Below are 115,343 nucleotides of genomic sequence, written 5' to 3'. Positions count from 1 at the left end.
AGTAAGCTAGAGGATGGGAGTATCCTCTTGACCCTCAAGGATTTTTCGGTTGGGACCTTGAAACTTCCTAAGAAGACCGTGATGCAGGTGCTATCTACAAACAAGGATCTACCTGACTTTGTAAAAATTGATAGCAAAGAAGCGACGATCAAGATCGAGCTTGCTAAGATTAAAAATGAGATGGATTTCTATGTCAAGGCCAATACCATTGATCTATACAATGATCAAATCATCTTTGATCTCTACAGGAAAAAATAAGAAGATCAGGCGAAAGTAAAAAAGCGACTTTCGCCTTTATTTTATTTCTATTCAAAAAATTCAGAATATTGTAGAAAATTCTTGACATTCAATTTTCCCTATGCTAAAATACTAAACAAGACATCAATCAAAGGAGAAAGTCAAACATGAAAACAGCTAAGTTTATTCAATTTGCTTTGTTGTTGAGGTACTCGGGCTAGTGCAAAAGCATTAGTCCTGTTTGGCATACCAAGCGGGAGTAACAAAACATCTCGCTTAGGTAACTGGCGAGATGTTTTTATTTTATTCACTATGTTTAGAAAAGAGGAGACCCTATGCGTAAAGTTGAATTTTTAGATACCAGTCTTCGGGACGGTGAACAGACTCCAGGAGTCAATTTCTCCATTAAAGAAAAGATTGCCATTGCCAAGCAATTGGAAAAATGGGGCATTTCTGCTATTGAAGCAGGTTTTCCTGCAGCTAGTCCGGATTCCTTCACAGCTGTGCAGGAGATTGCAAAGGTCTTGACCAAGACAGCCGTGACAGGTTTGGCTCGCTCCGTTAAATCCGATATCGATGCTTGCTATGAAGCCTTGAAAGATGCCAAGTATCCGCAAGTTCACGTCTTTATCGCAACGAGTCCGATTCACCGGGAGTTTAAACTCAACAAGACCAAGGAAGAAATTCTTGAAGCCATCAAAGAGCATGTTTCTTATGCGCGTTCTAAGTTTGAAGTTGTTGAATTCTCGCCCGAAGATGCGACACGGACGGAATTAGATTTTCTCTTACAAGTCGTCCAGACTGCGGTCGATGCAGGGGCTAGCTACATCAATATTCCTGATACAGTCGGTTTCACGACACCAGCAGAGTATGGAGCTATTTTCAAATACTTGATCGACCATGTCAAGACAGACCGTGAGATTATCTATTCCCCTCATTGCCATGATGATCTGGGAATGGCAGTCGCTAATAGCCTCGCCGCTGTCAAGAATGGAGCTGGTCGTGTCGAAGGAACCATCAATGGCATCGGGGAACGGGCAGGCAATGCGGCACTTGAAGAAGTAGCGGTCGCTCTTAATATTCGCGAAGACTATTTCCAAGTGGAGAGTCCGATTGTCCTTAATGAAACCATCAACACCTCTGAGTTGGTCTCTCGTTACTCTGGGATTCCAATTCCTAAAAACAAGGCGGTTGTTGGTGGCAATGCCTTCTCACATGAGTCTGGGATTCACCAGGATGGAGTTCTTAAGAATCCTCTTACCTATGAAATCATCACGCCTGAGTTGGTGGGGGTTAAGAGCAATAGCCTTCCACTTGGTAAATTGTCTGGTCGCCATGCCTTTGTCGAAAAACTGTATGAGTTGGGACTGGAATTCACAGAAGAAGACATCCAGCCATTGTTTGCTAAGTTCAAATCTCTGGCAGACAAGAAACACGAGATCACTGATGCCGATATCCGCGCCCTTGTTGCCGGTACAGCAGTGGAAAATCCAGAAGGCTTCCACTTTGATGATCTTCGCCTTACAACCAATGAAGATGAAAGCATCACCGCAGCAGTCAGTCTGAAAAATGAAAATGGTGAAATTCTTGAATACCTTGCCAAAGGTCAAGGTTCAGTGGAAGCAATCTTTAATGCTATTGATCAATTCTTCCATCAAGAAGTTCGTCTGACTTCCTACACTATTGATGCGGTGACAGATGGGATTGATGCCCAAGCGCGTGTACTGGTCACTGTTGAAAACGAAGCGACGGATACCATCTTTAATGCTTCTGGTTTAGACTTTGACGTATTGAAGGCGTCAGCGATTGCCTATATCAATGCCAATACCTTGGTGCAAAAAGAGAATGCTGGAGAGATCGGTCACATTGTATCCTATCGTGATCTACCAGATGCCTAAAGGAGAACACTATGACGAAGAAGATTGTCGCCCTAGCTGGAGACGGGATTGGACCAGAGATCATGGAGGCTGGCCTGTCCGTGCTGAAAGCAGTGGCAGAAAAAACAAATTTTGACTATTCAGTCCAAGCTCATCCATTTGGGGGAGCAGGGATTGATGCAGCTGGTCATCCTCTACCAGCTTCTACTCTAGAAGCTACAAAGGAAGCTGATGCCATTCTCTTAGCGGCTATCGGAAGTCCTCAGTATGACCAAGCACCGATTCGTCCGGAGCAAGGCTTGTTAGCTCTTCGTAAGGAGCTCAACCTTTATGCCAACATTCGTCCGGTCAAGATTTACGACTCCCTCAAGCACCTCTCTCCTTTGAAGGAGGAGCGCATCCATGGTGTGGATTTCGTAGTGGTTCGCGAGCTCACTGGCGGGATCTACTTTGGAGAGCATATCTTAGAAGACAATCAAGCACGGGATATCAACGACTACTCAGTTGAAGAAGTAGAGCGAATCGTGCGGAAGGCTTTTGAGATTGCACGGGGACGTCGCAAGAAAGTCACTAGCATTGATAAACAAAATGTCCTCGCAACCTCCAAGCTTTGGAGAAGAGTAGCTGATCGAGTGGCTCAAGACTTCCCGGATGTGACCTTGGAGCACCAGTTGGTAGACTCAGCAGCCATGCTCATGATTACCAATCCTTCTCGCTTTGATGTCATCGTGACGGAAAACCTCTTTGGTGATATCCTCTCAGACGAGTCGAGTGTCTTGTCTGGCACTCTTGGGGTTATGCCATCGGCTAGCCATTCAGAGTCAGGTCCGAGCATGTATGAGCCTATTCATGGATCGGCTCCAGATATTGCGGGTCAAGGCGTGGCGAATCCAGTCTCGATGATCCTCTCTGTTGCCATGATGATGCGAGAAAGTTTTGATCGAGAAGAAGATGCTAGCCGCATTGAAAAAGCAGTCGAAACGACTCTTGCTGCAGGAATCTTTACGAGAGACCTAGGAGGCAGTGCTTCGACAAAAGAAATGACAGAAGAGATTATAAAACGATTATGAGTGTAAAAGGAATGATTACTGGCTTGATCCTTCTATGGAATCTCTTCGTAGGGATTCTCTACGGAGTTGATAAGGAAAAGGCCAAAAGAAATGCCTGGCGGATACCAGAAAAGACCTTGCTCTTTTATGCTTTTGCAGTTGGAGGGCTTGGAGCCTGGATAGAAGGGCTACTCTTTCATCACAAGACACAGAAATGGTATTTTAAGGTCACCTGGCTCTTAGGAACCCTTCTCACACTTTACACACTCTACGCTTTATGGAGGTAAGGATGGCAGGAAAATCAATTTTTGATAAAATCTGGGAACGGCATGTAGTGACCGGTGAGGAAGGCCAGCCCCAACTCATGTATGTGGACCAACACTATATCCACGAGGTGACCAGTCCCCAGGCTTTTCAAGGGCTTAGAGACACTGGTAGACAGGTTCGGAGACCAGATTTAACCTTTGGAACCTTTGATCACAATGTCCCAACGGTTAACATTTATGATATCCGGGATGTGATTTCCAAGGCTCAAATTGATAAATTAGCTGAAAATGTCAAGGACTTTGGGATCGATCATGCAGGTCATGGTTCAGAAAAACAGGGAATTGTCCATATGGTTGGTCCTGAAACTGGCCGTACCCAGCCTGGAAAGTTCATTGTCTGTGGAGACAGCCATACGGCGACCCATGGAGCTTTCGGTGCCATTGCCTTTGGGATTGGGACCAGTGAGGTGGAGCATGTCTTTGCGACTCAGACCATCTGGCAGGTTAAACCGAAGAAACTCTTGGTCGAGTTTACTGGAAAGCCTCAGAAGGGGATTTATGCCAAGGACTATATTTTGGCCTTGATTGCTCGTTATGGCGTAGCCTGTGGGGTTGGCCATGTGGTCGAGTATAGAGGGGAAGCAATCGATAGCCTCACCATGGAAGAGCGGATGACCATCTGCAATATGTCCATTGAATTCGGCTCTAAGATGGGGATTATGAATCCAGATGAGACGACTTTTGACTATCTCCGTGGTCGTGAATGTATGCCAAAAGATTTTGAAGCTGCAGTAGCCGATTGGCAGTCCCTGGTCAGTGACAACGATGCGACATATGATAGAGTCATCACCATCGATGTATCCCAGTTAGCACCCATGGTGACCTGGGGGACCAACCCTTCTATGGGAGTCGACGTGGAAACAGCCTTCCCAGAAATTCGGGATATGAATGATGAACGGGCCTATGCCTACATGGATCTCCAACCAGGTCAAAAGGCTTCAGACATCGAGTTGGGCTATATCTTTATCGGATCTTGTACCAATGCCAGACTCAGCGATTTGCAGCTGGCTGCCCGTTTCGTAGAAGGGAAGAAAATTGCCCCTAATTTAACCGCCATCGTAGTTCCAGGTTCCCGTCCTGTCAAACGAGCAGCGGAAAAAATGGGTTTGGATAAGATCTTTCTGGATGCTGGCTTTGAATGGCGTGATCCAGGATGCTCTATGTGTCTCGGGATGAATCCAGACAAGGTGCCGGATGGCGTCCACTGTGCCTCTACTAGCAACCGAAACTTTGAAGACCGCCAAGGATTTGGGGCTAAGACCCATCTCTGTAGCCCCGCAATGGCCGCTGCAGCAGCAATAGCCGGTCGCTTTGTCGATGTGCGCCAAATGCCAGAAGTTGAGTAAAAGGAGGAATCATGGAGAAATTTACCATTTATACGGGAACTACGGTTCCTTTGATGAACGATAATATCGATACCGACCAAATCCTCCCCAAGCAATTTTTAAAGCTGATTGATAAAAAAGGCTTTGGTAAATACCTCATGTACGCTTGGCGCTACTTGGATGATCAATACACCGAGGATCCAGAATTTATCTTTAACAAACCAGAATACAGCAAGGCAACCATCTTGATTACTGGCGACAATTTTGGGGCTGGTTCTTCTCGGGAGCACGCAGCCTGGGCTTTAGCTGATTATGGCTTTAAAGTCGTTATCGCCGGCTCTTTTGGAGATATCCATTACAATAATGAACTCAATAATGGGATGCTACCAATAGTCCAGCCTTTAGAGGTTCGTCAAAAGCTGGCAAGCTTGAAGCCGACAGATGAGGTAACGGTGGATTTGGAAGAGCAGAAGATCATCTCGCCTGTTGGAGAATTTAGCTTTGAGATCGATGGGGATTGGAAGAACAAATTACTCAACGGTCTAGATGATATTGGGATTACCCTCCAATACGAGGACTTGATTGCTGCTTATGAGAAGAATCGGCCCGCCTATTGGCAATAAAAATTGTATAGTTAATTAAGAATTTTCAGAAAATATATTGAAGCTTTTTTGGAATTTTGATAGAATAGAAAAAAAGAAATAGAAGAGGACGAAATTTATGACAAAACACATTCAATGGGACGGAACACTTTCACAAGAAGGATTTGACATTCTTAAAGGCGAGGGTGGTTGTATCGTCTGCCCTACCAAAGTCGGCTACATCATCATGACCAGCGACAAGGCTGGCTTGGAACGCAAGTTTGAAGCCAAAGAACGTAACCGCAACAAACCAGGTGTCGTTCTTTGCGGAAGTATGGATGAACTTCGTGCCCTTGCGCAATTGAATCCTGAAATCGAAGCCTTCTACCAAAAACATTGGGATGAAGATATCTTGCTTGGTTGTATCCTTCCTTGGCGTGAAGATGCCTATGCCAAATTACAAGCCTTCGGCGATGGACGTGAAGAACTCATGACAGATGTTCGTGGAACCAGCTGTTTTGTCATCAAATTCGGTAAAGCTGGTGAGCAAATCGCCAAAGAAATGTGGGAAAAAGAAGGCAAAATGGTTTATGCCTCTTCAGCTAACCCATCTGGTAAAGGAAATCGTGGGAAAGTCGAGGGAATCGGAGAGCGAATCGAAGGTGCCGTGGATTTGGTCATCGAAGCCGATGATTATGTAGCCTCTATCCAACCAGACAAGACTATTGAAACTCGCTATGAACAAGGAGTGATGGTTTCTATGGTTGATGCAGAAGGAAAACTCATCCCAGAACAAGGAGCAGGTAGCCGTTCTGTCAATACTTGCCCAGTCGTGATCCGTAAGGGATTGGATATCGACAAGATCATGATGCACTTATCTGATCATTTCAACTCTTGGAACTACCGCCAAGGGGAGTACTATTAAAAGATAGAAAAAAGGTCGTTACAGTTCGTAACGACCTTTTACTTGTCTATTTTATCGAATAGCTGATTTCCAACTTTAATAAGTCACGACATTAATCTCGCCCTTGTCGTACTCAGCGATAAAGATGTCATCAACAGTTTCAAATCCTTTTTTATTGAGTTCGGCTATAAGCCATTCTTCAGTTTTACCAATGGTCTCTAAGATCTCTACTTGGACCACACCATCTGTAATGATTGGGTATTTGGGATTTTCATCTCCCATTCGAACGATTATGAGTTGGCCATTTTGTTCGATGACGGCTCTTTTGACTTCTTTCAATTGGAAGACCCCTTGAGAGCGCAACTTAAGAGCGACGTCAGAAGCAGAAAGGCCTTTTGAGCGACAAGCTTCTGGATCTAATTTTCCGTTTTTTATGATAATAGTTGGTTTTCCATCAATCAGATGTTTGATGAAGTAAACATTGGTATTAAGCCATTTGAGTGACAGAATCAAAATCGTCCAGATGATGAGGATGACGAAATATTGAAGGATGGTAATCGAGCTATTGTAGATGACCCCGCCGATAATACCCCCGAGAACAAAGTTCTGTATTTGGTCTACTGCAGAACTTGGAGCTAAATTTCCTTTTCCTGTTACGTTAATAACAAAAACTAGGGAAACAAGCCCTAAAGCCAACTTAATTGCAATTGTGATAAAAAAGTCCATTATTTTTCTACCTCCACCAGTTCTACATCTGTTTTATATAAGTCCATTTTTTCAAGTAAATAGCTATCTGGGTCTGTTCCGCTAATCGCACGATAGAATTGCTTGTCTACCTTGATAATAGCTCCATCGGTTGTCGCTGAAGTATTGACGTAGACATTTTCTTTATCAACTCCTAACTCTTTTGAAACGACTTCGATAAAGTGTAGGGAAGAGCGAAATTGATTGTCGTTGGACTGGTTGTTTTGGAAATTTGAAATACCAATCAAAACAACGGCCACTAAGATTAAGACAGAAATGATTGATAATTCACGGAACTTACTCCCTCGTTTATCCTTAAATGCCTTAAAGGCAAAAAAAGCCGTTACCAACACTAAGAGAATGGACATGATTACCATGACCCAATTTTGTTGGCTAATCTGACTCAATACATAATCATATGAATAGAATTTCATAAAAATCCCTCACTTATTTTTTATTCAAGGTATTATATATTATTTCAATCCATATTTCAATGATTAAAAGTGAATTTCTCATTTTTTTAGTGTGTATATTGTACATTAAATGTTGAAGAATGACAGTAGAAGTTTTCTATCTAGTCGAAATTTGGTACACTAGAGCTATGAAGATGGAAGATACAATTAATAAAGCGATCATTTTAGGGGCTACAGGAGGGATTGGCCGGCAGCTAGCGAAAGAACTGGCAAGAAGGCTGGATTATCTGGTCTTAGTGGGTCGAGATTCAGACAAACTCTCCCAAGTCCAAAAAGAACTAACTGGGAGAAAGGCGCAACTGTCAATCCTAACATTAGATATGCTAGATCAAGTGGCTCTAGAAGCTTTTGTAGAGAACCTAGATGCAGATCTTCTTGTCAATTGTGCGGGATTAGCCTATTTTTCCCGTGAGAGTGACCTTGATTCAGCCAGTGAGCAAGACCTCTGGCAAGTCAATTACCATGCTCCTGTCCACCTAATCAAGAAGTTAGTGCAGAAACATCAGAAGATCCAGCTGGTCCAGCTGTCATCTCTGGCTGCCCTTTATCCTCATCCCTATCTAGCAACCTACAGTTCCAGCAAGGCTGCCTTGCAGACCTACACTCTTGCTCTCCAGGAGGAACTAAGTCAATTAGATTCTCCGGTCCAGCTAGGTCTCTATATTCTTGGACCAGTCCAAACAGGTATTTTTCCTCCTAAACTAGTAGAAGCATTGGGAGGAAGTCGCTTGCAGATGAAGCCTGAGAAAGTCGCTCAGCAGTTGATTCGATTCATAGAAAGGAATACTTCCTATGCTGTTATCGGCCTTCGCTATCGCTTGCTCGTTTTGCTAGGTCGTCTGCTTCCCCAAAGATGGATCATTCGTCTCCTTGCAAGGTATTTACGAAAGGGACTTAATAGATGAAATTTATATTTATATTTTTAGGCCTTGCTTATCTTCTCTTATTTCTCATCCGTTGGTTGCTGTCCCTCATTTATTATAAAAAAGGCCAGTCTCATATTGCGGACTTCCCAGAAGAGCTTTTTACAGTTGTCCAACCCATCCTCTCTGGGGATTCTCGTTTAGCGAATGACTTGCGGGCTAATCTCCAGCAAACAGAAGCGGTGGAGTTCTACTGGTTGATCGACCAGTCTGATACAGAAGCCCAGCGAGTAGCGGATCAGATTTGCCAAGAGGCTTCCTTTGCCCAACGCATTCGAATCTTTCTCATTGAAGACGTCCCTCAGGGGATTAATCCCAAGAGTTACAAGATTGAGCAGGTTGTAGAGGAGTTGACCCGGCCTTATCTGATTGTTTTGGACGATGATAGTGTGATTGATTTTTCTAAAATGGGGGAGCTGACTGCCTATCTGGGTCAAGAGGTCATTCTGACAGGTATTCCCTATAACCAAGAAAGAAGTAATTTCTGGTCCAAGCTGGTTGCAGCATTCGTTAATGGCAATTCTTTTATTACCTATTTTACCATGGCAGAAGTTGAGGCAAATCACTCCATCAACGGGATGTTTTATATCCTACCGGTAGAACTTGCAAAAGATCAGGGGCTCTTCACAGCGATTAAGGACTATCTATGTGATGATTTAGCTGTGGCCGATTTTTTAAGGAGTAAAGGAGTATCCATTATCCAAACGCGGGTTACCTGTAATGTTCGAACTACTATCAAAAACGCTAAGCAATACCTGCTCCAGATGAAGCGGTGGCTTCTCTTTAGCTCTATCTATCTCAAAGAACACCTAGACTGGAAGGTCTTTTGCCTCATAGGTTTACCGAGCTTCCTACCTCTTCCAGGTTTGATCTTAAGTCTGTTTTTAGGTTGGCCTTATCTTCTTCTAGCCTTAAGCTTACTGGTATTCAAGGCAGTTTGGATGCTCCTCTATCGACAAAGCATTCTAACCAATCGCTTACACTTGGATGAAGTCACCTACGAAGTGCTGAATGATCTCCTGCTTCCTTGGCTGTTTGTCTATGTTCTAATGACACCTCCTGTGATTCATTGGCGGGGGCGGAAGATTCGAGTGACGGATGGAAAGATTCGTTATGAGTAAGATGAAGTCCTATCTAGACCGTTTGTCTGCTTTGTCTCCTGATCAGACCATGCTAGACTCTGATCGCTTGGTTCTCTTTCTTAGTGGGAGCAGTGATATTACTTGTGCCGGGTTGACAGCTGGGCAGTTAGATCTCCTCCATGCTATTTGTCCTTCTGGTTACTCAGTAGTAGCTAGTAATTTTCCCTTCAATCAAGATTTTGAACATATAAAGTCTCCACAAGTATCCCTCTTGTTGGCTGCTACATCAAATGTTATTTACTATTGGCATACGATTTTGAACCTTCGTTTCCAAAAGTTGTTACAGGAGCACTTGTCTCCCTTGTTGGAAGCGCAGGAAGTAGTTCTTGTTTGTAAGAGTTCAGGGGTCAATATGCTGACCCAGTGGCTCAGAATTTTAGGGAATCAGGTCACCCTTCCAAGATTGCGCGTGATAGCGCTTGGCCCGGTTTCCCATCTTCTCTTAAATCAAAAAGAACTAGAGCTACTGGTCATCAAAGGAAAGAAAGATCCTTATTCACGTATTCTGGATCGCCACTCAGCGGATATTCAAGTGGATACGGATCATTATAGCTATGAGTACAGAGAAGATGTGAAAGGAATCATCTATGACTGGATTAGAAAAAGTGATAAAAATCGATGTGATTAGCGTCCCCTTTAGTGGCCATTTGTTTCCAACCTTGACCCTGGTGAAACCCTTGCTGGAGGATCCGCGTTTTCAGATCCGTGTTATTACAGGTTTTCAGAAAAAGGCATTGGTTGAGCAGATTGGTTTTGACTGCCTTGCCTTGTTTCCTGATCGTCCGACAGTGATGGAAGATATAGCCAATACATCAAAGCAAGCAAATCTATTGATCATGTACCAACAGTTAATGGCCAATAGCAGACTGGTCCCTGAAGTTTTCGACGAAATAAATCGAATTTGGGACTCTGAGGGAAGCCCTGACTTGGTTATTGCAGATTTTGTAGCAGCTCCTGCTGGAGTTTTAGCAGATCGTTTGGGCATTCCCTGGATTACGACCATTCCAAGTCCAGTAGCGATTGAAAGTTGCACGACAACACCTGCTTATCTAGGTGGCTGGAAACCGCACCAGGGAACCTTCTACAAGTGGAGAGATGCTCTGGGTAGGCGAGTCATCCGTCTGGCAAAGAAAGTTGGACTTGCGCTGGTTAAGAAGAATCTCGATACCCTAGAGGATTTCAAATTGTACCGTGAAGATGGGACAGAAGCCATCTATTCTCCCTATTCAATCTTAGCCCTGGGCATGAGAGAGTTGGAGTTTCGAGACGATTTTCCATCCCAGCTCAAATGGATTGGTTATCGCTGTTTATCTTTTGATCGGCTTCCTCAAGAGCAAAAGCAGTATTTCACTAGCTCTAAAAAGCGGGTCCTCGTTACCTGTGGGACCCATTTAAAGTGGGAAAAAGAGCGGATGATAGAGTTTGCAAAGCTTTTGAGCCAAGAACATCCTGACTATGTCTTTTACGTAACCTTAGGCGACCCTAATGGTTTGGAGCATCCACCAAGGATGTTGTCGGAGAATCTTTTGATCTTTGATTATCTTCCATATTCAGATGTTCTGGAACAGATGGATTTTGCCATTCATCATGCAGGTGCAGGGATCCTTATGGGCTGTATCGAGCAGGGCATTCCAAGTCTAATTTTGCCCCAGGACTATGACCAGTTTGACAATGCGGTTCGGGCTGAGTTATTCCAAATAGGTTTGGTCTCTCGTAAAAAGACGGAATCCGAAGTCTTGCGCTTATTTAATGAATTGGTTTCTCGGGAAGATTGGTCGCACCTAAAAACTCTGGCTCAGAAAAACAAAGCCTATCAGCCAACAGAGATTCTTTATCAAGAAATAGAGAGACTCTTGAAAGTGAAGTTATAGAAGAAGTGGAGGGGGAGACTCCTGTTTGCTTTCTTCCAAAGACCTTCGATTATTGAACATAAAAAAACTAGAGTTTAGACTCTAGTCTCAGATTGTAGACAAAGTCATCTAAAAAACTTTTCTTAGGTGAGTACGGACGTCAGCGAACTTCGAAGAAGTTCCATGACTTAGTTTTGGACCCTAGGTTCCAAAACTCCCGAGTGCTAGAAACAATTGTGTTTCTAGCACTTTTCTCACGGCGGAAAGTTCAGTAGATGATTGAATAATTCTAACGAATGAATTCTTTTATTTTTATAGAATTTATTTGATTTGTAAGGAAAAACAGATTGTTTACGCTCTCAAACTAGAGTTTAGACTCTAGTCTTTTTGTTTTTGATGGGTGATGTTTTTACCCCAGGTGACGATATTTTCATTCTTGTTGAGGATTCGTTTGATATTGTCCTTGTGGCGGATGATAATCAAGGACGAAAGTGCGAGGACGATAATGGTAAAGATGATATCGTAGCTTGGGAGGATCCAACCAGTCAGTGGGAGGATGAGGACTCCGATACTTGCCAAAATTGCGACTGTCACACTTGAAAAAGAAATCATGCTAGTTAAATAGAGGCTAGCAAAGAAATAAATAGCTAAGATAAATAGAAAGAGAGGTGAGAAGCCGATGAGGACTCCTGCACTGGTCGCGACTGCCTTGCCTCCTTTAAAGCCTGCAAAAATTGGGAAGGTATGACCAAGGACTGCGAGAAGACCAAAGACCATTGGCGAAATCCCTGTAACCCCAAAAATAGTCGGCAATAAAACAGCCAAGGTTCCTTTGAGGAAATCAACTGCAAAGACGACCAGACCTGCCTTCGTCCCTAAGATACGGAAGGTATTGGTGGTCCCTGTATTTCCAGAACCGTGTTCGCGTAGATTGATGTTAAAGAAGGCTTTCCCAATCCACAAACCAGAAGGGATAGAACCTAATAAGTATGCTAATACGAGTAAAAGAATTGTTTTCATCATAGTTTCATTATATCAAAATTGCTTTGAATGAAAAAGAAAATTTCGTCCATAATTGTCACATCGGATAGTCGGTTTAAGCTAATCGTACTTAAATGGGCTAATTAAAGGGAGAGAAGAAAGAAAAATTTTGCAAAAATTCCTAAAAAGCTGTAATATAGAAAAGATGAACAAACAGGAGGTTCCTTGTGTCTAAAAAGGAAATCAACATTAATAATTACAATGACGATGCCATTCAGGTACTAGAAGGGTTGGATGCGGTCCGTAAACGTCCAGGGATGTATATCGGATCGACAGATGGAAATGGACTTCACCATTTGGTCTGGGAAATTGTCGACAATGCGGTCGATGAAGCCTTATCTGGTTTTGGTTCTCAAATTGACGTTACCATCAACAAAGACGGGTCCCTATCTGTAGCAGACCAAGGTCGGGGAATGCCGACAGGGATGCATGCTATGGGCAAACCAACCGTTGAAGTCATCTTTACCGTCCTCCATGCTGGAGGAAAGTTTGGTCAAGGTGGTTATAAGACTTCTGGTGGTCTCCACGGGGTAGGATCTTCGGTCGTGAACGCCCTCTCTAGCTGGCTTGAGGTAGAGATTACCCGTGATGGAGCAGTCTACAAACAACGCTTTGAGGATGGTGGGAAGCCTGTTACCACTCTTGAAAAGATTGGTTCGGCTCCTAAGTCTAAGACGGGAACCAAGGTCACCTTCATGCCGGATCCAACCATCTTCTCTACGACGGATTTCAAGTTTAATACCATTGCAGAGCGGATCAAAGAATCAGCTTTCTTGCTCAAGGATGTAACACTGACGCTGACAGACCTTCGCAAAGAAGAAGACAACCATGTGGCCTTCCATTACGAGAATGGTGTTCAGGATTTCGTTGAGTACTTGAACGAAGATAAGGAAACCTTGACGCCCGTTCTCTACTTTAACGGGGAATCAGAAGGCTTCCAAGTAGAAGTTGCTCTCCAATACAATGATGGCTACTCTGACAACATCTTGTCCTTCGTTAATAATGTCCGCACTAAAGATGGGGGAACACACGAGACAGGACTGAAGACAGCTATTACCAAGGCCATGAACGACTATGCAAGAAAGACAGGACTTCTCAAAGAAAAAGACAAGAATCTGGAAGGATCCGACTACCGTGAAGGCTTGTCTGCTGTTCTTTCGATCTTGGTGCCAGAAGCTCATTTGCAGTTTGAAGGGCAGACCAAGGACAAACTAGGAAGTCCACTTGCTCGACCCGTTGTTGACGGGATTGTCGCTGACAAGTTGACCTTCTTCCTCATGGAAAATGGGGAGTTGGCTTCCAATCTGATCCGCAAGGCCATTAAGGCCCGGGATGCGCGTGAAGCCGCTCGGAAGGCGCGGGATGAGAGTCGAAATGGCAAGAAGAACAAGAAGGATAAGGGACTCTTATCTGGTAAATTGACGCCAGCCCAGTCCAAGAATCCTGCCAAGAACGAACTCTATCTAGTCGAAGGAGACTCAGCCGGTGGTTCTGCTAAGCAAGGTCGGGACCGCAAGTTCCAAGCCATCCTTCCGCTTCGAGGGAAGGTTCTCAATACTGAGAAGGCCAATATGAGTGACATCCTCAAAAACGAGGAAATCAACACCATGATCTACACCATCGGTGCTGGAGTCGGGGCTGACTTTACGATCGAAGATGCCAACTATGACAAGATTATCATCATGACCGATGCGGATACGGATGGTGCCCATATTCAGACCCTTCTCCTAACTTTCTTCTATCGCTATATGCGTCCCTTGGTCGAAGCAGGACGTATCTATATCGCTATGCCTCCTCTTTATAAGATGTCTAAAGGCAAAGGCAAGAAAGAAGAAGTGGCTTATGCCTGGACTGATAGTGAATTGGAAGACCTACGGCGAACCTTTGGCCGTGGAGCAACCCTTCAACGATACAAAGGATTGGGTGAGATGAATGCGGACCAACTTTGGGAAACCACTATGAACCCAGAAACCCGCACCTTGATCCGTGTTACCATTGATGACTTGGCGCGTGCAGAACGCCGTGTCTCTGTCCTAATGGGCGATAAGGCTGCACCACGTCGTAAGTGGATTGAGGACAATGTTAGGTTTACGCTGGAAGAGAGTGGGGAGATGGTGTTTTGAAAGGATGATAAAGAAAATATGGGCTATAATATTTATACAAATCAAGAATTTAAAGAACTGGCTAATGATGGACAAATTAATATCATGGCTCTCTTTGGAAATGGTGTAGATATTCAGTTAATGGAATATCTTAAATCTCCATATCGGACTTCTTATCAAAATTTCTATAATTATCTTTGCTATAAGAATTTTGATAAAGATAATATTATCTTTCAAAAAATGACTGAGGATAAGAAAGATAATGAAAACAATTCCAATATCAAGCAAAATTGGAGTGACTTTGAGAATAGTTTAATTGAGATTTTCAACGAGAATAATTATATCAATGAAGCAAGATTGACTAATGATTTTAATCACTTTCAGGTTGAATTTTCTAATTTTTTAAATGATATAATAACTCCAAATATGTTAGCTCAAATAGGGAATGATAGCAGTAAAAGCGAGCTAGCAATTTCATCATTTCAAAAATTTTTGGCAGATTTAGATGAAAGCAATTTCCGAAAATTGAGTTTTCCATCAAAGCTATACCATTACAAATTATTTAATTGGGAAATTTTAAATTTCAACTATACTTCTATGTTAGATAATATTTTAGTATTGGATAAAGAACAATATGATCCACACCCGTGGCCACATGCTGATAGACAAATTTCTTTTGCGGCAAATCCTAATAATTTTACTAACGATCATTGTTCTTGGGATAGCTCCACTTATTTTTCCAGTTATTTGATGACCAACATCACTCATCCCCATGGTTATCAAAATGTTCCAAAATCAATGTTATTTGGCTTCGATAACGAAAATCAAATAACAAATGTTGATAATAGAAACAAAGCAAAGAATTTTTTAAAACCCTATTGGGCTCAGAATGATAAAAAATATAAATCATATTTCAATAATACTGATTTGTTTATATTATACGGTTTATCACTCGGTGATAGTGACTTTTGGTGGTGGAATAATATTCTTAACTCACTTTTGGAGACAGATTCTGAATTGATTATTTATAATTACAATAGCAATAATGAATCTGATAGTGAAACAATTAATAGATTTATTGATGTCGCAAAAAAAGTACAACTCACTGCTGAGGATATAGAAAAACTTCATAAAAAGATTGCAGTAGTTCAGTATGACTCTAAATCAAAACTCCATGCGTTCAAATTGGATCGTTTGGGCTAGATTAAATCCCACACGAATAATCACCTTCCAAGTCCTAAAACAAGAAATCCCACCTGAAGAATATTTTGTCTAGGGAGAAATAGCCCAAATCACACATGTGTGTTTTGAGTTATTGGAGTAAAATACGAATATTTATATATGTTCTGAATTATTTTAGAGCAAAAACATAAAAATACATCATTGAAAGAGTTGTTTTATAAAAAAAGAATATGGAATCACGAGTTTAACTGTACGCAATTTAGTAAACAACGAATTCTTCCAACTTCTATCTGAGAGCAGGGATGAGTTGGGGATTTTTACAAAAGCCAATAAGTCTGAGCAGGTTTACGCAACGAAGCTTGGGGATATGGAGAAACTTCTTGAGACCTTGCAAGCTGGTTTGCACCGTTCCAAGGCCAGTCAAACGGTGGCTAGTCTGGAAGCGTCTGATCGTGAGCGTGATGATGCATTTTCTACCTTGATTGGTTTGGTCAAGGCCTTCTCTCGTGTGAAATAGGCAAGTAGCAAGGAAGCTTACGACAAACTCAGCAAACTTTTCAAAAATTATGCCGGGCTAACGAGTATGAGCTACGAAAAGAGACAGAAGCTATTAACCATTTGCTCAAGGAGCTAAAAGATAGTTACTACAAAACTGCCCTTTCAACTCTGCATTTGATAACTCATGTAGAAACCTTGACAAAGGCGCAGGCTCAGTTTGAAAATGACTATAAGGAGCGCTTGGCCGAGCAAAAAGTCAAGGCACCTAGTCAAAAAAAAGGAAATCCGTGCGAAACTATAAGAAATCTATGACTTCTTTGCAGATTTTACTGCAATCAACGCCTATGCTTATCCAGATAAAAAGCAGTATGCTGATCTCCGTGACCATCTCAACTCTATCCGTAGTCGCTATAAAATACGCAAGCTAACCAAAAAAATTACCCCAACACAACCAGAAGAAGCCAAGTAGGTTGTTCTGTTTAATTTATGCGAGTCAAAATCAATCTTAGAAAGTAAATATAGGATATAAAGATGAATGAATTAGTGATTGGATTATTTGCGGCTCTGTTAGGTGCAATTGTGTCAATCTTTACCTTATATACAAATTATAGAAGTTCTTTAGATGGCATTTCAGGCTGGCGCTCAAAGCTTTTTGATGCAGCTTCTGCTAAAGAAATTACGCTTAAAGAAGTTCAGGTGTTAAGGACAGCTCTACGCTATGAACCAACTAAGGAAGTTCAAGAAAACACTTTTAATTGGATATCTAATATCATGATTTACTATTGTGATTATATTTCGTTAAAGTATTTTGAACATCATGAAACAAGTCTCTTGTATCAAGAACAGGAAATCATCAGGGTTTTTATCAGATGTCTGTTGAAGAACCATTGGGAATACAATGCTTCTATGCTATCATCGTTGAAATTTTTGAAGGTTTATTACAATGCTTCAAGACAACCAGAATTTATTCGTGAAACATATGAGAAAGCAGAGACAATATGCAGATCCTTAGGGAATGGCGATAAAGAATACAATCTGATCAAAAGAATCAATGATAGAATGAAGGAAAAGGTATGAGATGAAACTTGAACTAGATGTTAAAATTAATAAAAATGGTGAAGATAAGATAAATGAATTTTCTGTTGAAAATTTTTTAGAAAAACATGTAAAATCTAGTAAAACTAATCAAGTGAAGAAAGACAAGGAAATATTTATGCTAAAAATTTCAGGTCGGGCCATAGGTGTCATGAGTGTAATTGTAGTGCTTAATTTGATAAGTGATATCCTTCAAATTTTTGTAGGTCCTTTTAAGGTTGACAATATACAGATTTTTGTCAGGTGTTTCAGAATCAGCACCCAAACAAATGTATTAGCTGTTCTGTTAGTAGTTTTACTTATTATTAATAATCTGTTTGAAAAGAAGAAACAAAAATGAGGATGGCTGTCATGGTTATGCAAAACTAGTCATGGGATTTTTCAAAGAATTTGATAAGGAAAAAGTTCCAGCAGCCAGTCCCCTTTATAGATATGACCTCTACAGAATTAAAAGTTTTCACTAAAAAGGCAGGTATCCCCATGAGAACTGAAACCGAGATGTTTGACGTGATTTTACAAATCGCAAAAACTCTAAAAGTCAACGCTGTCGCTATGTCTGGTTCACGAACGGATACAAAAGCACCAAAAGATGAGTTCCAAGATTATGATGTGGTCTATATTGTTGATAATCTGGAGGACTTGATATCTGATTTATCTTGGCTAGACCAGTTTGGTAAACGCATCATTGAGCAAGAAGTTACTCTAGGACACCGTCATCTTTATCTTATGCTCTTTGAAGATGGCAATCGCATTGATTTAACCCTCTGCCCCAAGGAGTATATCCAAGAGTGGGTGGACAGCGAAGCAAATTTTGAAGTTATAAAAGACGACAAAGGTTTGTTTGAAGCCTATCAGCCTAATTCCAAGCGCTATTGGACCGCTCCGCCTACTGAAGAGGAATTTGCAGCATCCTGCAATGAATTTTGGTGGGTATCGGCTTATGTCGTAAAGGCCATTCGAAGAAATCAGCTCATCTATGCGACGGATCACCTCTATGGCATTTGCCAGCAAGAACTCCTCAAGGTCTTTGCTTGGCAGGTGACAAGCGATAGGGGAGCAATTGATATCGGAAAGAACTACAAGTACCTCTTTCACTATCTCCCAGCTGAGAAAGAGAAGGAGTTCTCACCTCTGCTAAATCTATCTAGTATAGAGAAGGTCAGCCAGTCCTTATTTGCTACCATGAATATTTTTGATCGAGAAGCTCAAAGCCTGGCCCAAAAGATGGGATTTGACTATGATCAGGAAGTGGTTGTAAAGATGAGGGCTTATGCTGAAGAGAAACTGTCAAATCATTGATTCAATAATCTATTTTAAACACTTTAAACTACAGAAAGGATAGTTTAGTTACTTATAGTAACTGAACACGGGACTAATTTCCTAGGAAAAAAGATAAATCGCTTTGGGTTCATCGAACCCTGCATCGATTTCCTAGTTTTTTTTACAGCCGTATCCAATTCGAAAATTACGGATGTGGATGCCCTAGGGTACTACAGAAATTTTCGGCAAGCCGAATCGTCCCTTTGTATCTTATATGAGTAATATCCAAAATATGTCCTTGGAGGACATCATGGGAGAGCGCTTTGGTCGCTACTCCAAATACATTATTCAAGAACGGGCTCTTCCTGATATTCGGGATGGCTTGAAACCCGTCCAACGGCGGATTCTTTATTCTATGAATAAGGATGGCAATACCCATGACAAGGGCTACCGCAAGTCTGCCAAGTCTGTTGGAAATATCATGGGGAATTTTCACCCTCACGGGGATTCTTCTATCTATGATGCCATGGTCCGTATGTCTCAAGACTGGAAGAACCGCGAGATCCTAGTCGAAATGCACGGAAACAATGGCTCCATGGACGGTGATCCACCAGCGGCCATGCGTTATACGGAAGCGCGTTTGTCTGAAATCGCTGGTTATCTTTTGCAAGATATCGAAAAGAACACAGTGCCGTTTGCCTGGAACTTTGACGATACAGAAAAAGAGCCAACTGTTTTGCCGGCAGCCTTTCCAAACCTTTTGGTCAATGGAGCTACAGGAATTTCAGCTGGTTACGCGACAGATATTCCGCCACATAATCTCGCTGAAGTCATCGATGCCGTGGTCTACATGATCGACCATCCATCTGCCAAGGTAGACAAACTTATGGAGTTTCTACCTGGACCTGATTTCCCAACGGGTGCCATTATCCAAGGACGGGATGAGATCAAGAAAGCCTATGAAACCGGTAAAGGGCGGGTGGTTGTCCGCTCTAAAACTGAGATTGAGCAGCTCAAAGGTGGTAAGCAGCAAATCGTGGTTACCGAGATCCCTTATGAGATCAATAAAGCAGTCTTGGTGAAGAAGATCGACGATGTCCGTGTTAACAACAAGGTGGCCGGTATTGCCGAAGTTCGGGATGAGTCTGACCGAGATGGTCTTCGCATTGCCATTGAGTTGAAAAAAGATGCCAATGCAGACTTGATCTTGAACTACTTGTTCAAGTATACAGACTTGCAGGTCAACTACAACTTCAATATGGTGGCGATTGACAACTATACCCCTCGTCAAGTGGGGATTGTACCGATTCTCTCTAGCTACATTGCTCACCGTCGGGACATCATTGTCGCTCGTTCTCGCTTTGATAAGGAAAAGGCCGAACGACGGCTCCACATCGTAGAGGGTTTGATCCGCGTCATTTCTATCCTCGATGAAGTCATTGCCTTGATCCGCGCTTCTGATAACAAGGCAGATGCTAAGGAAAACCTCAAGGTCAGCTACGATTTCACGGAAGAACAAGCAGAAGCTATTGTCACCTTGCAATTGTACCGCTTGACCAATACGGATATCGTGACTTTGGAAGAAGAGCATGCCAGTCTCAAGGAACAAATCGCGACTTTGGCAGCCATCATTGGGGACGAACGGACTATGTTTAACCTCATGAAGAAGGAGTTGCGTGAAGTCAAGAAGCTCTTTGGTAATCCGCGTCGCAGTGAATTGCAAGACACTGCTAAAACGATCGAGATTGATACAGCCAGTCTCATTGTGGAAGAAGAAACCTTCGTTAGCGTGACCCGTGCTGGTTACATTAAACGGACCTCTCCTCGTTCCTTCAATGCGTCGACAGTGGAAGAAGTCGGTAAGCGGGACGACGATGAGTTGATTTTCGTAGAGCCTGCTAAGACCACCCAGCATCTTTTGCTCTTTACCAACTTGGGAAATGCCATCTATCGACCTGTTCATGAATTGGCAGATACCAAGTGGAAGGATATCGGGGAGCACCTTAGTCAGACCTTGACCAATTTCGAGCAGGAAGAAGAAATTCTTTTTGCGGAGATTGTGGATCAGTTTGAAGGAGTGACCTACTTTGCAGCAACTCAACAAGGCCAAATCAAGCGTTTTGAACGCAAGGAATTGAGCCCATGGCGGACCTATCGTTCTAAATCAACTAAATACGCTAAACTGAAGGATCAAGAGGACCGTATCGTAGCGGTTGCACCAGTTGTCCTCGAGGACATCATGATCATTACTAAAAATGGTTACGGGTTGCGGTTCAATATTGAAGAGGTGCCAGTAGTTGGTGCCAAAGCAGCAGGTGTTAAAGCCATTAACCTCAAAGATGGAGATCAAGTGGTAGCCGTCTTTAAGTCAACGACGCCAAGTATGTACATTCTGACCCAGCGAGGCAGCCTCAAACGAATGTCTCAGGATGATATTCCTGTGACCAGCCGTGCCAAACGTGGACTGCAAGTCTTACGTGAACTGAAGTCTAAACCACACCGCGTCTTCAAGGCAGGTCCAGTCTTCACTGACCAGGGAGATTTTGATCTCTTTACGAGCCAAGAAGAAGTGGCAGAGCAAGATCAAATCCTTCAGATCACTTCGACAACAGGTCAGGTGACAGAAGTGGATGTTACCCAACTCAGCTTGTCAGAACGAACTAGCAACGGTTCTTTTGTCAACGATCAAATCTCTGATCAAGAAGTCTTTACTGCTAGAATTAAATAAAAATAAAATTAGCCAGTTTATGGCTAATTTTGTTGCTCGATAAATTTTCTGAAAATTGCAAATTTCACTTGAAATTCTCATGAAATGGTGTAAAATAGAGTACATGAATAAAGTCATCCTTTGTGGTGGCTCTTGCTATTTAGCAAGTCTTGAATGGAAGAAGGAAAACAGACATGACAGTATCACTTGATTGGGAAAATCTTGGATTTTCTTATATGAAATTACCTTACCGCTACATCGCCTATTACCGTAATGGTGCCTGGGAGAAAGGAGAACTATCTGAAGATGCCACTCTTCATATCTCGGAATCTTCTCCAAGTTTGCACTATGGACAGCAAGCTTTCGAAGGGCTAAAAGCTTACCGGACAAAAGATGGCAGCATTCAATTGTTCCGTCCTGATGAAAATGCCAAACGCCTTCAACGGACTGCAGATCGCTTGCTTATGCCTCAAGTTCCAACGGATATGTTTGTGGAAGCTTGTAAAGCAGTAGTTCGTGCCAATGAAGAATATGTCCCACCATATGGAACAGGTGGAACCCTCTATCTTCGTCCATTGTTGATTGGGGTCGGGGATATTATTGGAGTGAAGCCAGCAGAGGAATACATCTTTACGATCTTTGCTATGCCAGTCGGGAACTACTTCAAGGGTGGCTTGGTTCCAACCAACTTCTTGATCCAAGACGACTATGACCGGGCAGCTCCTCATGGGACAGGTGCAGCGAAAGTCGGTGGAAACTATGCCGCTAGCCTCTTACCTGGTAAATTAGCTAAGTCTCGGAACTTCTCAGACGTGATTTACTTGGATCCTGCAACCCACACCAAGATTGAAGAAGTAGGATCTGCTAACTTCTTTGGGATCACAGCTGATAATGAGTTTGTGACGCCACTTAGCCCATCTATTCTGCCATCCATTACCAAGTATTCCTTGCTCTATCTTGCAGAGCACCGTCTTGGTTTGACACCAATCGAAGGAGATGTTCCAATTGATAACCTAGATCGATTTGTCGAAGCAGGGGCATGTGGAACAGCTGCAGTTATTTCACCAATCGGGGGAGTTCAGCACGGAGATAACTTCCATGTCTTCTATTCAGAAACGGAAGTAGGACCGGTTACCCGCAAGCTTTATGATGAATTAACGGGCATCCAGTTTGGTGATATTGAAGCACCAGAAGGATGGATCTTCAAAGTTAACGATTAAAGGAATGATCAGAGGGAGAAGAACTCCCTCTTTTTTCTTTGGAAGAGCTACTAATAAAATAATTTAATCATGAAACATTTTCGGCTTGCAAGCATGTGAAAAATTTTGTAAAATAAAGGAGTTGAAATGAGGTAGAAGAATGAGTAAAAAAGATAAAAAAATTGAAATCCAAATTTCTGATAGCAAGGTAATTGTTGGAAAAGATACCTTTGATGGCTACCAATTAGCGATTGGAAAGAAGGCTATTGCTGAGATTGCTGATATGGGAGCTCAGTTCGCTCTTGTGAAAAACGGAGCCGTAGAAAGTCTCTATAAATCACTGGAAAAAGCAGTAGAAAGTGCCATCGAAAATTACAATTTGAACAAATAAGGGGTTGCATTTTCATGAAATCAATGGTATAATTGTGTCTGTTGATTTGCTTGGAGAGATAGCGAAGAGGCTAAACGCGGCGGACTGTAAATCCGCTCCTTCGGGTTCGGGGGTTCGAATCCCTCTCTCTCCATTTCACTTTTGGGGTATAGCCAAGCGGTAAGGCAAGGGACTTTGACTCCCTCATGCGTTGGTTCGAATCCAGCTACCCCAGTTCTAGGTAATATCAGATAAGGTGGTAAAATATCTACTCAGGTATTTTATTTCTTTATATGAAGAAGTCGTTGTAGATCATTTTGATTTCGTTGCGAGTGCTTGCTTAGGAAAAATAATTATAAGTATGTCAAGTTTAGAAAACTTGATTGTTGGAGGATTTTTTAGATGAATGAATTTGAAGATTTGCTAAACAGTGTTAGCCAAGTTGAGCCAGGTGATGTTGTTACTGCTGAAGTTTTGACAGTTGACGCTACACAAGCTAACGTTGCAATCTCTGGAACTGGTGTCGAAGGTGTCTTGACTCTTCGCGAATTGACAAACGATCGTGATGCTGACATCAATGACTTGGTTAAACCAGGTGAAACACTTGAATTGCTTGTTCTTCGTCAAGTAGTTGGTAAAGATACTGATACAGTAACTTACCTTGTATCTAAAAAACGTTTGGAAGCTCGCAAAGCATGGGACAAATTGGTCGGACGTGAAGAAGAAGTTGTTACTGTTAAAGGAACTCGCGCTGTTAAGGGCGGACTTTCAGTAGAATTTGAAGGACTTCGTGGATTTATTCCAGCTTCAATGCTTGATACTCGTTTTGTACGTAACACTGAACGTTTCGTAGGTCAAGAATTTGATGCTAAAATCAAAGAAGTTGACGCAAAAGAAAACCGCTTCATCCTTTCTCGTCGTGAAGTTGTTGAAGCTGCATCAGCTGCAGCTCGCGCTGAAGTATTCGGTAAATTGAACGTTGGTGACGTTGTAACCGGTAAAGTTGCTCGTATCACTAGCTTTGGTGCTTTCATCGACCTTGGTGGTGTTGATGGATTGGTTCACTTGACTGAATTATCACACGAACGCAACGTTTCACCTAAATCAGTTGTAACTGTTGGTGAAGAAATCGAAGTGAAAGTCCTTGACTTGAACGAAGAAGAAGGTCGCGTATCCCTTTCATTGAAAGCTACAACACCTGGACCATGGGATGGCGTAGAACAAAAATTGGCAGCTGGTGATGTCATCGAAGGTACTGTTAAACGTTTGACTGACTTCGGTGCATTCGTTGAAGTATTGCCAGGTATCGATGGACTTGTACACATCTCACAAATTTCACACAAACGTGTTGAAAATCCAAAAGATGTGCTTAAAGTTGGACAAGAAGTAACTGTTAAAGTTCTTGAAGTAAATGCTGCTGATGAACGTGTATCACTTTCTATCAAAGCTCTTGAAGAACGTCCAGCTCAAGAAGAAGGCGAAAAACAAGAAAAACGTCAACAACGTCCACGTCGTCCAAAACAAGAAAAACGTGACTTTGAACTTCCAGAAACTCAAACTGGATTCTCAATGGCTGACTTGTTTGGTGATATTGAATTGTAATCAACATAAAAAGCTTGCTTAGGCAAGCTTTTTTTACTTGTAAAATGCTCGAATTTTTGATATACTATCATAGTTACCACCCTTAGTGTAATGGATATCACGTAAGATTCCGGTTCTTGAGATGGGAGTTCGATTCTCTCAGGGTGGATGACGATTGGAGAGCCTTGAGGCTCTCTTTTTTATTTTTGACGGGAAAGATAGCAGTGAGTTTTTAAGAGCAGGATTGGGCTCTCAGGGCTCTCTAGGATTTCATAATAATGAGATCAAGAAAACACCATGTCCTAAGACATGGTGTTTAACGTTTTGTTTAGTTTTTAGAAGCTGCTTGGAATTCTGGGTTCTTCCATGCTTCATCGATAATTGCTTGCAATTCTTTTGCCGATGCTTGCATTTTTTGTGTTTCAGCGTCGTTCAATGGGATGTTTACTGGACGAACGATACCGTGTGCACCAACGATCGCTGGTTGACCGATAAAGACGTTCTCAACTCCGTATTGTCCTTCTTGGAAGACTGAAAGTGGAAGTACAGCATTTTCATCATCAAGGATAGCACGAGTAATACGAGCAAGGGCAACGGCGATACCGTAGTAAGTAGCACCTTTCTTGTTGATGATTGAGTAAGCAGCATCACGTACAGAGATGAAGAGATCTACAAGGTCAGCTTCGTTCAAGTCACGGTTTGCTTGCAACCATTGTTCCAATTTTACACCGGCAACGTTAGCGTGTGACCAAACAGCAAACTCAGAGTCACCGTGTTCACCCATGATGTAGGCGTGAACTGAACGAGCATCAACGCCGATTTTTTCAGCAAGTGCTTGACGGAAACGAGCTGAGTCAAGTGAAGTACCTGAACCGATAACACGTTCTTTAGGGAAACCTGAGAATTTCCAAGTTGAGTAAGTCAAAACGTCAACTGGGTTAGCAGCAACAAGGAAGATACCGTCGAAACCTGAAGCAACGACTTGCTCAACGATAGATTTGTTGATGGCAAGGTTTTTACCAACGAGGTCAAGACGAGTTTCGCCTGGTTTTTGAGGAGCGCCTGCTGTAATAACAACTAAGTCCGCATCCGCACAGTCTTCGTACTTAGCAGCATAAATCTTCTTAGGTGAAGTGAAGGCAAGGGCATGGCTAAGGTCTTCTGCATCACCAACCGCTTTTTCAAATAATTGAGGGATTTCGATGATACCAAGTTCTTGTGCGATTCCTTGAGTAACAAGTGCAAAAGCGTAAGATGAACCTACCGCACCATCACCAACAAGGATAACTTTTTTATGTTGTTTAGTTAAAGTCATTTTCTAAACGTCTCCTTCATTTTTTTTGGGCTTTCCCCATTCGGTTTTATTCTACCACTTTTACTATTCTTTGTCACGGTTTTACGCCTAATTTTAACGATGTAAACGTTTTTACTCTTGTGTTCCGAAGGAGAAAAAAAGTCCTAAATGTGTTATAATAGTATGGTGAATTAATTAAAGAGAGGCATTGTTTTAATGCAGGATAATAACTTAGTTGATGTTAACTTAACATCGGAAATGAAGACCAGTTTCATCGATTACGCTATGAGTGTTATCGTGTCTCGGGCTCTTCCTGACGTGCGGGATGGTTTAAAGCCAGTTCATCGTCGGATCCTTTATGGTATGAATGAACTTGGGGTTACACCAGATAAACCACATAAGAAATCAGCTCGTATTACCGGGGATGTTATGGGTAAATACCATCCACACGGTGACTCCTCTATTTATGAGGCTATGGTTCGGATGGCTCAATGGTGGAGCTATCGTTACATGCTTGTAGATGGGCATGGGAACTTTGGTTCTATGGACGGTGATGGAGCCGCGGCCCAACGGTATACAGAAGCTCGTATGAGCAAGATTGCTCTTGAAATGCTTCGGGATATCAACAAGAATACAGTTGATTTCACAGATAACTATGACGCCAGTGAACGCGAACCAAACGTTCTTCCAGCTCGCTTCCCTAACTTGTTAGTCAATGGAGCGACAGGGATTGCGGTAGGGATGGCGACAAATATTCCTCCACACAACCTTGGTGAGTCTATTGATGCTGTCAAACTAATGATGGACAATCCTGATGTGACCACACGTGAACTAATGGAGGTGCTTCCTGGACCAGATTTCCCTACCGGAGCCTTGGTCATGGGCAAATCGGGTATTCATAAGGCCTATGAAACAGGAAAAGGCTCGATTGTCTTGCGGTCTCGGACGGAAATTGAAGAGACCAAGACAGGCCGTGAACGCATTGTCGTTACAGAATTTCCTTATATGGTCAACAAGACCAAAGTGCATGAGCATATCGTTCGTTTGGTTCAAGAAAAACGAATCGATGGGATTACAGCAGTTCGGGATGAGTCTAACCGGGAAGGGGTTCGTTTCGTCATCGAAGTCCGTCGCGATGCCTCAGCCAATGTTATCTTAAACAACCTCTTCAAGATGACCCAAATGCAAACCAACTTTGGTTTCAACATGTTGGCTATCCAAAATGGTGTCCCTAAGATTCTCTCTCTTCGTGAGATTTTAGGATCTTATATTGAGCACCAAAAAGAAGTGGTGACTCGTCGGACCATCTTTGATAAAGAGAAGGCGGAAGCTCGTGCCCATATCTTGGAAGGTCTCTTAATCGCTCTTGATCACATCGATGAAGTGATTAAAATCATCCGTAATAGCCAGACAGATGCAGAAGCACAAGCAGAATTGATGAGTAAGTTCAAGCTTTCTGAGCGTCAAAGCCAAGCTATCTTGGATATGCGTCTTCGTCGTTTGACTGGTTTGGAACGGGACAAGATTCAAAGCGAATACGATGATCTCGTTGCCTTGATTGCTGATCTTGCTGATATTTTAGCCAAGCCAGAGCGTGTAGTTGCGATTATCAAGGAAGAATTGGACGAGGTCAAACGGAAGTTTGGAGATCCACGTCGGACAGAATTGATGGTAGGAGAAGTTCTATCACTAGAAGACGAAGATTTGATCGAAGAAAGCAATGTTTTGATCACTCTCTCTAACAAGGGCTACATCAAACGATTGGATCAAGATGAATTTACTGCTCAAAAACGTGGGGGACGTGGTGTTCAAGGTACAGGGGTCAAAGATGATGACTTTGTCCGTGAATTGGTTTCTACCAGCACCCATGATCGTTTGCTCTTCTTTACCAATAAGGGACGGGTTTACCGTCTGAAAGGCTATGAAATCCCTGAATACGGCCGTACAGCTAAGGGACTTCCAATTGTCAACTTGCTCAAGTTAGATGACGGAGAGTCCATTCAGACCATTATTAACGTCGCTCAGGATCGTAGTGAAGACGCTTATCTCTTCTTTACAACCCGCTCAGGTTTGGTAAAACGGACCAGTGTAGCTGAGTTTGCTAATATTCGTCAAAATGGCTTGAAAGCTCTTAACCTTAAAGACGAGGATGAGCTGATTAACGTCTTCCTCACAGACGGAAATACGGACGTGATTATCGGGACTAAATTTGGTTATTCTGTCCGCTTCAATGAGTCTATCGTACGGAACATGGGCCGTTCGGCAACTGGGGTACGAGGTGTCAACCTTCGTCCAGGTGACCAAGTGGTCGGTGCAAGCGTGATTACAGATCAAGATGAAGTATTGATCATCACTGAAAAGGGATACGGTAAACGTACGCGTGCTGATGAGTATCCAACAAAAGGACGTGGTGGTAAAGGGATTAAAACTGCTAATGTGGTTGATAAGAATGGTCCTCTAGCCGGTCTCATGACTGTCAAAGGAGATGAGGATTTGATGATTATCACCAATACAGGTGTCATGATTCGTACCAGCGTCGCCAATATTTCTCAAACGGGACGTTCGACCATGGGTGTGAAAGTGATGCGTCTGGATCAAGATGCTCAAATCGTAACCTTTACAACGGTTCAAGCTGACGAAAAAGATGAGTCAGAGACTGAAACTGAAAGTGAAGGGTAGGATAAATAATGGCTTCAAGAAGAAAAAAGAAGAAAACAAGCTTACGAAATCGCTTGATTAATATCTTTGCTACCTTACTAATCCTTTTGTCTATTGCCTTGATCTTTAATGCTCCGATTCGGAACATGATCATGGTGTGGCATACCAATCAATATCAAGTCAACAAGGTATCGAAAAAGACCATCGATAAGAATAAAGATGCCAAGACTAGCTTTGATTTTAAAGAAGTCAAATCGCTTTCTACAGAATCTGTTATCAATGCCCAGTGGCAGGCGCAGAAGTTGCCTGTTATTGGGGGGATAGCAATTCCTGAGTTGAAGATGAACCTTCCGATTTTTAAAGGCTTAGATAATGTGGGACTCTATTATGGGGCAGGTACCATGAAAGAGGACCAGGTTATGGGGGAAAGGAATTACTCCTTGGCTAGTCACCATGTCTTTGGTTTAACAGGGGCAAATGAAATGCTCTTTTCTCCATTAGAACATGCCAAAGCTGGAATGAAAATCTATATCACTGATAAGGAAAAGGTCTATACCTATGTCATCAATTCTGTTGAGACAGTGACACCAGATCGGGTCGATGTCATTGCAGATCGTGAAGGGGTTAATGAAATCACCTTGGTGACCTGTGAGGATGCCGCAGCAACTTATCGTACGATTGTAAAAGGTACTTTGGAAACTTCAGTAGATTACTCAAAAGCACCAAATGATATACTGGAAGCTTTCACAAAATCTTATAATCAAATGCAATTATAATCAACTTAAAAAGAGGTCTTTGACCTCTTTTTTTCTGTTAATTTTCTGCCAACTTGTAAGAGGATAGTCATAAAATGTTACCTGACTGACATATTTTTGCATGCTTTCTATTTTATAATAGAAGAGTGATAGAAAGAAACTTGGAGGAACCAAATGTGCACAGAAGATATCTATACTTTGTTAAGAAACTTCTATGGCTTACTGGTCAATGATTTCCCCAAAACAGGTCTCATTACCAAGGGGATCTACGAAGTTGAACAGGTCTTCGAAACCATTGAAAACCTTCCTGATGATCAAGAACACTTAATTCGATACGAAATTCGTCAATTTCTTGCGTCTTTGGAACAAGTGCAAGAGTGCTATAAAATTAACTTCTCAAATGAAGAAACTCGAATTCTTGAAAACTTAAGAGAAGTAGTTTGTCCAATTTAATTTATACAGAATCGTCCTTTTTCCTCCTCAATTGCGAATTATTAATTGAGGAGGTTTTTTATGTATCATATTGTATTTCAAGAATCAGGTCTCTTACCTAGAGAACGTTTGCTAACAGAAGGACCTGATAAGCTCAGTCATCAAGAATTGCTGTCCATCTTATTACGGACGGGGAACAAAAATAAACCAGTCTACGAGATCGCTCAGGACCTGCTGGGCTCACTAAAGAGTTTAAAAGAACTGGCTAGTATGAGTTTTCAGGAGTTAAAGGAAGTTCCAGGAATTGGGAAAGTTAAGGCCATTGAGCTGTTAGCTGCTATTGAACTAGGGAAACGAATACAGACTTCTGAAGTGATTGAAACGGAACAAATCATGAGTAGTCAGAAGCTGGCAAAAATGATGCAACAAAAAATAGGCCATGAGAAACAGGAGCATTTACTGGCCTTGTATCTGAATACCCAAAATCAAATTATCCATCAGCAAGTGATCTTTATCGGAACAGTCAATCGTAGCATTGCAGAACCGAGGGAAATCTTGCACTATGCCATCAAGCATATGGCGACATCCTTAATCTTGGTTCACAACCACCCGTCCGGGGTCATTCATCCTAGCAAGAATGATGATGGCGTTACCCAACAAATGATTGAAGCCTGCAATTGTCTAGGAATTGTTTTATTGGACCATCTGATTGTCTCAACTGATGATTACTATAGCTACCGGGAAGAAACAGATTTATTGGTATAGAAAAAGAGAGTGGGACAGAAATCGGTAATTCGTTAGAATTCGATTTCGTCGTCCCACCTCCGCACAGTTGAGTAGGGCTGTAAAAGCTGATAAAATCAGCGTAGTAGAGCCCACTCAACCACTGCGTCTTGCTCGATAATCCAAGGACAATTGAGAGGCTAGGACTTTTGTCCCAGCCTCTTTGCTTATCATGAATTTTTGCGCATAAAGTAGAGAAGGGTTTGCAGTTCACTGGTTAGGTCGACATATTGGACTACCACATCTTTTGGAACTGTTAAGTGGACTGGAGAAAAGCTAAGGATTCCCTTGATACCAGCTTCAACTAGTAAATCTGCAACTTCTTGAGATTTTACACTTGGAACGGTTAAAATGGCTGTTTGAATCTCTTGTCCCTCAAGTTTTTCTTTTAGTGTGGAGATGCCGTAAATCGGAATACCATCTTTACTTTTAGTGCCGACTAACTCATGATCATCCGTATCAAATGCCATGACAATTTTCATTTTGTTTCGCTCATGGAAGCGATAGTGAAGAAGGGCACTCCCCATATTTCCAATCCCGACGATAGCAACATTGGTGATGGAGTTATCATTCAAGAGATCAGCAAAGAAGTTCATTAACTTTTTGACATCATAACCAAAACCACGTCGTCCAAGCTCTCCAAAGTAGGAGAAGTCTCGACGAACAGTTGCGGAATCAATCCCGATGGCTTCAGCGATCTGTTTTGAATTTGCTCTCTCGATTTTCTCTGCATTAAAGCGTTTAAAAATGCGGTAATACAAGGAGAGTCGTTTGGCAGTAGCACGAGGAATTGGATTAGTCTTATCTTGTTTCACAATATCACAACCTTTCAAATCTATTTTATAAAAAGTTTGTGAAAAAAGCAACTATCTTCTACTAAAAAAACACCAAAATGGTGTTTTCTTTGTTAATTGGAATTTCTTAAACTCTGATCAAACTGAATTAGATAGCGATAAAAGTCACCGATTTTTCCAGTGAAAGGTAAGGTATGCTCCTTGTAGGTAACAGAAACAACCTGATAGGAATCTGGAATGGTCACACAGCCTGAGAAGGCTAATAGACAGTGATCGATGTTGTCGTAGCTAACCTGACGTTCCTTTTGGTATGCATCCAAATAGGTGAGGAGTACAGGACCATTGGTCATTAGTTTTCAATCCTTTCAAAGATTTCACGTTCAACTAAACTGTCCATGAGGAAGTAGAATTTTTGTTGGATAATCTTGTTTTCTGGATTTTTAAAAATATTTACCAAACGAAGGCCTGACTTGTCAGTAATGTTAATTTTAAATCCTGTTAAATCCTTATTGATGATAATTTTTAACTTAAAGCCATCTCCGCTATTTGGAATAGCTTCTAACAAACGATTTAATTCGTAGTTTCCAACCTTTGTTTGTGCAAAGGTATTGTCGCGTAGGGTATATTTTTTAATATTTGGATGGATTGCGTATGTGTAATCGCAGTTTGGTAATGAGACAGATGTTTCAAATGCCATGTAATTCTCCTAAAATTTTGTGAATAGTTGTTATATAAGTATCGACTTCAGCAGTCGTATTGAATTCGGATAAACTAATGCGAATAGATTCCTTTAAGCGAACTGAATCTTCGCCGTAATAAGCTGCAAGGACGTGACTTGGTTGAACAGTTCCTGCTGTACAAGCAGAGCCAGTTGAGACTGAAATTCCTGCCATGTCTAAACGAAGCAGTAAGATATCATTGCTGATACCGGGGAAGCCAATATTTAAGACATGAGGAAGTTTGGAGCCTGTGCTATTCAGATAGAAATCTAGATCTTCTAGGCCAGTTAGGATACGTTCAGATAAGCGCTGAATATACTGATAATTTGCGTCTAACTGATCAGTTGCTTCTTTGAGGGCTTGAGCCATTCCAGCAATTGAAATCAAGTTCTCTGTACTAGCCCGACGCTTGTCTTCTTGGTCACCCCCGTGTAAGAGATTGAAAAAGTCAGGCTTTCTAGCATAGAGGATGCCAACCCCTTTTGGACCATGAAATTTATGGGCGGACGCGGTTAGGAAATCGATTCCTAGCTCTTCTGGTGCTACAGAAAGTTTACCAACGGCCTGCACAGCATCGACATGAAAAGCAGCAGGATGGTCTTTTAAAAGGTCAGAAATGGCCTTGATGGGTAAGAGATCGCCTGTTTCGTTATTGGCATACATGGTGGATACCAAAATAGTATCGGGACGAAGTGCAGCTCGAATATCTTCAGGTCGAATTTTTTGATCGACTGGTTGAATGATGGTTACTTCAAATCCATATTCTTGGACCAAGTACTCAATCGGTTCAAGAACGGCATGGTGCTCAATAGCCGTGGTAATAATATGCTTCCCTTGCTGTCTATGTTTGAGACAGTAGCCCTTTATAACAGTGTTATTGCTTTCGGTCCCGCCAGAAGTGAAGATAATCTGTTGACTAGAGGTCTTTAAACAAGTTGCAACGCATTCCCTAGCATCTCTAAGAATCTTTTTCGCTTGACGACCATGGGAGTGGAGGCTAGAGGGATTTCCGAAACTGGTTTCCATCGTTTCTGTCATCACCTTGATTACTCCTGGGCTTAGGGGAGTGGTTGCCGCATTGTCAAAATAAATCACGACATCACCTTATTTCTTGTGGTATGCAAAGAGTGGACTAACTGGTTTACGCTCTTGGATACGTACAAGGGCATCTCCAATCAATTCGCTTGCAGTAATGTATTTTACATTTTGGGGTTTTTGCTCTTTGGTTGCTACAGAGTCTGTAACCAAAATTTCTTTAATCGGTGCTTGGTCTAGTAATTCTGCAGCTCCCTTAACGAAAAGTCCGTGACTAGAAACGGCATAAATCTCAGTAGCGCCGTCGCGTTGAACAATTTTTGCAGCCTCAGAGAAGGTTTTTCCTGTATTCAAAATATCATCGATCAGGATTGCTTTTTTACCTTTAACATCCCCGATGATGTAGCCCTCGTCACGGCTAGAGTCGTCTTGGGCATAGTCGATGATAGCAATTGGGGCATCTAGATATTCTGCAAGATTGCGTGCGCGTTTCACTCCAGAATTTTTAGGGCTGACAACCACTACATCTGAACCGGTTAAACCTTGTTTGATATAGTGATCAGCAAATAGAGGAATCGTGAACAAGTTGTCTACTGGGATATCGAAGAAGCCTTGTACTTGAACCGCATGAAGATCGAGGGTTACAACACGGTCTACCCCTGCCTTGACAAGCATGTTGGCAACTAATTTTGCTGTAATTGGTTCGCGAGGAGCAGCAGTGCGGTCTTGACGAGCGTACCCAAAGTATGGAAGGACCACGTTTACGGTATGGGCACTCGCTCGTTGGCAAGCATCTACCATGATTAACAATTCCATTAAGTGATTGTTCACTGGGAAGCTAGAAGATTGGATGATGTAAATATCATATCCACGCACACTTTCTTCGATATTAATTTGGATTTCACCATCTGAGAATTGACGTGAAGAAAGCTTTCCGAGTGGGATACCAGCAACTTCCGAAATTTTTTGTGCAATTTCTTGATTGGAGTTGAGTGCGAAGAGCTTCATATTGTTTTTTTCTGACATGTGTTTGATCCTCATTTAGATATTTTTGTCTAGTCTTATTTTAGCAAAAAAATTCAGTAATTTCAGCTTTTTAGCAAACTTTGGGCCAATCTTGCTACTTTACTTTTGGCTGGCTTGTATTCAATTTGTTTTTCCTTGAGAAATTCGTGAAAATAAGTTTCATCTGAAGCGGCATCCACCTCCATTTCTAACTCATAGTCCTCGATAGAGTTATAGCGACTACGGTCAAAAGCTAATAAACCTTTAGGGATTCTTTTCTCCCGTCTCTCTGTTTCTAGACTTCCCCAGACATCTAAGGAAGTTAGAGGAATGTCTAAATCAGTGAGAAAGCTGGCAATCTCACCTTGAGGGAGTTTCTTCTTGGAGAGAAAGGTTTCTACTTGTTCAAAAGTAAGGGCTTGATTGTATTCAAAATGTCCCGCATCTTGCGGTACTTTAAGGGTTAGCTCAGCCCGATCAGCTAAGGTACGAATTCGCAAGGCCATCCGATGATTCCGGATAGCTTGGTCGGGCGTGTCAATATAGTGATTGGTTTGTCGGATAGGAGGTTGGTCCTTGAAAAAGTCTTCTAGAGAATGGTACTCTTCCTTGGTTAGTAAGGTTTTAAATTCAATTTCTAAATGATTCATAGCTACGTCCTTTTCTTTCGTTTGCAAGCTCTTTATGATATAATAATAGATGTGTTTATTTTATACAAAAAACTTTGAGATGACAAGGTGATTCAATGACGATTGATTGGGAAAATTTTTTAGATCCCTATATCCAAGCAGTTGGGGAGTTGAAGATTAAACTTCGTGGGATAAGAAAGCAGTACCGCAAACAACAAAAGCATTCCCCAATCGAGTTTGTGACCGGTCGTGTGAAGCCGATTGAGAGTATTCTCGAAAAGATGGAACGCAGAAGTATTTCTGAAGAGAACCTGGCTCAAGATATGCAAGATATTGCTGGTCTGAGGGTCATGGTTCAATTTGTAGACGACGTAGATGAAGTCCTAGAAGTTTTGCGGAAGCGTCAGGATATGCGCGTGGTTCAAGAACGCGACTATATTCGTCACAAGAAATCAAGTGGGTATCGAAGCTATCATGTAGTGGTAGAGTATCCAGTAGATACCATTAATGGCTATGAAACGATTTTGGCAGAGATTCAGATTCGTACCCTGTCTATGAATTTCTGGGCCACCATTGAACACTCATTAAATTACAAATATAAAGGAGATTTTCCGGACGAGATTAAGAAGCGTCTTGAAGTCACCGCGAATTTGGCTTATCAACTCGATGAGGAAATGGGCGCCATTCGTGATGCCATTCAGGAGGCGCAAGCTCTTTTTGATCCAATGCATCGTAAATTAAACGATGGCGTCGGAAATAGTGATGATACAGATGAGGACTACAGGTAAAAAGGTTTCGATTATTCGGAATCGAAAACGCCAGAGCGAAGAGGTTTTTCAACAACTTCGTTATAAATTAAAAAAGAATAATTTTATCTTAACTGAGAAGCATCCGGATATCGTGATCTCTATCGGTGGGGATGGTATGTTGCTCTCGGCTTTTCATAAGTACGAGAGTCAATTAGATCGGGTTCGTTTTGTTGGAGTGCATACGGGGCATCTTGGATTTTATACGGACTATTTAGATGATGAGATTGACAAGTTGGTAGAAAATCTCAAGTTCGATACAGGTGCCAAGGTATCTTACCCAATCCTTAATGTCAAAGTGACTTTTGATAATGGGGATACGAAGATTATGCGAGCCCTTAACGAAGCGACGATTAAGCGAAGCGATCGAACTATGGTAGCTGATTTAACCATCAATGGCGTTCATTTTGAGCGATTCAGAGGGGATGGCATTACGGTTTCGACTCCTACAGGTAGCACAGCTTATAACAAATCTTTAGGAGGAGCTGTGCTTCACCCGACGATCGAAGCGCTTCAGATTGCTGAAATCGCTAGTCTGAATAATCGTGTCTATCGAACTTTGGGGTCATCGATTATTGTTCCCAAAAAAGATAAGATTGAAATCACGCCTAGCCGGCCAGGTTTTCACATTCTCTCTGTCGATAATTCAACCTATTCCTATCGAAATATCGCCCATATCGAGTACCAGATTGATAATCACAAGATCAATTTCGTAGCGAGCCCAAGCCATACCAGTTTCTGGAATCGGGTCAAGGATGCCTTTATCGGAGATATTGACGAATGAGGTTCGAGTTTATTGCAGATGAACATGTCAAGGTTAAAACCTTTCTGAAGAAACATCAGGTTTCAAAAGGCTTATTGGCCAAGATCAAGTTTTCTGGAGGCCAGATTTTAGTCAATGGCGTCGAACAAAATGCCATTTATCTTCTGGATATCGGAGACAAGGTAACGATTGATATTCCCTCTGAGGAAGGTTATGAAGCCTTGGAAGCCATTGATCGGGATTTGGAAATCTTGTACGAAGACGATCATTTCTTGGTTATCAACAAACCAGCAGGAGTGGCATCCATTCCTAGCTCCCTTCATTCCAATACTATTGCCAACTTTGTCAAGGGTTACTATGTTCGCAATCAATATGAGAATCAGCTCGTTCATATTGTTACTCGTTTAGACAAGGATACCAGTGGGATCATGCTCTTTGCCAAACATGGCTATGCCCATGCTCGCTTGGATAAGCAACTTCAGGCTAAGACCATTCAAAAACGTTACTTTGCATTGGTAAAGGGCAAGGGTGAGTTGGAAAGCAAGGGGGATATCATAGCCCCCATTGCGCGTGATGAAGACTCCATTATTACCCGAAAGGTAGCAAAAGGTGGCAAGTATGCTCATACCAGCTACCAAGTTGTCCAGTCTTTTGGTGATATTCATCTGGTGGATATCCAGTTGCATACAGGCCGGACCCATCAGATTCGCGTTCATTTTTCTCATATTGGTTTTCCACTTTTGGGAGATGATCTCTATGGAGGTTCGTTAGAAGATGGGATTCTTCGACAAGCCTTGCATTGCCATTCCTTGGCTTTTTATCATCCTTTTTTGGAAGAGGAGCTCCGAATTGAAAGCTCTCTGCCAGATGATTTTAGCCAAGTCTTAAAACAGTTATCAAATATTTAATTTTTTTCAAAGGAGAAACTCATGGAAGTTTTTGAAAGCCTCAAAACCAACCTCGTTGGTAAGAATGCTCGTATTGTGTTACCAGAAGGGGAAGAGCCTCGTATTCTGCAAGCAGCAAAACGGATTGTAAAAGAAACAGACGTTACACCTGTCTTGCTTGGTAATCCAGATAAGATTCGTATTTACCTTGAAATTGAAGGAGTTTTGGAAGGATACGAAGTTATCGACCCGCATTCTTACGCAGGCTTTGATGAGATGGTAGCTTCCTTGGTAGAACGTCGGAAGGGTAAAATGACAGAAGAAGAAGCACGTCAAATTTTGCAAGACGATGTCAACTACTTTGGTGTTATGTTGGTACATCTGGGAATCGTTGATGGTATGGTTTCAGGTGCGATTCACTCAACAGCTGCAACTGTTCGTCCAGCCCTTCAAATTATCAAAACTCGTCCAAATGTCAAACGCACTTCAGGTGCCTTCCTCATGGTTCGTGGTTCTGAACGTTACTTGTTTGGAGACTGTGCCATCAATATCAATCCAGATGCTGAAGGCTTGGCAGAAATTGCCATCAACTCTGCTATCACAGCCAAGATGTTTGGCATCGATCCGAAAATCGCCATGTTGAGCTATTCAACCAAAGGTTCTGGTTTCGGTGAAAGTGTTGATAAAGTTGTTGAAGCAACAAAAATCGCTCATGAACTTCGTCCAGACCTTGAAATTGATGGGGAATTGCAATTTGACGCTGCCTTTGTACCAGAAACAGCAGCATTGAAAGCTCCAGGAAGCAAGGTGGCAGGACAAGCTAATGTCTTTATCTTCCCAGGTATTGAGGCGGGTAACATTGGGTACAAGATGGCAGAACGTCTTGGTGGCTTTGCTGCAGTAGGACCAGTTTTGCAAGGGTTGAACAAACCAGTTAACGACCTTTCTCGCGGATGTAATGCAGATGACGTTTACAAATTGACCTTGATCACAGCAGCTCAAGCTGTGGAACAATAAGAATGATTGAAAGGCTTAGGGATTTCCTAGGCCTTTTTATGGTAGAGTCAGAATCTCTAAAGTAGAAGTCATTCTATGGTATACTAGGAATATGATGGATTTAAAAGACTATGGTATTAATATGTGGGAGGAGGAAAAAATTGCCTCTTTCCGAGAAAAGTTATTAGCCTGGTATGATGCCAATAAACGAGATCTCCCCTGGAGAAGGACGCAGGATCCTTATAAAATATGGATCTCAGAGATTATGCTCCAGCAGACACGTGTCGATACGGTTATTCCTTATTATGAGCGTTTTTTAGATTGGTTTCCGACGATTGCGGATCTGGCTCAGGCTCCAGAAGAAAAGCTCTTAAAAGCCTGGGAAGGCTTGGGCTATTACTCACGGGTTCGCAACATGCAGAAAGCTGCCCAGCAGATCATGGAGGACCAACGGGGTGTTTTCCCATCAAGCTATGAGGCTATCTCTAAACTCAAGGGAATTGGACCTTATACAGCTGGTGCCATTGCCAGTATTGCTTTTGGCTTGCCAGAGCCGGCAGTAGATGGCAATGTCATGCGGGTTTTAGCTCGTTTGTTTGAGGTGGACTACGATATCGGAATCCCGACTAATCGCAAGATTTTTCAGGCCATGATGGAAGTCTTGATCGATCCAGACCGTCCGGGTGATTTCAATCAGGCTTTGATGGATTTGGGCTCAGATATCGAGTCCCCAGTCAACCCACGGCCGGAAGAGAGTCCTGTCAAGGAGTTTAGTGCAGCCTACCAACATGGGACCATGGATCGTTATCCCATCAAGGCTCCTAAAAAGAAACCAGTACCCGTTTATTTAACAGCCTTTATTATAAAGGATAGTCAAGGGCGCTACTTGCTGGAGAAAAATGAGCGAGAAGGACTCTTGTCAGGCTTCTGGCATTTTCCCTTGATTGAAGTGGATAGTCTATCTGAGAACCTGGGCCAATTGTCTCTGCTGGACGAGAAAGAACAAGCAGAGGGCAATCTAGAGATTCTCTCCTTTGAACAGGACTACGACTTGGTCATTGATTGGCAAGAGAGAACTTATCCCATGGTCCAGCATGTCTTTTCGCATCGCAAGTGGCAGGTTCAACTTCGTTACGGCCTAGTAAAAGAAGGAGAACAAGCAACCAGTGAATCGACTGTTTGGTTGCAACCAGAAGAATTTTCGGCCTATCCTTTTGCCAAACCCCAGCAAAAGATTTGGACGACTTTTACAGAAAATGAAAATTGAGAGTGGGACAGAAATCGGTAATTCGTTAGAATTCGATTTCGTCGTCCCACCTCCGCACAGTTGAGGAGGGCTGTAAAAGCAGATGAAATCAGCGTAGTAGAGCCCACTCAACCACTGCGTATTGTGCTCGACAATCCAAAAACAATTGAGAGGCTAGGACTTTTGTCCCAGCCTCAATTTTTTTATAGATGAGCGAATGTTTTAATTTCTTCTTCTGACATGGATGAGTCGCAGCGAACGGTAACTTCACCGGCTTCGACATGTAAAAATCCAGGAACAGTTGGAATGCCATAGGTAGAGCGGAAGGCTTGCAAAGCATCCAGTTGACTTGGTTCTTCACTATTAATGAAGTAGATATGGGCTTTAGTTTCGGCTACTACAGTTGCTAATTTAGCAGCGAACTTCCGGCAATATGGGCAAGTCTTGCGTCCAATAAAGAAGGTTGCTGTTTCTTTTTGGTCGATGGCTTCTTGCGCGCGCGCAACAGTGGTTACTTCAAGATCTTTAATATCTTCTAAAAATTGTTCCATGAGATTACCTCGCTTTCTTATAAATCTAGTATGCCATAAAGGGCGAAAAAATGCTGTATTTTGATACGAAAAAAAGATGAGATTGGTTGATCTCATCTTTTGTGGTTGCTTATTTTACAAAGGCATTGATTTCAGCTTCGATGTTAGCAATTTTAGCTTGAGAATCTTCGTTGCTTTCACCAACAACTGCAATGTAGAATTTGATTTTTGGTTCTGTGCCAGAAGGGCGAACGGCAATCCAAGAACCATCCGCAAGTGTGTATTTCAATACATCACTTGGAGGAGTTGTCAAGGTTGTTACAGTGCCATCAGCAGCAGTAGATGTTTGTGCTTTGAAGTCTTCAGTGATTGAAACTGCTGTTGCGTTAAATTCTTTTGGACCGTTTTCACGGAATTTAGCCATGATTGCTTTGATTTGCTCAGCTCCGTCAACACCAGAAAGAGTAACAGAGATTGTCTTTTCAGCATAGTAGCCGTACTCTTTGTAGATTTCTTCAATACCATCTGCAAGAGTCAAACCACGAGAGCGGTAGTAAGCAGCAAGCTCAGCAACGACAAGGACAGCTTGAATCGCATCTTTATCACGTACGAATGGTTTGATCAAGTAACCGAAGCTTTCTTCAAATCCCATCATGTAAGTGTGATTGTGTTTTTCTTCGAATTCTTGAATCTTTTCAGCGATGAATTTGAAACCAGTCAAGACGTTGAACATAGTTGCGCCGTAGCTTTCGGCAATCTTAGTTACCAAGTCAGTTGATACGATAGATTTGCAAAGGGCTGCATTTTCTGGAAGGGTTCCAGCATTTTTGTGGGCTTCCAAGATGTACTTAGCCATGATAGCACCGATTTGGTTACCTGATAGGTTAAGATAGCTTCCGTCTTTTTGAAGGACTTCAACACCAACACGGTCAGCGTCAGGGTCAGTTGCCACAAGAACATCAGCTCCAACTCGACGACCTAGTTCTTCAGCAAGTGCAAAGGCTGCTTGACTTTCTGGGTTTGGTGATTTTACAGTTGAGAAGTCTGGATCTGGAGTCGCTTGAGCTTCCACAACTTGAACAGAGTCAAATCCTGCTTGCGCAAGAGCACGACGAGCCAACATTTCACCAGTGCCGTGAAGTGGAGTGTAGACAATCTTCATGTCTTTACCGAACTCTTCGATCAAGGCAGGGTTGATATTAACATCTTTGACTTCTTTGAGGTATTCAGTATCAACAGCTTCACCGATGACTTCAATTAAACCAGATGCTTTTTCAGATTCCACATCGGCAACTTCTACAGCGAAAGGATTGTCAATGGCACGGATATAAGTTGTCAAAGCGTCTGCATCGTGTGGAGGCATTTGGCCACCATCTTCACCGTAAACCTTGTATCCGTTAAACGGAGCAGGGTTGTGGCTGGCTGTAATCATAATACCTGCGAAGCAGTTGAGGTGACGAACAGCAAATGAAAGTTCTGGAGTTGGACGGAGACTTTCAAAGACATAGGATTTAATACCGTGTTTAGCAAGAACGGCTGCTGATTCAAAGGCAAATTCTGGAGAGAAGTGACGGCTATCGTAGGCGATGGCTACACCACGTTCTTTTTCATTTCCACCTTTAGATTCGATCAAACGAGCCAAACCTTCAGTTGCTTGGCGAACCACATAGATGTTAATACGGTTAGTCCCCGCACCAATCAATCCACGCATACCAGCAGTACCGAATTCAAGGTTTGTGTAGAAGGCGTCTTCCTTCGTTTTTTCATCCATGCTTTCCAAATCACGACGAAGGTAATCTGGTAGGTCAGCGAAATCAGCCCATTTTTGGAAGTTTTCTTGATAAGTCATAGTGCAACTCCTTATTTCTATAAATTAATCGCTTACATTATAGCATTTTTTTTCTGAAAAAACTAGATTCAATAGCAATTGTTTTCAAATTTATATGCTGAGTGTCCACAAAAAAATCACACCTTCATTTGAAAAGTGTGATAAACGAAAATGACTTACAATGAATTCTTAACTTTTGAGAGAGGTGGGATGATCGCTAGTGTCAGAATGACTGTCGCAAGGACCTCAATCAAAGAGTTAGTAGTTAAAACAGCACCGAGGAAGGCTTGGATACCACCTGGATAATTTTTTGAAAAGAAGATGAAAATACCTGAAAGCACAAAGAAAGTGTTGGTGAAAGATCCAACTGCTGCAGCAATTGCCAGTCCAGTTTTATTATGGATCAACTTGTACACAAAGTAAGGGGTGATCCCGATGAGGATACGGGGAACCAGTACGATGATCAGAGAGTAAATGTTTCCTTTTTCAACAAAGGGACTGAATAAATAACTACTTGGTAACTGAACGATGGTGTTGATGGTGAGGCTAAAGAGTCCCATCAAGAGTCCCAAGGTCCCACCAATACGTGGTCCGTAAAGAATGGAAGCAATCACCACTGGAATATGGACGAAGGTCGGTGGGATTAGAAAAGGGAAGAATTGGAAGATCATGGTTGATGTAAAATGGATGGTCACCATGATAGCGAAGAAGATAGAAATTTGTGCAATGGATGATGAAGATTTTCTCATGAGAGCGACTCCTGTATAATAGTTAGAATGGTTTCGATGGAAGCTAAAGCGCCAGATCCCTGATCGCCACAAGCTAGTAAAGCTTCGCGCGGTGGGATGATTTGGTAGCCGTAGCTTTTTAGGGTTTCAAGATTGTTTTGTGTAGCGGGGTGGTCCAACATCTTGGTATTCATAGCGGGTGCTAGGAATTTTTTCACATCAGATGGGAGGGCCAAAGCAGTGCTGGTAACAATAGTATCTGCAAAGCCGTGGGCTAATTTTGCAATGGTATTGGCACTAGCAGGTGCGACAAGAAAAAGATCGGCCTCTTTCCCCAAGTCAATATGTTGGATTTGTTTTGGATCGTCTTCTGTCATGACCTCTACCAGGACAGCTTGTTTGGAGAGGACCTGAAGGGTTAGAGGGGTAATGAAAGCTGTAGCTGCAGGAGTCATCAGAACCTTTACCTGGTGACCGAGCTTGGTCAATTGACTAGTGAGGTCTGCTGCCTTGTAGGCAGAAATGCTCCCTGTCACAGCCAGTAGTATATTCGCCATAGGTTTTATCCTTTGTTCCTAATGTGATGATAAATTTTTTGAGCAATATCCAATTTCGTTTCGGCTATTTGAGTAGCATCTTTCGTAACTAAGTAAGCTCGATGTTTTCCGTCTTGAATTTCGCTTAAGTCATTGGCAACAATCATTTCTGCCTGATTCTTTTCGAGACTAGCACGAGCAACGGATAGGAGTTGATCCTGTGCTACATCAACCAGCAGTTTAAAGCCAATCAAGCGAATATCTGGATTCCATGTTTTTACTAAGGAAATCAACTTAGGATTTTTCTTCAAAAAGAGAACTTGGTAATCTTCTTCTGAAGAAATTTTCGATTCCTGGTTGGTTTGATGAAGAAAATGCTCTAAATTGCTAGCTTCTTTGACAGCCTGGAAACCTGACATATAGACAGGGCTGTAGTCAGAGACAGCCATAGCATGGATGAGCACCTGGTGAGTTGGAGTTTCTTTTTCAAGGACGGTTTGAAGTTCAGCGACATTTTTGATGAATATCCTTCTTAAATGAGGATGTTCTTTAGGCAGAACCGCAGTTGGGGTTGTCACCAGAGTCACAGAAAAACCTGCCTCTAAAAAACGTTTGGAAATGATTTTTCCAAGTTGACCAGTGGAATGGTTGGTAATCGAACGAACCTGATCAATCTTTTCACTCGTCCCACCGGAAGTAATCAAAATATTCATAGGCTTATTTTACAAGAATTTTATATTTTAGTAAAGCCAAGAACATGGCTCTTACGATTGTTGATCAAGGGGATGCAAAGGCGGTAGACTAGACGATGAAGGGACTCATAGTTATTTCATATAGAGGGGTATAAGAAATTGGAATAAAGGCTGAAAAAGCAGAATTACTAAGCAAAAACCGAACGAACGGGAAAAGTTTGAGATTTAAAATATATATCCTTGTGAAATTTCTGTATAATAGGATTATTAAATAGTGAGGAGATTCAGATGAAGACAGATATCGAGATTGCACAAAGTATTGAATTGAAACCAATCACTGATGTGGTAGAGAAATTGGGTATTCACTTCGATGACCTAGAACTCTATGGAAAGTATAAGGCGAAATTAACCTTTGACAAAATCCAAGCCGTTCAGAAAGAAGAACCAGGGAAACTCATCTTGGTAACAGCGATTAACCCGACTCCAGCAGGGGAAGGAAAGTCTACCATCACCATTGGTTTGGCAGATGCCTTAAATAAAATTGGCAAACAAACCATGATTGCCATCCGCGAACCTTCTTTAGGTCCTGTTATGGGGATTAAAGGTGGCGCAGCTGGTGGAGGCTATGCCCAAGTTCTACCAATGGAAGACATCAACCTTCATTTCACGGGTGACATGCATGCCATTACAACAGCAAATAATACACTTTCAGCTTTGATCGACAATCATTTGCATCAAGGAAATGAGCTAGGCATTGACCAACGTCGGATTATCTGGAAACGGGTAGTGGACTTGAATGACCGTGCTTTGCGTCACGTATCGGTCGGTCTCGGTGGGCCGCTCAATGGGATTCCTCGTGAAGACGGATTTGATATCACCGTTGCTTCTGAGATTATGGCCATCCTTTGCTTGGCGACAGATATTGAAGACTTGAAACGTCGTTTGGCTAATATTGTGATCGGTTACCGCTATGATCGTAGTCCAGTTTATGTCCGTGATTTGGAAGTGGAAGGGGCGCTTGCCTTGATTCTGAAAGATGCGATCAAGCCAAACTTGGTCCAAACCATCTATGGAACTCCAGCCTTTGTTCATGGTGGACCTTTTGCTAATATTGCCCATGGATGTAATTCTGTTTTAGCTACCTCAACCGCTCTTCGTTTAGCCGATTACGTAGTGACAGAAGCAGGTTTTGGCGCGGATTTGGGAGCTGAAAAATTCTTGGATATCAAAACACCAAATCTTCCTGTTAGTCCATCTGCAGTGGTGATTGTCGCAACGATTCGTGCTTTGAAGATGAATGGTGGAGTTGCCAAAGATGCTCTTTCTGAGGAAAACGTAGAAGCTGTTCGTTCAGGTTTTGCGAACTTGGAGCGCCACGTAGAAAATATGCGTAAATTCGGAGTTCCTGTAGTAGTGGCTATTAATGAATTTGTCACAGATACAGAAGCTGAAATTTCAGCTCTGAAAGAACTCTGTGCTTCTATTCAAGTTCCTGTTGAATTGGCGAGCGTTTGGGCTGATGGTGCTGATGGAGGATTGGCCCTAGCAGAAACAGTAGTGGAGACACTTGAAACAAGTCCAGCCAACTACACTCGTCTTTATGATAATGACCTTTCTGTTGAAGAAAAGATCACTAAGATTGCCCATGAAATTTACCGGGCCGACAATGTTGTCTTTGAGAAGAAAGCCAAAACTCAGATTGCTCAGATCGTGAAAAATGGCTGGGACAAGTTGCCAGTTTGTATGGCTAAGACCCAATATAGTTTCTCAGATGATCCAAGTCTCCTCGGGGCGCCGTCTGGTTTTGACATTACCATTCGCGAATTGGTACCTAAGACTGGCGCAGGCTTCATTGTTGCTTTGACAGGTGAAGTGATGACTATGCCAGGATTACCAAAACGTCCTGCTGCTTTGAACATGGATGTAGCAGAAGATGGTACTGCTTTAGGCTTGTTCTAATAAACATATATAGAGGTTGACTGACAACCTCTATTTTTGTCCTTTTGGGGTATAATAGAGAGATAGAAAGTGAGAAGACCATGCTGAAGATTAGACCAGTCACCCTTGAAGATGCTCATGAACTTGTCAGGATTTATGCCCCTTATGTTGAGAAAACAGCCATCACTTTTGAATATGATGTACCATCGATAAAGGAATTTGAAGGGCGTATCGAAAAGATCCTTCAACGTTTTCCCTATTTAGTAGCTGAAGAAGACGGTCAAGTCCTTGCTTATGCCTATGCCTCAACTTATTATGATCGATCAGCATATGATTGGGCAGTGGAAGTATCTGTCTATGTAGATCAAGATCATCGTGGGCAAGGATTGGGTTCTCGTTTGTATGAGGCGTTAGAGTCGGAGTTGGAGGCGCGTGGTTATTTACGTTTCTTAGCTTGTATTGCCCTGCCAAATCCAGCTAGTATCGCCTTACATGAGAAACGAGGCTATCTGAAAGTTGCTCATTTTCCTAAAATTGGCTATAAATTTGATCAATGGAATGATATTGTCTGGATGCAAAAGACTATCGAAGGGCCTGTGAAGCTCCTAATGTAAAAACCAGATGAGCTTAGCGCAGCTCAAACTTTTTAAAGGAAGTCTAGAACGACCCTCTTGACAGTTCATGTGATTTCATGGTAGACTAGCTTCATGCGATGAGTCGATTGGCTCTTAGGAGCCTTTTGCGCTGAGGAGGTCTACATTCAATTGTAACGCAGGAGCGGACCTTGAACAGTTGTGTGAACCGGCTGTTCTCATCGAAAGATGCCTCGATCCCTTACCGTTTGGTAGGGGATTTTTTTTGTAAAAATTCATGGTAAGCAAATACATAAATTTGTTTGCCTCTTATGACTACCGGTGATATAATGATGTAAATAAATGGATTCATTTGTGTTTGAAAGGAGATGGTTATAGTGTATGATCAAAACAGTCCAAACAACAAGTGGTCACAAGAAACGTTTCAACGTATCAGTGAACTGGAAAAATTAGAACAATATCAGGCTAAGTTGCTCATTATGAAGGAACAAATGTAGAATAATCTTCATTGGAGAAACGCCACTATTCTTGGTGGTATTCTAGCTTTTCTCTCCTTCCAACTTGTTAGATGGCGAGCAGCGATTGTTATCATTCTTCTTGTAGTGGTGTTTTATTATTTACCAGCATACAAAAAACGAAAAGCCTTATTCGGAGATCAGGTTCGATCCAATGAAGAGATTTATATTACAGATTTTCTTTGTCCCATCCTGAAAGAAGTTTTTCCTCAAGCGGAGCTAACTCTGACAGCTGACTACCCAATGAATGTCCTGCAGGTCATTAGTCCGAGATCGACTAAGTTTGATCTCTTTCATCAATTGTCTTTCCATGATGAAAAGAATCTCGTAGTAGCCAATCTCTATGCTTATCATATTGAGACGCGTACAAAGAGAGACTCTAGTGGGGAAACTCATACGGTCAGAGAAGAAGTTGAAGATTTTGCTGGTCAGATTTTTTCTTTAAAAGCTCCTATCTCATTTCCAGGGCACTTGAGAGTTGTTCCAACCAAGAAATCTTTGTTTTTAAAAAGAGAACTAAAAGGTGCCTATCCGGGTGCTGGACCTAATGAAGTTCAAATTGAAACAGAAGATATCCGAAACAATGAAAATTACAATATCTATTGTACAGATGAACTGGCTGCTCGAAAATTCTTAAAACCCAAGATCCTAGAATGGTTTGATCAGCAAATTTCTCAAAATGCTATGTGTGTGTATTTAGTACAAGATACACTCTATATTTCCTTATATACTAACCGCTACCTTTTCCCAACACCGAATAGAAAAGATGCAATCGAAAGTCTTTCGATTGCTGCAGAGTATCAAAAACTCTGTAGGGAGATTGATCTCATTGATGAATTAACCAATATATTTAAAGGAGAATAACTATGATAGGATTATTTATTGCCATCGTCGTTTTTGCTCTTGTCATTGTTATGTGGTTTATCGGTGAAAGCAATCGCTTGAATCGTTATCAGGTCATGATTGAAGAAGCAAAGAGAACGGTTGATATAATTCTTGTCAAACGCTACGATACCATTTCTGAAATGTTGAAGGCAGCTAAGGCCTACGCCAAACATGAAGAGAAAGTCTTTACCGAATTAGTAGCCCTTCGTCAAGGTGCCTCTATCCAAGAATCCAACCAAGTTATTGCTAATCAAAATGATGTCTTGGCACAAATCCGAGCAGTAGGTGAGAATTATCCAGATCTCTTATCTTCTAACCAATTCTTGGCCTTGCAAAAAGAAATTGCAGACGAAAATGAAGATTTGGCAGCTTCTAAACGTATTGTTAATAGTAATATTAGCCAAATCAACCAAGCCATAGTAACCTTCCCAACTTCACTAGTGGCGGGTATCAAAGGGATGCAACAGGTGCCATTTTTATTGGAAGATACTCAAGGCAAGAAGAATTTGAATGATTTGGATTATGAAATCCATTAATTTTCAATAAAAGCTATTCGATATCTAGAAACTATCCCGGTCTTAGATCGGGATTATTTTGTTTTTATAAGTGTAAAATACACTTTTCATTTGTAGGGAAAAATAGTATAATAGATAAAATTCACAAATTTTTAGAAAATTCCGAAAGAGGTTTTATTATGGGATATACAGTTGCTGTTGTCGGTGCTACAGGTGCCGTTGGTGCACAAATGATCAAAATGCTGGAAGAATCAAGTCTTCCAATTGATAAGATTCGCTACCTTGCATCTGCGCGTTCAGCAGGGAAGGTCTTGCAATTCAAAGGGCAAGACGTGACCATTGAAGAAACAACTGAAGAGGCTTTTGCAGGAGTAGATATCGCTCTCTTCTCAGCTGGAGGATCAACTTCAGCTAAATATGCACCATATGCTGTTAAAGCTGGTGCGGTCGTAGTAGATAACACTTCTTACTTCCGTCAAAATCCAGATGTACCATTGGTTGTTCCTGAAGTAAATGCACATGCGCTTGATGCCCATAACGGAATCATCGCCTGTCCTAACTGTTCAACCATTCAAATGATGGTAGCTCTTGAGCCTGTTCGTCAGAAATGGGGCTTGGACCGTATCATCGTGTCTACTTACCAAGCTGTCTCTGGTGCTGGTATGGGAGCCATTCTTGAAACCCAACGTGAATTGCGTGAAGTATTGAATGATGGAGTGGATCCACGTGATTTGCACGCGGAAATCTTACCTTCAGGTGGCGATAAGAAACATTATCCAATCGCCTTTAACGCCCTTCCTCAAATTGACGTCTTCACTGATAATGACTACACATATGAAGAAATGAAGATGACGAACGAAACTAAGAAAATCATGGAAGACGATAGCATTGCCGTATCAGCAACATGTGTACGTATTCCAGTCTTGTCAGCTCACTCAGAGTCAGTTTACATTGAGACCAAAGAAGTAGCACCAATCGAAGAAGTAAAAGCTGCTATTGTTGCCTTCCCAGGAGCAGTGTTGGAAGATGATGTGGCTCATCAAGTATACCCACAAGCTATCAATGCGGTTGGTTCTCGCGATACCTTTGTTGGTCGTATCCGTAAAGACTTGGATGCTGAAAAAGGGATTCATATGTGGGTGGTTTCTGATAACCTTCTTAAAGGAGCTGCTTGGAACTCAGTTCAAATTGCAGAAACCCTTCATGAACGTGGACTCGTGCGCCCAACAGCTGAGTTGAAGTTTGAGTTGAAATGATTCATTAACTAAATAAATTGTAATAGGGGACAGCTATCAACTTTTGGTGCTGTCCCTCTTCCCTATGGTTGTCTCAAGAAGGAGTATGTATGTCTTATCAAGATTTAAAAAATTGTAGAATGATCACTGCCTTTATCACTCCCTTCCATGAAGATGGTTCGATTAATTTTGAGGCTATTCCTCCGCTTATTGAACATCTTTTGGCTCATCACACAGATGGGATTCTTTTAGCTGGTACCACAGCTGAAAGTCCAACTCTAACACACGATGAAGAATTAGAACTTTTTGCAGCGGTGCAAAAGGTAGTCAACGGACGGGTTCCTTTGATTGCTGGTGTCGGGACCAATGAAACTCGCGACTCGATTGAGTTTGTAAAAGAAGTCGACCAATTTGGTGGTTTTGCTGCCGGATTAGCGATTGTCCCTTATTACAACAAACCTTCTCAAGAAGGTATGTACCAGCATTTTAAGGCTATTGCAGACGCTTCTAACTTGCCAATCATAATCTATAACATTCCTGGGCGCGTGGTTGTCGAAATGACACCAGAAACCATGCTTCGTTTGGCAGAACATCCAAATATCATCGGGGTAAAAGAGTGTACAACCCTTGCCAATATGGCTTATTTAATTGAGCACAAGCCAGAGGAGTTCCTCATTTATACGGGAGAGGATGGAGATGCTTTCCATGCCATGAACCTTGGGGCAGATGGGGTGATTTCAGTAGCATCTCATACCAATGGGGATGAAATGCACGAAATGTTCCTAGCCATTGAAAATAATGATATTAAAAAAGCGGCGGCCATTCAGCGCCAATTTATCCCGAAAGTCAATGCTCTCTTCTCTTATCCAAGTCCAGCTCCAGTTAAAGCAGTCTTGAACTATATGGGCTTTGAAGCAGGGCCAACTCGTTTGCCATTAGTGCCAGCTCCTGCTGAGGAAGCGAAGCGCATTATCAAGGTTGTAGTGGATGGGGATTACCACGCGACCAAAGAAATCATTACGGGAGTTCTTCGTCCGGATTATTGACGTTTTAGATTCTTGACAAATCCCCTATTTATTTAGATAATAGAAGTATATTGATGATCAAGGAGAATAAGATGGAAGTCATTAAACGTAGTGGTGAAGTTGTAGAATTTGATCCAGATAAAATCTATCAAGCTGTTTTGAAGGCAGCACAAACAGTCTATGTCTTGACCGATGATCTTCGCCAAAACTTGGCGCAAGTGACTAAAAAAGTTGTGATGGATTTGGAAGAAGCGAAAGTGGAACGTGCCACAATCAGCATGATCCAATCAATGGTTGAGCACCGTTTACTTGGTGCTGGTTATATTACCATTGCTGAACACTATATTTCTTATCGTTTGCAACGCGATTTGGAACGAAGTGGCTATGGAGACCACATCGCTGTTCACTTGCACTTTGAGCAAATTCGCTAAAATAAGAAACGAAGTTACGGGTGTAGCTTCGTTTTTTTAAGAAAAAATGGGGAGCAGTTTTAAAAGAAAATACTGTATTTCATGGTATAATAGATAAGATTGAATGTTGAAAGGATTTCATTTCATGGCGATTATTCAATGGTTTCCTGGACATATGTCCAAAGCTAGAAGACAAGTACAAGAAAATATTAAATTTGTGGATTTCGTGACAATTTTGGTGGACGCTCGTTTGCCTCTATCAAGTCAAAATCCTATGTTAACAAAAATTGTTGGTGATAAGCCTAAGCTGATGATTCTGAACAAGGTAGACTTGGCAGATCCTGTCGCTACAAAAGAATGGCAGGAGTATTTTGAGTCACAAGGGATCAAAACTTTGGCTATTAACTCTAAAGAGCAATCTACGGTTAAAAAGGTTACAGATGCTGCTAAGTCTTTGATGGCCGATAAAATTGCCCGTCAGAAGGAACGAGGGATTCAAATTGAAACCCTTCGGACCATGATTATCGGGATTCCCAATGCTGGTAAATCAACGCTGATGAACCGCTTAGCAGGGAAAAAGATTGCTGTTGTTGGAAATAAACCAGGGGTGACCAAGGGGCAACAGTGGTTGAAAACCAATAAGGACCTCGAAATCTTGGATACCCCAGGGATTCTTTGGCCAAAATTTGAAGATGAAGAAGTGGCCTTGAAGCTCGCCTTAACAGGAGCAATTAAGGACCAGTTGCTTCCAATGGATGAAGTGACCATTTTTGGCCTCAACTATTTTAAAGAGCACTACCCTAAAGAGTTACAAGAACGCTATAAGCAAATGAAATTAGATCAGGAAGCGCCTGAAATCATTATGGAGATGACTCAACGCTTAGGTTTCCGAGATGATTATGATCGCTTCTACAGTTTGTTTGTCAAGGATGTACGTGATGGTCGTTTGGGTCGCTATACCCTTGATCGTGTAGGTGAAGTAGATGCCAACGATTAAAGAAATCAAAGAGTGTTTGTCAACGATTGATAGGCTAGATCATCCCTTATTTGAAGAGTTGATCCTTGATGGTCGAGCGGGCGTTCAAGCGGCTATCAGCAAACGAAAACGCGAACTCCAAAAACAAGTAGACGAAGATTTGCGTTTGGAAAAAATGCTAGCCTATGAGAAAGAACTTTATGCTCAAGGGATTCATCTTATTGCAGGTGTTGATGAAGTAGGGCGAGGCCCTTTGGCTGGCCCTGTCGTCGCAGCAGCCGTCATTCTGCCTGAAAATTGTAAGATTCCAGGTTTAAACGATAGTAAGAGAATTCCAAAATCGAAGCACCATGCTATTTACCAAGCGGTTTTAGATCAGGCTCTCTCTGTCGGGATTGGGATAAAAGATAATCGGGTCATTGATCAGGTTAATATTTATGAAGCAACCAAATTAGCCATGCTTGAGGCTATTCAAGAATTGGACCCTCAACCTCAACACCTCTTGATTGATGCTATGAAATTGGACCTCCCTATTTCTCAGACATCCATCATCAAAGGAGATGCTAATTCTCTGTCTATCGCAGCTGCTTCTATTGTGGCGAAGGTGACACGAGATCAGATGATGGCAGCCTATGACCAAAAGTATCCAGGTTATGATTTTGCTCAGAATGCGGGGTATGGGACAAGCAATCATCTTGAGGGCTTGGAAAGACATGGGGTCACGCCTATCCATCGTCGAAGCTTCGAACCCATTAAGTCCATGACGGATCTTGACTAGGAGGGAAGGAAATGCTATTAGCCTTTGATATTGGAGGAACCTTTATTAAATATGCCTTAGTGGATGAAGCCTATCAGGTGAATGATTCCTCTAAAGTTCCGACACCAGCTACTATTGAGGAATTCTGGGAAGCTCTTGAGCGCGTGATTTGCTTGTTCCAGAATCGAATCACTGGGATCGCCATCTCTTGTCCGGGTGAAATCAATAGTCGACTGGGATTTGTCTTTAAAGGTGGCCTCGTTCCTTATTTAAGGAATATTCCTTTAGCTTCTCGTTTAAATAAGACTTTTCAAGTCCCTGTGACCGTCCTCAACGATGGGGATGCTGCAGGCTTGGCAGAAGCACGAATTGGAAACCTCCAGGATTGTGATTGTGGCGCAACCTTTGTGTTAGGAACTGGGGTAGGCTTAGCCTTGACTTCCAACGGTTCCTTAATTTCCACCTGGAATCTCAAGGATTATCTTCGTTGGCCAAGCTTAGGGGAGAAGCAAGTGACTCCTGAACAAAAGCAATATCAGACCGAGATTTTGCGACATGGGATTTCCAGTTTGGTTCAAAATTTAGGCTCTGCAGTCAATTTTGTGGCTAATGCTAGTCGACTCCTAGAATTGCCTGAAGAAGATGGAGTTCAAGTTTTTGAAGTCCTTGAAGCTGGTTATCATGAGGAATTGCAAGACTTATTTGCTTCTTATTGTCGAGAAATTGCGATCCTAATCTATAACCTTCAGTCTTTGGTTCGGCTTGAAAAAGTGACGATTGGTGGGGGAATTAGTAGTCAACCCCTTCTTTTAGAAGAGATTAACCATCAGTATAAAAGCCTGATGGAGGAAAGTGGGGAGCAACGATTTTCTTTAGTAGAGATTCAAGCAGCTCGTTACCACAACTCAAGTAATCTTTTGGGGGCAGTTTGTCATTTTAACATCTTAGAAAATCATTAAAAAGTTCTATTTTTAGAGCTTTTTTTGTTTTCTTTTACGAATATTATAAATAGATAGTAGAAAAAGAGGTTTACGAATGAAGAAATATGAACTTTATAAATTAAAGGTTGCTGGCCTGTCAAATCTACAGGTTTTTAACATTGTCAATTACTGGGAAATGAATGGGGAGTGGCCCTCTTTAGAATTAATGGCAAAAATTGCAGGTTGTCGTAATCAAACACTATTTATGGAACGGTATATCCGGATTGATGACAAGGTCTTGAGAGAAGAGTTTAAGGAGTTTGATTCGATTTCCATTATGGATCCGGAATATCCTGAAGAGCTTCTCTGGATGCATAACCCACCTGTTTTGTTGTTTTACTCAGGCAATATTGATCTTCTTAAACAGCCAAAGATTGCGGTTGTAGGGAGTCGATCCTGTAACCGTACAGGGATTCAATCCGTTGAGAAAATCATTAACGAGTTAAATAATGAATTGATTGTGGTGAGCGGATTAGCTAAGGGAATTGATGCTGCGGCCCATTATGCTGCTATTCGAAATGGAGGAAAGACAATTGGAGTGATTGGTACTGGCTTAGATGTCTTCTATCCTAGATCCAATAAACAATTGCAGAAGTACATGAGTGGGAGTCATTTAGTTTTAACAGAATACGGTCCTGGACAAGGCCCTCAAAAACATCATTTTCCAGAACGCAATCGGATTATTGCTGGGCTTTCTAGAGCAGTGATTGTGGCGGAAGCGCGGATGCGATCTGGAAGTCTGATCACCTGCGAGCGTGCTATGGAAGAAGGGCGAGATGTCTTTGCTATTCCTGGTTCGATCTTGGATGGACGTTCAGATGGCTGTCACCACCTCATTCAAGAAGGTGCAAAGCTGGTCACCAGTGGAAAAGATGTCCTAGATGAGTTTGAATTTTAAAATGAGTTTTCCTATAGGAGAACTTCACGGTTGACATCCCGAAAAAAATAGTTTACACTCTATGAGGTTTATTACAAAATAGAGGTAAAAAAGTGGCTACTAAAACAAAAAAGAAAACCACAACAACTAAAAAGAATTTAGTCATCGTGGAGTCTCCTGCGAAAGCGAAGACGATTGAAAAGTATCTTGGTAGAAATTATAAGGTCATGGCCAGCGTGGGTCATATTCGTGACTTGAAAAAATCTACCATGTCTATTGATTTTGAGAACAATTACGAACCAGAGTACATCAATATTCGCGGAAAAGGTCCTTTGATTAATGATTTGAAAAAAGAGGCTAAAAAAGCCAAACAAGTCTTTCTCGCAAGTGACCCGGACCGTGAAGGAGAAGCTATTTCTTGGCATTTGGCGCATATTCTTCAGTTGGATAAGGAAGATAAGAACCGCGTCGTTTTCAATGAAATTACCAAGGATGCGGTAAAAAATGCCTTTCAAGAACCCCGTAAGATTGATATGGATCTGGTAGATGCTCAACAAGCGCGCCGTGTCTTGGACCGGATTGTTGGGTACTCCATCTCACCAATTCTATGGAAAAAGGTGAAGAAGGGACTTTCTGCTGGTCGGGTGCAATCCGTTGCGCTTAAGTTAATTATTGACCGGGAAGAAGAAATCAATGCCTTCCAACCAGAAGAATATTGGACGATTGATGGTACCTTTAAAAAGGGGACCAAGCAATTCCAAGCCAATTTCTATGGAATGAATGGCAAGAAGATAAAGCTTCAAAACCAGGAGGATGTGAAAGCCGTTCTTTCACATCTCGATGGGAAAGAGTATATCGTTGAAAAGGTAGAGAAGAAAGAGCGCAAACGCAATGCGCCGCTTCCTTACACAACTTCTTCCATGCAGATGGATGCAGCCAATAAGATTAACTTCCGTACTCGTAAGACCATGATGGTGGCCCAGCAATTGTACGAAGGAATCAATATTGGATCTGGTGTTCAAGGTTTGATCACGTATATGCGTACGGATTCGACTCGGATTAGTCCAGTCGCTCAAAATGAGGCAGCTAGCTTTATCGTTAATCGATTTGGAGACAAGTATTCTAAGCATGGTAGTCGGGTTAAGAATGCTTCTGGTGCTCAAGATGCCCACGAAGCCATTCGTCCTTCTAGCGTCTACAATACGCCTGAGAAAATTGCCAAGTATTTGGACAAGGACCAGCTCAAGCTCTACACCTTGATCTGGAATCGTTTTGTGGCTAGTCAGATGACAGCAGCTGTTTTTGATACCATGAATGTCCGTTTGGGGCAAAATGGGGTTCAATATACAGCAAATGGAAGTCAGGTGAAATTTGACGGCTATTTGGCGATCTACAATGATTCGGACAAGAATAAGATGCTACCAGATATGGAAGAAGGGGACACTGTCACTCAGGTCAACAGCAAACCTGAACAGCACTTTACCCAACCACCAGCCCGTTATTCTGAAGCGACCTTGATTAAGACTTTAGAAGAAAACGGTGTTGGCCGTCCTTCGACCTATGCACCGACCATTGAGACCATTCAAAAACGCTATTACGTGAAGCTTGTAGCCAAACGCTTCGAGCCAACCGAATTAGGAGAAATCGTCAATAAACTGATCGTTGAATTCTTCCCAGATATCGTCAATGTAACCTTTACCGCAGAGATGGAAGGGAAGCTGGATGATGTCGAACTCGGAAAAGAACAGTGGCAAAAGGTCATTGATTCCTTCTACCAACCCTTTAAAAAAGAAGTAGCCAAAGCTGAAGAGGAAATGGAGAAAATCCAAATCAAGGATGAGGCTGCTGGATTTGACTGTGAGGTTTGTGGAAGTCCAATGGTTATCAAGTTGGGTCGATTCGGTAAATTCTTTGCTTGTAGCAATTTCCCTGATTGCCGTCATACGCAAGCCATCGTCAAGGAGATTGGAGTGGAGTGTCCAGACTGTCACCAAGGCCAAATCATCGAGCGTAAAACCAAGCGGAATCGTCTCTTCTATGGCTGCAATCGCTACCCAGACTGCGAATTCACCTCTTGGGACAAGCCAATCGGCCGTGACTGTCCGAAATGTGGTCACTACCTAGTTGAGAAAAAAGTTCGTGGTGGTGGTAAGCAAGTCGTATGTAGCAACGGCGACTACGAAGAAGAAAAAGTAAAATAAGATTTTAGAATGATTCTATGTCTATTATAACGGCAATTTTAACAAATGTCTGTTATAATAGACATTTTTGTTTTTTTTCGTTATAATAGACACAAGGAGGTGGGCTTATGTATCTTGCTTTGATTGCAGATGTTATTGATTCTAAAATGGTTCAAGAACGTTTTGACCTGCAAAAACAGTTAGAAAAAACGCTTCAAACGATGAATGAACTATTTGGAGAATTCTTAGCATCTAGTTTTACCTTGACCCTGGGTGATGAGTTTCAGGCGCTCTTAAAGGTGGATGCTCCGGTTTTTCAAATCATCGATACCCTGCGTTCTTTACTAACTCCTACTCAACTTCGTTTCGGGATTGGTCTCGGGGAGATTGTAACGGATATTGATCCCTTACAAAGTATCGGTGCGGATGGGCCAGCCTATTGGAATGCACGCGCCGCCATCAATCTGGTTCATCAGAAAAATGACTACGGCAATACCCAGATCTATTTTTCAAGTGGGAAGGAAAAGCAAGACTTCTTTGTGAATGCCCTCATCGCTTCCGGGGAAGCCATTCGTTCGGGTTGGCGTGGCAGTCAGGAAGAAATCCTGCTAGATCTTCTTAAGAGATGTGTATATAGTGAGAATTTTAGCCAGCAGGATTTGGCCCAATCATTGGCCATCAACCCAAGTGCTCTATCTAAACGGCTGAAAAGTAGTAGTATCCGTGTTTACTTACGGGGGCGAGCAGCAGCACTAGCGAGTATTCAAAGTTTAGCGAAAGGAGAGGCTTATGACCGGATTATCTAGTATCGTAACAAATCCATACTTGCTTCTCTTGTTGAGTTGTCATTTGTTGTCGGATTATTATTTTCAAAGCCAAAAGATGGCGGACCACAAGGACCAGGATAAGAAGGTGCTCGGCCTTCACGTTCTGTATGTAGCTCTGCCTCTATTCGTCGTTTCCCTCTGTCATCTGGACTTGTGGTGGATTTGCTTGACCATTTTGCTGACTCATGCTGGAATAGATTTCTTAAAACCGATCGTTCAGAAGCAATTAAATTTACCAACCGGCTGGACTTTTGCCTTGGATCAAGTCTTGCATGTCGGTATCATTAGTTTCCTAGTCCTTTGGGGAGCTAAAAATGGCACGACTTATTTGCCTATTGACAGTTTAAAACTAATCTTTTATGTCCTCCTAGTGGGAAAACCGACCAATATTGTCTTTAAAATTCTTTTTGCTAAGTACCAGCCGACGATGGAGGAGAAAATGGATACGATCACTGGGGCTGGTTCCATGATTGGCTTCTTAGAGCGGTTGATTATCGGTGCCTGTCTTGTCTACGGCCAATTTGCTTCTATCGGTCTGGTCTTTACGGCCAAATCCATCGCCCGCTACAATAAAATTTCGGAGAATCCAGCCTTCGCAGAGTATTATTTAATCGGGTCCTTGTTCAGTATCCTATCAGCCCTCTTTGCTGCTTGGTTGTGTCTATAAGAAAATAAATAACAGACTTAGGTATAAGACAGGAAGGAAAACCCTCCCTGTCTTTTTACTTGGCTTTCTGGTATAATGGACCAAGTAGAAAATTAGAAAGATTTGTGGGTGTCTAACAGTCCAGTGGGGTGTTTGGATACCCAAAGAGGTATTAGTGTCATGTCTCAATCTTATATCAATGTTATCGGTGCGGGCCTTGCTGGCTCCGAAGCAGCTTATCAGATTGCCCAACAGGGAATTCCGGTGAAGCTCTATGAAATGCGAGGAGTCAAATCCACTCCGCAACACAAAACAGACAACTTTGCTGAGTTAGTGTGTTCCAACTCTCTCCGAGGGGATTCTCTAACCAATGCTGTCGGGCTCCTCAAAGAAGAAATGCGTCATCTGGGTTCGGTCATCCTTGAAGCGGCTGAAGCGACTCGTGTACCAGCTGGTGGAGCACTGGCAGTGGACCGGGAAGGCTTTGCTAGCCGAGTGACGGAAAAGGTGTCCCAACACCCGCTCATCGAGGTGATTCGCGATGAAATTACAGAATTGCCGACAGATGCGATCACAGTGGTCGCAACGGGTCCTCTAACCAGCGATGACTTGGCGGAAAAAATCCACGCGCTCAATGGTGGAGATGGTTTCTATTTCTATGATGCAGCAGCTCCTATTATCGATGTCAATACCGTCGATATGAATAAGGTTTACCTCAAGTCTCGTTATGACAAAGGAGAAGCGGCTTATCTCAACTGTCCCATGACCAAGCAAGAGTTTATGGACTTCCATGAGGCTTTGGTGAATGCGGAAGAAGCCCCGCTCAACTCTTTTGAAAAAGAAAAGTATTTCGAAGGTTGTATGCCAATTGAAGTCATGGCCAAGCGAGGCATCAAAACCATGCTCTATGGTCCTATGAAACCAGTTGGTCTTGAATATCCAGATGACTACAAAGGGCCTCGTGACGGGGAGTTTAAGACACCCTATGCGGTAGTCCAATTGCGCCAAGACAATGCAGCTGCTAGCCTCTACAATATCGTTGGCTTCCAAACTCACCTTAAATGGGGCGAGCAAAAGCGGGTTTTTCAAATGATTCCAGGTTTGGAAAATGCGGAATTTGTCAGATATGGCGTCATGCACCGTAATTCCTACATGGACTCTCCAAATCTGCTTGAACAGACTTATCGTTCTAAGAAGCAAGCCAACCTCTTCTTTGCGGGTCAAATGACAGGAGTAGAGGGCTATGTCGAGTCAGCGGCTTCAGGTTTGGTGGCTGGGATCAATGCGGCACGTCTTTTCAAAGGAGAAGAAGCAGCGATTTTCCCAGAAACAACAGCCATCGGAAGTCTCGCTCATTATATTACCCATGCCGACAGCAAGCATTTCCAACCCATGAATGTCAACTTCGGAATTATTAAGGAGCTGGAAGGCCCACGCATTCGGGATAAAAAGGAACGGTATGAGAAAATTGCCGAACGTTCCTTGCAAGATCTGGCTACATTTATTGGAAAATAAAGTCAATCAATGAAAAAGTTTGGAGAAATCCAGACTTTTTCTTATAAAAATGGTATAATAAATAAAAATTTAGAATATAGAGAGTTTTCTGACAATGAATAAATCCTACTTTTATTTAGAGATGAAGACACACGAGTTGAAAGTGCTTTATACCGGAAAACTCCGTCGTGTGCGAGTCTTATTACCTAAGAATTATGAAACAGATACAGATCGTCGCTACCCTGTGGTTTATTTCCACGATGGGCAAAACGTTTTGTATAGCAAGGAAGCCTATGCGGGTCATTCTTGGAAGGTCATTCCAGCCATCAAGCGAAATCCAGACATTAGTCGCATGATTGTCGTTGCCATTGATAACGATGGTTTGCAACGGATGAACGAGTACTCTGCCTGGAAGTACAAGGAGTCCAATATCCCTGGTATGCAATTCGGTGGCAAGGGTGTCGAGTATGGGGAGTTTGTCATGGATGTCGTCAAACCCTTCATCGATCAAGAATATCGAACCCTTGCTGATAGAGAACATACAGCCATGATTGGATCTTCGCTTGGTGGGAATATCACCCAATTTTTGGGCTTGGAATACCAAGACCAAATCGGTTGTCTGGGAGTCTTCTCCTCTGCTAACTGGTTGCACCAAGAGGCCTTTGACCGCTATATCGAGCGGAAGAAGCTTTATGCAGATCAACGGATCTACATCTATGTAGGGACTGAAGAAGCTGATGATACGGATAAAACGCTGATGGCGGGAAATATCAAGCAAGCCTATATCGACTCATCCCTTCGTTATTATCACGATGTCATTCAACAAGGAGTGGCTTTGGAAAATATTGCTATTCGGATACAATCTGGGGCTATTCACCACGAAGAAGCCTGGGCTGAGAATCTTCCAGAATGCCTTCGTTTTTTGGCAGAAAAATGGGATTAATAGACTGTAAATAAAGAAATAAAGAGAAAGAGGGAATTTATGAATATTGAACATCTAAGCCACTGGAGTGGCCAGCTCAACCGCGAAATGTATCTAAACCGCTATGGACATGCAGGGATTCCTGTTGTGGTCTTTGCTTCATCAGGTGGGAGCCATAACGAGTACTATGACTTTGGTATGATTGATGCTTGTGCTCAGTTTATCGAAGAAGGTCGGGTTCAATTCTTCACCCTTTCGAGTGTCGATAGTGAAAGCTGGCTTTGTGATTGGAAAAATCCTCATGATCGAGCAGAGATGCACCGTGCTTACGAGCGCTATGTGATTGAAGAGGCCATTCCTTTCATTAAGCACAAAACGGGATGGTTTGATCCGATGATGACGACGGGTTGTTCTATGGGAGCCTACCACGCGCTTAATTTCTTCTTGCAACATCCAGATGTCTTCAACAAGATGATTGCCTTGAGTGGTGTCTATGATGCTCGTTTCTTTGTTGGTGAGTTTGGTGGTGACGAAGCGATTTATCAAAACTCGCCATCTGATTATATTTGGCATCAAAATGACGGCTGGTTTATTGACCGTTACCGTCAGGCGGAAATTGTCATTTGTACCGGTCTTGGCGCTTGGGAACAAGATGGACTTCCATCTTTCTACAAACTAAAAGAAGCCTTTGACCACAAAAATATTCCTGCATGGTTTGCTGAGTGGGGCCATGACGTCGCTCACGATTGGGACTGGTGGCGCAAGCAAATGCCTTATTTCTTAGGTCAGATGTATTTATAAGCTAAAAAGGAGGAGACCTCTATGAATTATCTTGTTATTTCACCTTATTATCCGCAAAACTTTCAACAATTTACCATCGAGCTGGCTAACAAAGGCATCACGGTCTTAGGGATTGGACAGGAGCCTTATGAACAGTTAGACGAGCCATTGCGCAATAGTTTAACAGAGTATTTCCGAGTTGATAACATGGAAAACTGGGACGAAGTGAAGCGCGCAGTCGCCTTCCTCTTCTACAAAAACGGGCCAATCGACCGCATCGAATCCCACAATGAATATTGGTTGGAATTGGATGCAGCGCTTCGTGAACAATTCAATGTCTTTGGTGCCAAACCAAAAGATTTGAAGAAAACCAAGTTTAAATCAGAAATGAAAAAACTCTTCAAGAAAGCTGGAGTCCCAGTCGTTCCTGGTGCAGTGGTCAAAGCCGAAAAAGACATTGACAAGGCTGTGAAGAAGATTGGGTTGCCATTGATTGCTAAGCCTGATAATGGAGTGGGCGCAGCAGCGACCTTCAAGCTTGAAACAGCAGAAGCTGTGGACCATTTCAAGGCAGAATGGGATGGCCATACCGAGTACTTCTTTGAGAAATTCGTCACTTCTAGCGAGATTTGTACCTTTGATGGTCTGGTCGATCGCGATGGTAACATTGTCTTCTCGACGACTTTTGACTATGCCTATACACCGCTTGACTTGATGCTCTACAAGATGGATAACTCTTATTATGTCCTTAAAGAGATGGATCCAAAATTGCGTCAATACGGGGAAGCGATTGTTAAAGCTTTTGGCATGAAGGAGCGTTTCTTCCACATTGAGTTCTTCCGTGATGGGGATGATTATATTGCGATCGAGTACAATAATCGCCCTGCAGGTGGCTTCACCATCGACGTCTACAACTATGCTCACTCGATTGATTTGTACCGTGGCTATGCAGCCATCGTAGCCGGAGAACCATTCCCAGCTTCTGACTTTGAGCCACTTTATTGCTTGGCGACTTCACGCCGTGCCAATGCAGCTTATGTCCTTTCTGAGGAAGAAGTCTTGGCCAAATACCGAGATCAATTCCGCGTGAAGAAAGATATGCCTGCAGCCTTTGCGGAACTTCAAGGGGACTACCTTTACATGTTAACAACTCCAAGTCGTGAAGAGTTAGAACAAATGATTCATGACTTCGGCCAACGCCATCAATAAAATATTCCGATAGGTCTTCCCTATCGGTTTTTTGTTTATCCATAATAAAAACAACTTTGTGAATCTTTTATATAACAGTTTGGGAATTCATATCTATCAGTATTCTAGACAGATTAGTTTGTGAAAGGAAATGAGCATTTATTTTGACAGTGTTTTCATAGTGAGATAGAATAAAATAGAATGAATAATTGCTTAGAAAGGCGAAATAATGGCAACATTAGATAAAAGTCTCTTATTGGAAATGTTCCGTAAAATGGAAGAAATCCGTCGCATGGACTTAAAAATTGCACAGTTAGTAAAAAAAGGGAAAGTGCCAGGAATGACGCACTTTTCTGTTGGGGAAGAAGCGGCTAACGTTGGAGCGATGTTGGCTTTGAACGAGGATGATCTGCTAACTTCAAACCACCGTGGACATGGACAAGCCATCGCTAAAGGAATCGATTTGAATGGCATGATGGCAGAAATCCTTGGTAAGTATACCGGTACTTGTAAAGGGAAGGGTGGCTCCATGCACATCGCCGACCTGGATGCAGGTAACCTTGGTGCCAATGGTATTGTTGGTGGTGGTATGGGGATTGCAGTAGGAGCTGCTCTTACTCAACAAATGCATAAGACTGGTAAGATTGTTGTCTGCTTCTTTGGGGACGGCGCAACCAACGAAGGTGTCTTCCACGAAGCAGTGAATATGGCTTCTATTTGGAATCTTCCGGTAATTTTCTACTGTATCAATAACGGTTACGGAATCTCTGCTGACATCAAAAAAATGACCAATGTCAAGCATATCCACGAGCGTAGTGCTGCTTACGGCATTCCTGGAATGTTTATTCCTGATGGAAACAATGTTATCGATGTCTATGAAGGATTCCAAAAAGCTGTTGAACACGTCCGCTCTGGTAAAGGTCCTGTCTTGATTGAAAGTGTCACTTATCGTTGGCTTGGTCACTCATCTTCAGACCCTGGTAAATACCGGACCCGTGAAGAAGTCGAAGAGTGGAAGAAGAAAGATCCAATCGAAAACCTTCGCAAGTATTTCCTTGAAAATGAGATTGCGAGCGCAGAAGAATTGGATCAGATCCAAGAAGAAGTAAAAGAAGCAGTGGAAGCTTCAGTGAAATTTGCGGAAGAAAGCCCATTCCCTCCACTCGAATCAGCTTTCGAAGATATTTACGCAGACTAAGGGGGAGTAGAGAATTATGGAAACTAAATTAATGTCTTTCCGCGATACCATTATCCTTGCTATGTCTGAGGAAATGCGTCGCGACGAAAATGTATTGTTGATGGGGGAAGATGTCGGAGTTTTCGGTGGAGACTTCGGAACTTCAGTAGGAATGCTTGAGGAATTCGGTCCAGAACGTGTTCGTGACTGTCCAATTTCTGAGGCTGCGATTTCAGGTGCGGCAGCAGGGGCAGCCATGACCGGACTTCGCCCAATCGTTGATATAACCTTCATGGATTTCTCAGTAATTGCCATGGATGCTATTGTCAACCAAGCTGCTAAAACTCGCTACATGTTTGGTGGAAAAGGGCAAGTGCCGATGACCGTTCGCTGTGCTGCTGGTAATGGAGTTGGATCTGCAGCTCAACACTCCCAATCTTTGGAATCATGGTTTACTCATATTCCTGGTTTGAAAGTTGTTGCTCCTGGTACGCCAGCGGATATGAAAGGACTTCTCAAGTCTTCTATTCGCGATAACAACCCTGTAATCATTCTTGAGTACAAATCAGAATTCAACCAAAAAGGTGAAGTGCCAGTTGATCCAGACTACACGATTCCACTTGGTGTCGGAGAAATCAAACGCGAAGGAACTGACGTCACTGTCGTAACCTACGGGAAAATGCTTCGTCGCGTGATGCAAGCAGCTGAAGAATTGGCAGAAGAAGGCATCTCAGTAGAAGTAGTAGACCCACGGACCTTGGTCCCACTCGATAAAGAGATCATCATTAATTCTGTCAAGAAGACAGGAAAAGTAGTCCTTGTCAATGATGCCCATAAAACAAGTGGCTATATCGGTGAAATTTCAGCTATTATCTCTGAATCAGAAGCATTTGATTACTTGGATGCACCGATCCGCCGTTGTGCGGGGGAAGATGTGCCAATGCCTTACGCACAAAACCTTGAGAATGCAATGATACCAACAGTTGAAAGTATCAAAGAAGCCATTCGTAAAACGTATAACAAAGAATAATACATAACATAAATTATGTAACATATTCGTGGTTTTATCTTTCATTTTGAAATAGAAAAAATGCGACATGAGTGAGTCGAATCGATGATATTCGACGAACGAATTAGTAAGTCTACTAGGTTGACCGCCTGATAGCGGCAACCGTAGCAACTTGAGATACGTGTGTATCCAAGTTGCTTGTAGAATTGAACTCGGGCTAAAGTCTGGGTGAAAAAGATAAACTTTCCTAGAAACTAAAGTTTCTTCGTCAAGTTTCCTATTTTCACTGAGACTTTTGACGCCCTTAGTATCTTATAATAGAATAGGAGAGGTCATGGCTGATGATAAGCTAAGAGCGACTCCTGCGGCTAGAAAATTAGCGGATGATCTTGGGATCAACCTCTATGATGTTTCTGGTTCAGGCGCAAACGGTCGTGTCCACAAAGAAGACGTGGAAACATATAAAGACACAAATGTGGTTCGCATTTCACCACTTGCAAAACGAATTGCTTTAGAACACAATATTGCTTGGCAAGAAATCCAAGGAACTGGTCATCGTGGTAAGATTATGAAGAAGGACGTCCTTGCTTTCCTTCCTGAGAATATTGAGAATGAGACCATTAAGTCACCTGCTCAAATTGAGAAAGTCGAAGAAGTTCCTGATAATGTGACACCTTATGGTGAGATCGAGCGGATTCCGATGACACCAATGCGTAAGGTGATTGCTCAACGGATGGTGGAATCTTACTTGACAGCACCAACCTTTACTTTGAACTATGACGTTGATATGTCTCAAATGTTGGCCCTTCGTAAGAAGGTATTGGATCCAATTATGGAGGCCACTGGCAAGAAAGTCACTGTAACAGATTTGCTTTCTCTAGCAGTGGTTAAGACCTTGATGAAACATCCATACATCAATGCGTCATTAACAGAAGATGGCAAAACCATCATCACTCACAATTATGTCAACTTAGCGATGGCAGTTGGAATGGACAATGGATTGATGACTCCAGTTGTCTACAATGCTGAAAAGATGACCTTGTCAGAGTTGGTCGTAGCCTTCAAGGATGTTATCGGACGTACCTTGGATGGTAAGCTTGCTCCAAGTGAATTGCAAAACTCAACCTTTACTATCAGTAACTTGGGGATGTTTGGTGTTCAATCATTTGGACCGATTATCAACCAACCAAACTCTGCCATCCTTGGAGTTAGTGCAACGGTTGAAAAACCAGTGGTTGTGAATGGTGAAATTGTCATTCGTCCAATCATGAGCTTGGGCTTGACCATTGACCACCGCGTTGTCGATGGAATGGCTGGTGCCAAATTCATGAAAGACTTGAAAGCCTTGATTGAAGACCCGATTTCAATGTTGGTCTAATCAACGAGAGAATAGAAACAAGAAAAAGAGGGAAATAAAATGGCCTTAGAAGTAATTATGCCAAAAGCCGGCGTAGATATGACCGAAGGACAAATCGTTCAGTGGAATAAGAAAGTCGGCGAATTTGTAAAAGAAGGAGAAGTTCTCCTTGAAATTATGACAGACAAAGTCAGCATGGAATTGGAAGCAGAAGAAGATGGGTACTTAATTGCTATCCTAAAAGGGGATGGAGAAACTGTTCCTGTTACTGAAGTAATCGGTTATCTTGGTGAAGAAGGGGAAAACATCCCAACCGCTGGAGCAGCTGCACCAGAAGCAAGTCCAGCACCAGCTGCAGCAAGTGCTTCAAACGATGACAATAAGAGCGATGACGCTTATGATATCGTAGTAATCGGTGGGGGCCCTGCTGGTTACGTATCTGCTATTAAGGCAGCTCAATTGGGTGGTAAGGTTGCTCTTGTTGAGAAATCTGAACTTGGTGGAACGTGCTTAAACCGTGGATGTATCCCAACTAAAACTTACCTCCACAACGCTGAAATCATTGAAAATATTGGTCATGCAGCAAACCGTGGTATTATCATTGAAAATCCAAGTTTCTCAGTAGATATGGATAAACTTTTAGAAACTAAATCTAAAGTTGTTAATACCCTTGTTGGTGGTGTTGCAGGGCTTCTTCGCAGCTACGGAGTGGATGTTCACAAGGGTATCGGTACCATTACGAAAGATAAGAATGTCTTGGTCAATGGTTCTGAATTGCTTGAAACGAAGAAAATTATTCTCGCTGGTGGTTCTAAAGTCAGCAAGATTAACGTTCCTGGTATGGAATCATCCCTTGTCATGACCAGTGATGATATCCTTGAAATGAACGAAGTTCCAGAAAGCCTCGTGATCATCGGTGGCGGGGTTGTCGGTATCGAACTTGGTCAAGCCTTCATGACCTTTGGTTCAAAAGTTACGGTTATCGAAATGATGGACCGTATCGTTCCAGCTATGGATGCGGAAGTATCTAAGAACCTTCGTCTAATCCTTGAACGCAAGGGTATGACCATCTTGACCGATACGAAATTGCAAGAAATCATTGAAGAAGATGGTAAACTCCGTATCAAGGTCGAAGGCAAAGATGATATCATCGCCAACAAAGCCCTTCTTTCAATCGGCCGTGTTCCAGACCTTGAAGGTATCGGTGAAGTCGAGTTTGAATTGGATCGTGGACGGATCAAGGTCAATGAATACATGGAAACGTCTATTCCAGGTATCTATGCACCAGGCGATATCAACGGTACTAAGATGTTGGCTCACGCTGCCTTCCGTATGGGTGAAGTAGCGGCCGAAAATGCTCTTAAAGGAAATCATGCTGTTGCCAAATTGAACTTGACGCCTGCAGCCATCTACACACTTCCAGAAGTTGCGGCTGTTGGTTTGACAGAAGAACAAGCTCGTGAGAAATATGATGTCCAAATCGGTAAATTCAACTTTGCAGCTAACGGTCGTGCTATTGCGTCAGATGCGGCTCAAGGATTTGTAAAAGTCATTGCAGACAAAAAATACGGTGAAGTTCTTGGGGTTCACATCATTGGTCCAGCAGCAGCCGAATTGATCAACGAAGCTTCTACCATCATTGAGATGGAAATCACTGTAGAAGAAATGCTTAAGACTATCCATGGTCACCCAACCTTCTCAGAAGTAATGTACGAAGCTTTTGCAGATGTACTTGGCTTGGCTGTTCACTCACCTAAGAAGAAATAATACTATTCTTTCAACTAAATTTTCTTAAAGTAGTACGGACGGCAGCGACCTCTCTTAGAGTTCCATGCCTAAAAATTGAGCTACCTGTCTCAATTTTTCCGAGAAATGTAACGAGTTATCGTTACATTTCTTTTTACTACTTCAGAAAATTCAAGTGAAATTCAAGTATTTCTGTCTAATGCTTATCTTACTATGAGTAGGATTTATAAAACGAATTTTTGGAATTACTATGAAATACATTATTAATTATTCAAATGATACTGCTTTTAATATTGCTTTAGAAGAGTATGCTTTTAAGCACCTCTTGGATGAAGATCAAATCTTCCTTCTTTGGATTAACAAACCTTCTATCATTGTTGGTCGCCACCAAAATACTATCGAAGAAATCAACCGTGACTACGTTCGGGAGCATGGGATTGAAGTGGTTCGCCGAATCAGTGGTGGTGGGGCTGTTTATCACGATTTGAACAACCTCAACTACACCATCATTTCAAAAGAAGATGAAAACAAGGCCTTTGACTTCAAGAGCTTCTCAACTCCTGTGATCAACACCTTGGCTCAGCTTGGAGTGAAGGCTGAATTCACGGGTCGTAACGACTTAGAGATTGATGGCAAGAAATTCTGTGGAAATGCCCAAGCTTACATCAATGGTCGGATTATGCACCATGGTTGCCTTCTTTTTGACGTTGATTTGTCAGTCCTTGCCAATGCTCTCAAGGTATCTAAAGACAAGTTTGAGTCCAAAGGGGTTAAATCAGTCCGTGCTCGTGTGACCAATATCATCGATGAGTTGCCAGAAAAAATCACGGTGGAAGAGTTCCGTGACCTACTTTTGGACTACATGAAGAAAGAATACCCTGAGATGACAGAATATGTCTTCTCGGATGAAGAATTGGCTGAAATTAATCGAATCAAGGAAACTAAGTTCGGTACCTGGGATTGGAACTATGGAAAGTCTCCTGAATACAATGTACGTCGTGGTACTAAATTCCCTAGCGGTAAAGTGGAAATCTTCGCTAATGTCATTGAATCAAAAATTCAAGATATCAAGATTTACGGTGACTTCTTTGGTATCGAAGATGTTGCAGCAGTAGAAGATGTTCTTCGTGGCGTTAAATACGAACGTGAAGACGTCCTCAAAGCCCTTCAAACCATTAATCTAGGCCGTTACTTTGCAGGTATCACTGCAGAAGAAATTGCTGAAGCAGTGGTGGAATAAAGTCGTAAGAGGCTGGGACAAAAGTCCTAGCCTCTCAATTGTCTTTGGATTGTCGAACAAGACGCAGTGGTTGAGTGGGCTCTACTACGCTGATTTCGTCAGCTTTTACAGCCCTACTCAACTGTGCGGAGGTGGGACGACGAAATCGAATTCTAGCGAACTACCGATTTCTGTCCCACTCTCTTTTTTGAAACTAGTTTCACATAGAAATTATTGTTTTACTAAGGATTTTGTAGTATAGTAAAGGTGGAAAAATGTATTCGATTACAAAAATATAAATATGATTTTTTAATACTCAGTAACCACTAAACGACGAAATTAATTGACTAGCTAGGTATTACTTTCCTTTTCTGCTTTAGAAAGTGTGATGATATGAAACGTGTCTTTATTATTTTATCAAACCTTTTCATCTCTAGCTTTTTGATTTGGATTGCCTTTATTTCTCCAAATACGGTTATCCACCGCAGTCTTCCGGTAGTAGGTGTGCTGAGACAAGAAAAGAGCGTCAAATATGAAGACTTATCTACCTCTTTAGATCTCTTGGCAAGGGAAAATCATAGTATAATTGCTCGTCAGATACAAAGAACAGATTCTAAAGGGCAGGTTGTTTTCACCTATGATATCTACGGAGAGGGAAAACTTCCTTCTGGAATTAAAAGAGAGAAGAAAGAACTGGCTGCCAATGAAAGCCTGGTAGTGAATTATTATGTATTAACAGGTGATTTAGAAACTGAAAAGCTGGATCAAACGCTTCATACTCTTGGTTTCTCACAAACTTTTATAGAGAAACCAAATCCTCTGCAGACCTTTATTGCCTTTTTTGGCTCAGGTTCACAATCACTTGCCTTGGTTATTTTTATCATTAGTTTTAGCGCTTTGACGATTATCCAGAAAACACTTGAAATGAGAAGCGCTGGGATTCGATATATCTCAGGAATGAGACGCTTGCAGCTTTTCGGACATTCTTTAAAAGATGATAGTATAGAGTTGCTTTTTGGATGTATTGCCACAAGTATAATGGGTGCGGTTCTGATTTATTCCTTTCAATTAACACCTTTTACCTATTCCGTCATCATTTCGAGTAGTATTATTTACAATGGGATGTTACTTATTTTATCTGCTATCTTATCCTTCCTCTTTGCATATAGTATTCAAACAATGCATTTAGTCACCCTTCTAAAAGGGAAAGTTCCATTAAAGCGCATTTTGCTCTTCCTCTTTATTTGTCAATTTCTTGCTGTCACACTAATTGGTCTTGCAGTTCATCGAATCAGTATTTATGGATCCGTCTGGCAAACTTACCAAGAGGGAAGTGAGGCTTGGTCTAAACAATCAAATTGGGTTCAAATTAGTACAAATCGAGAATATTTCTATCAGATTACCAGCAAAGAGACTATGAAGGAAAATGGTAAGAAATGGTCTAAGCTCATCGAGTCTGGTATTGAAAATGGTGGTCTTTTAGCTTATCATAATCTCGTATCTTTTAGCTCAAAAGGAGTTATGACGGATCCTAGTACAGGTAAAGAGTTTTCAATTACAGATTATGATCCTCTTGCACGAACTCTCTATGTAACTCCAAATTATCTTGATATTCAGAATGTTCCAGTTTCTCCTGAAGGAAAAGATCACTTAAATCATTTACAAGCAGGAGAATTTGGTCTCTTACTTCCGGAAAAACTAAAAAGTCGTGAAGAGGAGATGATCAAACGATATGAAGATTATCTATCTCCTCGAGATGATCAAGGGAACATCGCTTTATCGATGAAAGCACGGGTAACCTATCTTCCTAACAACCAAAAACGATTTATCTACAACAATACACCAATCAGCTATAAGCAATTCTTTACCGATCCGGTTTTAGTGATTGTTCAACCTGAAAGTTTTGGAGGCTACGAGAATCCTTATTTCACCCAACTAAATTCCTACCTTTATTTTAATGGACTTGAGAATAGTAAGAAGCTCGTTGCTGAGTATGATCTTGAAAAAAATGTTAGTCAATATGATTATGCGGCGTCTGTATACCAGCAGATGATCCAATCCATTCAATTAGAGAATCTCATTATCATTGCAGGAGGAATCTTTGCAATAGCTACTTCCATACTACTCTTTAACACCATGAATTTCCTCTATTTTGAAGAGTTTAGAAGACCAATCTTCTTGAAGAAGATTGCAGGTCTAGGATTTGTAAACATTCACCAAATGATTTTGCTTTCAGAAAGTATCCTCTTACTATTAGGAAGCCTCCTGACATTCCTTCTCACTCAAGAATGGTGGATTGCTCTTGCCACTCTCTTTCTATTTATTACTAATGCTTGGTTCATTCTCCTGTACCGGTCTCATAAAGAAGACCACTTGTTAGCCACTGTACTGAAAGGAGCCTAATATGATTAGCGTAGAACATTTAACCAAATCATTTGGCCAACGAACGGTCTTTCAAGATTTGAGCTTGCAGTTTACAGCTGGGAAAGTTTATGCTCTGATCGGAAATAGCGGGTGTGGTAAAACAACCTTGCTTAATATCTTGGCGAAGTTAGAGCCTTATGAAAAGGGGAGTATAAGCTATCAAGGGCAGGAACTGAAACAAATCAAACAGCATCACTTTTTTAAGCATGAATTAGGCTATCTTTTTCAAAATTTTGGCCTACTTGAAAACGAGACCATCGCTAAAAATTTAGATTTGGGATTGATTGGGCAAAAATTAACGAAAAAAGAGAAGAAGCAGCAAGAAGAAGAAGTACTCAAAAAAGTAGGACTGGCTTACCTTTCTCTGGATCAAAAGATTTATGAATTATCTGGTGGCGAGGCACAACGTGTTGCATTGGCTAAAGTTATTTTAAAGGATCCACCTTTGATTTTAGCGGATGAACTAACTGCAGCACTTGATCCAGAAACCTCTCAAGAGGTGATGGACTTGCTCTTGACGTTAAAGAGGCAAGATCGTTTAATCATTATTGCAACCCATAATCCAGTGATTTGGGAACAAGCTGACGAAGTGATAAGGCTCAACTAATCCATGGTTGAAGAATGGTAGGATCTTCTAGATTATCTTTTATAGCTATTCATGAGGTAGAGGCTGATGAAGAAAGATTCGTTCAAACAAAAATGTTTAAGATTTTTCATCAAAAGTTAGTTCATGACACGGCCTCTTTAATTGATATTCAAAAATAATGAGAGTAGAATATAGAGGAAATCTTAACAAAAAAGGGGATCATATTCAATGATGAAAATTCCAGTTGAAAATCTTGGTCTATTTGAACAGTTAGATCGTATAGTAGTGGCTTTTTTTAGCAAGCAACAACCTTCCAGTCCTTATGATTTGAATGTCAGTATTACACAAGGACACCTTGACCAGAAAAAGCAAGAGCTCGAACCATTAGGCTATCAAGCTGTCCAACTACCATTAGGAATGGCTTTAGATAATATCATCCAGCAACCTCATTATAAAAATTTAATCCTTGGTGGACTTGCTCCCGACGAAATTATAGTCAGCAAAGAAGAATTAATGCCTTTGAAAGATATTGTGGACAGTTTTTGTATTATGTACGCTGCAGCGAATAACAGACTGGAAAATAGTAAGGCTTATGAATTAATGAAAGATAAGACGGTTTATTTTATTGGTAAACTATTTACAGATTTTCCAAAAGCCGGTGATGAAATTGCTTATTTAGGAATTGATCGAATAGCGAGCGATGGTACACCATATGAAGCTGTTAAATGCTTTCTAACGAAAGAGAGTGCAGAGAAGTTCAATGGTGAAAAAAGACCTGTCACCCCTGCAAACTTGGCCTATCTAAAATCATTCTGGGGAAAACCAGTCATTATTGAACCACACCGTAATTATTGGATCGAATTTTTATAGAAAGTATAAAAGAGCGGTAGACATTCAAAAAATCTATCGCTCTTTTTAAAACTAATAAATTACATAATTTACGTTATGTAATTTTATAAACTATCCAAGGCATTTTTCTGCTCATCATTAACGATATGCGTATATAAGTCTGTAACTTGGGTGCTAGCATGTCCTAGCTGGTGGCTGACCAAGACCTGTGATTTGGTAGCATCATAGAGACGAGTTGCTAATGTATGGCGAAGCTTGTGGGGTGTCACGCGGACTTTGAAGTCTTCTGAATACTTGGCGACCATCTTTTCAACGCTAGAAGCATCGATCCGGTTTGGAACACCTCGATACAAGGTCAGAAAGAGAGCTGTATCAGTCTTTTCTGCCTTGTAACGTTTGTCTCGAATCGCGAGATATTGTTCTAGATAAGGCTTAGCAAAGGCAGCAACATTGACTGAGTCTCGTTTTCCACCTTTTCGAGTGACGTCAATGACCATCATCTTAAGATTGAGGTCACGAAGGTCTAGGTTAACGGCTTCAGAGAGACGGACACCAGAGGCAAGAAGGAGTGCGATAATGGCTAAATCTCGCTCTTTATTCTTATTAAAAGAGGATAAGGCGCGATTTGAGAGTGTTTGAGGGTACTCCTGGTCGATATAGTTAAGAAAACCTTCTGTTTCCTCACCTAAAAAGAGCTTCTGCTTGATATTTTCAGCTCGAGCAGCCAAGGTTTCTTTCTTTTTCTTAGTAGCAACCTTCTTCATGACATTACGGTAGAAATAAGGTTCCCCTTGCTCATTTTCAACTTCCTCAGTCAAATACTTATAAAGACTAGATAATGCAGAAAGGGTACGGTTAATAGTTGTTTGGGAAACACCGTTTTTTGTCGTATTGGCATTGAGCAGAGGACGTTCACGTAAGTAAAGAATAAAGGATTCCATGTCTTTCTTGGTCATGTGCTCCAGAACGTCTAAAGGGATATCGGCCATGGTGTCAGCATCCGATATACCAGATTCCAAGACCCAGGTGAAAAATCGATCATATTCCTTTAAGTATTCGTACAAGGTTGTAAAACTGTATGGAACGGCCAGTTTCGATTGGTAATATTCCAATACATACCAGGGCATGACTTGTTTGAGTTTATCAATCCGTTCTAATAAGATCTCGCGTTTCATGTTTTTCTCCAAATCTTTCTATACTAGTAGTATAGCATAGCCAGATATATTTTTCAAGAAAATTATAGTTTTTCGGAAAGATGTTATAGGGGTTATATAGGACTGTTCTTTCTATAACCAAAAAATGTTTTGAGCTAATCATTGTCAATTATGTACTTTATTTAAGGGAAAGCTAAAAATTTTTTCAATTATCCATAATCCAAAAAGGATAAACCATTTTCAGCTCCAAAATACACTTTAATCAAAAACCGACGTAAAAAATCCCTAGAGGACTGTTGTCTTCTAGGGATTTAGTGTATCCTTGAGCTGTTTATTCGACAATTTGATTATATTACGTGGGAGTTTATGTGTCAAAAATATCTCTTTATTTATTTTTTAGAACATGTAGTATGTATAAATTGCAATAATAGAAAGGATTAAGAAGATTAACAAGATAAAAATAATTATTTTTTTCATGATTTATTAATAATACTGACCCTTAGGATACAGTATACTCCTTTCTATGAAGAATTCTTATTATCCCTATCTTTATTATAGGTCTACAGCAATTTATATTCAATTATTTATATGTGAAAGTAGTTTCAGAATTTGAACTTTAAATTTTTTATTGTACATTGATTATCATTGAAAATAATGTTCAAATTAATTTCTCAGATTAGAGGATATTATGTACTAGAAAACATACAAAATACCACTCCAGAATAATGTACAAAACAAAAATAAAGCACACTCCTTAAAGAATGTACTTTATGCTTCTAATTCAGTTGTATCAATTGTTTAGCTCATGTTAAGTCAATTGTACATAAACTTTTAGTTTTCTTTCTATACTAGATCACTTATAAACACAATAAAATCAGCAAATCACATGGATTTACTGATTGTTTTCTTCTCTAACTTATTTTTCTACATATCGAAATGGAATCTTGCTACCACAGAGCCAATTATAGACTCGATCATTGACTTGAACGTTCATAGCTTCATGAGCATATTCTGGCATGATTAAATGCTCTTTTGGACATTCTAAGCGATTATAAATGGCAAACTGCGTTTCAGGATAACAGACATCATCATCCAGCCCTGTAATCATGTGAACCTGTCCTTTGATGCGATGGGCAAAGTTTTTTACATCAATATAGGCCAATGTCTGCATCAAACGATCTTCGGTTTCGTGGAATGGATCATGGAACTTGAAATAACGGAAAAGCTCGTCATAGGCCTCGCTGGTGTTCCCAATCTCTAATACACGTCTGAAATCCGATAAGAATGGATAAATGGCTACCGTTCGTTGTATACGAGGATTCAATCCAGCTGCCACAAGAGCCAGGGCACCACCTTGAGATGCTCCGTAGCTGGCAAGTTTGTTGTCGTCTACTTGAGGAAGGCTAGCTACAATTTCAATTAACTGGTAAAGATCTAAGTAGACATCCTTATAAAAGAGCTCATCCGGACCTTCCACGGCTCCGCGGATAATCTGTCCTTTTACCGTATTACCAAGTGGTGAACGGTCACCGTCTGTTGAATAGCCTGACTGCCCTCTTACGTCCATAGACACAACACCATGGCCGGCTACTGTATAAGCCAGCATATCAGCCCAATCCCAACAACGACCCATATAGCCATGAAAATGGAAAATGACGGGAACCTTTTGATCCGTTTTTGGAAAAACAACCCGCGCATAAACTAGTCCATCTCGTGTTCCTTTAAAGGTTAATTCATAACAAATCACATTTGGAATGCTGAAATCTCGTTCTTCGAGCTTGTATTCAGGAAGTTCAGTCATCTTTGCTAGGGCTTGATCCCAAAAAACATCAAAATCTGCGGGAAGCTCATCCCGTCCCTTGTAATCTTTCATTGTTTCTAATAATTTGGGATCTTTCATAAAATCCTCCTTAAGTATGTGTAATCGCTACCAAAAATGTACCATATTTACTTAAGGATTGCAAGAGACAAATAAAAAATTACATAACCGAAATTATGTAATTTACTTATAGATTCAAAAATAGACTTAATTGTTTCACTAGATCTGGATTAGTGGGTAAGGCTGAATGATGAGCCTTGCGTCCTTTTAAATTTACTTCTGTATAGGCTTGTTTCTCAAAAATAGATTGTGCTGCTTGTGCACTAGAAAGGGGGACGATCCCGTCTGATTTTCCAGCAAAGCTACCGACAAAGTTAAGGACCTCTACTTCTTTATCTAATCGATGCTTCCATTTTTGAAAATCGTCATACATTTCTTGATTGAATTGGTAAGGACTGCCAATAATAGCGAGCTTGCTTACGGTCAGCTTTTTCTTTTCTAAAAAGCCACTTTCCAATAAGCCAGTCAAAACTAGTCCACCATTGGAGTGCCCAACTGCCTTGAACTCTGTAAAATAATAGTGATCAAGAAGATAGGTTAAAGCGATCTTAAGGGATTCGATTTGCTGCTTGATATTGCTGTAGCCGTCTCGATTGTTCTCGAAGCCGATCACAATCATCGGATTCGGCTCTTTCGTATTCAGTCTTCCCTCCATCTCTATAGAATCATCTTTGTTGACTTTAATTTTTAAAAGACTTTGCTTTTTTCTAGAAAATCGATGGAGCATGCGGATGGTTCCGTTGAATCGCTGGATACTGGCTGAACTCCCAGGTACAAAGATAATCGGTCTGATGGGTGGTTTCTTTGACCCTTTAGGAAATTCAAAGGGCTTTCTGTGCGAAGAAAACAATCTTGTAAAGAAACGAATGACTTGTTGAATTAGTTTTTTTAACATCTTTCCTCTAGTAGTAGTTTCTAAAAGAACCCAGAACAGTGTGTTCCAGGCCCTTATTAGAAACGATTATTTCCGTTTTTTCTTATTTTTGCGCATTTGTTTGGCCATCTTGTTCATCGCCCGTTTCATCATGAATTCACCGGCTTTTCCTTTGAGACCACCACCAAACATTTGGCTCATATCAGGCATTCCAGCGCCTCCACCAAGAGCTGACAAGTCAGGCATCCCTCCTTGTCCCATCATCCCTTCAAGAGCAGACATATCAGGCATTCCACCAGGCATATTCTTCGGCATATTATTTGGATTGAGCCCCATTTGTTTCATCATCTTGTTCATATCGCCAGAGAGGACGCCTTGCATCATCTGTTTGGCTTGGTTAAAGTCCTTGATGAATTTATTGACTTCGACAAAGCTATTTCCTGATCCAGCAGCAATCCGACGACGACGGCTTGGATTTAACAAATCTGGATTTTCCCGTTCAGCTGGTGTCATGGATGATACGATCGCGCGTTTGCGAGCAATTTCTCGTTCGTCGACCTTGAGGTTCTTCATGGCAGGATTATTAGCCATACCTGGAAGCATCTTGAGCAGGTCTTCCATTGGTCCCATGTTTTGGACTTGGTCTAACTGATCGATGAAGTCGTTGAAATCAAAGGTGTTTTCTCGCATCTTCTCAGCGAGTTCAAGGGAACGTTTCTCATCGTATTCTTGAGAAGCCTTCTCGATCAGCGTCAGCATATCCCCCATACCGAGGATCCGACCAGACATTCGGTCTGGGTGGAAGGTTTCGATATCAGTGATTTTTTCACCAGTACCAGTGAACTTGATTGGTTTACCAGTAATCTGACGGACAGAAAGGGCCGCACCACCACGGGTATCCCCATCGATCTTGGTCAAGATGACCCCAGTTACTTCGAGCTGTTCATTGAACTCACGCGCCACATTGGCTGCTTCTTGACCGATCATGGCATCGACAACCAAGAGGATTTCATTCGGCTCAGCAAGGGCTTTGACGTCGCGCAACTCGCCCATGAGTTTCTCATCGATTTGCAGACGACCGGCTGTATCAATCAAGACATAGTCATTGTGGTTGGCTCTCGCCTGCTCCAAACCTTGACGTACGATCTCCACTGCAGGAACTTCTGTACCAAGTGAGAAGACAGGGACATTGATCTGCTGACCAAGCGTCTTCAACTGGTCAATGGCTGCTGGACGATAGATATCGGCCGCAATCATCAAAGGACGTGCATTCTCTTCCTTGACCAATTTGTTGGCCAATTTACCCGCAAAAGTTGTTTTACCAGCCCCTTGAAGACCGACCATCATGATAATGGTTGGAATCTTTGGAGATTTGATAATTTCTGCTGTTTCTGAACCCAAAATCGCTGTCAATTCTTCATCGACAATCTTGACGATTTGTTGGGCAGGGTTGAGGGTTTCGATGACCTCATGACCTACGGCCCGCTCGCGGACGCGTTTGATGAAGTCTTTTACAACTGGAAGGGCAACGTCGGCCTCTAAGAGGGCAAGACGAATCTCTTTAGTCGCCTCTTGGACATCTGCTTCAGAGATTTTCCCTTTCTTACGAAGATTTTTAAAGACGTTTTGTAAACGTTCGGTTAAACTTTCAAATGCCATTATTTTCTCCTATTTTTTCAATTCAGTGGATATCGTCCGAAATGTTGCAAACATTCTAGTTCTTCGGGTGTGACTTCTTTCATGATTTCATTTGGATATCCCCAACAGCTAAAACCTATTTGCATAGCCTTGGAGATATCATTGGGCGAGATAATCTGTAGTCGACTAGGAAATACTTCCTCTGCGACTAATAGTTTGCAAGGTATTCCTTGATAAATGACGAGACTGCCCATAATCACTCCCGATTGTCAATGCTTGATAAAATTTCAACCTGCTCTTGTAGAAAAGTATCTTCCGGATAGCGTTCTAAAATCTGATCAAAAATCTGGCTGCGTACAATGTAGTCAGAGTACATGTGCAACTTCATTTCATAATCCTCAAGAATCTTCTCTGTCCGCTTGATATTGTCATAAACCGCCTGACGACTGACCCCAAACTCTTCAGCAATCTCAGCCAAGCTATAGTCATCTGCGTAATAGAGCTCGATATAGTTCATTTGCTTGTCTGTCAAGAGCGCTGCGTAAAACTCAAAGAGCGCATTCATTCGGTTGGTTTTCTCAATTTCCATACCTTTCATTATATCAAAAAAGCCCGCCAAAGACTAGCGGGACTTCATGCTTTTTGCCTGTGTTTTTAGGAGTAGACACTATTTTTTATCTAAGCAAAGAATTAGATTTTCAGAGCTAACATATTGACCGTCATACCCGCTGCAGTTCCCATTAAGAAGATGGTATCTCCTTCTTTGACAAGGCCATGTTCCAGGGCGTAAGCTAGGCCAAAAGGTACAGCTACTGAAACCATGTTTCCGTAATCGCTAACAATGTTAAGATACTTATGGTCTGGTACCCCTAATTTTTCCATGACCAAAGGAAGGGCACGACTAGCTTGGTGAGGAATGATATAGTCTACATCAGCAAGCGATAGGCCGACCTTGTCTTGAAATTCTTGGAACATGTCAGGAATAACACGCGCAGATAGAAGCAAAATCTTCTTCCCCTTCATGTCAAACATGAAGTCGGTTTTGGTTGATTCACTATAATGTTTTGGGTGGTAGGCCGTTAAACCTCCCCGAATCTCTGTATCATGGGCCCCCTTAGACCAGGTCCGTTGAAGGCTTGCCATCACTCCTAAATCTTCTGTGGTACTTTCAAAGATAAAGGCAGCTGCCCCATCACTAAACAATTCATAGCTTTCTTTCTGCTTTGGATTAAGACCGAGACTTCCTACTTCACTTGACACAATGAGAACACGCTTGTACTCGCCACCTTCGATCAGATAAGAAATAGTACTAAGGGCTGAAATAAAGCTGGTACAAGTGGTGTTGATATCCATAGCGGGAATGGTCAAGTCCTTGGCAACCCGTTCATGAATCAGGGCTGCTGTACATGGAATCGGCTGAACCCCAACGGCGCTCGCTGAAACTAGGCAGTCAATATCTGCCATGGTCAATCCTGCCTGCTCTAGAGCCTGTTCAATAGCACGAGCAGCTAAGTCGATCTGAGATTCTTCATCTTCTTTTACTCGGTAACGTGTCTGGTCCTTAAAGATGACTTGATGCTTGGGTAAGGCTGTTCCATATCCTTTAATACGAACATGTCTTTGTACACTTGTCATAATGCTTCCTCCTATTTGTGAAGACGTTGTACGCGCTTGAGTTTGCGTGTCGTGTCCCATTGGTAGTCAATAAAAGTGAGTTTGGGCATGATAAAGCCCTTTTGATCTGCTAAGACTTGAAATTGGTTGAGGATAGCCACTTCTATATCAGGTGAACGTTTTCTTAGTGCAACCTGGACCTGTCCATCTTCAGTTTGAGTTACTTGATAGTCTTGAATCCCTTCGACAAAGAGGATACAACGTCGAATGAAGTCTGGATAAACCATCTGTAGCTCGCCGTCTGCTTTTTTGAAATAAAAGATATCGTCCGACCGGCCCTCAATTTTAGCAATCCTTGTAAAGACAGAACCACAATGGCAAGGCTCTGGATCCTCTACCAGAATATCATTGAGCCGGTAGCGGAAAATCGGCTGGCTACTACGTTTAAAATCGGTAATGATAGGATAAAAACGGTGGTCATCCAAATAGTCTTTTTCCACTGATAAAATGTCCTCGTTGAGGTGCAAGTTCCCCTCAGAACAGGTACAGGCTAAGAAACCTTCTGTCGCTTGGTAGACCTGATCGACCTTAGTCAAGTGAAATGCCTGACGGATGAGGTCCCGGTCCCGATCCTCTAAGATTTCAGCTACGGAAACGACCTTTTGTGGTTGAATCTGTAAGGCCTGATTCTCTAAATACTTGGTTAAATCCAATAAGGTAGAGGCTGGAGCTACAAGGATAGTCGGTTGGTAGTCATTCAAACGTTCTATATGCTCTTGGCTATCTTTGAAAATATCAAAATATTCTAAGCGAATCAAGGGAGAATTGATGGTTTGATAGAGCTCGTTATCAGCACGGAGGAAAAAGGCAATGCGGTGGCCAAGGAGCTTCCCTTTTGGAAGCATTTTAGCAAGAATAGCTGCTGCCCACATACTACGTTCCGTCTCTGTTGTGATAAAAATGCCTCGGTGGCCGGAGGTACCAGAGGAAAGCCCCACTGCCACTTCTCCTTGCATCTCTGTAAAATCACGAGACTGCTCCCCGCGAATGGCCATTTCAAGAGCCTGGTCCCGGTCGATTCCTTGGGTGTTTAACTCATTGAAATGCTCCATCATAAAGGTCTTGTCCATATAGCGGAAGTCCTTTGGAACGCCTTGAGCGAAATAGGGCGAATGTTGGAGTAAGAAGTCCTGGTACTTTTGCAGCTCTTTCTCTTGGTAGCGCTCGAGTTCCTCTCGGTTCTTAAAGCGGTGACCCCAACGAGTCTGACAAAAGGTTTTAAGAAAGGTCCATTTTTTCATCTAGTATCCTTTCTACCCGATCCATTGGATCATGGCTGACAAGAATATCGATTCCTTGATTTAACAAGGATCGCAAGAAATTGACGTTTTCTAAATAGGCCTCAACATTATCCTGAACTTGACTAGGAATCCAGCGCATCTGCTCTGTCAAGGGAAGGAGGTCAATCCCCCAGCAGAGATCAGCTCCGATAAACAATTGATACTCTGGAAGGAATAGGCAACCCTGTCCCTTAGCATGTCCATCATGAGAACTAAGAAGAATACTACCGTCTCCAAAGATATCCTCTGTTTCCGCATAAGGAAAAAGAGGGTTGGTTTCTTGAGGTTGCATAATTTTGACGGATTCTTCAAAATGATCCGGCATAAACTCTTTAAAAATTAAATCCTTGAAGCTGGGCTTTTGATAAACTTGATAGGCTCTCTCGGTGACCAAGAAGCGCGCCTTTTTGAAACAAGTCGCTCCTCCTAGATGATCTGGGTGAAAATGGGAGAGGATGACATAGGAAATGTCATCTGGTGAGATCCCAGTCGCTTGAAGTAAACAATCAATCTGATCTTCCTTCTTCATCTGCATAGGAGTGCCAAGGCGGTAATAAAGATAACGGAGTTTGCTTTTGATCTCATAATGATAGCCTGTATCGTAAAGAATATAACCGTGTTCTCGGTGTTTGAAGAGATAGACACCGGCTGGAAAAACCATCTTCTTTCTCTTCTGTCCCTTAAAGAGCAAGGCCAGATTGCTGGTACAATAGCCAGCAGGGAAGTACTTAATGCTTTCGATAATCTTGGACATACTGGGCAATTCCCTCCTTGATGGTGATGCGTGGCTCATAGCCCAACTCCTCTCTTGCTTTTGAAATATCAAGAGTCTGGCTATAACGCAACAGGTAGTAGGTATAGCGAGTTAATGGTGGCTCTCCTTTTAGAGGTAAGACCCGATAAAGAACTTCTATGCTCGAAGCTAAGCCACCTAGAAGAAAGGCCGGTAGCTTTTTATAACGAATAGGAAGTCCCAAGCCCTGCAAGGCTTCTTCGATTAGTTCCTTAAAGGGAGTCGGCTCGCCGTTGGTAATGTTGTAAACCTGGCCTTCTGCCCGATCTGCTCTCAGAGCCAAAGCGATGGCCAAGGCAACATTTTCGACACAGGTCATGTCCATCAATTGCTTGCCTTCCTTGATTAAGGGGATTCCAATTTTTTGGCTTAGCTTGAGAACACGAGGAAGAATGCTTGTATCCCCAACGCCAAAGAGCCCACGTGGACGGATGATGATGCTTGGAACATCCGGGTAAGCAGGAAACAGCTTCTCTGATAGGAGCTTACTTTTGATGTAGTTGTTTAAATGATTTTCAGCAGGAGCATCTTCTTCCTTGATATCGATTTGGTCTTTTGGAGCGGCGTAAATACTTGGTGAAGAAACATAGACCAAGCGTTTTATTTTATTAGTTCGACAAGCTTCTAGAACATGCTGGGTACCAAGGACATTAGCTTGGTAAAAACTCTCCCAAGGACCCCAAACAGTGGACAAAGCTCCAGCATGAACGACCATTTCAACGCCCTTGCAGGCCTCTTCTACTGCTTGCTTGGAACTCAGATCTCCTTTAAAGAATTCCACCTGGTCTGAAACCAAGCTTTGTCCTACTGCTTCATTCCGACCAAAAGCACGGACAAAGTAGCCTTCTGTTACTAACTCTTTTACCACATATTTTCCTAGAAAACCTGTTGCTCCTGTTACAAGTACTTTCATAGCGCCTCCTTTTTAACTAAGCGACGAATTTCTTTCTTTAAGATGCTGGTGGCATCATAGGTCTAGGCTCTCTTTTGGAGCTCTTTGAGTTGGGACCAGTCTTTTCTTGCAAGTAATTGCTCAAAGGCTTGAGCGATCTTTTGACTCTTGTCCTTGGGAGCTTGCAAGGTTACTCCTGCTTCTACTCCCCGAATAGCGTAATCATATTGGTCATAGTCATGCCGGAGGATTAAAGCTGGAATCCCATTTTTGATGCATTGAAAGAAAATCCCTGCTCCATCTGGTTTTTCATAATAGGGACAACAGTAAAGCCCATAACTTCTGCTACTTTTAGCTTTTGAGGCCCTGTAAAAATCCGAATCTCATAGTTAGGGTCATTCAATAATGGGGCTAAAAGCAAGAGGACAGGATAAAGGTGTCCACTTAGAGGCGCTGCAACAGCATCAAATTTAATTCGAGACATAAAAACTTCTTATGAAATTCACATAATATAATTTATGTAAATCAATTGTTTTCTAAGTAAAATTCAAACCGCTCTCCGACATATTGACTTTTTACATACTCGAAAGCGATACCATTATCAAAATAAGAAACCTGGGTCAAACCAAGGATGGCCTGTCCTTTGGGAATTTCTAAGTAGTGGGCGATCTTTTCTTTGGCCAATCGTGCATAGATAGTTTGTTGAGATTTGCCAATTCGATAGCCGTGCTTTTCCAAGGTTTGGAAGAAATGACTGGTCACTTCTTCTTTCTTGAAGTTCTTGATAAATTTCTCTGGGATGGAGGTAACTTCATAAACGACTGGTACACCATCCGCATAACGAACCCGTTCCATTCGAACAATTGTTTCAGTCTTGTCGATACCAAGCTTATCTACTTCTTGAAGGCTAGGAATGGTGCGTTTGTAGGATATAACCTGTGTAGAAGGTATTTTCCCTTGGGCCTTCATGATTTCAGTAAAACTAGTCGTCCCCCGCATCTTTTCCTGGACGCGCGTGCTAGCGACAAAGGTACCACTACCAACACGTCGCTCCAGTACTCCTTCTTCTACCAAGAGTGTAATGGCTTGACGGAGTGTCATGCGACTAACTTGGAACTTCTCAGCCAAGTCCCGCTCACTAGGGAGGCGCTGTCCAATTTTCCAGATTTTCTGGTCAATTTCGGCTTTAATTTGATCGTGAATTTGTATGTAAGCTGGAATCATCTTGCTACTCTTTCTGTGTGTTATAACCTATTGTAGCGCAATTTTGTTAAATCTTCAATCCTAGTCAGTCTTGATTGGTAATGAAGGGGCTTTTGTGTTAGAATAGAGGAAAAGAATTTTCTAGAAGAAGGGGAAAAGATGACAAACCTATCAACTGATTTGCATGATGTTGAAAAAATCATCGTGCTTGACTACGGTAGCCAGTACAATCAGCTCATCTCTCGTCGTATTCGTGAGATTGGTGTCTTTTCAGAATTGAAGAGTCACAAGATTACTGCAGCTGAAGTGCGTGAAATCAATCCAGTTGGGATCGTTCTTTCAGGCGGACCAAACTCAGTGTATGAAGAAGGATCTTTCGATATTGATCCAGAGATTTTTGAACTTGGAATTCCAATTTTGGGAATCTGCTACGGGATGCAGTTATTAACTCACAAGCTTGGTGGGAAGGTTGTTCCTGCAGGTGATGCTGGTAACCGTGAATATGGTCAATCTGAGCTTAGCTTGACGGAGTCTTCTGCTCTCTTTGCAGGCACACCAGACAAACAATTGGTCTTGATGAGCCACGGGGATGCTGTTACAGAAATTCCTGCTGACTTTGTTCGTACAGGTACTTCTGCTGACTGTCCGTATGCATCGATTGAAAACCCAGATAAGAAAATCTATGGTATCCAATTCCACCCAGAGGTTCGTCACTCAGTACATGGCTATGATATCCTTCGTAACTTTGCCTTGAATATCTGTGGTGCCAAAGGCGATTGGACCATGGATAATTTCATCGAGATGCAAATCAAACAAATCCGTGAAAAAGTTGGAGACAAACGTGTTCTCCTTGGACTTTCTGGAGGTGTTGACTCTTCTGTAGTTGGTGTTCTTCTCCAAAAAGCGATCGGAGATCAATTGATCTGTATCTTTGTAGACCACGGTCTTCTTCGCAAAGGGGAAGCTGACCAAGTGATGGATATGCTTGGTGGTAAGTTTGGTTTGAATATCGTTAAAGCAGACGCTGCCAAACGTTTCTTGGATAAATTGGCAGGTGTATCTGACCCTGAACAAAAACGGAAGATTATCGGTAACGAGTTTGTCTATGTCTTTGATGACGAAGCAAGCAAGCTAAAAGACGTGAAATTCTTGGCGCAAGGAACACTTTATACAGACGTCATTGAGTCAGGTACGGATACTGCTCAAACTATTAAGTCTCACCACAACGTAGGTGGTCTTCCAGAAGACATGCAGTTTGAACTCATCGAACCCCTTAACACTCTTTACAAGGATGAAGTTCGTGCACTTGGTACTGAACTTGGTATGCCAGACCACATCGTATGGCGCCAACCATTCCCAGGACCTGGTCTTGCTATCCGTGTCATGGGTGAAATCACTGAAGAAAAACTTGAAACTGTTCGTGAATCCGATGCGATTCTTCGTGAAGAAATTGCCAAAGCAGGTCTTGACCGCGATATCTGGCAATACTTCACTGTTAACACTGGCGTTCGTTCCGTAGGTGTTATGGGTGACGGTCGTACTTACGACTATACCATTGCCATCCGTGCTATCACTTCTATCGACGGAATGACAGCTGACTTTGCTAAAATCCCTTGGGAAGTCCTTCAAAAAATCTCAGTTCGTATCGTAAACGAAGTTGACCACGTTAACCGTATCGTCTACGATATCACAAGTAAACCACCTGCAACTGTTGAGTGGGAATGATTTATAAACATGATTTGAAGTGAAATGGTTGATTTAACAGCATTTTCAGTTGTTATAAAAGGTTAAAAATAAATCAAAATTGATTGGTTCCCCACCAAAAATCCCACCAGAAATATTCTGATGGGATTTTTTTATATTAAATTTTATTTTTCTATTATTTGATGATTCGTTTTAATTTCAAAAAAACACCTTTGATCACTTTTATAGTTTCCTTGTGTAAAACTCTTTTCCTACCATTAAATGAGATTATCTAGAATTTGTAATAAATAATGTACAACTAATGCTATATTTTACTAAAAAGTTCATACTCGTAATAAAAATTCTTTACTATCTTTTTAATTAATAAAAAATTTCTAAATCTTAAAATTAAAAATTATAAGAATTTTTTAAAACATCATTAATTTTAATTAAGTCATCAATGCTAGTTTTGGCATTACCATTTACTTTATCAAAAATACGTTCGAGAATTACTTTATTTCTATTAATAATATCATTTCGTTCTTTTGAGCCAATCGATAATCGCTCTCTATTTCCAATAAGTATTGCAATTTCAATGCTTTCAAAATCATCTTTAATAGAATAAAGCTCTTCTTCTGATATTTTATTTAAAAACTCGACTTTGATATTGTGTAAAATTTTTTCATTTTTTCCATTAGTATTGTTCATTTAAATTCTCCTTTAGTTTTTTATTTTCATAATTTAATTGTTATACCAGCATTTTAAAAAATCTTGGCTTTACTAAAATCATTCTTCTCAATATTGTTAACTAAATCTATGCTAACTTGAAATACAATATCAGAGATATATGCTAGAATATCAGCATTCACGTCAGGAATTAAAAATGTAGGATCAACATGTTCACCGTGTAAAAGTTTGTTCCTTCTATGCTGAGCATAAAGAGCAATCAGTTGTAAAAAATTGATTTTGCAAGACTCCTTCTTTTCCTTATATCTTTTCTCGAAGTCATCTAAAACAGAGTTATAATTATCAGTAACTTGATAATAACTCTCTAAGACTTTCCTCAATAACTCTAAAACATATTTGTTCTCATATTTAAAACATTGATTACCTATTATACCTTGGAAGCTATTTTTCTCAACATTTTCACTTATAAGCCAAACAAGAACTAGTTTGAATAATTCATCAGTATTATTTACAAAAAAACTTTCTGAAAAAGAAATTGAATTTGTTAAACTTAACTCAATATTTTTTAATTGTAGTAAACATATTATTGCATCTTTGTCGACCTTTTTATTACCTCTTTTATTAATAAATTTATTGTGAAAAGTATAATAAAAAGTATACATGGTATTAAAAGAACGATAGGCATTGTAAAAATCTTTATTTTTATTAAATAGCACTTGTGAATGAAGAACTCTATATATTACATCCGAGACTTCCTTGTGGCTGATCATTTTAAATAAATATTTAATATTTTCATCAATAACAAAACTATCTGGAAGTGGTGTCACAAATTCTTGAACAAATGGGATAGCAATTTTATTCTTACTACCATCACTAATTTTAATTGATTTAATTTCTATCGGCTGTCTATAAAAATTATAGACATAAAATAATGATGATACTATACATCTTTTAAAGTTGCTTCTTTTTGTTTTCCAACAATTATTTAAATCAATTGCTGTGGTACGTTTACATTCAATCTCAATTTTATTTTTTCTAAATTTTACAGCGTCAGAATATATTTTCGCTTTTTTCTCACCATCTTCTTTATAGATACGATTATGATATTCAAACTCAATATCTTTATTGAGTTCTTTATCATTAACGTTTTCTACATTGTATTCAATAACTATGTTAAATTTCATAAAATTTCTCCTTTTATAAAACTACAGCTAAAAACTATTACAATCTTCATATCTAAATTTTCAACCCTTGCTCATTTAATTGGTGTTTTACAATGATCGAATAATTGTTTTCAATGTTATGCTTTTCAGCATATTTTTTTCTAGCAGTACTTGCGAAGAAAGAGTAGTGATATATTTGATATACCTTATATTTTTTCTCAAGGTTACTAAATCTACTTTGTTCATCTGATAGAAATTTTTTCGCCCAACCTGCAGCTTTCTCTCCTAGACAAATCAAATTAACCTCCTCATAATCTGGAAGCAAAGTAGATATTTCGGTATCCAATTCTCTAACTAATCTTTCTAGAACTTCTTTGTTATTTTTTTCTAAATCATTAATGATTTCTGAAATTTTATTACTTTCACTACCAATTATCGGTAAAAAATCTGTCATATAGGAACCACGTAATTTACTTTTATTGAATGCGGAAGCAAGAAAGTGATCATTACTTCTTCCTTTATTATGGAAATTATTCCAAGGATTAGTAACCTTCTTCTTTCTTGATAAATTGTTTAAATTATTAAGATTGCTTTCTCCGCCAGGATTCATAGCCAAAATCACAAAATTATTCTGTTGTAATTCTTTTTCATACTTATTAAAGTCTATATTTTCCCTGATATCTGTACTTTTAGAAAATCCTTCTTCACCCTTATCATTTTCCCAGATTGCCCAGGAACCTAACCAAGAGTAATCAACCATTTTTGAAATTATGTTTTTCATATTACTTTAATCCTTATTTATTAAATTTATATAATCACTTATACTTCAGCTTCACTTCTTGCATCCAACTTGGAAGAACTTTATTCAATTCCATGTTGAGTTTAAGTTTGTTTCCTGCAAATTGATTTGTTGCTTTAGTTGCATCGAGTGTTTTGACGATATCTTCACGGAATGGAATTTCATCTGGTTTCTTCAAGTCATAAGCTTTTAGTGATTTAGCTAGTAGTAGACTATCCAGTCCCCACTCAGACACAAATTCTTCGACAATATTCATTTATCTGTTTTCCAACCATGCATTGAAGGCTATGTCAACCCAAAAGCTTTATCATCCCAAGAAAACTCGTAATATTGTTTTACTTTACTTAACTACGTTGCTGCGTCGGTGAACGCTTGTCCAAAACGATCCATCAACTTTAATAGAAGACCAATTTGTAAGCTCTTCTAACTCATCTTTTAAATAGCCGAATTTATCAGCCAGTTTAATTACTGCATCAGAATATTTCTTAACCGGAACTCTACTACTTTTTCCACCATTTCGTATTCTGATAAATCATTTATAATTGAAAAAATATGATTTGAATGAAAATACTTGTTTAAAAATTATTTTCAGAAATTAGAATAGAAACCTTTTTAGCATCACAAATTATAAAATTAAAACAACTAAATTACTTCTGAACTGTATATGTTTTTTTGTACTTTAAGATATTCTTTGAGATTAATAATTTTGTCGTTATGATTAGTTTTTCTTTTAGTTTCATTATGATATACATAGTTGTTTGCTTCAGCAAACTGCTCTGTATAAGCCTTAACCAATTCAAATAATTCATCAAGAGAGGTATCTAATTCTAATTTCTTTAGCTGAGATTCATTTTTATTTAAGAAATTTAAAAACTTATCAATATCTTTCTCAGTCAATTCTCCTTTTTGAGCCGTAATTAAATACTGAGTTAAACTCTTTATTAGAGATTTTGATACACTATTCATCTGAATACTACGATAGCCGTAATAACCAACTCCTCCTACAGCTAAAACTCCTGCACCTATTAGTCCAACTTTTATAGCCTTATTGCCGATTAATTTATTTGCAGTATCTTTAGAAAAATCTACAGCTTTGAGATGCTTAATAATCTGTCCCTTATTATTTCTGATAACAGAACCAAATTGTTTGTATATACCTGATTCTAAGCCCTTTTGAATATCTTTGGGTATAACTAAATTAATATTATTAATAACCATAATAAAAACTCCCTTATATAAACTTCTCTTAAATTATACCATCAACAATGACTATTTGACACTAAAATAATATTTTAATTTAGTAAATGTAAAATTACTTAAATATTGTGTAACTAAGATAATAGACTTCGATAAAATGAAAATAAATATTTATATTTTCTGCTTCTGTTTTATTCTACCTAAACAATATTTCAAAAGAGGTCAAGTTAAAACTTGACCTCTTTTTCTATTCACTTCATGTTTTAAATACGAAAAACCTTAGCTCAATTTCGTAGTTTTAATTACAATCAACTAGAATCCTATCCAAAATATTTATCAACCAAATCCTGAATCCTACCTTCTTTGGCAGCAGGGATAGTATCTTCTAAAACAAAGTTCTTTCTACTGATATCTTGGGAGAGATTTCCAAAGATAAAATTCGTCGAAATGTTATAGATAATTTCTGAAGGCGCAAATCCATAAACTTGATTTTCTAGGATATGTTTTAAGCGCTCTTCGGGATTTGGAAATGCATCTTTTAAGCCTTCGCTATTATATAGCCGCTTGACAAGTTCAGCAATATAGAGACCTGACTTCATGTATAAATCAATAAATGTCTTAGATGGATCATCAAAGATTCCTGGGTTTTCTTTTTCAAGATCATCCACCATTCTTTTCACTACTCGTTTAGGAGTGAAAATCTGGTTGGTCTTTTGCGGTGGAATATAGTCAAAGATATCTTCTTTTTGATCTTTTAAATAATCCGCCAACTCCTCTTTCTTGCGAAGAAATTCTTGAATGGCTTCATCGAATGTTGCTCGATCAAAGAGATGGCCTGCGAAATCTTGCCCACCATCTCTCAAATAACGAAATTGGTCAATCGTAATCCCCGTTACTTCATAAAAAACATGCTCAGGAACAAAGGTATCAAAATTATCAAGCGTTAGGGAATGATCACCATAGGCCATGATAAAGCTAGGGATTGTTCGTGCAAAACCTCGAAGATGATCACGAATCTCATCCTGGGCTGATTGTTTCAACTGTTCAACACGTTTGACCTCAACCTGTTCAATAAACTTCTCAGGCATCTTTTCCACTTCTTTTTTGAGTGTTTGTTCTAGTTTTTCTTTGTGAATGAGATTATTTTCTTCTATTCGTCTTTCAAGATCTTCTTGAATCTTATCTTTCTGCTCCTTATCATTTGCTTTCTTGAGCTGTTGCTGCAACTCTTCCTTGATATGAGCTTCAGAAATTTTGCGTTCTATCTCATTTTTTCGAACTTCATTCTCAAATGTTACTGCAATTTGTTTCTTGATCTGGTCTGTTTCCCGAGTTTTCAGATCATATCCAGCTTTCAATTCTTCTACAATTACCGTAGATACTGTCTGGCTCAAGTCATTAACTAGTTGTTTTTGAGTTCGTTCCTCATCTTTTGTGACTAATTCAACAACAGACTGTCCAAGACCATAAATTTTTTCACCAAAAAGTCGCGTTTGTTGATTGATCACGATTTCATGGTCAACAACTGCATTGCCCTCATCATCCACTGTAACATCTGAAAAATCTAGGAAATCAGAAGACGTTTGTAACTTGCCTTCCTTTTCTACTGGTAGTTCATTTAAAATGTCTAGAACGGTTTGACTGGCTTGGAAAATACCACTGATGTTATCAAAAAGGAGATTGGACATAAATCCTCGTTTGAGGACTTCTCTAGCTTTTATCTGACGCGGTATAGTCAGAACTGCCTTAGCATCAATTTCAACCATCTTACCTGCACGGTCTTCTGCTATGACAGGGAAGAAATTTAGTAATTCTCTAATGTTTTCTTCGCGAGTTGCGGAAGTTCCTCCACCTCCTGCAGTTGCAAGTGATAAGTTATTCGCAAACTCATCAAAGAGAATCAGGGTTCTTTCTGGCGCAAAGTCAAATACATAGGCTCTTTCTTTGCGGAAATGATTTCCTTTGCTATCGCTCCATGAGTATGGATTTTGAGCGCGGAAAGCAGCTTGCATATAAAGGGCAGGTGATTTCAAGTTTGATAACATCAATACACCTGTCCAGTCAGGGATAGTGACACCTGTCGTCAATTGACCGACGGATAGGGTAATGGTTTTGTCATTCTCTGCTATCGCTTTTCGAACCAAGTCTAAGGATTTCAGTGTGACCTTATCATCTTCCTCGGACATACGCCCGTCACCAGCAGCTAGAACAATCTTATAGTTTTCATAAATGGGATGCTCTTCTAGTAGTGCTTTTAAGGCTTTAGCTGAGGCCACACGCTCTAACAACCAAAAAGTATGTTTTAGTTCATTTCGAAGTTCTTTGGTTGAAAATGGATATTTTTCATTACTTGATAGAGTATCTAACCAATTTCTGACATCTTGCTCATGGATAAATTTCCCTTTATCATCTGTAGCGAAAAATTCACTCAAGTCAAAAGCATAGTCGATGTTCTCTCCATCAAACTGAGCACCTTTTTCTAACTCCTCGCCAATCATCTGAGACATTTGATAGGTAAAGAGGTTTAACTGGGGCAAGCTTTCATATGGATTTTCCTCTTCTTGCTCAGGTGACCAAGTTGTTTTAGCTGCCTGTTCATCAGCGTAAGACCAGTTGTAGATTTGCTCCTCTGTAAAATCTCCCTTTGCCAATGCTTTAAATGGAGTTCCAGAAAGATGCAAGGTAAAGTTTCGACGGATCTTATTAAAGGCTTGGTCTGTCTTGAAGGTATCAACACCTTCATGAGCCTCATCGATGACTAATAAATCCCAATGCAGGTCTGTCACCCATTTGAGTTTATCGTGCTCCCCTCCTAAATAAACAGAACCTTTTAAGTCTTGAAGGCTGATAAAAGCAAGTTGTCTTACATCATCATCTAAGATATCAAGAAATTCTTTTCGAGATAAGGTTGGACGATTTTTAAGGCTATCTGATTCAGAAACAAACTTGTAAGTCGTTTGACCTGCAATGAATTTTTCAAAATCGTCATACCATGAATTAGCAATGGCAGGTCTGTTGGTTACAATCAGGACATTGACAGCATCCATCCGTCGAGCTAGGTCATAGGTAGATAAGGTTTTACCAAAACGTGGTTTGGCATTCCAAAGGAACTTACCTCCTGGATGATTCTTGAAATAATCTAAGGTCTTAGAAACTGCTTCTTCTTGCTCTTTTCGCAGAGTATAGTCCTGTCCTTGGCCAGGCTGATAACCTGACAAATCATGCTGAACAAACTTATCAAAAAGATCTTTAGATTTCTCTGGTGTCCCATTAAAATAGAACCATTCCGTCTTAGGACGACGTTCTACATCATGGAAAGAAAGGAAATGGTGGAAATCATAGTCTTTAAAAGTCTTTCCTTTATCAGGTTCTTCCGTATAGGCTGCATCACCAGTCCATAGGACATCTGTAGCTATATGAGCAGTATGCGTTTGTTCTTTAATCCGTTGTGTGACATCACGCTCCGTATAACCAATCTTAATCCAGCCTTCATTACTTGTTACCATAGGGGTAGTGTAGGCATAAATTTTGGGATGAATTTCTTTAGAAGTTTTAATTTCTACCATCAATCCATCTCCCTTACATGCGTCTCAATAAAGGTAATTTCCTCAGGGGAAAGGTCATATTTTTGGTAGAGCTGACGGTCAATATCAGCCACTGATTGTGTCCAATCAATGTCCGAATTGACCGTAAAGTCTTGGAGTGGGACGTACTGCCAAGTAGATGGTGGATTATGCTGGGTAATCTTTTTAATGCCTAACATAGCCCTAGCAAATAGTGTTTTAATATATTTAAAACACGCTTCTGCCTCAAACTTTGATTGAAACTCTCCTATAGATACAAACGTCTGAGAATACCCGATAAGGGGTTCCCCGATAAGGGGTGTTGCTAAAACTTCCCCTAGAGCACCACTGCCATTTGATTCAGGAACTAGAACTTTCCATGCTAATAAATTAGGGTGCTCTCTTAAGTAGTCAAGTCTAATAAATTTCAATGCTCTCTCATTGTTTTTTCTTCCCCAAATTTGAGCATATTCTTTATCACAATCTTGTTTTGAATCAAAAAATACTTCTGGATATCTATCAAAAACCATCGAAGAAATTGCTTTTCTATGCGACTCATCAGTTCGTTCTATAAGCTCAGGGTTTTCCTCAAACATTACGTCTGTAAATTTATGGCTGTCTGCTCCATACATAATTTCTGATAAGGACGGTTCCTCTAATTTCTTGACTTTTCTGTAAATACTATCAAGCAGTGGCTCAGAGATAAAAGTCTCTATTGGTTCAAAATCTTTATTCTTGTCATGATAAGTGATGACAACACCGCCTTTAATATCTGTTCCAGGAAAAACTTTATTACTCTTTAATTCATAGAATTTAACTTTTAAATGTCTACTATTTAACATTTTATGATTCCATTTTTTTGGAGTTCCTCCTGTGTTTGCTAGGAATCTAGCTGGGGTCACTAACACAGTTTTATCTGAAACTTTATAAGATTCATCCATAAAGAAATGATAAATAGGTCTTGTTTGAGTGTTTGCCCCTTCAATCTCTTCCTGATAAGGCGGATTTCCTATCACGACATCAAATTTCATTTCACTTTCCTCACTAGATAGGCGCTCAAAACCTATCATTTTATTCTTTTTCCAGTCTTTGATTTGGGTTTTAGATTCTTCTACTTCTTGGACTTCTAGATTATCTGAAAACAAGCTTAGCTGTTGAGCTTGCTCTTGTTTAGCTGAGTAAGGACTGATTTTTTTCAATCCATCCATCTGAAAGACATTGTAGGATATAATAGTCGCAATTTCTTTCTTTTGTTCTAAGGTCGGTTGATTTCCAGTCTTTGCAAGATAGTAGTCCTCGAAGGTCGCTAAAAGATTTTCACGCGCCAAAAGGAGAGAGTCCCCTTGATACTCATAGCCATAGGAAGCACGATAGGCATCTTTTACAAGCTCATAGAAGGTAGCTTTATCTGAAACCTCACGACTAATACGCTGCAATTTTCTATCAACAAAACCAACTCGCTCAGATAATGGAATTTCCTCACCAGTCACGGTATCATAACGCGTTACCATATAAGGTGCTTCGCCACAGGTAATCTCTAGCCAGCGCACTTGGATATAATCTTCAAGATCCAGAGCTTCAAGCTCAGTTTCCACGTAGCCATTTTGCTTTTCAACCAACCAAGTTGGCGTAAAAACTTCGGCTCTAATCTTGGTTCGGTCTTTTTGCTCATACTTAGACTTTTCTGATCGGGGTTGAATCAAGTTTGCATAGGCTCCCGTCACCTTACTTGGAGTGATGCGGTTACTTGGAGCAAATCCCTTTCCCAACAATTCATAAGAATGCGTCGCCCAAACAATATTTTTCTTGGTCGTTCGATCTTTTAAAAGAATTTTTAATAAGTCAGCAGACTCCATAGCCAACTTTTCTTCACTAATATCTATTGCCATAAAGCAACCTTTCCTGTTATTTATTGGAATTTCTACAAAACGTCTACTTTTCTTTTATTAATCTACTATATTTTACCACAAAAACACACTGAGATACTTGTCTCAGTGTGTTTATTTAATTCTATTGTTTTCGTCTCAGTGAGCGATTTTTTCTGTAATAAGTTTTAACCTAATATGTTATAGTTGATGAAATTGTAGATGAGTCAAGAACAATTGTATACTTAATTAGGCAAAAGGATACGGAAAACTTATCAGGTGTAGAAAATGCAGATTGATTTATACCTATGTAAAAAGCCATAAGATTGAGTTTAAAAATACTAAAGTTTTACAAAGGTACAGGAGTTTTTCAATGGTGAGGTTTTGGTGATGTACAGGGCTTTTTATAGAATAAAAAAGATGTAGAAAACATCGCAAAAGTGGAGAATTAAGAGGTTATTATGGTATAATCAAAATAGTATTAAATAAGGAAAAAAAGATGAAAAAAATTTCAATCTTTATAGATGACTCAGGAGTGTTTCACTCCAATCATAAATATTTTGTGTATGCTGGTTTTTGTTTTCTTTCTAACGAGGATAAGACAGCTGCTAAAAAGAAGTATCGCTCGCTTAATTCAAAGATAAAAAAAGAAAAAGGCATAGAGGGTGAGCTTAAGGCGTCAACCATCGAGAAAAAACATAAAAACGCCCTATATAAAGTCCTTAGAAATGAAATTAGTTTCTCTGTGACAGTTGATTTAAAGCGTGTCCATTCAGGCGTTATGAAAGATAAAAAATCACGTCAACGATTTAAAGACTATGCTTTAAGGAGAATAGTAAAAGAATTGTTTAAAAAGTTACTTGAGCAGGGCGCAATAAGTAAAGACGATGACATTGAACTTTATCTAAATATAGACCAGCAAGGTATAGCTACTAATGGTTTGTATGGTTTAGGCGAGGGTATCCATGAGGAGTTTAAATATGGTATCAATAACTTTAACTATGGGAGTTTTTACCCTCCAATTTTAGAGGGGGAATTCATAGTTTATACAAAGTCATGTATATCAGCAAATGACTACCTTATACAAGCTGCTGACATCTTGGCTAATAGAGTTTGGAACTCTTATGAGAAACAGGTCAAAGAGTTGCTAAATATCCCTAATCATATAATTTTAAATTTACCGTAGTTTTTACTTGCCAAAAGTCTGCACGTGGTATAAAATGGAATTACAGGTATAAGTACACTGTTTAAACATCTGAACTGTGATTAAAGCAATTAAGTGTATGTTAAGTACTCCACACTCAGATGGGAAAGCACCGGATGGTGCTTTTTTTTTTTGTAATATAAGAATAGCAAAATAAAAAGCACCTATAACAGGTGCAATTTACTTGCTTACTGAACTCATCGATTTAATTCCCCTTTTTGTTACCCTTTGTGTTTTCTCTACTTATTTATAGAATGAACTTTGGTAGAAAACAGGGCAAAAAACAGAGCAGGCTTAGGCCTGTTTTTATATACCTTTTAATGGGAAGATAACAAAATGTTATCTTTGACTATTCATAGTCTCTTAATTCACCTTTTTTATACTGTTCAACCAATTCCCATAGATTATGAGTAGTTAAATCTGGTACAAACGTATACCATTTATTAGCCACGAACAACTCAACTAACATATCAATTGCGTATTTGAAATTTAAAATCTCATCCATTTCTGTAATACTATAATACAGTTTATCATGGCAACAGTGATAAATAATCAAATTCAACCTATCTTCAATGAAATCAAACTCTAGTTCTTCTACTTCGCGCAATAATGTTAGATAAAAATTATATTCATCACGACAAAAATTAACAGTAACATCAAAATCCGCACCTGTTTCAATTTCAATATTTACAGTATCTAAAATTTTTTTACATAGATAATCTTTATAGACATTCATATTTGTTCTCCTTTTTTTGTTTATTGAGTTTAAAAATAAATTGAATGATGCCAATGTGTGGAGGGCCAAGTTCATAAACTAGGCCTGTAATAAAAAAAACATATGCTCATACATATGTAACCTCCTTTTTTTCTCTCTATATATAGCTTGCCATAATTTTCAAAATAAAAAAATAAAATATTTAAAAAACTGATAAAGGTATTGTTTACTTCTAATTTTTTTGTAGTTTTTCCTCTTTCTCTCATTTCTAATTTTTTGCAATTCTGATTTTTCTGTGTGTTTAGCGTTGACAGAAACGCATGTGTAAGTCACGCTAAACACACAGTACTAGGTAAAAGTGAATAACGTAAAAAAATCTTATCCTGATTTTTTTATTTTATGATTTATGGCATACTAATAGTATATAAATAATTGATTGAATAGAGACGTAACTAATATAGCTACGTTTTTTTATGTTTGAAAGGAGGTAGCTATCGTGGAAACAGTAGGTTTAAACTGGGTTAGGAAAGAACAAGTTTTGTATTTCATTTACTAAAAAAAAATAAATGTATAGATAATAAAAGAGATGTCAATAGCATTTTAAAAAAATTTTTGATCGTAACAAAGTAAATAATAAAAGTAAAAAACGAAAGTAAATAACAGGAACCAATTTTTGTATTTCATTAACTAAAAAATAAATGTATAGATAATAAAAGAAATGTCAATGGCAGTTTAAAAAATATTTTTAATCATAACAAAGTAAAAAATAAAAGTATAAAAACGAAAGTAAATAACAAAAGTCTAAAAATCAAATACAAAAACTAGCTTAACTCAGTCGCTAAATTCAGAGCATTTAAACCTGAAAAAGACTAACAAGAAAGAACAACAGATTTTTATCTGTAAGATGGAACTCTACATCTTATTTGAATTGAGTCAACTTGTCATGTTGTACAATGACTTGGTTATCTTCTTAGCCATCAATTAAGAAGCGCCCTAAGCAAAGGGAAGATACTATATCAGTGAATATAAGCTTAAGTCACTGCACTACTTCAACTTGGATTAAAAAGACCTTAAGAATTTTCTTAAGATCTTCTTTAAAAATACATTATCAGAAAGGAAAGAACTATGGCAAGGAAGAAACGTAGTCGTGCTGAACGACGAAAAGCTAAAGAGAAAGCTAAGAAGCAACAGATGGATTCTCTAACCACTTTCGAAGGTCGTAAACAATTCGTCCAATCAAAAGGACTAACTAATCTAGTCACGCGCTTTAAAAAAGGAAAAGGTATCAAACGAAATGAATCCAAAAAAACAGGAGAAGACATTCATTTTATCCATACAGACCGAACACTTCATAACTACGCTGGATCTTGGAGCAGATTCGCTTCCTTTGTTGCCGCAACAACTACTGCCGAAGATTTACAAGCTCTTGAGATATCTAACTCTATAGATGGATGGATTAACTTAGTAAATCAATACTTAGAACATTGTAAGAAATTAGGGCTTTCTGCTCCGACTCAGTCAACCTATAAAGCAGCATTGGCCAAAGTCTTGGGTGTATCTTCTACTGCTTTTGTTGCAACAGATATTCGATATCGAGCCGACAAAAAGAATAATCGCTTGAAGTCTAATGACGACAGAATGTCTGAAGAAACAAATAATCGTTGGTTTTCAATCGTATCAGCAACAGGTCTACGTAAAAATGAATTAAAAGCAATTACTGGAGACTCCCTCTACCAACGTGAGGATGGCCAATATTATCTTAAAATTATTGGTAAAAAACATAAAACAAAAGGAGCCCGAGACCGTTGGGTTCCGATTATTACGCGAGACAAAGAAGAATTAGAGAGGCTTGTTGAAGAATTTAAACTAGCTGGTAAAAAGCGTGTGTTTCAAGTTCCAACTGCTTTAAAACCTCATAAATATCGTGCAGAATACTCAAAACGTCTTTATCTTCTTGTCGCGCGAGATCCCAAAGATATCAAAGATAAAAAAGAAAAGATTTATCTACGAGGCGAATTAAAAGGTGTTGTCCTTGATAGGAAGGCTTGTTTAATTGTATCACGTGCTCTCGGACACAATCGACCAGAAGAATTTCAAAAATCCTATGCATATAAGTTAATCTCACAAGCGAACTAAGCAATTTTTTGGTAGTGTAAAATACGTTGTGTAAACACAAAAAGGAATAAATCCGTTTTAGTAGAGTTGCGAAACATTACTAGAAAGAGATTTATTCCTATGACTCAGTTCACCACAGAACTACTTAACTTCCTAACCCAAAAGCAAGATATTGATGAATTTTTCCGTACTTCTCTTGAAACAGCTTGGAAATCTACTCGAGTCAACCAGGTCAAAAAGCGACATCCCTTATCAAAACCCCAACAATTTTTAGACTTATTTTTCCAGCACCTATGACAGAACAAAGAGGCTCAGAAATTTCCTGAACCTCTATTGTCTAATCTAATTTCCTACATACTCACTTTGACCTGACTGCGTCCATTGCCTGTTTTCTTGATGACCAGCTGCTGGCGGATAGTGGCCTTCATCTCCTCGATGTGGCTGATGACTCCGACCAGGCGATTCTCACCGATTTCCTCCAGGACCTGCATGGCCTTCTGCAGGGTTTCCTGGTCCAGCGAGCCAAAGCCCTCGTCGATAAAGAGGGCATCGATTGGCACCCCACGCGAAGAGTTTTGCACGACTTCACTGAGGGAAAGGGCTATGGACAGAGCTGCAATAAAGGTCTCACCGCCTGAAAGGGTGTCCGTTGAGCGAGATTCGCCAGTCTCATTGTCATAGACATTGATATCGAGACCCCGATTACTCCTGCGGTCACGCGCCTCTTCTGGCAGCTCAAACTGATAGCGATTATTGGACAAGTGATTGATAAAGTGGGCATTGGCATAGCTAAGGATCTGCTCCAGATAGCTTTGGAGGACATAGGTCTCTAGATCCAGCTTGTCTCCCCCTGTCTTTCCATCCATGGCTTCGTAGAGCTGGGAGAGAGACTGAAAGGCAGCTTGGGAGTCAGCCTGCTGGCTCAAAATCTTCTCAATCGCCTTGAGCTCTTTGGATGCCAGGGCTTTATCTGTCTCAGCCCTGGTCACCTGGCTTGCCTGAATTTCAGCCGCCTTAATCGCAGCCTGTCTGCTTTCCTCAAGGCTGACTAGATCAGGACGCTCATGGTCTGACAAGCTCTCTTCGAGCTGCTTGATATCCTTTTCCAGTCGCTCCTTATGTGTCTGGTACTGGGTGATCTGCCTGTTCAGCTCATCCAGCTCTTGGTCGGCTACTAGCCAGGTTCTAGCGACCGCTTCCTCATGGGTCAGAGCATCCTCTGCTGCTAATTTTTCGGCTAATTTCCTGCCTGTCTCCTTAAGGACCTGACCAAGATCTGCCAGAGCTGACTCCAGAGCCTTGATCTGGCCTTGGTAATCACTAAGCTCCTCCTGATTTTTATTAAGCTGGCTTTCCAGTTGCTCTTTTTGCTCCTCATAGCCTTGAACCTGCTTTTGGAAATCGCTCTGCAGGTCCTCTAGTTCCTGACTGCCAACCTTGACATCCAGCTCTGCGATTTCTGCTTGCAGGTTCTCAATCGTCTTACTTTTCGCATCCAGGTCCTTTTGTCCTAAGTTAAGAGCCTGGTCTAGCTCTTGGAGACTGGCCTTAAGCCGACCAGCCTCAGCCTGCAGTTCTTGGTTTTGCTGGGACTTATCCTTAAAGCTATCCAGCTGCTCGTCCCGGACCTTCTGAATAGTTGCTAGGTTAAAGTAGTCTGGAAATTCCCCACCAAATCTGGCTTGGAATTCCTTATAGCTAGCATTCAACTGATCTTGGTATTCTTGGTATTCCTTCATCTGCATTTGAAAAGCCTCTTCTTGTCTAGCAATCGCTTCCTGCAGAACGTCCAGTTCTGACCGTTTCTGGTCACGCTGGGCTTGGGATCGGTCGACACTTTGGATCAGATTGATCAACTCTTTATTGGATACCATATGACCATTTTCAGCCAAGGGATGGTCCTCCGCTCCACAAACTGGGCAGGCCTGCCCATCGACTAGATCCTCCTGGAGCTGGGCAATCATCAGCTGGCGCCGATCTCGCTCCTTTGCCTGAACTTCCAGTTGAGCCTGTTCAAATTCTTCTTCTAGCTGAGGCAGTTTATTTATAGAGTCCTGCCATTTTGTCTTCAGTTGATCGGCCTTTTTCTGAGCACTGTCGGAGTTCGCTTCCTGGGGCTTCAGCTCCCCATCGATAAATCTAGACATGGCATCAAGCTGAGCTTTTTCTTCCTCCAGTAAAGCTGGATCTAGGACATTTTCCTCTAGCTGAGCCAGACTCTCACTCTGCTCTTCTTTTTGAGCTTGATTTTTTTCAAGTTGAGCCTTAATCTTGTTTAGTTCCAGCTGGGCTTGATCAATCTTGGCCTGCTTGTCTTCGGCCTGCTTAGCTTTAAAGATCTGAGTAGGTAGCTTTTTGAGTTCTTCTCGTAAGCGATTGATTTCCTTTTCCTTTTCAAAAAGCTCGCTCTTCCGCTCAACCAGGTCTTTTCTGGCCTTTTTCTTATCCTGGCTTGCCGCTTTGACTTCCTTTAATTTGTCTTGGTTAGCCTGCTCATTATTCCTGGCCTGGTCGATTTCATCAACATCACTAGCTAGTGACTTTGCCCAACGCAGTTGCTTCAGACGATCTTCTTTTTCAGCCTGCTCATCAGCTTTATCCAGAATTTGCTCCTGGTAGTCCGCTTGCAAATCCTCTAAACTCTTAAAGTCCAGCGCCAGTTTCTGACCTTCCTGATAGAGCGCATCCAGCCGTTCTCGCTCTGCTGTTGCCTCCTGATGGGCTTTTTTAGCTAGCTCATGACTTTCCTTACGCACCTGGAGGAGCCCACGAACTGTCTCCAACCGGTCTGCCTCAAAAGCAGCCTTAATCTTAGCCTGCTCTTCTGGAGTCCATGTATCTGACTGGTAGTGAGCCTGGAGCGCTCTTGTCGCCTCCTTGTTTGCTGACTCGGCCACACTAAAACGATCCTTAAGCCGATTTTGGAAGTGCTCAAAAATCTCTGTTCCAAAAATCTTTTTGAGGATCTTCTTTTTCTCCTCTGACGAGTCCTTGAGAAAACGAGAAAAATCATTTTGCGGCAGGAGAATGATTTTCTTGAACTGCTCATGGTCCAGGCGAAGGATGCCTGCAATTTCATGCCCTACATCCGTGGGCTTGCTAGCCAGGCTCTGAAGTTCCTTGCCATTAACCCCATCAACAATGGCCAGAGAGGCCTCATGCCCTTTATCTGTCACCTTACGCGCGCTCATAAGCCTCTGCTCTGGCGAACGCACGACTCTATACATATGACTCCCTTGCTCAAAGTAAAAGGTCACCTGGGTCTTTTCCTCAACAGTCGCAAACTGACTCCGAACCTCTTTGGGACCACGACTCCCTGTTGTTGCCCCAAAAAGAGCATAGGACATGGCATCCAAAATCGTTGACTTCCCAGCTCCCGTATCACCAGAAATCAGAAAAATCGGTGATTCTATAAAGTTTCGAAAGTCAATATCTGCTGACTCAAAAGGGCCAAAATAAGATAGTTTTAAAGCAATCGGTCTCATGATTTCTCCTTACTCATCTTCGTCAAAATATCCTCTACTAACTCCAACTGGGTCGAACTCAGAGACTGACCAGTGCTTTCCTGATAGAAATTCCCGATAATGGTCGACTCATCCAGCTCCTCTACATTACGCCCCCTAGTCCTACGAATGGTCTCCTGCTTGTAGCTATAGTCTAGCTCTACAACTGTCCCATAGATCTGCTCCAGCTGGGCCCGCAGGTTCTTGCCCACATGTTCATTGCGATCAAAGTCCTGCACCTGGATGGCAAACCAAGCCTGATGACAAGGCTGGGCCTGATAAAAGCCAGGATCTGTCAGGGTCTCCCAATCCTCCTTGAGAGCGACCAGGTCAGTTTCCTGCTCCAGCTTGATAAAGCGACTCTCTACCCCCTTTTCATCAAACTCAAGGATATAGACTCCCTTATCAGTTCCAGCCTCCTTGACGTTAAATTTGACCGGACTACCCGAATACTGCACCGTCTCACTAGGGGAGGCATGATGGGTATGGATATGCCCCAGGGCCACATAGTCAAAGTCTAAAAAAATCGCTGCATTCAGAGTCGCAAGGCCGCCTACAGTCGAGCTGGTCTCACTCGTTAAGTCTTGAGGATCTTGGCCTGAAGCAGTGACAGCAAAGTGGGTGACGAGGATATGCTTTTTACCAGGAGCAAACCGGGCCACCAAGAGGGGCAACATGGCCTGCATGGCATCCGCCAGAGTCCGAACCTTCTTGGCCTCCTCATCTGACCAGCCCTGCTCTTCTTGTAGGTAGATCCGAGCATCCATGGGATCAAAATAAGGCAGGAGGAAAAGCTGACAGTACTCCGTCTCGACTGGACTCATGGCCTCATCAATAAAGGTATTTAGATAAAGCTGTTGGTGCTGCATCCATTCCCGGCTAAAATTAAGCCGCTTGGCACTATCATGGTTACCCGAGATAGCATAGATAGGTAGGTGGTGCTCCAGATTCATCTCCCTCAGCATCTGCTCAAAGGTGGTCACAAAGTCCGCTTTGGGCACCGAGCTATCATAGAGGTCCCCCGCAATAATAACCCCATCAACCTTTTCTGCCAAAGCAATCGCCAGTATCTGCTCAAAAGCGTACTTCTGCTCTTCCAGCAGACTATAGCCATTCAAGGTCCGGCCAATATGCCAATCCGATGTATGTAATAATTTCATTTTTGACCTCTCCTCTCTTTCTGTTTCTATCATACCAGATGACCTAGTCACGTCAAGTCCACCCCCTAACCTTTTAAAAAAATTTTTTCAAGAATCCCTTGCAGCCCTCTCCCTTGGCGATTACGATTGCTATTACGATTGTAATAATAATTGTAGGCCTGGTTTCTAAGGCAAGAAAGTCCAGATAGGCAGTTATTTCACAAAAAGATGTTTTTCCCCTTGTCAAATGAGTTATTTTCAAGCGTAATGAGATGTTTAGAATTAAATGGAGATGAGAACTTTTGCAAACATTAAATCAGTTATCAAACGCGCTGAATTGAACGTTAAACAAAACGAAAAAAACTCAGCACAAAAATCAGCTATGCGTACTGCTATCAAGGCTTTTGAAGCAAACCCATCTGAAGAATTGTTCCGCGCTACAAGCGCTGCAATCGACAAAGCAGAAACTAAAGGTTTGATTCACAAAAACAAAGCTGGCCGTGACAAATCACGTCTTGCAACTAAATTGGCTAAATAATAAAAAGAGTCTCCTATGTACTGCCCCCAAAAAGTTAGACAAGTTTCAAAACCAAGGCATCCAACAGGTTTCTCTTGTAGCGACCGATGGCTTCAAGGGGCTTGAGCAGATGATCAGTCAGGCTTACCCATTTGCTAAGCAACAACGTTGCTTCATTCATATTAGTCGAAATTTGGCTAGTAAGGTGAAGCAATCTGATCGGACAGTTATTCTGAAGCAATTTAAAACGTTTTATCGTGCTGAAAATTTAGAAATAGCAGTCCAAGCTTTAGAGGACTTTATCGCTGAATGGAAACCAAAGTATAGGAAAGTCATGGAAAGTCTGGAGAATACGGATAATCTTTTAACTTTTTATCAGTTTCCCTACCAGATTTGGCACAGCATTTATTCGACAAACCTCATTGAGTCTCTTAACAAAGAAATCAAACGTCAAACGAAAAAGAAGGTTCTTTTTCCTAACGAGGAGGCTCTGGACCGTTACTTAGTTACTTTGTTTAAAGATTATAATTTCAAGCAAAGTCAACGAATCCATAATGGGTTTGGCCAATGTTCTGACACACTTGAAAGCTTATTTGATTAACACTCCGTAACTCTACTTGAGTGTTTACACAACATTGTTGACAGTATCAACTTTTTTAAACATTAACCTTCAACTTTTAATCGAAAAAATTCAACTAAATAAAAATCGTACTGAAAGTATTGATCTTTTTCTCAACATCCTAAATTTAAATGAAAAATAAAAAAATTTTTTTAAAAAATAAATAAAGTAGATAAAAACTTACTTTTTCCTTCAAAACCTTGTCACATCAATAAAAGATCGTACTGAAAGTATTGATTTCTTTCTTAACATTCTTGTTCTAAACTAAAAAAATTAAATTAGGTAGGAACCTAATTATTTCTTCAAAACCTTGTTACGACGCGTTTTTAAAGCACTCATAATTGAGTGTTTTTTTATTTTTAAAATTTTTTTCACAAAAAAATAAGAAAAACTCAATTTTTAGTGAAATTAATGGCATACTGATTAATAGAAGAAAAATAAGGAGGTTTAATTTTAAAGAAAGTTACATTTTAGAAGTACATCTTCATTACAGATTTAACAACAAGGAGGAATATACATGGTAAGAAGATATAAAAAAAGTAAACGAGATAGAGAAGCAGCCAAGAAACGTCATTTATCCCCTGCAGAAAGAAGAAAAAAGGAAAAGCACAAGAAAAATAGAGAACTCAGACAGAGAAAATTACTAGAACTACAGCAAAAAAACGAAAATAATATAAAATCTTGTTTCTCAGTTACCCCAGCTTATTGGGGTATTGATAACTGTACAGTCTCAATTCTTAGCCCAGAAGTAACTTATGAGCCTAACGTTTTTGATGAACAAATCTTTAAAGAAACAGTTTCTCTAAATTATAATTCAGAAGGAGAATTAGATAAGATCACTATTCAATCAGAAGATTTAGGAAAAGTAACAATTAGTCTTAAAGAAGAAGATTACAAAAAGAAATTTGCTGCAATCCAACTTAACGGTCCTTCTCCCAATTTTCAAACTACAGGCATTAATGGGATTAAATTAAGATTACTAGAGGTATTACATAAGTTAGAAACAGATTATAAGATTAAAATCAAATATAATCCGAATTCTGTTATGTTTAAGAAAATTGAATTAGCATTCACAATTGCTTTCGATAAATTGCCATCTTTACAAACTCGTCAATTATTAATAAGGTCACTTGCAAAAGATAAGAAAAGAGATTTAAAAAACCATAGAACAAGTAAAAATGCAGATAATTTTTCTATGGTCTCGATTGAGATTAATAAGAAAGAGAAACACATCTTATATAACAAAATTGAGAAAGCAAAAAAGAACAAACAAATCCGTAAAACAAATTCATCGTTAAAGAATTTAGAGATCTTTAGATATGAAGTCGAATTAACTGGCAGTAAGATATCTGAGCAATTAGACTCCCATTACTTAGCACAATTAACTGATGAAAAGATTATTCAATATTTAGAGATTCTAATATCTGATGGTGTTTTTCGATATATAGAGATAATCATAACTGCAACTGAAAATTGCGAAAAGATGTTAAAGAGAATTTATAAGAAAATTCAACCACAAGTTTATACAACGGAATTTTTATTCTCTATTAATGATCAGTTATCAACTACCACAGTATCAGATTTAATTGATGAAGATATCATTACATTTCTTCCATTAAGATTTTTAAAAACAAATAGAGGTACAACTAAAAGAAGGATCCTAGAAAGGTTCCAATGCCAAGAAGTAAAAACTGGAACAAAACATGAATTAGGAAAAATGACAAGTTGGCAAGTTCTAGAAATAATAAGGGGAATGTTCCATTCACTAGAAGAAGCAAAAAAATATGGTTTAGGCACTCGTATAAACCCTTCCACAACTTCTTATAAAACTTTTCCACTAAAAACATACTCTTTAAAAGAAAGAAATGAAATATTCAATAAAACAATTACAGAAAATACAAAAGAAAAACTTGAAGATAAAATGTCAAAACGGATCTTAAAAAGATTTAGAGACGGAATATAAATAAAGCAGTTATTTTAATAGCAAATATATTTTTCAATGTTAAAAAACGTTGATATATCAAGGAACATACATAAATATGTACCGCGACTACTATTCGAATATTTTCAAAAAGGATAAGGATATGAAAGTTACTTTAAGTAAAAATAAAAAAGAGCTTGTTTCCAAACTTTGGTCGGTATCAGAAACAAACTCAAAATATACTAGTAATAATATCTATTACCTATTTCTATTATCGCAAGAAAATATAGAAATTTCAAGAGGATTATTAATTATGAAACAAACAATGAACAAAGAAGATTTAATTAAAATGGGTTACAATCCCTATACTGCCATTTCAATTATTAGACAAGCTAAGCTAATTATGGTACAAAAGGGGTATGCCTTTTATAATAATCGACGTTTAGGGCACGTCCCAATCAGTGCTGTTGAAGAAATTTTGGGTGTTTCACTTCACAAGGAGGAATAAATGCCACAATATCAACAGAAAACAAAATTTCCTGGAGTATATTCTGATAAAGACGGAAAATATTTTCTTCAAACCGAATTTAGTCGAGATAGAGTTACTAGGAAACGGGTACGAAAGAAATCTAGGAAAGATCAGCATGGGAACCCATTTAAATCGGCCTCAGATGCTTATAAAGAATTAACTCGGCTGAAACATGAATATCATCAATCTCAAGGTTATTCTAACTACCGTATGAAATATCGGCAATTTATGGAAGACCATTATATTCCATATTATAGAACAACAGTTGAGAACAGCACATTTTCAGTTCGAGAGAAAAATCTTTTGCAGCTTTGTGATCGTTTTGGTGACACTACACTTCGTTCGATTACCCTCGAACAAGTCCAGAAGTTTCGAACATGGTTACTGACTAGTCAAGATGAGGATGGTGCCGGATATTCACAAGGATATGCTAGCCTCATCTTTGGCATGTTTAGGAAATCATTGGACTATGCTTTGCAAATGGGATATGTGGAAAAAAACATTTCTAAGCAATCTAATGCAATTCCTAAAGGGAAAAGTAATGTCCCATATTGGACAAAGAGCGAATTTGAAGCTGTTATTTCCCAAATTTACATTGAAGATGTATATGAACATTTAAACTTCGTGATGATTTGGGTATATTTCATGACTGGCGTACGTGTAAATGAAGGTTGTGCCCTTCAATGGAATGATGTTGACTTTGATAAGCAACGCCTACGAGTTCATCATATGCTTATTGTTAAAAACAAAAAAGAATGGACTCGTAATTCGTTTACGAAAACTAAAGACGGCAAAAGGATGATTAGTTTAGATAAAGATACTATTGATGTGTTAAAAAAATGGCGTGAAGCTCAAAAAAAGATTGGACTAGGACACGAGAACGATTTTATCTTTTCATACGATGGCTTACCTATGCTAAAATCTACAATCTCAAGGATTATTAAAAGGTACGCCAAGATTGCTCACGTAAAGCCTATCCAAGCGAAAGGTCTTAGGCATAGCCACGCCTCACTACTAATTAATGAATTAAATGCTGATGTACTTATTCTATCAAAACGTTTAGGACACTCTTCTCCTGAAATCACCTTGAAACACTACTCGCATCTATGGGATGGCGCTGATGAAGCTATCACTAATGAAATGGTCGGAATTATTAATGTTTCTTTCCCATCTTCTAGCTTAGTACATTTCAACGGGAACCAATCAATTTCAAAATAACATTCCCACCAAAAACCCCACCAAAGAATTACTAACTCCTTAAAAAGCCTATTATATAGCGATTTTCAAGGAGTCTGCAACCGTTGAGTGGGAATAAAATGACTTGATAAAATAACGCTTGAAATTATTGATTTCAGCGTTTTTTTATATATGTAAGACAGCGTTTATAATCAAAATAACCTCTACCTCTAGACCAGTTCCAGGCAGTCTATATCAAGGAGCAAAATTTCCTAATTCAAAAAACAAAGAAAATATAGACGGAACTTGTGAACTCTATTTGGGTGTTAGATTAATATTAAATAATATAGAATGAAACAGGTTCTTGTATGAAGCTCGTACTTATGTTATGATAGTTTTAAATCTATTCCTTTTGAGTAAGGAATTCATAAAGTTAGGAGAATCAAATGTCTGAAATTACAGTTTCGCGTCAAACTGGCCTTGTAGGTGTATTAATGAAGGTAAACGTTTATATTAACGGTGAATGTGTTGCCAACTTAAGCAAAGATGAAACCGTTACACTTCCGCTTCCTGAAGGGCTTGATATGGTTAAGGTCTACGTAGATCAAAGAGGAGCCTTCACACGTTCTAAGGAAGTGATCGTAAAAGCTGGTCAAACAGCTGTCATTAAAGGCTCAGCTTGGAAGACTTTTCTAGGTATTTTCGGAAAAATCTTAGGTATTCCTTATCTCTCAATCGAAGTAACAGATTAAAAAGCCATCATTCGATGGCTTTTTATTGTATACACACTAATCTTATCTTACATAAAATAATCTCTTTGAATCAATAATGATGATTACTTGTTGTTAAAATTATACGAACAATTTTGAAATTTTCTCAGTGAGAAAAGTGCTTGAAACAGTATGATTCAAAACTTAGTCATGGAACTTCCTGGATTTCATCTAACCTCCTCACTCACTTAAGGAAAGTTTCTAAAAATACTTCGTATTTGAACTGAAATCATCTAGCATTGGTTTTTTATAGTTTATTTCCTCTTGATTTGTTTAGTATGAAAACGAAAAACTATTAATCCGATTGCAAGGAGCATCAGGACTCCCAGTCCAATCATAAGGTACAAAGGAAGCTTGTTGGTTTCTTTCAGTAGTGTTTCTGTATTGAGCTTGGTATCAATCGTATTAAAGCTATCTCCTGCTTTCTCAATGATATCCTGTTTTAGAGCTTTGAAGGACTTGACAAGGTATTTATCAGAGCTTAGCTGACTATTAGAAAGCTTGCTAGCAAAATCAACTAATTGTTTGGTTTGTTCATCCGTTATAGCACCCTCTAATTGATAAGTTTCCAGAATCTTTTTTACCAGCTTTTGGAAATCTTTCTTCTCGAGCTTTTTGTCTTGATTGCTTCCTGTTAGAGCTGCGATTTTAAGATCGATGACAGCGACATTGAGCTTATCTTCATGGAAGCCTTTTTTACGGGCACTCTCTTTATAGATGGTTGCAAGCAGGGATAATTCTTCCTGAGCAAGTGTTTTGTTTTCATCAGATATGGTGCTACCATTTTGCTCAAGGGAGTATGCGACCGCTGCAAGGGCACTCATGCCTGATGCTTCTGTTGGAGACGCAATCGTGATTTCGGCATGTTCTAGCCCAAGAGTGGTCAGTGCATTTCGATGCATATCCGCTGTTACTTCTGTTATATTTTGAGGAGTGACAATGTGCACGCTAATAGGCGCTTTCTTGGCTTGTTTCTGTAGTTTAACGGAGGAATAACGATCTCCGTTCTCATCAATAGTAAAACTTGTATAAGCAGAAGGATTCATGGTTTTCCATTCCTTCTCCTTTTCTTCGTTATACATCAAGAGACTGAGGGTTTGCTCGACTTGAAACTCATCCAATGATGAGCCAATGACATAGTCAGGTTGGCTATATTTTTGATCAATGACTTTCTGAATGGTTGCGTCTGCAAAAACTGTTGAAGAGCTTGCAAGGAGTGCCAACCAGCCAACAATAAAGATTCCAATAAATTTCCTGAATAGTTTCATACCTTCTCCATAACTACTTCTATCATACTAAACCTCTTTCGGACAATAAAAAGGAAGCAGGTTTTTTCCCTTTGCCTCCCTTCTAGTCTATCCTTTTTATCTTAAGACTGGCTTACAGCTTCTTTAAAAACAGATGACAGTTTGCTCCATAAAAAAACAAGGGATTCTTCCCTTGTTTAGAGCGACTGCCTGTATTAGAACCAGGAAAATAGTTTCATGATGAACTGATTCATTTCAACGAGACGTGAATAATAATAATTTCCCCCATTAACGTAGAGCTCTGAGCCATGTAAAAATGAAATAGGATGGAGATAAAGATAGGTCTTCCCTGTGACATTTCCAAGACTCGGTGCAACCACTTCTTTTGAGTATTTACGGGCTAATTCAAGACTATTTTTCCCGCCATTTTTAGCTACATATTCAATGTAATCTTGTCCAAAATTATAAGCCTGAACTGCTGTCCAAGGATCAACCCCCTTCTCCTTTGCTTTTCGTAAATTTTCAGAGAGGGTTTGAATTCCTTGCCGGATACTTTCTTTGTTATTGGTGATAGAATTTGTCTGGCCTGTTGCACTTTCACTGGCCTGCATGACATCATCTTCCTTACCCTTGGTCTCTGTATAAATCATAGCAAGGATTAGATCTTCATTTGTACCGGTATCTTCTTCAGCCAGTACTTCACGCACTAAAGTACGATAAGTCATGACCTGTTTGACATCCCGGTGTATCTGATAGCCCTTGTATATGAAAAAGACGAGCAAGAGGCAAAAGAAAATTTTTATTATTCGTTTCATCATTATTTATTCTGAATGTCCTCTATATTCTTGATGAGGATCGAGTAGGTCCCATTTTCATTCTGAATGAACTCTACCGATTCAGCATCTTCGTAAACATGGTTAGGGACCAAAAGCTCAATTCCGTTTGAAAGGGAGAGTTTTTGGTTTTCAAATTTCTTCAATTGGCGGCTGGCATCAATCTCATCGAAGCGAACAGGATCTGGAATAGTCTCTTTCACCTGATCGACAAAACTGAGGCGAGCCGTTAAGTTGTTATCGAACAAATCATTGGCTAACTTTTCAGGTGACAATTCATTCTCTTCTTCCAGTTGGTTGAAAATTGCTGATTTGACCTTGGATTGGAACTGAAAATCATCTTGTTGGAAGTTCTCAGCAATCCGTTTGGCCGTTTTTTCGATTTCTTTGATCGATTTTTTAGGTGAAATCTTAGGTTGCTCCTGGAGGAGATTCTCAGAGAAATAGTTCAAGAAAGCCCCATTGAACTTGATTCGTTTTTCGATCAAATGGTACTTGCGACTTTGAAGATTAATGACCAAAGCCTCATCTGCACCCGTTCCAAAGTCAGGTAGATTGTTTTGCGTTAGCTTGATTGGGTTATCTACTTCTCCTCCAAGATGGGTCAAGGTTTCCCGTAAGGCGATCCGAAGAAAGGCAAAATGATCCACCCCTTCTTTTGAGAATTGGATAAACACCAAATCGTTGGTCTTTTGATTTTCAGAGACGACGAATTCTTCTTTCCAGCGATTGGCTAAGGCTACTGAAGTTTCTAGGAGATCATCCGTGATCATCTCAAGGAATGGATTGTCTTCCTCAAAAATGCCGGTTTTGGCCTCATCGGAATAGACCCGCTCAATCTTTTTGCGCAAGTATTCCTCAATTTTGGGGGTGATATTCAGGAATTTGTCTGCTAGATAGAGATCGGTATCATCTGGGCTAAATTGATGAATGATGGCTTTTTTTACGTAAATGTCCATAAGATGGTTTAGTCCTCGTAAAGTGGGAAGGCATCTGTCAAGGATTTGACTAGGTTCCGCACTTCTTCTAATACAGCTGGGTTCTCTGCGTTTTTCAAGGTTTTGATTATCAGTTCAGCCACTGTACGGCTTTCCTCTACTCCAAAACCACGAGCGGTGATGGCTGTTGCACCGATCCGAATCCCACTGGTCTTGAATGGCGACAAGGTTTCATAAGGAATGGAGTTCTTGTTGAGAGTAATGTTGACTTCATCTAGCAAGTTTTGCGCCACTTTCCCATTTTCAACGACTTTCGTCACATCGACAAGGAAAAGGTGGTTCTCAGTTCCGCCTGAAATGACACGAAAATCAGGATCTTGTAAGAAGACATCCGCCATAGCCTGACTGTTTTTAATGACGTTCGCTGCATACTCTTTAAAGGCAGGGTCCAAGGCTTCCTTGAAGGCTACAGCTTTAGCTGCGATGACATGCTCCAACGGTCCTCCTTGGATACCAGGGAAGATGGCAGAATTGATCTTCTTAGCCAAATCTTCATCATTTGTCAAAATCAAGCCGCCGCGTGGGCCACGAAGAGTTTTGTGAGTCGTCGTAGTCGTGATGTGAGCATAAGGAACTGGGCTTGGATGAAGACCTGCAGCGACCAACCCAGCGATATGTGCCATGTCAACCATGAGCTTGGCTCCTACTGCATCCGCAATCTCACGGAATTTTGAGAAATCAATGATGTGAGAGTAGGCTGAAGCACCTGCTACAATCAACTTTGGCTTGACTTCTTGGGCTTGTTTTAAGATAGCGTCAAAATCTAAGAGTTCTGTTTCCGGATCTACGCTATAAGATACAAAGTTATAAGTTTGCCCTGAGAAGCTTACAGAAGCTCCGTGAGTCAAATGCCCACCTGCAGCCAGATCCATTCCCATAACAGTGTCTCCAGGCTCAATCAAAGCCATATAGGCAGCACAGTTGGCCTGACTACCTGAGTGGGGTTGAACATTGGCAAACTTAGCCCCAAAAATTTCCTTAGCGCGTTCGATGGCCAGGCTTTCGACGACGTCTACGACATCAGTCCCACCGTAGTAACGACGACCCGGATAGCCTTCTGCGTATTTATTGGTCAGGATAGACCCTTGTGCCGCCATAACCGCCTTGGAGACCACGTTTTCAGAAGCGATTAATTCAATATTGTTTTGTTGACGTTCCTCTTCTTTGGCAATGGCATTCCAAAGATCTGCATCATAGGCTTTGTAATCTTCTTTGTCAAAAATCATAGGTCTTCTCCTTAAATAAATTTTATAAAACGTTTTTGTAGCTTATCACAGCTATAACCGACATGTTCGTAGAAGGCGTGAGCTTCGGTGCGGTAATCTGCAGAATTCAAGCGAATAAAAGCGTACCCACGTTGATTGGCTTCTACTTCTAAACCTTGAAGCAAAGTTTTACCAATCCCTTTGCCTTGTTGACAGGGCAAAACGGCTAAAGCCAAAATATTAAAACCTGGATCCGAGTAAAGTGACTGGTAAACTTCTGCATGAACATAACCAAGCAGTTGTTGGGTATCGCTATCTTCAAACCCGATGAAAAAATGGTGAGTATCTTTAATTAGTTTAGCTAGTTGCTGGGCTGTTTTCTCAGTAGAAAAAGAGTAGCCTAATGCTTGCTCGTTAATCTGACACAAAGCTTCCACATCCGTTAATAACAGGTTACGTAACATCTTCTTCCTCCTCGAAAGGAATCTCTGGTACACGCTCAAGGATCTCCGAACGTGTAATGGCACCCTGACGCAAGATGCGAGCTTTAGGACCTGTGAGGTCTAGAATAGTTGAATCCTGCCCAGTTAGAAAGCTATCGTCTTCAAGTCCTAAAACACCATGGCCAAGTTCCTTAAGAATTTTCTGGCACTGGGTTCCGCTAGCTCTCCCTGAGAGATTGGCAGAAGGTCCAATCAAGGGACCTGTTTTACGAATTAATTCCAACGTCTTTGGATGGGCTGGCATGCGAAAGCCAACCGTAGCAATTCCAGAATTGATCCAACTTGGGACTCCTTCATTAGCCTCAAGAATGATGGTTAAGGGTCCTGGTAAAAAACTTGCAACCAATTTGGATAGATAGGGTGGTTGATTCTTCGAATAAAATCGAATTTCATCTTCACTGGAAATATTGAGGTTCATAGCCTTCTCGCGAGGGCGCTGTTTTAGAGCATAGACCTGATCAACCGCTGCTTCATCCAAGGCCTTTGCAAATAGTCCATAGACAGTTTCTGTCGGTAAGACAACTGCACGGCCAGCTTCTAATTCTTTCTCAAATAGATCCATTGTCCACCACCACCATTCTATCCTGTCCAAATTGGTCTTTCAGAACTCGAACTTGTTTGTTTGGAAAAGCCTCTTGAAAGAGCTCTTTTACTTTGTTACCTTGCTTATAGCCGATTTCTAGATAGATCTTTCCATCTGCTGTTAATACACTCGGTGCTTGCTGAGCAATCTTTTCATAGATGGCATAGCCGTCTCTATCCGCAAAGAGAGCTAAGTGAGGTTCAGAGGCTAATACATTGACTCCGACTTCTTCTACATCATCATGAGAGATATAGGGAGGGTTGGACACAATCAGGTCATAGGGACCTGCTATCTGATCTAGAACATCTGAAGACTTGAAGTCAACGACTGCTTCTAGTTGTTGGGCATTTTCTTGAGCAAGCTCCAAAGCTTCTTCTGATACATCACTAGCTTGAACCTGCCAGGAAGGTCTAGCGAGCGCTAAGCTAATAGCAATGGCACCACTTCCTGTTCCAATATCCAGAACTTGTAAGGTTTCCCCGTCGTTTTCTTCAAGAATGAGTGCAACCAATTCTTCCGTTTCAGGTCTAGGAATTAGCACGCGCTCATCAACTGTAAAAACATGGCCACAGAAGTCGGCGCTCCCAATAATATACTGGGCAGGGACGTGATGTTTCAACTGCGCAAAGATGGAATCAAGCAAGGCCTGATCCTCTGCTTCCTCTCCAACGGCTATTAATGCTTCTTCATACTGGGCTAATAATGGTCCCAACAACATTATTTGTTCAAC

Annotated in this window: 107 protein-coding genes, 3 tRNA genes and 2 pseudogenes (1 of these 112 running past the window's edge); 68 read left to right on the top strand and 44 right to left on the bottom strand. The window is 40.6% G+C overall.

What is annotated here, in order from left to right:
• The 7 genes from I2C87_RS03890 to I2C87_RS03860 all read left to right on the top strand — a co-directional run.
• On the top strand, positions 1-258 hold the final stretch of the coding sequence (locus tag I2C87_RS03890; RefSeq protein ID WP_195324017.1) for a YpmS family protein. 399 nt of this gene lie to the left of the window's left edge; only the last 258 of its 657 coding nucleotides appear in the window; the start codon falls outside the window, past its left edge; it ends in the stop codon at positions 256-258.
• Between the two features lie 314 nt (positions 259-572).
• Positions 573-2,135, top strand: coding sequence for a 2-isopropylmalate synthase (locus tag I2C87_RS03885; protein ID WP_048715893.1), 1,563 nt, complete (start codon positions 573-575; stop codon positions 2,133-2,135).
• An 11-nt stretch (positions 2,136-2,146) separates the two neighbouring features.
• On the top strand, positions 2,147-3,184 hold the full coding sequence (gene leuB / locus I2C87_RS03880) for a 3-isopropylmalate dehydrogenase (RefSeq protein ID WP_195324016.1): 1,038 nt from the start codon (positions 2,147-2,149) through the stop codon (positions 3,182-3,184).
• Positions 3,181-3,450, top strand: coding sequence for a DUF1294 domain-containing protein (locus tag I2C87_RS03875; protein WP_195324015.1), 270 nt, complete (start codon positions 3,181-3,183; stop codon positions 3,448-3,450). Before leuB ends, I2C87_RS03875 begins: the two co-directional genes overlap by 4 nt.
• A gap of 2 nt (positions 3,451-3,452) precedes the next feature.
• Positions 3,453-4,835 carry a 3-isopropylmalate dehydratase large subunit gene (gene leuC / locus I2C87_RS03870; RefSeq protein ID WP_195324014.1) on the top strand — a complete coding sequence of 461 codons (1,383 nt, stop codon included), beginning with the start codon at positions 3,453-3,455 and terminating at the stop codon, positions 4,833-4,835.
• Between the two features lie 11 nt (positions 4,836-4,846).
• Positions 4,847-5,437: a 3-isopropylmalate dehydratase small subunit gene (leuD, locus tag I2C87_RS03865; protein WP_006596431.1), complete on the top strand. Its 591-nt coding sequence runs from the start codon at positions 4,847-4,849 to the stop codon at positions 5,435-5,437.
• A gap of 97 nt (positions 5,438-5,534) precedes the next feature.
• On the top strand, positions 5,535-6,320 hold the full coding sequence (locus tag I2C87_RS03860; RefSeq protein WP_006596430.1) for an L-threonylcarbamoyladenylate synthase: 786 nt from the start codon (positions 5,535-5,537) through the stop codon (positions 6,318-6,320).
• Positions 6,321-6,395: 75 nt separating this feature from the next.
• Here I2C87_RS03860 and I2C87_RS03855 read toward each other — a convergent pair whose 3' ends face one another.
• Positions 6,396-7,025, bottom strand: a complete 630-nt coding sequence (locus tag I2C87_RS03855) for a DUF421 domain-containing protein (RefSeq protein WP_229046167.1) — start codon at positions 7,023-7,025, stop codon at positions 6,396-6,398.
• The gene (locus I2C87_RS03850; RefSeq protein WP_195324013.1) at positions 7,025-7,477 is read right to left on the bottom strand and encodes a DUF3290 family protein; all 453 of its coding nucleotides are present in this window, start codon (positions 7,475-7,477) and stop codon (positions 7,025-7,027) included. Before I2C87_RS03850 ends, I2C87_RS03855 begins: the two co-directional genes overlap by 1 nt.
• A gap of 167 nt (positions 7,478-7,644) precedes the next feature.
• Between I2C87_RS03850 and I2C87_RS03845 the strand changes: the two genes are divergently transcribed.
• From I2C87_RS03845 to I2C87_RS03830, 4 genes are read left to right on the top strand one after another with little or no spacing between them, the layout of a single operon-like run.
• Positions 7,645-8,421, top strand: a complete 777-nt coding sequence (locus tag I2C87_RS03845; RefSeq protein WP_195324165.1) for an SDR family NAD(P)-dependent oxidoreductase — start codon at positions 7,645-7,647, stop codon at positions 8,419-8,421.
• Positions 8,418-9,560 carry a glycosyltransferase gene (locus tag I2C87_RS03840; protein ID WP_195324012.1) on the top strand — a complete coding sequence of 381 codons (1,143 nt, stop codon included), beginning with the start codon at positions 8,418-8,420 and terminating at the stop codon, positions 9,558-9,560. Before I2C87_RS03845 ends, I2C87_RS03840 begins: the two co-directional genes overlap by 4 nt.
• Positions 9,553-10,209 carry a hypothetical protein gene (locus tag I2C87_RS03835; protein WP_195324011.1) on the top strand — a complete coding sequence of 219 codons (657 nt, stop codon included), beginning with the start codon at positions 9,553-9,555 and terminating at the stop codon, positions 10,207-10,209. The genes I2C87_RS03840 and I2C87_RS03835 overlap by 8 nt, the downstream gene beginning before the upstream one ends.
• Positions 10,169-11,452: a glycosyltransferase gene (locus I2C87_RS03830; protein ID WP_195324010.1), complete on the top strand. Its 1,284-nt coding sequence runs from the start codon at positions 10,169-10,171 to the stop codon at positions 11,450-11,452. Before I2C87_RS03835 ends, I2C87_RS03830 begins: the two co-directional genes overlap by 41 nt.
• Before the next feature lie 357 nt (positions 11,453-11,809).
• On the opposite strand, the gene plsY is transcribed toward I2C87_RS03830, so the two are convergent.
• Entirely contained in the window at positions 11,810-12,451 is a 642-nt protein-coding gene (gene plsY, locus I2C87_RS03825; protein ID WP_195324009.1) for a glycerol-3-phosphate 1-O-acyltransferase PlsY, read from the bottom strand.
• A gap of 188 nt (positions 12,452-12,639) precedes the next feature.
• Here plsY and parE point away from each other — a divergent pair, with 188 nt between their 5' ends.
• From parE to I2C87_RS03760, 13 genes and pseudogenes are all read left to right on the top strand, one after another.
• Positions 12,640-14,595 carry a DNA topoisomerase IV subunit B gene (gene parE / locus I2C87_RS03820; protein WP_195324008.1) on the top strand — a complete coding sequence of 652 codons (1,956 nt, stop codon included), beginning with the start codon at positions 12,640-12,642 and terminating at the stop codon, positions 14,593-14,595.
• An 18-nt stretch (positions 14,596-14,613) separates the two neighbouring features.
• A complete protein-coding gene (locus tag I2C87_RS03815) occupies positions 14,614-15,777 on the top strand; it encodes an AbiH family protein (RefSeq protein ID WP_195324007.1) in 1,164 nt (387 codons plus the stop codon).
• Positions 15,778-15,973: 196 nt separating this feature from the next.
• Positions 15,974-16,723: pseudogene (locus I2C87_RS03810) on the top strand (DUF6261 family protein).
• A 62-nt stretch (positions 16,724-16,785) separates the two neighbouring features.
• Positions 16,786-17,331, top strand: coding sequence for a hypothetical protein (locus I2C87_RS03805; RefSeq protein ID WP_195324006.1), 546 nt, complete (start codon positions 16,786-16,788; stop codon positions 17,329-17,331).
• 1 nt (position 17,332) lies between these two features.
• Positions 17,333-17,689, top strand: a complete 357-nt coding sequence (locus I2C87_RS03800) for a hypothetical protein (RefSeq protein ID WP_195324005.1) — start codon at positions 17,333-17,335, stop codon at positions 17,687-17,689.
• Between the two features lie 140 nt (positions 17,690-17,829).
• On the top strand, positions 17,830-18,648 hold the full coding sequence (locus tag I2C87_RS03795) for an aminoglycoside 6-adenylyltransferase (RefSeq protein ID WP_195324004.1): 819 nt from the start codon (positions 17,830-17,832) through the stop codon (positions 18,646-18,648).
• A gap of 235 nt (positions 18,649-18,883) precedes the next feature.
• Positions 18,884-21,337 (top strand): DNA topoisomerase IV subunit A, encoded by a 2,454-nt coding sequence (gene parC, locus I2C87_RS03790; protein ID WP_195324003.1) that lies wholly within the window; start codon positions 18,884-18,886, stop codon positions 21,335-21,337.
• Positions 21,338-21,510: 173 nt separating this feature from the next.
• Complete coding sequence (locus tag I2C87_RS03785) at positions 21,511-22,536, top strand: branched-chain amino acid aminotransferase (protein ID WP_195324002.1); 1,026 nt, start codon at positions 21,511-21,513, stop codon at positions 22,534-22,536.
• Positions 22,537-22,675: 139 nt separating this feature from the next.
• Complete coding sequence (locus I2C87_RS03780) at positions 22,676-22,906, top strand: DUF2969 domain-containing protein (protein WP_195324001.1); 231 nt, start codon at positions 22,676-22,678, stop codon at positions 22,904-22,906.
• Positions 22,907-22,958: 52 nt separating this feature from the next.
• Positions 22,959-23,039 (top strand) — tRNA-Tyr (locus I2C87_RS03775).
• A 9-nt stretch (positions 23,040-23,048) separates the two neighbouring features.
• A tRNA-Gln gene (locus I2C87_RS03770) sits at positions 23,049-23,120 on the top strand.
• A gap of 167 nt (positions 23,121-23,287) precedes the next feature.
• Complete coding sequence (gene rpsA / locus I2C87_RS03765) at positions 23,288-24,487, top strand: 30S ribosomal protein S1 (protein WP_006596419.1); 1,200 nt, start codon at positions 23,288-23,290, stop codon at positions 24,485-24,487.
• 76 nt (positions 24,488-24,563) lie between these two features.
• Positions 24,564-24,635, top strand: a tRNA-Arg gene (locus I2C87_RS03760).
• A gap of 159 nt (positions 24,636-24,794) precedes the next feature.
• Here the strand turns inward: I2C87_RS03760 and I2C87_RS03755 are convergent.
• Entirely contained in the window at positions 24,795-25,781 is a 987-nt protein-coding gene (locus I2C87_RS03755; protein WP_195324000.1) for an L-lactate dehydrogenase, read from the bottom strand.
• Between the two features lie 195 nt (positions 25,782-25,976).
• On the opposite strand from I2C87_RS03755, the gene gyrA reads away from it, so the two are divergent.
• The 4 genes from gyrA (at position 25,977) to radC (ending at position 30,370) form a co-directional block, all read left to right on the top strand.
• Positions 25,977-28,439: a DNA gyrase subunit A gene (gene gyrA, locus I2C87_RS03750; protein WP_195323999.1), complete on the top strand. Its 2,463-nt coding sequence runs from the start codon at positions 25,977-25,979 to the stop codon at positions 28,437-28,439.
• 8 nt (positions 28,440-28,447) lie between these two features.
• Positions 28,448-29,194 (top strand): class A sortase, encoded by a 747-nt coding sequence (locus I2C87_RS03745; RefSeq protein ID WP_048788982.1) that lies wholly within the window; start codon positions 28,448-28,450, stop codon positions 29,192-29,194.
• A 153-nt stretch (positions 29,195-29,347) separates the two neighbouring features.
• A complete protein-coding gene (locus tag I2C87_RS03740) occupies positions 29,348-29,626 on the top strand; it encodes a porphobilinogen deaminase (protein ID WP_129269090.1) in 279 nt (92 codons plus the stop codon).
• Between the two features lie 60 nt (positions 29,627-29,686).
• A complete protein-coding gene (gene radC, locus I2C87_RS03735) occupies positions 29,687-30,370 on the top strand; it encodes a RadC family protein (protein WP_129269092.1) in 684 nt (227 codons plus the stop codon).
• A gap of 188 nt (positions 30,371-30,558) precedes the next feature.
• Here the strand turns inward: radC and I2C87_RS03730 are convergent, their stop codons facing one another.
• From I2C87_RS03730 to I2C87_RS03705, 6 genes are all read right to left on the bottom strand, one after another.
• Complete coding sequence (locus I2C87_RS03730; RefSeq protein WP_129822082.1) at positions 30,559-31,203, bottom strand: redox-sensing transcriptional repressor Rex; 645 nt, start codon at positions 31,201-31,203, stop codon at positions 30,559-30,561.
• Positions 31,204-31,295: 92 nt separating this feature from the next.
• Positions 31,296-31,532 (bottom strand): DUF4649 family protein, encoded by a 237-nt coding sequence (locus tag I2C87_RS03725; protein ID WP_195323998.1) that lies wholly within the window; start codon positions 31,530-31,532, stop codon positions 31,296-31,298.
• Positions 31,532-31,879 carry a DUF1831 domain-containing protein gene (locus I2C87_RS03720; protein WP_129822080.1) on the bottom strand — a complete coding sequence of 116 codons (348 nt, stop codon included), beginning with the start codon at positions 31,877-31,879 and terminating at the stop codon, positions 31,532-31,534. The genes I2C87_RS03725 and I2C87_RS03720 overlap by 1 nt, the downstream gene beginning before the upstream one ends.
• A complete protein-coding gene (locus I2C87_RS03715; RefSeq protein ID WP_195323997.1) occupies positions 31,869-32,996 on the bottom strand; it encodes a cysteine desulfurase family protein in 1,128 nt (375 codons plus the stop codon). Before I2C87_RS03715 ends, I2C87_RS03720 begins: the two co-directional genes overlap by 11 nt.
• Before the next feature lie 9 nt (positions 32,997-33,005).
• Entirely contained in the window at positions 33,006-33,962 is a 957-nt protein-coding gene (locus tag I2C87_RS03710) for a ribose-phosphate diphosphokinase (protein WP_195323996.1), read from the bottom strand.
• A 62-nt stretch (positions 33,963-34,024) separates the two neighbouring features.
• Entirely contained in the window at positions 34,025-34,591 is a 567-nt protein-coding gene (locus I2C87_RS03705) for a CYTH domain-containing protein (RefSeq protein ID WP_195323995.1), read from the bottom strand.
• 95 nt (positions 34,592-34,686) lie between these two features.
• Between I2C87_RS03705 and I2C87_RS03700 the strand changes: the two genes are divergently transcribed.
• From I2C87_RS03700 to mutY, 5 genes are all read left to right on the top strand, one after another.
• On the top strand, positions 34,687-35,358 hold the full coding sequence (locus I2C87_RS03700) for a GTP pyrophosphokinase (RefSeq protein ID WP_195323994.1): 672 nt from the start codon (positions 34,687-34,689) through the stop codon (positions 35,356-35,358).
• The gene (locus I2C87_RS03695) at positions 35,342-36,160 is read left to right on the top strand and encodes an NAD kinase (RefSeq protein ID WP_281281320.1); all 819 of its coding nucleotides are present in this window, start codon (positions 35,342-35,344) and stop codon (positions 36,158-36,160) included. Before I2C87_RS03700 ends, I2C87_RS03695 begins: the two co-directional genes overlap by 17 nt.
• Positions 36,157-37,047 (top strand): RluA family pseudouridine synthase, encoded by an 891-nt coding sequence (locus I2C87_RS03690; RefSeq protein ID WP_195323993.1) that lies wholly within the window; start codon positions 36,157-36,159, stop codon positions 37,045-37,047. Before I2C87_RS03695 ends, I2C87_RS03690 begins: the two co-directional genes overlap by 4 nt.
• Before the next feature lie 21 nt (positions 37,048-37,068).
• Positions 37,069-38,043, top strand: a complete 975-nt coding sequence (pta, locus tag I2C87_RS03685) for a phosphate acetyltransferase (protein WP_023023173.1) — start codon at positions 37,069-37,071, stop codon at positions 38,041-38,043.
• Between the two features lie 91 nt (positions 38,044-38,134).
• On the top strand, positions 38,135-39,289 hold the full coding sequence (gene mutY / locus I2C87_RS03680; protein ID WP_195323992.1) for an A/G-specific adenine glycosylase: 1,155 nt from the start codon (positions 38,135-38,137) through the stop codon (positions 39,287-39,289).
• Positions 39,290-39,471: 182 nt separating this feature from the next.
• On the opposite strand, the gene I2C87_RS03675 is transcribed toward mutY, so the two are convergent.
• From I2C87_RS03675 to I2C87_RS03655, 5 genes are all read right to left on the bottom strand, one after another.
• Positions 39,472-39,819 (bottom strand): thioredoxin, encoded by a 348-nt coding sequence (locus I2C87_RS03675; protein ID WP_195323991.1) that lies wholly within the window; start codon positions 39,817-39,819, stop codon positions 39,472-39,474.
• Between the two features lie 109 nt (positions 39,820-39,928).
• Complete coding sequence (locus I2C87_RS03670) at positions 39,929-41,647, bottom strand: phospho-sugar mutase (RefSeq protein WP_195323990.1); 1,719 nt, start codon at positions 41,645-41,647, stop codon at positions 39,929-39,931.
• Positions 41,648-41,802: 155 nt separating this feature from the next.
• Positions 41,803-42,375, bottom strand: a complete 573-nt coding sequence (locus I2C87_RS03665; RefSeq protein ID WP_154858176.1) for an ECF transporter S component — start codon at positions 42,373-42,375, stop codon at positions 41,803-41,805.
• Positions 42,372-42,911: a phosphopantothenoylcysteine decarboxylase gene (gene coaC, locus I2C87_RS03660; RefSeq protein WP_154858174.1), complete on the bottom strand. Its 540-nt coding sequence runs from the start codon at positions 42,909-42,911 to the stop codon at positions 42,372-42,374. The genes I2C87_RS03665 and coaC overlap by 4 nt, the downstream gene beginning before the upstream one ends.
• A gap of 5 nt (positions 42,912-42,916) precedes the next feature.
• Positions 42,917-43,603 (bottom strand): phosphopantothenate--cysteine ligase, encoded by a 687-nt coding sequence (locus tag I2C87_RS03655; protein ID WP_154858172.1) that lies wholly within the window; start codon positions 43,601-43,603, stop codon positions 42,917-42,919.
• 267 nt (positions 43,604-43,870) lie between these two features.
• On the opposite strand from I2C87_RS03655, the gene I2C87_RS03650 reads away from it, so the two are divergent.
• The 26 genes from I2C87_RS03650 to I2C87_RS03525 all read left to right on the top strand — a co-directional run bounded on the left by I2C87_RS03650 (position 43,871) and on the right by I2C87_RS03525 (position 72,713).
• Positions 43,871-45,541 (top strand): formate--tetrahydrofolate ligase, encoded by a 1,671-nt coding sequence (locus I2C87_RS03650; RefSeq protein WP_195323989.1) that lies wholly within the window; start codon positions 43,871-43,873, stop codon positions 45,539-45,541.
• 80 nt (positions 45,542-45,621) lie between these two features.
• Positions 45,622-46,134, top strand: a complete 513-nt coding sequence (locus tag I2C87_RS03645) for a GNAT family N-acetyltransferase (protein WP_195323988.1) — start codon at positions 45,622-45,624, stop codon at positions 46,132-46,134.
• A gap of 584 nt (positions 46,135-46,718) precedes the next feature.
• The gene (locus I2C87_RS10030; RefSeq protein WP_314837099.1) at positions 46,719-47,492 is read left to right on the top strand and encodes a DUF3137 domain-containing protein; all 774 of its coding nucleotides are present in this window, start codon (positions 46,719-46,721) and stop codon (positions 47,490-47,492) included.
• Between the two features lie 2 nt (positions 47,493-47,494).
• Positions 47,495-48,049 carry a LemA family protein gene (locus I2C87_RS03635; RefSeq protein ID WP_195323987.1) on the top strand — a complete coding sequence of 185 codons (555 nt, stop codon included), beginning with the start codon at positions 47,495-47,497 and terminating at the stop codon, positions 48,047-48,049.
• A gap of 158 nt (positions 48,050-48,207) precedes the next feature.
• Positions 48,208-49,284: an aspartate-semialdehyde dehydrogenase gene (locus I2C87_RS03630; protein WP_195323986.1), complete on the top strand. Its 1,077-nt coding sequence runs from the start codon at positions 48,208-48,210 to the stop codon at positions 49,282-49,284.
• An 89-nt stretch (positions 49,285-49,373) separates the two neighbouring features.
• Entirely contained in the window at positions 49,374-50,309 is a 936-nt protein-coding gene (dapA, locus tag I2C87_RS03625) for a 4-hydroxy-tetrahydrodipicolinate synthase (RefSeq protein WP_048715961.1), read from the top strand.
• Positions 50,310-50,380: 71 nt separating this feature from the next.
• Positions 50,381-50,719, top strand: a complete 339-nt coding sequence (locus I2C87_RS03620) for an ATP cone domain-containing protein (RefSeq protein WP_006597242.1) — start codon at positions 50,381-50,383, stop codon at positions 50,717-50,719.
• 124 nt (positions 50,720-50,843) lie between these two features.
• Positions 50,844-51,695: a ribosome biogenesis GTPase YlqF gene (gene ylqF, locus I2C87_RS03615; protein WP_048715962.1), complete on the top strand. Its 852-nt coding sequence runs from the start codon at positions 50,844-50,846 to the stop codon at positions 51,693-51,695.
• Complete coding sequence (locus I2C87_RS03610; RefSeq protein ID WP_129822075.1) at positions 51,682-52,452, top strand: ribonuclease HII; 771 nt, start codon at positions 51,682-51,684, stop codon at positions 52,450-52,452. Before ylqF ends, I2C87_RS03610 begins: the two co-directional genes overlap by 14 nt.
• A gap of 11 nt (positions 52,453-52,463) precedes the next feature.
• Entirely contained in the window at positions 52,464-53,390 is a 927-nt protein-coding gene (locus tag I2C87_RS03605) for an ROK family protein (protein WP_048715966.1), read from the top strand.
• 76 nt (positions 53,391-53,466) lie between these two features.
• Positions 53,467-54,309, top strand: coding sequence for a DNA-processing protein DprA (gene dprA, locus I2C87_RS03600; protein ID WP_195323985.1), 843 nt, complete (start codon positions 53,467-53,469; stop codon positions 54,307-54,309).
• Positions 54,310-54,401: 92 nt separating this feature from the next.
• Positions 54,402-56,489 (top strand): type I DNA topoisomerase, encoded by a 2,088-nt coding sequence (gene topA, locus I2C87_RS03595; protein ID WP_195323984.1) that lies wholly within the window; start codon positions 54,402-54,404, stop codon positions 56,487-56,489.
• Between the two features lie 107 nt (positions 56,490-56,596).
• Positions 56,597-57,274, top strand: a complete 678-nt coding sequence (locus I2C87_RS03590; RefSeq protein WP_195323983.1) for a SatD family protein — start codon at positions 56,597-56,599, stop codon at positions 57,272-57,274.
• Positions 57,258-57,962, top strand: coding sequence for a DUF3307 domain-containing protein (locus tag I2C87_RS03585; protein WP_195323982.1), 705 nt, complete (start codon positions 57,258-57,260; stop codon positions 57,960-57,962). The genes I2C87_RS03590 and I2C87_RS03585 overlap by 17 nt, the downstream gene beginning before the upstream one ends.
• 159 nt (positions 57,963-58,121) lie before the next feature.
• On the top strand, positions 58,122-59,456 hold the full coding sequence (gene trmFO, locus I2C87_RS03580; RefSeq protein WP_195323981.1) for a methylenetetrahydrofolate--tRNA-(uracil(54)-C(5))-methyltransferase (FADH(2)-oxidizing) TrmFO: 1,335 nt from the start codon (positions 58,122-58,124) through the stop codon (positions 59,454-59,456).
• Positions 59,457-59,550: 94 nt separating this feature from the next.
• On the top strand, positions 59,551-60,378 hold the full coding sequence (locus I2C87_RS03575) for an alpha/beta hydrolase (protein WP_195323980.1): 828 nt from the start codon (positions 59,551-59,553) through the stop codon (positions 60,376-60,378).
• Positions 60,379-60,417: 39 nt separating this feature from the next.
• Positions 60,418-61,158, top strand: coding sequence for an esterase family protein (locus I2C87_RS03570; RefSeq protein WP_195323979.1), 741 nt, complete (start codon positions 60,418-60,420; stop codon positions 61,156-61,158).
• A gap of 21 nt (positions 61,159-61,179) precedes the next feature.
• Entirely contained in the window at positions 61,180-62,346 is a 1,167-nt protein-coding gene (locus I2C87_RS03565) for an ATP-grasp domain-containing protein (RefSeq protein WP_195323978.1), read from the top strand.
• Between the two features lie 208 nt (positions 62,347-62,554).
• Positions 62,555-63,523, top strand: a complete 969-nt coding sequence (locus I2C87_RS03560; protein ID WP_195323977.1) for a thiamine pyrophosphate-dependent dehydrogenase E1 component subunit alpha — start codon at positions 62,555-62,557, stop codon at positions 63,521-63,523.
• Between the two features lie 16 nt (positions 63,524-63,539).
• Positions 63,540-64,532 carry an alpha-ketoacid dehydrogenase subunit beta gene (locus I2C87_RS03555; RefSeq protein ID WP_195323976.1) on the top strand — a complete coding sequence of 331 codons (993 nt, stop codon included), beginning with the start codon at positions 63,540-63,542 and terminating at the stop codon, positions 64,530-64,532.
• Between the two features lie 313 nt (positions 64,533-64,845).
• A complete protein-coding gene (locus I2C87_RS03550) occupies positions 64,846-65,889 on the top strand; it encodes a dihydrolipoamide acetyltransferase (RefSeq protein ID WP_048789010.1) in 1,044 nt (347 codons plus the stop codon).
• A 39-nt stretch (positions 65,890-65,928) separates the two neighbouring features.
• Positions 65,929-67,635, top strand: a complete 1,707-nt coding sequence (gene lpdA, locus I2C87_RS03545) for a dihydrolipoyl dehydrogenase (protein WP_195323975.1) — start codon at positions 65,929-65,931, stop codon at positions 67,633-67,635.
• A gap of 229 nt (positions 67,636-67,864) precedes the next feature.
• The gene (locus tag I2C87_RS03540) at positions 67,865-68,854 is read left to right on the top strand and encodes a lipoate--protein ligase (protein ID WP_014713327.1); all 990 of its coding nucleotides are present in this window, start codon (positions 67,865-67,867) and stop codon (positions 68,852-68,854) included.
• Between the two features lie 372 nt (positions 68,855-69,226).
• Positions 69,227-71,236: a DUF1430 domain-containing protein gene (locus I2C87_RS03535; protein ID WP_195323974.1), complete on the top strand. Its 2,010-nt coding sequence runs from the start codon at positions 69,227-69,229 to the stop codon at positions 71,234-71,236.
• 1 nt (position 71,237) lies between these two features.
• On the top strand, positions 71,238-71,864 hold the full coding sequence (locus tag I2C87_RS03530; RefSeq protein WP_195323973.1) for an ABC transporter ATP-binding protein: 627 nt from the start codon (positions 71,238-71,240) through the stop codon (positions 71,862-71,864).
• Positions 71,865-72,071: 207 nt separating this feature from the next.
• Positions 72,072-72,713, top strand: a complete 642-nt coding sequence (locus I2C87_RS03525) for a hypothetical protein (protein ID WP_061563968.1) — start codon at positions 72,072-72,074, stop codon at positions 72,711-72,713.
• Positions 72,714-72,796: 83 nt separating this feature from the next.
• On the opposite strand, the gene xerS is transcribed toward I2C87_RS03525, so the two are convergent.
• From xerS to I2C87_RS03470, 12 genes are all read right to left on the bottom strand, one after another.
• Entirely contained in the window at positions 72,797-73,867 is a 1,071-nt protein-coding gene (gene xerS / locus I2C87_RS03520) for a tyrosine recombinase XerS (RefSeq protein WP_195323972.1), read from the bottom strand.
• 895 nt (positions 73,868-74,762) lie between these two features.
• Positions 74,763-75,746 carry an acetylxylan esterase gene (locus tag I2C87_RS03515; protein ID WP_195323971.1) on the bottom strand — a complete coding sequence of 328 codons (984 nt, stop codon included), beginning with the start codon at positions 75,744-75,746 and terminating at the stop codon, positions 74,763-74,765.
• 106 nt (positions 75,747-75,852) lie between these two features.
• The gene (locus I2C87_RS03510; RefSeq protein WP_195323970.1) at positions 75,853-76,620 is read right to left on the bottom strand and encodes an alpha/beta hydrolase; all 768 of its coding nucleotides are present in this window, start codon (positions 76,618-76,620) and stop codon (positions 75,853-75,855) included.
• 66 nt (positions 76,621-76,686) lie between these two features.
• On the bottom strand, positions 76,687-78,258 hold the full coding sequence (gene ffh, locus I2C87_RS03505) for a signal recognition particle protein (protein ID WP_024055635.1): 1,572 nt from the start codon (positions 78,256-78,258) through the stop codon (positions 76,687-76,689).
• A gap of 17 nt (positions 78,259-78,275) precedes the next feature.
• A complete protein-coding gene (locus I2C87_RS10025) occupies positions 78,276-78,491 on the bottom strand; it encodes a 2-oxoglutarate:acceptor oxidoreductase (protein WP_229046165.1) in 216 nt (71 codons plus the stop codon).
• 2 nt (positions 78,492-78,493) lie between these two features.
• The gene (locus tag I2C87_RS03500) at positions 78,494-78,826 is read right to left on the bottom strand and encodes a putative DNA-binding protein (RefSeq protein ID WP_003001435.1); all 333 of its coding nucleotides are present in this window, start codon (positions 78,824-78,826) and stop codon (positions 78,494-78,496) included.
• A 101-nt stretch (positions 78,827-78,927) separates the two neighbouring features.
• Entirely contained in the window at positions 78,928-79,872 is a 945-nt protein-coding gene (locus I2C87_RS03495; protein WP_048716006.1) for a 3-oxoacyl-[acyl-carrier-protein] synthase III C-terminal domain-containing protein, read from the bottom strand.
• An 11-nt stretch (positions 79,873-79,883) separates the two neighbouring features.
• Complete coding sequence (locus I2C87_RS03490) at positions 79,884-81,152, bottom strand: F390 synthetase-related protein (RefSeq protein ID WP_195323969.1); 1,269 nt, start codon at positions 81,150-81,152, stop codon at positions 79,884-79,886.
• Complete coding sequence (locus tag I2C87_RS03485; protein WP_195323968.1) at positions 81,130-81,945, bottom strand: MBL fold metallo-hydrolase; 816 nt, start codon at positions 81,943-81,945, stop codon at positions 81,130-81,132. Before I2C87_RS03485 ends, I2C87_RS03490 begins: the two co-directional genes overlap by 23 nt.
• Positions 81,920-82,897, bottom strand: a complete 978-nt coding sequence (locus tag I2C87_RS03480; RefSeq protein WP_195323967.1) for an NAD-dependent epimerase/dehydratase family protein — start codon at positions 82,895-82,897, stop codon at positions 81,920-81,922. The genes I2C87_RS03485 and I2C87_RS03480 overlap by 26 nt, the downstream gene beginning before the upstream one ends.
• Before the next feature lie 229 nt (positions 82,898-83,126).
• A complete protein-coding gene (locus I2C87_RS10020) occupies positions 83,127-83,360 on the bottom strand; it encodes a hypothetical protein (protein ID WP_229046162.1) in 234 nt (77 codons plus the stop codon).
• 41 nt (positions 83,361-83,401) lie between these two features.
• On the bottom strand, positions 83,402-84,100 hold the full coding sequence (locus I2C87_RS03470; protein ID WP_195323966.1) for a GntR family transcriptional regulator: 699 nt from the start codon (positions 84,098-84,100) through the stop codon (positions 83,402-83,404).
• A 138-nt stretch (positions 84,101-84,238) separates the two neighbouring features.
• Between I2C87_RS03470 and guaA the strand changes: the two genes are divergently transcribed.
• The gene (gene guaA / locus I2C87_RS03465; RefSeq protein WP_048691204.1) at positions 84,239-85,804 is read left to right on the top strand and encodes a glutamine-hydrolyzing GMP synthase; all 1,566 of its coding nucleotides are present in this window, start codon (positions 84,239-84,241) and stop codon (positions 85,802-85,804) included.
• 366 nt (positions 85,805-86,170) lie between these two features.
• On the opposite strand, the gene I2C87_RS03460 is transcribed toward guaA, so the two are convergent.
• From I2C87_RS03460 to I2C87_RS03430, 7 genes are all read right to left on the bottom strand, one after another.
• A complete protein-coding gene (locus I2C87_RS03460; RefSeq protein WP_195323965.1) occupies positions 86,171-86,470 on the bottom strand; it encodes a hypothetical protein in 300 nt (99 codons plus the stop codon).
• Positions 86,471-86,523: 53 nt separating this feature from the next.
• Positions 86,524-87,633: a hypothetical protein gene (locus tag I2C87_RS03455; RefSeq protein ID WP_195323964.1), complete on the bottom strand. Its 1,110-nt coding sequence runs from the start codon at positions 87,631-87,633 to the stop codon at positions 86,524-86,526.
• Between the two features lie 52 nt (positions 87,634-87,685).
• Positions 87,686-88,393 (bottom strand): hypothetical protein, encoded by a 708-nt coding sequence (locus I2C87_RS03450; RefSeq protein ID WP_195323963.1) that lies wholly within the window; start codon positions 88,391-88,393, stop codon positions 87,686-87,688.
• 34 nt (positions 88,394-88,427) lie between these two features.
• Complete coding sequence (locus tag I2C87_RS03445) at positions 88,428-88,667, bottom strand: restriction endonuclease subunit R (RefSeq protein WP_195323962.1); 240 nt, start codon at positions 88,665-88,667, stop codon at positions 88,428-88,430.
• Between the two features lie 386 nt (positions 88,668-89,053).
• On the bottom strand, positions 89,054-89,629 hold the full coding sequence (locus I2C87_RS03440) for a hypothetical protein (protein ID WP_195323961.1): 576 nt from the start codon (positions 89,627-89,629) through the stop codon (positions 89,054-89,056).
• Between the two features lie 299 nt (positions 89,630-89,928).
• Positions 89,929-93,177, bottom strand: a complete 3,249-nt coding sequence (locus tag I2C87_RS03435; protein WP_195323960.1) for a DEAD/DEAH box helicase family protein — start codon at positions 93,175-93,177, stop codon at positions 89,929-89,931.
• Positions 93,174-95,060: an Eco57I restriction-modification methylase domain-containing protein gene (locus I2C87_RS03430; protein ID WP_195323959.1), complete on the bottom strand. Its 1,887-nt coding sequence runs from the start codon at positions 95,058-95,060 to the stop codon at positions 93,174-93,176. Before I2C87_RS03430 ends, I2C87_RS03435 begins: the two co-directional genes overlap by 4 nt.
• A 475-nt stretch (positions 95,061-95,535) precedes the next feature.
• Here I2C87_RS03430 and I2C87_RS03425 point away from each other — a divergent pair, with 475 nt between their 5' ends.
• Positions 95,536-96,222, top strand: coding sequence for a DUF3800 domain-containing protein (locus I2C87_RS03425; protein ID WP_195323958.1), 687 nt, complete (start codon positions 95,536-95,538; stop codon positions 96,220-96,222).
• A gap of 367 nt (positions 96,223-96,589) precedes the next feature.
• Here I2C87_RS03425 and I2C87_RS03420 read toward each other — a convergent pair whose 3' ends face one another.
• Positions 96,590-96,976 carry a hypothetical protein gene (locus I2C87_RS03420; RefSeq protein ID WP_195323957.1) on the bottom strand — a complete coding sequence of 129 codons (387 nt, stop codon included), beginning with the start codon at positions 96,974-96,976 and terminating at the stop codon, positions 96,590-96,592.
• A gap of 1,104 nt (positions 96,977-98,080) precedes the next feature.
• Here I2C87_RS03420 and I2C87_RS03415 point away from each other — a divergent pair.
• Complete coding sequence (locus I2C87_RS03415) at positions 98,081-99,091, top strand: site-specific integrase (RefSeq protein WP_195323956.1); 1,011 nt, start codon at positions 98,081-98,083, stop codon at positions 99,089-99,091.
• Between the two features lie 329 nt (positions 99,092-99,420).
• Here I2C87_RS03415 and I2C87_RS03410 read toward each other — a convergent pair whose 3' ends face one another.
• Together I2C87_RS03410 and I2C87_RS03405 are read right to left on the bottom strand one after the other, a co-directional pair.
• Positions 99,421-102,555 carry an AAA family ATPase gene (locus tag I2C87_RS03410; protein ID WP_195323955.1) on the bottom strand — a complete coding sequence of 1,045 codons (3,135 nt, stop codon included), beginning with the start codon at positions 102,553-102,555 and terminating at the stop codon, positions 99,421-99,423.
• Positions 102,552-103,733, bottom strand: a complete 1,182-nt coding sequence (locus I2C87_RS03405) for an exonuclease SbcCD subunit D (protein WP_195323954.1) — start codon at positions 103,731-103,733, stop codon at positions 102,552-102,554. Before I2C87_RS03405 ends, I2C87_RS03410 begins: the two co-directional genes overlap by 4 nt.
• A gap of 265 nt (positions 103,734-103,998) precedes the next feature.
• Between I2C87_RS03405 and rpsT the strand changes: the two genes are divergently transcribed.
• From rpsT to I2C87_RS03375, 6 genes and pseudogenes are all read left to right on the top strand, one after another.
• Positions 103,999-104,250, top strand: a complete 252-nt coding sequence (rpsT, locus tag I2C87_RS03400; protein WP_195323953.1) for a 30S ribosomal protein S20 — start codon at positions 103,999-104,001, stop codon at positions 104,248-104,250.
• Positions 104,251-104,284: 34 nt separating this feature from the next.
• Positions 104,285-104,830, top strand: a pseudogene (locus I2C87_RS03395) (IS256 family transposase); the annotation flags it as partial.
• Between the two features lie 535 nt (positions 104,831-105,365).
• Complete coding sequence (locus I2C87_RS03390; protein WP_195323952.1) at positions 105,366-106,811, top strand: hypothetical protein; 1,446 nt, start codon at positions 105,366-105,368, stop codon at positions 106,809-106,811.
• Between the two features lie 121 nt (positions 106,812-106,932).
• A complete protein-coding gene (locus I2C87_RS10195; protein ID WP_416385282.1) occupies positions 106,933-107,277 on the top strand; it encodes a DUF3173 domain-containing protein in 345 nt (114 codons plus the stop codon).
• Entirely contained in the window at positions 107,278-108,516 is a 1,239-nt protein-coding gene (locus I2C87_RS03380) for a tyrosine-type recombinase/integrase (RefSeq protein ID WP_195323951.1), read from the top strand.
• Positions 108,517-108,920: 404 nt separating this feature from the next.
• Positions 108,921-109,226 carry a hypothetical protein gene (locus I2C87_RS03375; RefSeq protein WP_023023261.1) on the top strand — a complete coding sequence of 102 codons (306 nt, stop codon included), beginning with the start codon at positions 108,921-108,923 and terminating at the stop codon, positions 109,224-109,226.
• Between the two features lie 272 nt (positions 109,227-109,498).
• On the opposite strand, the gene I2C87_RS03370 is transcribed toward I2C87_RS03375, so the two are convergent.
• From I2C87_RS03370 to prmC, 7 genes are all read right to left on the bottom strand, one after another.
• Positions 109,499-110,512 (bottom strand): DUF1002 domain-containing protein, encoded by a 1,014-nt coding sequence (locus I2C87_RS03370; protein ID WP_195323950.1) that lies wholly within the window; start codon positions 110,510-110,512, stop codon positions 109,499-109,501.
• 194 nt (positions 110,513-110,706) lie between these two features.
• The gene (locus tag I2C87_RS03365; protein WP_023026820.1) at positions 110,707-111,309 is read right to left on the bottom strand and encodes a lysozyme family protein; all 603 of its coding nucleotides are present in this window, start codon (positions 111,307-111,309) and stop codon (positions 110,707-110,709) included.
• Complete coding sequence (locus I2C87_RS03360; RefSeq protein ID WP_195323949.1) at positions 111,309-112,283, bottom strand: nucleoid-associated protein; 975 nt, start codon at positions 112,281-112,283, stop codon at positions 111,309-111,311. Before I2C87_RS03360 ends, I2C87_RS03365 begins: the two co-directional genes overlap by 1 nt.
• Positions 112,284-112,291: 8 nt before the next feature.
• Complete coding sequence (gene glyA, locus I2C87_RS03355) at positions 112,292-113,548, bottom strand: serine hydroxymethyltransferase (RefSeq protein ID WP_195323948.1); 1,257 nt, start codon at positions 113,546-113,548, stop codon at positions 112,292-112,294.
• 11 nt (positions 113,549-113,559) lie between these two features.
• Complete coding sequence (locus tag I2C87_RS03350) at positions 113,560-113,991, bottom strand: GNAT family N-acetyltransferase (RefSeq protein ID WP_195323947.1); 432 nt, start codon at positions 113,989-113,991, stop codon at positions 113,560-113,562.
• Complete coding sequence (locus tag I2C87_RS03345; protein WP_195323946.1) at positions 113,981-114,592, bottom strand: L-threonylcarbamoyladenylate synthase; 612 nt, start codon at positions 114,590-114,592, stop codon at positions 113,981-113,983. The genes I2C87_RS03350 and I2C87_RS03345 overlap by 11 nt, the downstream gene beginning before the upstream one ends.
• Complete coding sequence (prmC, locus tag I2C87_RS03340) at positions 114,579-115,331, bottom strand: peptide chain release factor N(5)-glutamine methyltransferase (RefSeq protein WP_195324164.1); 753 nt, start codon at positions 115,329-115,331, stop codon at positions 114,579-114,581. The genes I2C87_RS03345 and prmC overlap by 14 nt, the downstream gene beginning before the upstream one ends.
• Between the last annotated feature and the right edge of the window lie 12 nt (positions 115,332-115,343).

This window comes from Streptococcus sp. 1001283B150225_161107_H12 (assembly GCF_015552665.1).
Taxonomy (GTDB): Bacteria; Bacillota; Bacilli; order Lactobacillales; family Streptococcaceae; genus Streptococcus.
The sequence above is the reverse complement of the archived record's forward strand: the minus strand, read 5'-3'. Positions and strand labels throughout refer to the sequence as shown.

Coding starts and splice junctions, on each gene's coding strand:
- I2C87_RS03885 (WP_048715893.1), top strand. CDS start 573: ATGCGTAAAGTTGAATTTTTAGATACCAGTCTTCGGGACGGTGAACAG.
- leuB (WP_195324016.1), top strand. CDS start 2,147: ATGACGAAGAAGATTGTCGCCCTAGCTGGAGACGGGATTGGACCAGAG.
- I2C87_RS03875 (WP_195324015.1), top strand. CDS start 3,181: ATGAGTGTAAAAGGAATGATTACTGGCTTGATCCTTCTATGGAATCTC.
- leuC (WP_195324014.1), top strand. CDS start 3,453: ATGGCAGGAAAATCAATTTTTGATAAAATCTGGGAACGGCATGTAGTG.
- leuD (WP_006596431.1), top strand. CDS start 4,847: ATGGAGAAATTTACCATTTATACGGGAACTACGGTTCCTTTGATGAAC.
- I2C87_RS03860 (WP_006596430.1), top strand. CDS start 5,535: ATGACAAAACACATTCAATGGGACGGAACACTTTCACAAGAAGGATTT.
- I2C87_RS03855 (WP_229046167.1), bottom strand. CDS start 7,025: ATGGACTTTTTTATCACAATTGCAATTAAGTTGGCTTTAGGGCTTGTT.
- I2C87_RS03850 (WP_195324013.1), bottom strand. CDS start 7,477: ATGAAATTCTATTCATATGATTATGTATTGAGTCAGATTAGCCAACAA.
- I2C87_RS03845 (WP_195324165.1), top strand. CDS start 7,645: ATGAAGATGGAAGATACAATTAATAAAGCGATCATTTTAGGGGCTACA.
- I2C87_RS03840 (WP_195324012.1), top strand. CDS start 8,418: ATGAAATTTATATTTATATTTTTAGGCCTTGCTTATCTTCTCTTATTT.
- I2C87_RS03835 (WP_195324011.1), top strand. CDS start 9,553: ATGAGTAAGATGAAGTCCTATCTAGACCGTTTGTCTGCTTTGTCTCCT.
- I2C87_RS03830 (WP_195324010.1), top strand. CDS start 10,169: ATGACTGGATTAGAAAAAGTGATAAAAATCGATGTGATTAGCGTCCCC.
- plsY (WP_195324009.1), bottom strand. CDS start 12,451: ATGAAAACAATTCTTTTACTCGTATTAGCATACTTATTAGGTTCTATC.
- I2C87_RS03815 (WP_195324007.1), top strand. CDS start 14,614: ATGGGCTATAATATTTATACAAATCAAGAATTTAAAGAACTGGCTAAT.
- I2C87_RS03805 (WP_195324006.1), top strand. CDS start 16,786: ATGAATGAATTAGTGATTGGATTATTTGCGGCTCTGTTAGGTGCAATT.
- I2C87_RS03800 (WP_195324005.1), top strand. CDS start 17,333: ATGAAACTTGAACTAGATGTTAAAATTAATAAAAATGGTGAAGATAAG.
- I2C87_RS03795 (WP_195324004.1), top strand. CDS start 17,830: ATGAGAACTGAAACCGAGATGTTTGACGTGATTTTACAAATCGCAAAA.
- parC (WP_195324003.1), top strand. CDS start 18,884: ATGAGTAATATCCAAAATATGTCCTTGGAGGACATCATGGGAGAGCGC.
- I2C87_RS03785 (WP_195324002.1), top strand. CDS start 21,511: ATGACAGTATCACTTGATTGGGAAAATCTTGGATTTTCTTATATGAAA.
- I2C87_RS03780 (WP_195324001.1), top strand. CDS start 22,676: ATGAGTAAAAAAGATAAAAAAATTGAAATCCAAATTTCTGATAGCAAG.
- rpsA (WP_006596419.1), top strand. CDS start 23,288: ATGAATGAATTTGAAGATTTGCTAAACAGTGTTAGCCAAGTTGAGCCA.
- I2C87_RS03755 (WP_195324000.1), bottom strand. CDS start 25,781: ATGACTTTAACTAAACAACATAAAAAAGTTATCCTTGTTGGTGATGGT.
- gyrA (WP_195323999.1), top strand. CDS start 25,977: ATGCAGGATAATAACTTAGTTGATGTTAACTTAACATCGGAAATGAAG.
- I2C87_RS03745 (WP_048788982.1), top strand. CDS start 28,448: ATGGCTTCAAGAAGAAAAAAGAAGAAAACAAGCTTACGAAATCGCTTG.
- I2C87_RS03740 (WP_129269090.1), top strand. CDS start 29,348: ATGTGCACAGAAGATATCTATACTTTGTTAAGAAACTTCTATGGCTTA.
- radC (WP_129269092.1), top strand. CDS start 29,687: ATGTATCATATTGTATTTCAAGAATCAGGTCTCTTACCTAGAGAACGT.
- I2C87_RS03725 (WP_195323998.1), bottom strand. CDS start 31,532: ATGACCAATGGTCCTGTACTCCTCACCTATTTGGATGCATACCAAAAG.
- I2C87_RS03720 (WP_129822080.1), bottom strand. CDS start 31,879: ATGGCATTTGAAACATCTGTCTCATTACCAAACTGCGATTACACATAC.
- I2C87_RS03710 (WP_195323996.1), bottom strand. CDS start 33,962: ATGTCAGAAAAAAACAATATGAAGCTCTTCGCACTCAACTCCAATCAA.
- I2C87_RS03705 (WP_195323995.1), bottom strand. CDS start 34,591: ATGAATCATTTAGAAATTGAATTTAAAACCTTACTAACCAAGGAAGAG.
- I2C87_RS03700 (WP_195323994.1), top strand. CDS start 34,687: ATGACGATTGATTGGGAAAATTTTTTAGATCCCTATATCCAAGCAGTT.
- I2C87_RS03695 (WP_281281320.1), top strand. CDS start 35,342: ATGAGGACTACAGGTAAAAAGGTTTCGATTATTCGGAATCGAAAACGC.
- I2C87_RS03690 (WP_195323993.1), top strand. CDS start 36,157: ATGAGGTTCGAGTTTATTGCAGATGAACATGTCAAGGTTAAAACCTTT.
- pta (WP_023023173.1), top strand. CDS start 37,069: ATGGAAGTTTTTGAAAGCCTCAAAACCAACCTCGTTGGTAAGAATGCT.
- mutY (WP_195323992.1), top strand. CDS start 38,135: ATGATGGATTTAAAAGACTATGGTATTAATATGTGGGAGGAGGAAAAA.
- I2C87_RS03675 (WP_195323991.1), bottom strand. CDS start 39,819: ATGGAACAATTTTTAGAAGATATTAAAGATCTTGAAGTAACCACTGTT.
- I2C87_RS03670 (WP_195323990.1), bottom strand. CDS start 41,647: ATGACTTATCAAGAAAACTTCCAAAAATGGGCTGATTTCGCTGACCTA.
- I2C87_RS03665 (WP_154858176.1), bottom strand. CDS start 42,375: ATGAGAAAATCTTCATCATCCATTGCACAAATTTCTATCTTCTTCGCT.
- coaC (WP_154858174.1), bottom strand. CDS start 42,911: ATGGCGAATATACTACTGGCTGTGACAGGGAGCATTTCTGCCTACAAG.
- I2C87_RS03655 (WP_154858172.1), bottom strand. CDS start 43,603: ATGAATATTTTGATTACTTCCGGTGGGACGAGTGAAAAGATTGATCAG.
- I2C87_RS03650 (WP_195323989.1), top strand. CDS start 43,871: ATGAAGACAGATATCGAGATTGCACAAAGTATTGAATTGAAACCAATC.
- I2C87_RS03645 (WP_195323988.1), top strand. CDS start 45,622: ATGCTGAAGATTAGACCAGTCACCCTTGAAGATGCTCATGAACTTGTC.
- I2C87_RS03635 (WP_195323987.1), top strand. CDS start 47,495: ATGATAGGATTATTTATTGCCATCGTCGTTTTTGCTCTTGTCATTGTT.
- I2C87_RS03630 (WP_195323986.1), top strand. CDS start 48,208: ATGGGATATACAGTTGCTGTTGTCGGTGCTACAGGTGCCGTTGGTGCA.
- dapA (WP_048715961.1), top strand. CDS start 49,374: ATGTCTTATCAAGATTTAAAAAATTGTAGAATGATCACTGCCTTTATC.
- I2C87_RS03620 (WP_006597242.1), top strand. CDS start 50,381: ATGGAAGTCATTAAACGTAGTGGTGAAGTTGTAGAATTTGATCCAGAT.
- ylqF (WP_048715962.1), top strand. CDS start 50,844: ATGGCGATTATTCAATGGTTTCCTGGACATATGTCCAAAGCTAGAAGA.
- I2C87_RS03610 (WP_129822075.1), top strand. CDS start 51,682: ATGCCAACGATTAAAGAAATCAAAGAGTGTTTGTCAACGATTGATAGG.
- I2C87_RS03605 (WP_048715966.1), top strand. CDS start 52,464: ATGCTATTAGCCTTTGATATTGGAGGAACCTTTATTAAATATGCCTTA.
- dprA (WP_195323985.1), top strand. CDS start 53,467: ATGAAGAAATATGAACTTTATAAATTAAAGGTTGCTGGCCTGTCAAAT.
- I2C87_RS03590 (WP_195323983.1), top strand. CDS start 56,597: ATGTATCTTGCTTTGATTGCAGATGTTATTGATTCTAAAATGGTTCAA.
- I2C87_RS03585 (WP_195323982.1), top strand. CDS start 57,258: ATGACCGGATTATCTAGTATCGTAACAAATCCATACTTGCTTCTCTTG.
- trmFO (WP_195323981.1), top strand. CDS start 58,122: ATGTCTCAATCTTATATCAATGTTATCGGTGCGGGCCTTGCTGGCTCC.
- I2C87_RS03575 (WP_195323980.1), top strand. CDS start 59,551: ATGAATAAATCCTACTTTTATTTAGAGATGAAGACACACGAGTTGAAA.
- I2C87_RS03570 (WP_195323979.1), top strand. CDS start 60,418: ATGAATATTGAACATCTAAGCCACTGGAGTGGCCAGCTCAACCGCGAA.
- I2C87_RS03565 (WP_195323978.1), top strand. CDS start 61,180: ATGAATTATCTTGTTATTTCACCTTATTATCCGCAAAACTTTCAACAA.
- I2C87_RS03560 (WP_195323977.1), top strand. CDS start 62,555: ATGGCAACATTAGATAAAAGTCTCTTATTGGAAATGTTCCGTAAAATG.
- I2C87_RS03555 (WP_195323976.1), top strand. CDS start 63,540: ATGGAAACTAAATTAATGTCTTTCCGCGATACCATTATCCTTGCTATG.
- I2C87_RS03550 (WP_048789010.1), top strand. CDS start 64,846: ATGGCTGATGATAAGCTAAGAGCGACTCCTGCGGCTAGAAAATTAGCG.
- lpdA (WP_195323975.1), top strand. CDS start 65,929: ATGGCCTTAGAAGTAATTATGCCAAAAGCCGGCGTAGATATGACCGAA.
- I2C87_RS03540 (WP_014713327.1), top strand. CDS start 67,865: ATGAAATACATTATTAATTATTCAAATGATACTGCTTTTAATATTGCT.
- I2C87_RS03535 (WP_195323974.1), top strand. CDS start 69,227: ATGAAACGTGTCTTTATTATTTTATCAAACCTTTTCATCTCTAGCTTT.
- I2C87_RS03530 (WP_195323973.1), top strand. CDS start 71,238: ATGATTAGCGTAGAACATTTAACCAAATCATTTGGCCAACGAACGGTC.
- I2C87_RS03525 (WP_061563968.1), top strand. CDS start 72,072: ATGATGAAAATTCCAGTTGAAAATCTTGGTCTATTTGAACAGTTAGAT.
- xerS (WP_195323972.1), bottom strand. CDS start 73,867: ATGAAACGCGAGATCTTATTAGAACGGATTGATAAACTCAAACAAGTC.
- I2C87_RS03515 (WP_195323971.1), bottom strand. CDS start 75,746: ATGAAAGATCCCAAATTATTAGAAACAATGAAAGATTACAAGGGACGG.
- I2C87_RS03510 (WP_195323970.1), bottom strand. CDS start 76,620: ATGTTAAAAAAACTAATTCAACAAGTCATTCGTTTCTTTACAAGATTG.
- ffh (WP_024055635.1), bottom strand. CDS start 78,258: ATGGCATTTGAAAGTTTAACCGAACGTTTACAAAACGTCTTTAAAAAT.
- I2C87_RS10025 (WP_229046165.1), bottom strand. CDS start 78,491: ATGGGCAGTCTCGTCATTTATCAAGGAATACCTTGCAAACTATTAGTC.
- I2C87_RS03500 (WP_003001435.1), bottom strand. CDS start 78,826: ATGGAAATTGAGAAAACCAACCGAATGAATGCGCTCTTTGAGTTTTAC.
- I2C87_RS03495 (WP_048716006.1), bottom strand. CDS start 79,872: ATGACAAGTGTACAAAGACATGTTCGTATTAAAGGATATGGAACAGCC.
- I2C87_RS03490 (WP_195323969.1), bottom strand. CDS start 81,152: ATGAAAAAATGGACCTTTCTTAAAACCTTTTGTCAGACTCGTTGGGGT.
- I2C87_RS03485 (WP_195323968.1), bottom strand. CDS start 81,945: ATGTCCAAGATTATCGAAAGCATTAAGTACTTCCCTGCTGGCTATTGT.
- I2C87_RS03480 (WP_195323967.1), bottom strand. CDS start 82,897: ATGAAAGTACTTGTAACAGGAGCAACAGGTTTTCTAGGAAAATATGTG.
- I2C87_RS10020 (WP_229046162.1), bottom strand. CDS start 83,360: ATGTCTCGAATTAAATTTGATGCTGTTGCAGCGCCTCTAAGTGGACAC.
- I2C87_RS03470 (WP_195323966.1), bottom strand. CDS start 84,100: ATGATTCCAGCTTACATACAAATTCACGATCAAATTAAAGCCGAAATT.
- guaA (WP_048691204.1), top strand. CDS start 84,239: ATGACAAACCTATCAACTGATTTGCATGATGTTGAAAAAATCATCGTG.
- I2C87_RS03460 (WP_195323965.1), bottom strand. CDS start 86,470: ATGAACAATACTAATGGAAAAAATGAAAAAATTTTACACAATATCAAA.
- I2C87_RS03455 (WP_195323964.1), bottom strand. CDS start 87,633: ATGAAATTTAACATAGTTATTGAATACAATGTAGAAAACGTTAATGAT.
- I2C87_RS03450 (WP_195323963.1), bottom strand. CDS start 88,393: ATGAAAAACATAATTTCAAAAATGGTTGATTACTCTTGGTTAGGTTCC.
- I2C87_RS03445 (WP_195323962.1), bottom strand. CDS start 88,667: ATGAATATTGTCGAAGAATTTGTGTCTGAGTGGGGACTGGATAGTCTA.
- I2C87_RS03440 (WP_195323961.1), bottom strand. CDS start 89,629: ATGGTTATTAATAATATTAATTTAGTTATACCCAAAGATATTCAAAAG.
- I2C87_RS03430 (WP_195323959.1), bottom strand. CDS start 95,060: ATGGCAATAGATATTAGTGAAGAAAAGTTGGCTATGGAGTCTGCTGAC.
- I2C87_RS03425 (WP_195323958.1), top strand. CDS start 95,536: ATGAAAAAAATTTCAATCTTTATAGATGACTCAGGAGTGTTTCACTCC.
- I2C87_RS03420 (WP_195323957.1), bottom strand. CDS start 96,976: ATGAATGTCTATAAAGATTATCTATGTAAAAAAATTTTAGATACTGTA.
- I2C87_RS03415 (WP_195323956.1), top strand. CDS start 98,081: ATGGCAAGGAAGAAACGTAGTCGTGCTGAACGACGAAAAGCTAAAGAG.
- I2C87_RS03410 (WP_195323955.1), bottom strand. CDS start 102,555: ATGAGACCGATTGCTTTAAAACTATCTTATTTTGGCCCTTTTGAGTCA.
- I2C87_RS03405 (WP_195323954.1), bottom strand. CDS start 103,733: ATGAAATTATTACATACATCGGATTGGCATATTGGCCGGACCTTGAAT.
- rpsT (WP_195323953.1), top strand. CDS start 103,999: ATGGAGATGAGAACTTTTGCAAACATTAAATCAGTTATCAAACGCGCT.
- I2C87_RS03390 (WP_195323952.1), top strand. CDS start 105,366: ATGGTAAGAAGATATAAAAAAAGTAAACGAGATAGAGAAGCAGCCAAG.
- I2C87_RS10195 (WP_416385282.1), top strand. CDS start 106,933: ATGAAAGTTACTTTAAGTAAAAATAAAAAAGAGCTTGTTTCCAAACTT.
- I2C87_RS03380 (WP_195323951.1), top strand. CDS start 107,278: ATGCCACAATATCAACAGAAAACAAAATTTCCTGGAGTATATTCTGAT.
- I2C87_RS03375 (WP_023023261.1), top strand. CDS start 108,921: ATGTCTGAAATTACAGTTTCGCGTCAAACTGGCCTTGTAGGTGTATTA.
- I2C87_RS03370 (WP_195323950.1), bottom strand. CDS start 110,512: ATGAAACTATTCAGGAAATTTATTGGAATCTTTATTGTTGGCTGGTTG.
- I2C87_RS03365 (WP_023026820.1), bottom strand. CDS start 111,309: ATGATGAAACGAATAATAAAAATTTTCTTTTGCCTCTTGCTCGTCTTT.
- I2C87_RS03360 (WP_195323949.1), bottom strand. CDS start 112,283: ATGGACATTTACGTAAAAAAAGCCATCATTCATCAATTTAGCCCAGAT.
- glyA (WP_195323948.1), bottom strand. CDS start 113,548: ATGATTTTTGACAAAGAAGATTACAAAGCCTATGATGCAGATCTTTGG.
- I2C87_RS03350 (WP_195323947.1), bottom strand. CDS start 113,991: ATGTTACGTAACCTGTTATTAACGGATGTGGAAGCTTTGTGTCAGATT.
- I2C87_RS03345 (WP_195323946.1), bottom strand. CDS start 114,592: ATGGATCTATTTGAGAAAGAATTAGAAGCTGGCCGTGCAGTTGTCTTA.
- prmC (WP_195324164.1), bottom strand. CDS start 115,331: ATGTTGTTGGGACCATTATTAGCCCAGTATGAAGAAGCATTAATAGCC.